Source organism: Pseudoalteromonas sp. DL2-H2.2, from assembly GCF_021532535.1.
GTDB lineage: Bacteria > Pseudomonadota > Gammaproteobacteria > Enterobacterales > Alteromonadaceae > Pseudoalteromonas > Pseudoalteromonas rubra_A.
Genome location: NZ_JAKGBD010000005.1, coordinates 230,685 through 346,027, shown reverse-complemented (window position 1 = coordinate 346,027; position 115,343 = coordinate 230,685). Strand labels below are relative to the sequence as shown.

General features: G+C 45.7%; 104 protein-coding genes and 1 pseudogene (2 of these 105 cut by a window edge). 39 read left to right on the top strand and 66 right to left on the bottom strand.

Translation table 11 applies throughout. From position 1 onward, the window contains the following. Together L1285_RS11420 and L1285_RS11415 are read right to left on the bottom strand one after the other, a co-directional pair. A protein-coding gene (locus L1285_RS11420) for a sodium:solute symporter family protein (RefSeq protein ID WP_235412460.1) crosses the window boundary here: on the bottom strand, positions 1 to 470 show its 5' end (the start). It extends 1,255 nt beyond the left edge of the window; the window shows 470 of its 1,725 coding nt (coding positions 1-470); it begins with the start codon at positions 468 to 470; its stop codon lies off the left edge, out of view. Positions 471 to 481: 11 nt separating this feature from the next. Beyond that, positions 482 to 745: a DUF4212 domain-containing protein gene (locus L1285_RS11415; RefSeq protein WP_010383473.1), complete on the bottom strand. Its 264-nt coding sequence runs from the start codon at positions 743 to 745 to the stop codon at positions 482 to 484. Between the two features lie 366 nt (positions 746 to 1,111). On the opposite strand from L1285_RS11415, the gene L1285_RS11410 reads away from it, so the two are divergent. Then, the gene (locus L1285_RS11410; RefSeq protein WP_235412423.1) at positions 1,112 to 4,540 is read left to right on the top strand and encodes a PAS domain-containing hybrid sensor histidine kinase/response regulator; all 3,429 of its coding nucleotides are present in this window, start codon (positions 1,112 to 1,114) and stop codon (positions 4,538 to 4,540) included. A gap of 13 nt (positions 4,541 to 4,553) precedes the next feature. Here L1285_RS11410 and L1285_RS11405 read toward each other — a convergent pair whose 3' ends face one another. Both L1285_RS11405 and panP read right to left on the bottom strand, forming a co-directional pair. Then, positions 4,554 to 5,588: a sensor domain-containing diguanylate cyclase gene (locus L1285_RS11405; protein ID WP_235412422.1), complete on the bottom strand. Its 1,035-nt coding sequence runs from the start codon at positions 5,586 to 5,588 to the stop codon at positions 4,554 to 4,556. A gap of 145 nt (positions 5,589 to 5,733) precedes the next feature. Then, complete coding sequence (panP, locus tag L1285_RS11400; protein ID WP_235412421.1) at positions 5,734 to 7,362, bottom strand: pyridoxal-dependent aspartate 1-decarboxylase PanP; 1,629 nt, start codon at positions 7,360 to 7,362, stop codon at positions 5,734 to 5,736. Positions 7,363 to 7,674: 312 nt separating this feature from the next. Between panP and L1285_RS11395 the strand changes: the two genes are divergently transcribed. After that, a complete protein-coding gene (locus L1285_RS11395; RefSeq protein WP_235412420.1) occupies positions 7,675 to 9,573 on the top strand; it encodes an EAL domain-containing protein in 1,899 nt (632 codons plus the stop codon). 44 nt (positions 9,574 to 9,617) lie between these two features. On the opposite strand, the gene trmB (L1285_RS11390) is transcribed toward L1285_RS11395, so the two are convergent. From trmB (L1285_RS11390) to rph, 7 genes are all read right to left on the bottom strand, one after another. Further along, positions 9,618 to 10,283, bottom strand: coding sequence for a tRNA (guanine(46)-N(7))-methyltransferase TrmB (gene trmB / locus L1285_RS11390; RefSeq protein WP_235412419.1), 666 nt, complete (start codon positions 10,281 to 10,283; stop codon positions 9,618 to 9,620). A 281-nt stretch (positions 10,284 to 10,564) separates the two neighbouring features. Then, positions 10,565 to 11,332: an ABC transporter permease gene (locus L1285_RS11385; protein WP_125717196.1), complete on the bottom strand. Its 768-nt coding sequence runs from the start codon at positions 11,330 to 11,332 to the stop codon at positions 10,565 to 10,567. A 2-nt stretch (positions 11,333 to 11,334) separates the two neighbouring features. After that, positions 11,335 to 12,255 carry an ABC transporter ATP-binding protein gene (locus tag L1285_RS11380; protein ID WP_125717136.1) on the bottom strand — a complete coding sequence of 307 codons (921 nt, stop codon included), beginning with the start codon at positions 12,253 to 12,255 and terminating at the stop codon, positions 11,335 to 11,337. 88 nt (positions 12,256 to 12,343) lie between these two features. Beyond that, positions 12,344 to 12,961, bottom strand: coding sequence for a flavin prenyltransferase UbiX (locus L1285_RS11375; RefSeq protein WP_235412418.1), 618 nt, complete (start codon positions 12,959 to 12,961; stop codon positions 12,344 to 12,346). Positions 12,962 to 12,965: 4 nt separating this feature from the next. Next, complete coding sequence (mpl, locus tag L1285_RS11370) at positions 12,966 to 14,315, bottom strand: UDP-N-acetylmuramate:L-alanyl-gamma-D-glutamyl-meso-diaminopimelate ligase (RefSeq protein ID WP_235412417.1); 1,350 nt, start codon at positions 14,313 to 14,315, stop codon at positions 12,966 to 12,968. 192 nt (positions 14,316 to 14,507) lie between these two features. After that, positions 14,508 to 15,152, bottom strand: coding sequence for an orotate phosphoribosyltransferase (gene pyrE / locus L1285_RS11365; protein WP_046006213.1), 645 nt, complete (start codon positions 15,150 to 15,152; stop codon positions 14,508 to 14,510). Between the two features lie 25 nt (positions 15,153 to 15,177). Beyond that, complete coding sequence (rph, locus tag L1285_RS11360) at positions 15,178 to 15,891, bottom strand: ribonuclease PH (RefSeq protein ID WP_010383487.1); 714 nt, start codon at positions 15,889 to 15,891, stop codon at positions 15,178 to 15,180. 225 nt (positions 15,892 to 16,116) lie between these two features. On the opposite strand from rph, the gene L1285_RS11355 reads away from it, so the two are divergent. Then, positions 16,117 to 16,977: a YicC/YloC family endoribonuclease gene (locus L1285_RS11355; RefSeq protein WP_235412416.1), complete on the top strand. Its 861-nt coding sequence runs from the start codon at positions 16,117 to 16,119 to the stop codon at positions 16,975 to 16,977. A 64-nt stretch (positions 16,978 to 17,041) separates the two neighbouring features. Here L1285_RS11355 and L1285_RS11350 read toward each other — a convergent pair whose 3' ends face one another. Together L1285_RS11350 and L1285_RS11345 are read right to left on the bottom strand one after the other, a co-directional pair. Beyond that, positions 17,042 to 18,049 (bottom strand): YecA family protein, encoded by a 1,008-nt coding sequence (locus L1285_RS11350; protein WP_235412459.1) that lies wholly within the window; start codon positions 18,047 to 18,049, stop codon positions 17,042 to 17,044. 44 nt (positions 18,050 to 18,093) lie between these two features. Beyond that, positions 18,094 to 18,555: a hypothetical protein gene (locus tag L1285_RS11345; RefSeq protein ID WP_235412415.1), complete on the bottom strand. Its 462-nt coding sequence runs from the start codon at positions 18,553 to 18,555 to the stop codon at positions 18,094 to 18,096. A gap of 173 nt (positions 18,556 to 18,728) precedes the next feature. On the opposite strand from L1285_RS11345, the gene L1285_RS11340 reads away from it, so the two are divergent. Beyond that, positions 18,729 to 19,316, top strand: a complete 588-nt coding sequence (locus tag L1285_RS11340; RefSeq protein WP_235412414.1) for a Uma2 family endonuclease — start codon at positions 18,729 to 18,731, stop codon at positions 19,314 to 19,316. A gap of 30 nt (positions 19,317 to 19,346) precedes the next feature. Here L1285_RS11340 and L1285_RS11335 read toward each other — a convergent pair whose 3' ends face one another. From L1285_RS11335 to L1285_RS11320, 4 genes are all read right to left on the bottom strand, one after another. Further along, a complete protein-coding gene (locus L1285_RS11335; protein WP_235412413.1) occupies positions 19,347 to 20,102 on the bottom strand; it encodes a hypothetical protein in 756 nt (251 codons plus the stop codon). Next, on the bottom strand, positions 20,099 to 20,971 hold the full coding sequence (locus L1285_RS11330; protein ID WP_235412412.1) for an ABC transporter ATP-binding protein: 873 nt from the start codon (positions 20,969 to 20,971) through the stop codon (positions 20,099 to 20,101). The genes L1285_RS11335 and L1285_RS11330 overlap by 4 nt, the downstream gene beginning before the upstream one ends. Positions 20,972 to 21,389: 418 nt before the next feature. Further along, positions 21,390 to 21,929 (bottom strand): hypothetical protein, encoded by a 540-nt coding sequence (locus L1285_RS11325; protein ID WP_235412411.1) that lies wholly within the window; start codon positions 21,927 to 21,929, stop codon positions 21,390 to 21,392. Between the two features lie 3 nt (positions 21,930 to 21,932). Continuing rightward, positions 21,933 to 22,226, bottom strand: a complete 294-nt coding sequence (locus L1285_RS11320) for a helix-turn-helix transcriptional regulator (RefSeq protein WP_235412410.1) — start codon at positions 22,224 to 22,226, stop codon at positions 21,933 to 21,935. Between the two features lie 304 nt (positions 22,227 to 22,530). Here L1285_RS11320 and L1285_RS11315 point away from each other — a divergent pair, with 304 nt between their 5' ends. From L1285_RS11315 to L1285_RS11290, 6 genes are all read left to right on the top strand, one after another. Further along, complete coding sequence (locus L1285_RS11315) at positions 22,531 to 23,703, top strand: MerR family transcriptional regulator (RefSeq protein WP_235412409.1); 1,173 nt, start codon at positions 22,531 to 22,533, stop codon at positions 23,701 to 23,703. A 110-nt stretch (positions 23,704 to 23,813) separates the two neighbouring features. Then, positions 23,814 to 24,437, top strand: coding sequence for a guanylate kinase (gmk, locus tag L1285_RS11310; RefSeq protein WP_235412408.1), 624 nt, complete (start codon positions 23,814 to 23,816; stop codon positions 24,435 to 24,437). A 163-nt stretch (positions 24,438 to 24,600) separates the two neighbouring features. Continuing rightward, positions 24,601 to 24,876: a DNA-directed RNA polymerase subunit omega gene (gene rpoZ, locus L1285_RS11305; protein ID WP_046006224.1), complete on the top strand. Its 276-nt coding sequence runs from the start codon at positions 24,601 to 24,603 to the stop codon at positions 24,874 to 24,876. Between the two features lie 240 nt (positions 24,877 to 25,116). Further along, positions 25,117 to 27,219: a bifunctional GTP diphosphokinase/guanosine-3',5'-bis pyrophosphate 3'-pyrophosphohydrolase gene (gene spoT / locus L1285_RS11300; RefSeq protein WP_235412407.1), complete on the top strand. Its 2,103-nt coding sequence runs from the start codon at positions 25,117 to 25,119 to the stop codon at positions 27,217 to 27,219. Between the two features lie 10 nt (positions 27,220 to 27,229). After that, the gene (locus L1285_RS11295) at positions 27,230 to 27,622 is read left to right on the top strand and encodes a RidA family protein (protein ID WP_010383501.1); all 393 of its coding nucleotides are present in this window, start codon (positions 27,230 to 27,232) and stop codon (positions 27,620 to 27,622) included. A gap of 251 nt (positions 27,623 to 27,873) precedes the next feature. Continuing rightward, the gene (locus L1285_RS11290; RefSeq protein ID WP_235412406.1) at positions 27,874 to 29,484 is read left to right on the top strand and encodes a DUF342 domain-containing protein; all 1,611 of its coding nucleotides are present in this window, start codon (positions 27,874 to 27,876) and stop codon (positions 29,482 to 29,484) included. Between the two features lie 42 nt (positions 29,485 to 29,526). Here L1285_RS11290 and asnA read toward each other — a convergent pair whose 3' ends face one another. Next, positions 29,527 to 30,522 carry an aspartate--ammonia ligase gene (gene asnA, locus L1285_RS11285; RefSeq protein ID WP_046006227.1) on the bottom strand — a complete coding sequence of 332 codons (996 nt, stop codon included), beginning with the start codon at positions 30,520 to 30,522 and terminating at the stop codon, positions 29,527 to 29,529. 179 nt (positions 30,523 to 30,701) lie between these two features. Between asnA and asnC the strand changes: the two genes are divergently transcribed. From asnC to recG, 3 genes are read left to right on the top strand one after another with little or no spacing between them, the layout of a single operon-like run. Next, positions 30,702 to 31,160 (top strand): transcriptional regulator AsnC, encoded by a 459-nt coding sequence (gene asnC, locus L1285_RS11280; protein WP_010383506.1) that lies wholly within the window; start codon positions 30,702 to 30,704, stop codon positions 31,158 to 31,160. Positions 31,161 to 31,213: 53 nt separating this feature from the next. Continuing rightward, positions 31,214 to 31,912, top strand: coding sequence for a tRNA (guanosine(18)-2'-O)-methyltransferase TrmH (gene trmH / locus L1285_RS11275; RefSeq protein ID WP_046006228.1), 699 nt, complete (start codon positions 31,214 to 31,216; stop codon positions 31,910 to 31,912). Between the two features lie 2 nt (positions 31,913 to 31,914). After that, on the top strand, positions 31,915 to 33,999 hold the full coding sequence (recG, locus tag L1285_RS11270; protein WP_235412405.1) for an ATP-dependent DNA helicase RecG: 2,085 nt from the start codon (positions 31,915 to 31,917) through the stop codon (positions 33,997 to 33,999). A gap of 7 nt (positions 34,000 to 34,006) precedes the next feature. Here the strand turns inward: recG and L1285_RS11265 are convergent, their stop codons facing one another. Continuing rightward, complete coding sequence (locus L1285_RS11265; protein WP_235412404.1) at positions 34,007 to 34,402, bottom strand: VOC family protein; 396 nt, start codon at positions 34,400 to 34,402, stop codon at positions 34,007 to 34,009. A 14-nt stretch (positions 34,403 to 34,416) separates the two neighbouring features. Here L1285_RS11265 and L1285_RS11260 point away from each other — a divergent pair, with 14 nt between their 5' ends. Together L1285_RS11260 and L1285_RS11255 are read left to right on the top strand one after the other, a co-directional pair. Continuing rightward, positions 34,417 to 34,692 (top strand): ribbon-helix-helix domain-containing protein, encoded by a 276-nt coding sequence (locus L1285_RS11260; protein WP_235412403.1) that lies wholly within the window; start codon positions 34,417 to 34,419, stop codon positions 34,690 to 34,692. Positions 34,693 to 34,826: 134 nt separating this feature from the next. Beyond that, the gene (locus L1285_RS11255) at positions 34,827 to 35,510 is read left to right on the top strand and encodes a hypothetical protein (RefSeq protein ID WP_235412402.1); all 684 of its coding nucleotides are present in this window, start codon (positions 34,827 to 34,829) and stop codon (positions 35,508 to 35,510) included. A gap of 103 nt (positions 35,511 to 35,613) precedes the next feature. Here L1285_RS11255 and galU read toward each other — a convergent pair whose 3' ends face one another. The 6 genes from galU to rplU all read right to left on the bottom strand — a co-directional run bounded on the left by galU (position 35,614) and on the right by rplU (position 39,669). After that, positions 35,614 to 36,489, bottom strand: a complete 876-nt coding sequence (gene galU / locus L1285_RS11250; RefSeq protein WP_235412401.1) for a UTP--glucose-1-phosphate uridylyltransferase GalU — start codon at positions 36,487 to 36,489, stop codon at positions 35,614 to 35,616. Between the two features lie 212 nt (positions 36,490 to 36,701). Next, positions 36,702 to 37,076: a DUF3718 domain-containing protein gene (locus L1285_RS11245; protein ID WP_235412400.1), complete on the bottom strand. Its 375-nt coding sequence runs from the start codon at positions 37,074 to 37,076 to the stop codon at positions 36,702 to 36,704. Between the two features lie 77 nt (positions 37,077 to 37,153). Continuing rightward, positions 37,154 to 37,645, bottom strand: a complete 492-nt coding sequence (gene folA, locus L1285_RS11240; RefSeq protein ID WP_071211953.1) for a type 3 dihydrofolate reductase — start codon at positions 37,643 to 37,645, stop codon at positions 37,154 to 37,156. A 90-nt stretch (positions 37,646 to 37,735) separates the two neighbouring features. Further along, positions 37,736 to 38,884 carry an Obg family GTPase CgtA gene (gene cgtA / locus L1285_RS11235; protein WP_235412399.1) on the bottom strand — a complete coding sequence of 383 codons (1,149 nt, stop codon included), beginning with the start codon at positions 38,882 to 38,884 and terminating at the stop codon, positions 37,736 to 37,738. Between the two features lie 196 nt (positions 38,885 to 39,080). Further along, positions 39,081 to 39,338: a 50S ribosomal protein L27 gene (gene rpmA, locus L1285_RS11230; RefSeq protein ID WP_010383519.1), complete on the bottom strand. Its 258-nt coding sequence runs from the start codon at positions 39,336 to 39,338 to the stop codon at positions 39,081 to 39,083. A gap of 19 nt (positions 39,339 to 39,357) precedes the next feature. Then, positions 39,358 to 39,669 (bottom strand): 50S ribosomal protein L21, encoded by a 312-nt coding sequence (rplU, locus tag L1285_RS11225; protein ID WP_010383520.1) that lies wholly within the window; start codon positions 39,667 to 39,669, stop codon positions 39,358 to 39,360. Between the two features lie 358 nt (positions 39,670 to 40,027). Here rplU and ispB point away from each other — a divergent pair, with 358 nt between their 5' ends. Next, positions 40,028 to 40,999, top strand: a complete 972-nt coding sequence (ispB, locus tag L1285_RS11220; protein ID WP_235412398.1) for an octaprenyl diphosphate synthase — start codon at positions 40,028 to 40,030, stop codon at positions 40,997 to 40,999. A 57-nt stretch (positions 41,000 to 41,056) separates the two neighbouring features. Here the strand turns inward: ispB and L1285_RS11215 are convergent, their stop codons facing one another. Beyond that, positions 41,057 to 41,329: an oxidative damage protection protein gene (locus L1285_RS11215; protein WP_046006237.1), complete on the bottom strand. Its 273-nt coding sequence runs from the start codon at positions 41,327 to 41,329 to the stop codon at positions 41,057 to 41,059. Positions 41,330 to 41,363: 34 nt separating this feature from the next. Then, entirely contained in the window at positions 41,364 to 42,422 is a 1,059-nt protein-coding gene (gene mutY / locus L1285_RS11210) for an A/G-specific adenine glycosylase (protein ID WP_235412397.1), read from the bottom strand. A gap of 130 nt (positions 42,423 to 42,552) precedes the next feature. Here mutY and trmB (L1285_RS11205) point away from each other — a divergent pair, with 130 nt between their 5' ends. The 5 genes from trmB (L1285_RS11205) to arcA all read left to right on the top strand — a co-directional run bounded on the left by trmB (L1285_RS11205) (position 42,553) and on the right by arcA (position 47,525). After that, a complete protein-coding gene (gene trmB, locus L1285_RS11205) occupies positions 42,553 to 43,278 on the top strand; it encodes a tRNA (guanosine(46)-N7)-methyltransferase TrmB (RefSeq protein WP_235412396.1) in 726 nt (241 codons plus the stop codon). A 48-nt stretch (positions 43,279 to 43,326) separates the two neighbouring features. After that, a complete protein-coding gene (locus L1285_RS11200) occupies positions 43,327 to 44,364 on the top strand; it encodes a methyltransferase (RefSeq protein ID WP_235412395.1) in 1,038 nt (345 codons plus the stop codon). 187 nt (positions 44,365 to 44,551) lie between these two features. Then, positions 44,552 to 46,174, top strand: coding sequence for an ATP-binding protein (locus tag L1285_RS11195; protein WP_235412394.1), 1,623 nt, complete (start codon positions 44,552 to 44,554; stop codon positions 46,172 to 46,174). 5 nt (positions 46,175 to 46,179) lie between these two features. Continuing rightward, positions 46,180 to 46,698, top strand: coding sequence for a YfiR family protein (locus L1285_RS11190; RefSeq protein WP_235412458.1), 519 nt, complete (start codon positions 46,180 to 46,182; stop codon positions 46,696 to 46,698). A gap of 107 nt (positions 46,699 to 46,805) precedes the next feature. Next, positions 46,806 to 47,525 carry a two-component system response regulator ArcA gene (gene arcA, locus L1285_RS11185; RefSeq protein ID WP_046006242.1) on the top strand — a complete coding sequence of 240 codons (720 nt, stop codon included), beginning with the start codon at positions 46,806 to 46,808 and terminating at the stop codon, positions 47,523 to 47,525. 7 nt (positions 47,526 to 47,532) lie between these two features. On the opposite strand, the gene arcB is transcribed toward arcA, so the two are convergent. Further along, positions 47,533 to 49,860 carry an aerobic respiration two-component sensor histidine kinase ArcB gene (gene arcB, locus L1285_RS11180; RefSeq protein WP_046006243.1) on the bottom strand — a complete coding sequence of 776 codons (2,328 nt, stop codon included), beginning with the start codon at positions 49,858 to 49,860 and terminating at the stop codon, positions 47,533 to 47,535. Positions 49,861 to 50,132: 272 nt separating this feature from the next. Between arcB and folE2 the strand changes: the two genes are divergently transcribed. The 4 genes from folE2 to L1285_RS11160 all read left to right on the top strand — a co-directional run bounded on the left by folE2 (position 50,133) and on the right by L1285_RS11160 (position 53,570). Beyond that, positions 50,133 to 51,053 (top strand): GTP cyclohydrolase FolE2, encoded by a 921-nt coding sequence (gene folE2 / locus L1285_RS11175; protein WP_235412393.1) that lies wholly within the window; start codon positions 50,133 to 50,135, stop codon positions 51,051 to 51,053. Positions 51,054 to 51,197: 144 nt separating this feature from the next. After that, positions 51,198 to 51,788: a DUF2726 domain-containing protein gene (locus L1285_RS11170; RefSeq protein WP_046006245.1), complete on the top strand. Its 591-nt coding sequence runs from the start codon at positions 51,198 to 51,200 to the stop codon at positions 51,786 to 51,788. Between the two features lie 122 nt (positions 51,789 to 51,910). Beyond that, a complete protein-coding gene (mtnN, locus tag L1285_RS11165; protein WP_046006246.1) occupies positions 51,911 to 52,618 on the top strand; it encodes a 5'-methylthioadenosine/S-adenosylhomocysteine nucleosidase in 708 nt (235 codons plus the stop codon). A 1-nt stretch (position 52,619) separates the two neighbouring features. Continuing rightward, positions 52,620 to 53,570: a cobalamin biosynthesis protein gene (locus L1285_RS11160; RefSeq protein WP_235412392.1), complete on the top strand. Its 951-nt coding sequence runs from the start codon at positions 52,620 to 52,622 to the stop codon at positions 53,568 to 53,570. A gap of 57 nt (positions 53,571 to 53,627) precedes the next feature. Here L1285_RS11160 and tyrS read toward each other — a convergent pair whose 3' ends face one another. After that, entirely contained in the window at positions 53,628 to 54,827 is a 1,200-nt protein-coding gene (tyrS, locus tag L1285_RS11155) for a tyrosine--tRNA ligase (protein ID WP_046006278.1), read from the bottom strand. A 162-nt stretch (positions 54,828 to 54,989) separates the two neighbouring features. Between tyrS and L1285_RS11150 the strand changes: the two genes are divergently transcribed. Further along, complete coding sequence (locus tag L1285_RS11150; RefSeq protein WP_235412391.1) at positions 54,990 to 56,327, top strand: peptidoglycan DD-metalloendopeptidase family protein; 1,338 nt, start codon at positions 54,990 to 54,992, stop codon at positions 56,325 to 56,327. Between the two features lie 62 nt (positions 56,328 to 56,389). Here L1285_RS11150 and L1285_RS11145 read toward each other — a convergent pair whose 3' ends face one another. Both L1285_RS11145 and radA read right to left on the bottom strand, forming a co-directional pair. After that, positions 56,390 to 57,307 carry a hypothetical protein gene (locus L1285_RS11145; RefSeq protein WP_235412390.1) on the bottom strand — a complete coding sequence of 306 codons (918 nt, stop codon included), beginning with the start codon at positions 57,305 to 57,307 and terminating at the stop codon, positions 56,390 to 56,392. 15 nt (positions 57,308 to 57,322) lie between these two features. Beyond that, positions 57,323 to 58,693 carry a DNA repair protein RadA gene (gene radA / locus L1285_RS11140; RefSeq protein ID WP_046006249.1) on the bottom strand — a complete coding sequence of 457 codons (1,371 nt, stop codon included), beginning with the start codon at positions 58,691 to 58,693 and terminating at the stop codon, positions 57,323 to 57,325. A 136-nt stretch (positions 58,694 to 58,829) separates the two neighbouring features. On the opposite strand from radA, the gene L1285_RS11135 reads away from it, so the two are divergent. Continuing rightward, a complete protein-coding gene (locus L1285_RS11135) occupies positions 58,830 to 61,334 on the top strand; it encodes a PilZ domain-containing protein (protein ID WP_235412389.1) in 2,505 nt (834 codons plus the stop codon). A 44-nt stretch (positions 61,335 to 61,378) separates the two neighbouring features. On the opposite strand, the gene ampE is transcribed toward L1285_RS11135, so the two are convergent. Then, complete coding sequence (ampE, locus tag L1285_RS11130; protein ID WP_046006251.1) at positions 61,379 to 62,263, bottom strand: beta-lactamase regulator AmpE; 885 nt, start codon at positions 62,261 to 62,263, stop codon at positions 61,379 to 61,381. Positions 62,264 to 62,268: 5 nt separating this feature from the next. After that, a complete protein-coding gene (ampD, locus tag L1285_RS11125) occupies positions 62,269 to 62,811 on the bottom strand; it encodes a 1,6-anhydro-N-acetylmuramyl-L-alanine amidase AmpD (RefSeq protein WP_235412388.1) in 543 nt (180 codons plus the stop codon). A gap of 188 nt (positions 62,812 to 62,999) precedes the next feature. Between ampD and nadC the strand changes: the two genes are divergently transcribed. The 7 genes from nadC to yacG all read left to right on the top strand — a co-directional run bounded on the left by nadC (position 63,000) and on the right by yacG (position 69,646). Beyond that, a complete protein-coding gene (nadC, locus tag L1285_RS11120; RefSeq protein WP_235412387.1) occupies positions 63,000 to 63,839 on the top strand; it encodes a carboxylating nicotinate-nucleotide diphosphorylase in 840 nt (279 codons plus the stop codon). A gap of 449 nt (positions 63,840 to 64,288) precedes the next feature. Beyond that, positions 64,289 to 64,750 carry a pilin gene (locus L1285_RS11110; RefSeq protein ID WP_328285029.1) on the top strand — a complete coding sequence of 154 codons (462 nt, stop codon included), beginning with the start codon at positions 64,289 to 64,291 and terminating at the stop codon, positions 64,748 to 64,750. Between the two features lie 55 nt (positions 64,751 to 64,805). Then, the gene (locus L1285_RS11105; RefSeq protein WP_235412386.1) at positions 64,806 to 66,038 is read left to right on the top strand and encodes a type II secretion system F family protein; all 1,233 of its coding nucleotides are present in this window, start codon (positions 64,806 to 64,808) and stop codon (positions 66,036 to 66,038) included. A 19-nt stretch (positions 66,039 to 66,057) separates the two neighbouring features. Continuing rightward, positions 66,058 to 66,933 (top strand): prepilin peptidase, encoded by an 876-nt coding sequence (locus L1285_RS11100; protein ID WP_235412385.1) that lies wholly within the window; start codon positions 66,058 to 66,060, stop codon positions 66,931 to 66,933. Between the two features lie 2 nt (positions 66,934 to 66,935). Then, positions 66,936 to 67,547, top strand: coding sequence for a dephospho-CoA kinase (gene coaE / locus L1285_RS11095; RefSeq protein WP_235412384.1), 612 nt, complete (start codon positions 66,936 to 66,938; stop codon positions 67,545 to 67,547). A gap of 108 nt (positions 67,548 to 67,655) precedes the next feature. After that, positions 67,656 to 69,332 carry a type IV-A pilus assembly ATPase PilB gene (gene pilB / locus L1285_RS11090; RefSeq protein ID WP_235412383.1) on the top strand — a complete coding sequence of 559 codons (1,677 nt, stop codon included), beginning with the start codon at positions 67,656 to 67,658 and terminating at the stop codon, positions 69,330 to 69,332. 71 nt (positions 69,333 to 69,403) lie between these two features. Beyond that, positions 69,404 to 69,646, top strand: a complete 243-nt coding sequence (gene yacG, locus L1285_RS11085) for a DNA gyrase inhibitor YacG (RefSeq protein ID WP_235412382.1) — start codon at positions 69,404 to 69,406, stop codon at positions 69,644 to 69,646. A gap of 59 nt (positions 69,647 to 69,705) precedes the next feature. On the opposite strand, the gene L1285_RS11080 is transcribed toward yacG, so the two are convergent. After that, the gene (locus L1285_RS11080) at positions 69,706 to 70,200 is read right to left on the bottom strand and encodes a Spy/CpxP family protein refolding chaperone (RefSeq protein ID WP_235412381.1); all 495 of its coding nucleotides are present in this window, start codon (positions 70,198 to 70,200) and stop codon (positions 69,706 to 69,708) included. Between the two features lie 210 nt (positions 70,201 to 70,410). Between L1285_RS11080 and L1285_RS11075 the strand changes: the two genes are divergently transcribed. The 3 genes from L1285_RS11075 to L1285_RS11065 are packed head-to-tail and all read left to right on the top strand — an operon-like array spanning position 70,411 to position 73,478. After that, positions 70,411 to 71,097, top strand: coding sequence for a response regulator transcription factor (locus L1285_RS11075; RefSeq protein ID WP_046006260.1), 687 nt, complete (start codon positions 70,411 to 70,413; stop codon positions 71,095 to 71,097). Between the two features lies 1 nt (position 71,098). Next, positions 71,099 to 72,478 (top strand): ATP-binding protein, encoded by a 1,380-nt coding sequence (locus L1285_RS11070; RefSeq protein WP_235412380.1) that lies wholly within the window; start codon positions 71,099 to 71,101, stop codon positions 72,476 to 72,478. Continuing rightward, positions 72,468 to 73,478, top strand: a complete 1,011-nt coding sequence (locus tag L1285_RS11065; RefSeq protein WP_235412379.1) for an alpha/beta fold hydrolase — start codon at positions 72,468 to 72,470, stop codon at positions 73,476 to 73,478. The genes L1285_RS11070 and L1285_RS11065 overlap by 11 nt, the downstream gene beginning before the upstream one ends. On the opposite strand, the gene L1285_RS11060 is transcribed toward L1285_RS11065, so the two are convergent. Then, on the bottom strand, positions 73,439 to 74,329 hold the full coding sequence (locus L1285_RS11060) for a cation diffusion facilitator family transporter (RefSeq protein WP_275041937.1): 891 nt from the start codon (positions 74,327 to 74,329) through the stop codon (positions 73,439 to 73,441). The genes L1285_RS11065 and L1285_RS11060 overlap by 40 nt on opposite strands. Positions 74,330 to 74,525: 196 nt before the next feature. Between L1285_RS11060 and trmL the strand changes: the two genes are divergently transcribed. Beyond that, positions 74,526 to 74,990, top strand: coding sequence for a tRNA (uridine(34)/cytosine(34)/5-carboxymethylaminomethyluridine(34)-2'-O)-methyltransferase TrmL (gene trmL, locus L1285_RS11055; RefSeq protein WP_235412378.1), 465 nt, complete (start codon positions 74,526 to 74,528; stop codon positions 74,988 to 74,990). Positions 74,991 to 75,040: 50 nt separating this feature from the next. Here the strand turns inward: trmL and hpf are convergent, their stop codons facing one another. The 21 genes from hpf to L1285_RS10950 all read right to left on the bottom strand — a co-directional run bounded on the left by hpf (position 75,041) and on the right by L1285_RS10950 (position 100,830). Continuing rightward, positions 75,041 to 75,397, bottom strand: coding sequence for a ribosome hibernation-promoting factor, HPF/YfiA family (hpf, locus tag L1285_RS11050; RefSeq protein WP_054014760.1), 357 nt, complete (start codon positions 75,395 to 75,397; stop codon positions 75,041 to 75,043). A gap of 215 nt (positions 75,398 to 75,612) precedes the next feature. Continuing rightward, on the bottom strand, positions 75,613 to 77,748 hold the full coding sequence (locus L1285_RS11045; protein WP_235412377.1) for a YjbH domain-containing protein: 2,136 nt from the start codon (positions 77,746 to 77,748) through the stop codon (positions 75,613 to 75,615). 261 nt (positions 77,749 to 78,009) lie between these two features. After that, the gene (locus tag L1285_RS11040; RefSeq protein WP_235412376.1) at positions 78,010 to 79,947 is read right to left on the bottom strand and encodes a polysaccharide biosynthesis protein; all 1,938 of its coding nucleotides are present in this window, start codon (positions 79,945 to 79,947) and stop codon (positions 78,010 to 78,012) included. A 124-nt stretch (positions 79,948 to 80,071) separates the two neighbouring features. After that, positions 80,072 to 81,247, bottom strand: a complete 1,176-nt coding sequence (locus L1285_RS11035) for a DegT/DnrJ/EryC1/StrS family aminotransferase (protein ID WP_235412375.1) — start codon at positions 81,245 to 81,247, stop codon at positions 80,072 to 80,074. Between the two features lie 19 nt (positions 81,248 to 81,266). Beyond that, complete coding sequence (locus tag L1285_RS11030) at positions 81,267 to 82,271, bottom strand: ATP-grasp domain-containing protein (protein ID WP_235412374.1); 1,005 nt, start codon at positions 82,269 to 82,271, stop codon at positions 81,267 to 81,269. After that, on the bottom strand, positions 82,271 to 83,032 hold the full coding sequence (locus L1285_RS11025; protein WP_235412373.1) for a formyltransferase family protein: 762 nt from the start codon (positions 83,030 to 83,032) through the stop codon (positions 82,271 to 82,273). Before L1285_RS11025 ends, L1285_RS11030 begins: the two co-directional genes overlap by 1 nt. A gap of 1 nt (position 83,033) precedes the next feature. Further along, positions 83,034 to 83,957, bottom strand: a complete 924-nt coding sequence (locus L1285_RS11020) for a 1-aminocyclopropane-1-carboxylate deaminase/D-cysteine desulfhydrase (protein ID WP_235412372.1) — start codon at positions 83,955 to 83,957, stop codon at positions 83,034 to 83,036. Further along, a complete protein-coding gene (locus L1285_RS11015; RefSeq protein ID WP_235412371.1) occupies positions 83,929 to 84,540 on the bottom strand; it encodes a sugar transferase in 612 nt (203 codons plus the stop codon). The genes L1285_RS11020 and L1285_RS11015 overlap by 29 nt, the downstream gene beginning before the upstream one ends. Further along, on the bottom strand, positions 84,521 to 85,792 hold the full coding sequence (locus L1285_RS11010; protein WP_235412370.1) for a glycosyltransferase family 4 protein: 1,272 nt from the start codon (positions 85,790 to 85,792) through the stop codon (positions 84,521 to 84,523). The genes L1285_RS11015 and L1285_RS11010 overlap by 20 nt, the downstream gene beginning before the upstream one ends. A gap of 51 nt (positions 85,793 to 85,843) precedes the next feature. After that, entirely contained in the window at positions 85,844 to 86,944 is a 1,101-nt protein-coding gene (locus L1285_RS11005; RefSeq protein WP_235412369.1) for a glycosyltransferase family 4 protein, read from the bottom strand. Further along, positions 86,941 to 88,239 carry a hypothetical protein gene (locus L1285_RS11000; RefSeq protein WP_235412368.1) on the bottom strand — a complete coding sequence of 433 codons (1,299 nt, stop codon included), beginning with the start codon at positions 88,237 to 88,239 and terminating at the stop codon, positions 86,941 to 86,943. The genes L1285_RS11005 and L1285_RS11000 overlap by 4 nt, the downstream gene beginning before the upstream one ends. Before the next feature lie 116 nt (positions 88,240 to 88,355). Then, positions 88,356 to 90,107 carry an asparagine synthase-related protein gene (locus tag L1285_RS10995; RefSeq protein WP_235412367.1) on the bottom strand — a complete coding sequence of 584 codons (1,752 nt, stop codon included), beginning with the start codon at positions 90,105 to 90,107 and terminating at the stop codon, positions 88,356 to 88,358. Positions 90,108 to 90,109: 2 nt separating this feature from the next. Then, positions 90,110 to 91,546: an MOP flippase family protein gene (locus tag L1285_RS10990; protein ID WP_235412366.1), complete on the bottom strand. Its 1,437-nt coding sequence runs from the start codon at positions 91,544 to 91,546 to the stop codon at positions 90,110 to 90,112. Positions 91,547 to 91,637: 91 nt separating this feature from the next. Next, a complete protein-coding gene (locus L1285_RS10985) occupies positions 91,638 to 92,699 on the bottom strand; it encodes a TDP-N-acetylfucosamine:lipid II N-acetylfucosaminyltransferase (protein ID WP_235412365.1) in 1,062 nt (353 codons plus the stop codon). 71 nt (positions 92,700 to 92,770) lie between these two features. Then, positions 92,771 to 93,904 carry a dTDP-4-amino-4,6-dideoxygalactose transaminase gene (gene rffA, locus L1285_RS10980; protein WP_235412364.1) on the bottom strand — a complete coding sequence of 378 codons (1,134 nt, stop codon included), beginning with the start codon at positions 93,902 to 93,904 and terminating at the stop codon, positions 92,771 to 92,773. 2 nt (positions 93,905 to 93,906) lie between these two features. After that, positions 93,907 to 94,605 carry a GNAT family N-acetyltransferase gene (locus tag L1285_RS10975; RefSeq protein ID WP_235412363.1) on the bottom strand — a complete coding sequence of 233 codons (699 nt, stop codon included), beginning with the start codon at positions 94,603 to 94,605 and terminating at the stop codon, positions 93,907 to 93,909. After that, positions 94,598 to 95,479 carry a glucose-1-phosphate thymidylyltransferase RfbA gene (rfbA, locus tag L1285_RS10970; protein ID WP_235412362.1) on the bottom strand — a complete coding sequence of 294 codons (882 nt, stop codon included), beginning with the start codon at positions 95,477 to 95,479 and terminating at the stop codon, positions 94,598 to 94,600. The genes L1285_RS10975 and rfbA overlap by 8 nt, the downstream gene beginning before the upstream one ends. 1 nt (position 95,480) lies before the next feature. After that, entirely contained in the window at positions 95,481 to 96,578 is a 1,098-nt protein-coding gene (gene rfbB, locus L1285_RS10965; RefSeq protein WP_235412361.1) for a dTDP-glucose 4,6-dehydratase, read from the bottom strand. 432 nt (positions 96,579 to 97,010) lie between these two features. Then, entirely contained in the window at positions 97,011 to 99,248 is a 2,238-nt protein-coding gene (locus L1285_RS10960; RefSeq protein WP_235412360.1) for a polysaccharide biosynthesis tyrosine autokinase, read from the bottom strand. Positions 99,249 to 99,262: 14 nt separating this feature from the next. Continuing rightward, positions 99,263 to 99,697: a low molecular weight protein-tyrosine-phosphatase gene (locus L1285_RS10955; protein ID WP_235412359.1), complete on the bottom strand. Its 435-nt coding sequence runs from the start codon at positions 99,695 to 99,697 to the stop codon at positions 99,263 to 99,265. Between the two features lie 11 nt (positions 99,698 to 99,708). Beyond that, positions 99,709 to 100,830 (bottom strand): polysaccharide export protein, encoded by a 1,122-nt coding sequence (locus tag L1285_RS10950; RefSeq protein WP_235412456.1) that lies wholly within the window; start codon positions 100,828 to 100,830, stop codon positions 99,709 to 99,711. Between the two features lie 1,141 nt (positions 100,831 to 101,971). On the opposite strand from L1285_RS10950, the gene L1285_RS10945 reads away from it, so the two are divergent. Further along, complete coding sequence (locus tag L1285_RS10945; RefSeq protein ID WP_235412358.1) at positions 101,972 to 102,919, top strand: IS30 family transposase; 948 nt, start codon at positions 101,972 to 101,974, stop codon at positions 102,917 to 102,919. Between the two features lie 1,005 nt (positions 102,920 to 103,924). Here the strand turns inward: L1285_RS10945 and L1285_RS10940 are convergent. The 10 genes and pseudogenes from L1285_RS10940 to L1285_RS10895 all read right to left on the bottom strand — a co-directional run. Next, on the bottom strand, positions 103,925 to 105,091 hold the full coding sequence (locus L1285_RS10940; protein ID WP_235412357.1) for a nucleotide sugar dehydrogenase: 1,167 nt from the start codon (positions 105,089 to 105,091) through the stop codon (positions 103,925 to 103,927). Between the two features lie 514 nt (positions 105,092 to 105,605). Next, positions 105,606 to 106,579: pseudogene (locus tag L1285_RS10935) on the bottom strand (IS3 family transposase); the annotation flags it as partial. Between the two features lie 119 nt (positions 106,580 to 106,698). Next, positions 106,699 to 107,763 (bottom strand): glycosyltransferase, encoded by a 1,065-nt coding sequence (locus tag L1285_RS10930; protein WP_235412356.1) that lies wholly within the window; start codon positions 107,761 to 107,763, stop codon positions 106,699 to 106,701. Continuing rightward, positions 107,760 to 108,836, bottom strand: coding sequence for a glycosyltransferase (locus L1285_RS10925; RefSeq protein ID WP_235412355.1), 1,077 nt, complete (start codon positions 108,834 to 108,836; stop codon positions 107,760 to 107,762). Before L1285_RS10925 ends, L1285_RS10930 begins: the two co-directional genes overlap by 4 nt. 9 nt (positions 108,837 to 108,845) lie before the next feature. After that, on the bottom strand, positions 108,846 to 109,916 hold the full coding sequence (locus L1285_RS23865; RefSeq protein WP_235412354.1) for a glycosyltransferase: 1,071 nt from the start codon (positions 109,914 to 109,916) through the stop codon (positions 108,846 to 108,848). Positions 109,917 to 109,924: 8 nt separating this feature from the next. Then, positions 109,925 to 111,868 carry an asparagine synthase (glutamine-hydrolyzing) gene (gene asnB, locus L1285_RS10915; protein ID WP_235412353.1) on the bottom strand — a complete coding sequence of 648 codons (1,944 nt, stop codon included), beginning with the start codon at positions 111,866 to 111,868 and terminating at the stop codon, positions 109,925 to 109,927. After that, complete coding sequence (locus tag L1285_RS10910) at positions 111,856 to 113,025, bottom strand: hypothetical protein (RefSeq protein ID WP_235412352.1); 1,170 nt, start codon at positions 113,023 to 113,025, stop codon at positions 111,856 to 111,858. The genes asnB and L1285_RS10910 overlap by 13 nt, the downstream gene beginning before the upstream one ends. Further along, entirely contained in the window at positions 113,018 to 114,124 is a 1,107-nt protein-coding gene (locus L1285_RS10905; protein ID WP_235412351.1) for a glycosyltransferase family 4 protein, read from the bottom strand. Before L1285_RS10905 ends, L1285_RS10910 begins: the two co-directional genes overlap by 8 nt. A 12-nt stretch (positions 114,125 to 114,136) precedes the next feature. After that, positions 114,137 to 115,330, bottom strand: a complete 1,194-nt coding sequence (locus L1285_RS10900) for a glycosyltransferase family 4 protein (protein ID WP_235412350.1) — start codon at positions 115,328 to 115,330, stop codon at positions 114,137 to 114,139. After that, positions 115,323 to 115,343 carry the 3' portion of a UDP-galactopyranose/dTDP-fucopyranose mutase family protein gene (locus tag L1285_RS10895; protein WP_235412349.1) on the bottom strand. 1,137 nt of this gene lie beyond the right edge of the window, so only the last 21 of its 1,158 coding nucleotides appear in the window; the start codon falls outside the window, past its right edge — the gene reads right to left on this strand; its stop codon occupies positions 115,323 to 115,325. The genes L1285_RS10900 and L1285_RS10895 overlap by 8 nt, the downstream gene beginning before the upstream one ends.

The following is a 115,343-nucleotide window of genomic DNA, read 5'->3' as shown; positions in this document are numbered from 1 at the left end:
ATATACACACCGGTTTCTATGTCAACTTCGAGGAAACGGGAGAATACCACGCCCACACCACGCATTTGTCCGGCAATGTAAGTGAAGCAGATAAAAATAGCACACAGAATGGCCACAACCCGTGCCACCTGCGAGTAATAACGGTCGCCGATAAAATCGGGCACAGTGAATTTACCAAACTTACGTAGATAAGGTGCCAGGCACAGTGCCAGCAACACGTAACCACCGGTCCAGCCCATCAGATACACACCGCCATCGTAACCGGCGAATGAGATGATCCCCGCCATGGAGATAAACGACGCAGCACTCATCCAGTCCGCGGCCGTTGCCATGCCGTTTGCCACAGGCGGTACACCGCCACCGGCCACATAGAATTCATTAGTCGAACCGGCACGGGCCCAAATGGCAATACCGATGTAAAGGGCAAAACTGAGCCCCACAATTATAAAGGTGAGAGTTTGAACATCCATCATAGCGCTCCTTATTCATCCACGCCGTATTTTTTGTCCAGCGCATCCATTTTGAATACATAGACAAAAATCAAAGCAACGAAGGTATAAATTGCGCCCTGCTGCGAAAACCAAAAACCCAACTTAAAGCCGAAGAAACGGACCTCGTTGAGTACATCAACCAGCAGAATGCCGCATCCAAAAGACACCACAAACCACACTACTAATAGCTTAAACATTAAGGCTAGATTTTCTGACCAATATGCTTTTGCTTGTTCTTCACTTTTAAAAGCCATGATAAGTCCCCTTTCGCACACCTGTCGCCGATGTGCTGGTGTTAATGACCTTTTGACTGTAGCAATGGCCCGTCAATAAGAAATTGAGACCTTAGTCGTAACAACAAGGTTACGTTTACGTAAACTGCTGAATAATATTTTTTCAATCACCATTAAGTAATTTAAATTCAAATAGTTAGAAAAATAATGCTGGGAAATGAGTCGTTCCAGGAACACCTGTGCGGGAGATAAGACATTAGTCTAATTAACTCAATAAAAATCGAATAATTTTTTAAAATCAGATGATTATGCCACTTTGGATTATCCGCAAGTGATGCTACTTTAAAGGCACAAAGACAATAACAAGCATTAACGCAAGGGCTCATCATGACGGCTGCACTGATCCTCGTTGCCATCGCCTATATCGGCTTACTATTTTGGCTCGCCAACTGGGGAGATAAGACCACCCCCGTGGCCACCCGGATCAGCCATCACCCTTTTGTATACGCCCTGGCTCTGGGCATTTATTGTACCTCCTGGACCTATTATGGCTCAGTGGGCACCGCCACCACCAGCAGCTGGCACTACCTGCCCATTTTACTTGGCCCGGCGCTACTCTTTGTATTTGGTCAGGGGTTTTTACGTAAGCTGATCCTGGTCAGTAAAAAGCAAAACATTACCACCATCGCCGACTTTATCTCAGCGCGTTATGGTAAACGTCAGACCACCGCGGTCATGGTCACTATGATAGCTTTGCTGGCCACCATTCCTTATATCGCGCTGCAACTCAAAGCGCTGAGCAGCAGCTTTTTGCTGTTACAACAGGGCACCCCAATCTCTGGCGGCATGTTGGCCATGACAGGCACTTTGCTGATGGCCCTGTTTGCGATTTTTTTTGGTACCCGCAAAGTCGATGTCACCGAATACCGCTCCGGCCTTATGCTCGCCATCGCGTTTGAGTCTCTGATCAAATTACTGGCACTGATGGCCGTAGCTGTTATTGCTGTGCAAGCTCTGTTAACGCAAAACAGCCTCACGGCAGTAAACTTGACTCACTGGCAGGGTTTTGACTTGACCAATTTCAACTTTATCGGCCAGACACTGATGGCCGCCGCCGCCATCATCTGCTTACCCCGCCAGTTTCATGTTACTGTGGTCGACAACCAGGACCGCCGTCATCTGCGCACCGCTCGCTGGGCATTTCCGCTGTATCTGATCCTGATAGCCGCGATGATCTTGCCCATTGCCAGTGCCGCCATTCACCCTAATATAGGCCAGGGCATGGCAGCAGACAGCTTTGTATTGGCGCTGCCGATGATGCAGGGCCATCCCTTAATCACCACCTTTGTGTTTATCGGGGGCCTATCCGCCGCCACGGCCATGATAGTGGTGGCAACCCTGACACTCAGTACCATGCTCTCTAACGACGTTGTACTGCCCCTGCTGTTAAAGCGTAAGTTCAAGAAAAACCGCCTGACCAGCAATTATAAAGCCCGTATCCTGCTGATCCGCCGCTTTATCATTGCCGCTATTTTGGTACTGGCGTTCCTCTACCAGCAGTGGTTTGGCCATGGTGAGGCACTTGCCAACATGGGCCTGGTCGCCTTTTCTCTGGTCACTCAGTTGTTACCCGCCATAGTCGGCGGATTATACTGGCGCAAAGGCCACGCCTATGGTGTGTATGCCGGATTGCTGGCCGGCTTTTTATGCTGGATGTTATTTCTGATGTTTCCGGTAATAGAAGCAGGCAGCAGCCTGGACTTTGAAACCCGCCAGACCATCATTACGCGCGGTACTTTGCTGGCGCTGCTGGCCAATATCAGCTGTTATATCAGCTTCTCGCTGGGCGCATATGAGCGCCTGATAGATAAAATCCAGGCAGCCGCCTTTGTCACCCCCTGGGAGCAAGCCAGTGCTGCCAAACGCCTGAATAAAGACGTTAAAGCCACTGTATATGACTTTACCGTGCTACTGCAAACCTTTTTGGGAATACAGCGCAGTCAGCAGTTACTCAGCCACTATGCCATTAACCACGATATTGAAGACAGCAATGCCTATCCCAGTGCCGACTTTATCGCCTTTTGCGAGCGTGCACTCACAGGCGTACTGGGTGCTTCCTCGGCGCGTGCGCTGATCCATGCGGTTTCTTCGGGCAAACAGCTTGCATTTGAAGAAGTGGTCAACTTTTTCGATGAGACCACTCAGGCATTACAATTCAACCAAAACCTGTTGTTTACCTCGCTGGAAAATCTCAGCCATGGTATTTCCGTAGTAGATAAAGACCTCAAACTGGTTGCCTGGAATCGTCGTTATCATGAAATGTTCCAATACCCGGATGGCTTTTTACAGGTAGGTCAGAGCATTGAGGAAGTGATCCGCTTTAATGCAGAGCGCGGTGAATGCGGTCCCGGCGAGCTGGAAAAACTGGTTGATAAGCGTGTACAGCATCTGAAAAACGGCACGCCGCATCACTTTATTCGCCACCGCAGCGATGGTCAGGTGTTCGAAATGACGGGTAACCCGCTGCCGGAAGGCGGCTTTGTCACCAGTTTCTCAGATATCACCAGCCACATTGACACACAAAACGCGCTGGAAGAGATCAATATGGATCTCGAAAACCGCATCGAGGCGCGTACCCAGGAGATCCGTCTGATCAACCAGGATCTCAAAGCTCAAATCGCCAGCCGGGAAGAAACCGAGCAGGCGCTGGTTGCTGCAAAAAAGGAGGCTGAGCGCGCCAACGATAGTAAGACCCGGTTTCTCGCGCTGGCCAGCCACGATATATTGCAGCCGCTGAACGCCGCACGTCTTTACCTGGCAGCGATCAATGAAGATAAATTACCGGATAATGACCGCAGTAACCTCGAAAAACTCGGTGCCAGCCTGGACTCTACCGTGCATCTGATGTCGGCACTGCTGGACATCGCCAAGCTGGAACAAGGCGCAATGAAACCGACGCCCCGCCATTTTGATATTGACGATATTATGTCGCCGCTGGCCAACGAATATGCCATTTTATGCCAGGAAAAAGGCCTTGCCCTGCGTGTACGTACCAGCCATCAGGTGATCCACAGCGACATTACTTACCTGCGCCGTATTGTACAAAACCTGGTCTCTAATGCAGTGAAATACACCGACCAAGGTCGCGTGCTACTGGCCTGTCGCCGTCGCAGCCACAGCGTACGTATAGAAGTCTGGGATACCGGCCCCGGCATATCTGAGCATGAGCAACAAAAGATATTCAACGACTTTTATCGCATTCAGAGCAGTGATAATAAAGGCGTGGGACTGGGGCTCGGCGTTGTGAAGCGATTGTGTGAGCTGCTCAGCATGCCGCTGGAAATGCACTCTATCCCCGGTAAAGGCAGCCGCTTCTGTGTCGAAGTGCCACTGGGAGAGCGACAGCAGGTACAGCAAAAAGCCTCTCAAAGAGAGCAAAAACCAAGTGCCAAAGCCAGTTTGAACCTGCTCGTGGTTGACGACGACCCTAAGAATCTGGCCGCCATGGCAAGCCTGCTCGATAAGTGGCAATTTAGCTATCAGATGTTTGAAAGGGCAGACAAAGCCCGGCAATATGCCGCCAACAACCCGGCACCCGATTTTATCCTGATGGATTATCAGCTCGATAATGATGAAAACGGGGTTAACCTGATCACTGAATTAAGACAATGCTGGCAAGCAAAAGTACCGGCGGTCCTGATCACAGCGGTACGTGACGAGCCTTTGAAACTGCAAGCCAAACAGGCCCGGATCCACTATCTCAGTAAGCCGCTAAAACCTGCCAAACTAAAAGCGCTGCTCAGCCACAACGCCTGAGCACAGAATAGGATTAACAGGCGAGCTGGATCTGGTCACGACCATTGGCCTTTGCACGGTAAACCGCCTGGTCGGCCATCTTCAGTGCATGGCTGAATGGCATGCTGGGGTTCACTTCGCTCACCCCAAAACTGGCCGTCACTCTGATCAGAGCATTTTCCTGGCGCACCTCCATATCCCGGGTGGCAGAACATAACCGACTGGCCACCATATGCGCGTCACTGACCGAGGTTTCTGGCAGCAAGACCACAAATTCTTCGCCACCTAAGCGACAAAAACAGTCTTCGACGCGCACCACATCCAGGCAGCACTGGGCAAACTTTTGCAGTACTTTGTCGCCGGCATCATGACCAAAGTCGTCGTTGATGCGTTTAAAGCGATCCAGGTCCATCATGATCAGGCTCATCGGCCGCTCAGTACGTTGATGACGACTCATTTCACGCTTGGCATGCTCCATCAAGAAGCGACGATTGTTCAAACCCGTGAGCATGTCCTGAAACGCCATCTTGGTAAGCTTTTGCTGCATCTGATACAACTCGTGGACCAGTAAGCGACGACTGCAACAGTCTGCAACCATTTCTGTGATGGCCACTTCCCATTCCTGCCACTGGCGTACATCAGTGCGCCCTTCACAACACACCACACCCAATGCAATACCATTTTTGAAAATCGCGGTATCCAGCATAGTGGCGATATCATTGGGCTTAAGGTAAATGTCGGTAAATTCGCTGGTACGGGGATCCAGGCTGGCATTGTCTGCTGCAATCGACTGACCGGTAATAATGGTGGCAAAATAGACCGGAAAGTCCTCAATGCTCAGCACGGGCAGCTGTGCTGGCACATCCTGCCAGTCGGTATTGGCATAGTTGAGCAGCTTAGTTGGCTGGTGCATATCGTCAAACAGCCACACCGAGACACGATCAACCTGAAGCAAAGATTTTGCTTCAAAAATAATATCGTGCAGAAAGCTCTGATGTTCGCCGGAAACATCGACTTCTTGCGAGCTGATCCGCCGCAATTTTTGCGTGCTCTGAGTTAATCGATTCAAAGTTACTACCAAGTCGCAAAACGGGTGAAATGGGGCATCGTTTTAGTACGATGCCATGCCCTTGTTATACACTAATAATATCTCGCCTTCGCCAAAATGCACTGTTTTCTTTGCACATTACGCGCCCAGAGCAGGCTACGCCAAACTAGGCCATGTATTTTGCCAGATATTTTTTAAACACCGGATCGCTCTGCGCCAGGCCTTTTTGTTCAGCCAGGATCTCGTTTAACATCTGCTTTGAGGTGAGCGGATTGGCTAACACCACTCTGAATACCACAGTTGGCTGATGCTGATACTGAGCGGGAGTTAAACGCGTCCGCGAGACAAAAGAACGTCCCGACTCACGCTGACGTTTTTGCATACTGGCGGTAAAACGATTAAGTGCAGCATAAATGTCGATGCGCTCCTGCTCATCTGCACGATCAATCGCCGCGCGGATCTGCTTTGGCACATAGCGATAGGTCAGCAGACATAGCTCCGGCTCGGAGACCAGTTCAAAGTCCTCGTCTGCGTGGATCAAATCTGCAAAATACTGGGCTTTTTCAATGCCTTTGTCGATCAGCATTTCATAGCCTTTACGGCCAATCACCCGCAAGCACGCATGCACTAACATGGCCATGCCCGGACGACTGCCTTCCAGGGTATGACTGCCCAGGTCTTTAGAGCCTTTACGCAGAATATACTCCGCGTGGTGTTCAATGGCATCCGTTGCGGTAGGGTCTTTAAACAGCACTATGCCTGCGCCCATTGGCACATACATCTGCTTGTGCGCATCTATGGTGATGGAATCTGCCAGCTCAATACCCTTGAGCAAGTGACGATAGTTGTCAGACAGCAAAGTCGCACCGCCCCAGGCTGCATCGACATGGAAATGGCAACCCAGTTCCTGTGCAAGGGCCGCCATTTCTGGCAAGGGGTCAATGTTGCCGGTCTCAGTGGTGCCCGCAACGCCAACAATGGCCATGACCTTGATCCCACGCTCACTCAGTTCCTGTGCTTTGGCACGCATCGCCTCCACACTCACCTTGTTATTATCATCGGTTTTTACCGCAACAAAGTTGCTGCGGCCAATGCCCAATACATCGGCGGCTTTGCCCAGTGAGTAGTGGCCGCGCTCAGAGACCAGCACAGCCAGGCCTTTATAACCATAGTGCAGCATGGCGGCCATGATCCCTTCACTGGCGAGGCCTTTAAAATCGCCATCCGGACCCAGCAAACGGTTACGCGCAATCCATAAGGCCGAAATATTGGCAATGGTGCCGCCAGAGCAAAACGCGCCGAGCGCGGTCTTCGCGCTGTGCATCCACTTTTCATAGAAGGCGTCGTTTTCACCATAGGCAAGATGATGCATCATGCCCAGCACCTGGCGCTCCAAAGGCGTGAACGCTTTTGAAGTTTCTATTTTTACCAGGTTCTGGTTCAGCCCGACCATCAGCTTAGACAAAGGCAGAACAAAATGCGGTAGCGCTGAGGTCATATGCCCGATAAAACTTGGCGAGGCGGTGTGCACAGAGTGCGCCACCAGCTGCTCCATAATATCCTGAGCATAGTCAGACACAAACATTGGTTCTTCCGGGATCATCGCCGACTGAAAGTCTTTTTCTATCTCATGCAATGGCTTTTCAATTGCTGCGATATTTTCATTCAGAAAGCCCGCCAGATTACTGGAAATTTCCTGCTCTATTACACTTAACGTGGAGCTGGGTGCTTCTGGAACGGTGAAAATACGCATTAAGCTTTCTTCAGAAGCGACTGCACAACGCTTTGGACCCATTTTAATACCTAATCATGCGTGGGTAACTGATATTGGGAGTTACCTTGCCAAGTTGATACGAAATGACTAACTTTACTGTAAAGCGATGGGAAAGTCTGCAATGCAGTCAAAAAAAATGAACTCTGCTTGATAATTTGATGAACCTCTGATGACACCGCATTACGCGTTAAACCCGGTATTTAGTACGACACTTGTAAGGTCTGGGGTTCACAAATAAGGCAATTTCGTTAAATATTTTGTCAGCATTGCCAGAAATGGATAGTATTAGGAACAATCTTTCCCACCAGACTTGAGACTCAAACGGAAACTGACATGAATAAACGGAATTTTGCGCTGAAGGCTTTATCGCTGACCTGGATAGTTATCGGCTTTGTGGTCTTTGTCGCGTCTTTGTCGGCCTATGTGCTGTATACCTACCACCAAACCCGCAGCACCATAGTTAATGGGATAGATCAGAAACTTCAGATGGCCGCACGCAGCACTCAATTAATACTGGGTGATGATTATCATGACAGGCTCGGGGAAATTAACGACGATGAGTATCGTCACAAAAGCAGGCAACTGTCGCAACTGGCCCAACACCTGGGTGTAGAATACGTTTATGCCATGGTCTACGATGCCCCTTATGTGCGCTTTAGTGCCTCCAGTTACACCCAAAATGATGTGTTGCAGGACAAAGTAACTCGCTTGCTGGATCTGTACCCAGAGGCCACCGCCATCAACAAAAGCGCCTTTCGCTCAACACAGCCCTTGTTTGAAGTCTCTGAAGATAAATGGGGCCATTTTAAAACCATTTTTATTCCTCATGTAACGCGCGATGGACGGGTTTATCTGACTGGCGCAGACATCAAAACGTCGCACATTCAGAGCGAACTGGCCAAAAGTGTAAAAGAAGCACTGTTCACCGCTTGTTTCTTTTTTGCCATTGCCTTGCTGGTAGCCGGGATGTACTTACTGATATTGAGGAAAACCCTGACCACGGACGCCCGTACTGGCTTCCCCAATCGCCTCGCATTAGAGCAGGACCTGGCCAAAAGCCCCAACCAGCACCTCAGTCTGGCGATCGTTGCCATTAATGAGCTGGAAGAAATTGTCAGCTTTTATGGCACAGATGTCGGCGATGAGATCATTCGCCGGGTGATGAGCCATTTCAGTGAGTTTACGGTGCCCTTTAAAGTTTACCGCCTCGCGACAGCCAAACTGGTGTTGTTAAGTGACGCCAATAAGGGAGAACATTACCTCAGCAGCCTGATCAATGAATTCCCGACCACAACGCCTATCTTGCAGCAGCCACATTTGTACGTCCAGCTCACTGCGGGGATCGCCAGCGGTAATAAACGCCTGCTACTGGAAAATGCGTTTATTGCCTGCCGCCAGGCACAGCAAAAACAACAGCGCGTGTGCATGTATGGACAAGACCCCACGCAGATAAAAACCATTCAGGAATCGCATATTGCGATTGCCAAAACCGTGCAAAGCGCCTTTGAACAACACCGGATTTTGCCCTATTTTACACCACGCATGGGCATCGAGAGCAAAGCCATTGAACAATATCACTGCACTCCCCGGGTGCTCACTGAGCAAGGACTTATCTTACGTCCTGAGTCTTTTTCTGACGTGATCCGTCATTCCAGACTGAGCTCACAACTGACCAAAGTGATGCTGGAGTTGTGTACTGCACATTTTCGTAAATCGCATCATGCCTGGAGCATGCAATTGAGCTGGCAGGACCTGGCCGATCCACAAATGATGGAATTTATTTTTGCCCAGCTGAGACGCTACCCGCAACCGGCCAAAATTACCTTTGAGCTGGAAGAGCAGGAAGTGATTGAGCACTTTGCCGACATGCGGGTGTATATCAATGTGCTAAAAAGCAAGGGCGTGAATATTATGGTGGCATCGAGTAACAGCGGCTTACTGACCATCAGCCGGGTACTCAAGCTCACCATAGACAGCGTTAAACTGACCTCCAGCGTGATTGAACAGCTTGGTGAAGATACCGAATTACACGAGTACATTGAACACATTGCAAGGCTTTGCCATGAGCGGCAAATTGCACTGCTGGTCGACGGTGTGCAAAGTAAATATCAGCTGGAGCAATTACAGGATTGTAACGTGAAGCTGGTTGAGGGAAGTCTTATCGGCACACCCGGACCACACATCAACATCAGCCAGGGCAATATAGGCAAAGATTTACAGGCCAGCGCCTGAACACCGGTGCGACATTGCCTGGCTGCGCACCGGTGATACCAGGCCTATAACTGAGCAATCAAACGAGTGCTGTGTTGCCCACTGGCCCAGTATTTACGCTCAAACGGAGTCATGGCTGTATCGCTTTCATAGGCACTGATCTCGGCCTTTTTACCAGCCAGTTCCAGACTGCGGGCAAACTCCTCAACATAAGTTGACCAGTTACTGCGTAACTCCAGTTGGCCACCCAGCTCCACGATATAAGGGAACACCGCCGCACCATGCCAGCGCCTCTGCAGATGTTTGGCTTTCGGCCAGGGGTTGGGATAGAGCAAATAATGGTGCGTAGGCTGCCAGTTGGCCTCACAGGCCAGGCGCCAGAAGTCATTCAAGTCCGCCTGCACCAGAATATACTGACCAGACTCCGTCTGTTTGTATTCAATATCATGCTTTTCAAGGCGGTGCTCTGACTTATCAATACCTATAACCAGGGCATCCGGATGCAGTTTTGCCAGGTTTGCTGTGCTTTCACCTACCCCACAGCAGGAGTCCAGAATAATGGGGCCATCGTATGCCTGCACTTTTTCATTCACCTGCTCAAAAGCCTGTTGAGTATGGGCCGCAATGGGCTTTTTGAATGGTGTGTTGAGGTGTTTCTGGACCACTTCGTCTAACTTTTCGTGGAGACCAGCCTGATTACTGGTGATGCTTCTGGAGTTTGCGTCTGACATAACAGCGTATCAATGTTCATAGTCTGAAAAATAATGGCGCTATTTTATCTCAGTCAGCCCGATTAAGTAAGCGGTAGTGTGGCAGAGCAACCTCTGCCACCTATATACCAATTTGCTTAATTAAATGTTCAATTTTGAGGCAAGAAAATAGGGGCGATAACAAGGCAAAAATTTGCGAACTCATACCTTAGGTAAAGGTTCTAAATGAGAAATTTTTAACACAGTTAGCGTCATATTTGCTCCGTCAAATTGAACAGGTATTAAGTGAAATTGTTATTGAATCAATGACGTAAACCAACGCCGCGCTTGATCAGGTTCAGTGCTACTGCAAATAGCACAGTGATAAAGCCAATCAGTACGCCAAAGGCCAGCGTGATATTGACATCAGACACACCCAGGAAGCCATAACGGAAGGCATTCACCATGTAGATAATTGGGTTGACCTGAGACACGCCCTGCCAGAACTCCGGCAGCAAAGTGATAGAATAAAATACCCCGCCCAGATAAGTGAGAGGTGTCAGCACAAAGGTTGGAATGATACTGATGTCATCAAAGCTATTGGCAAACACTGCATTGATCAAACCACCCAGCGCGAAGACTGCCGAGGTCAGCAATACCGTTAGTACTATCACCGCCAGATTGTGAATTTGAATATCCACAAACAGCAAACTAACCAAAGTCACTATCAAACCTACCAGCATGCCACGGGCCATACCACCGCCCATATAACCCAGCACGATAATGTAGTTAGGCACAGGGGCTACTAACAATTCTTCGATGCTTTTTTGAAACTTAGTGGAATAAAAGCTCGATGCCACATTAGAATAAGAGTTGGTGATCACCGACATCATGATAAGACCCGGCACAATGAATTCCATGTAGCTAAATCCACCCATCTCACCAATGCGTGAGCCGATCAGAGAGCCAAAGATCACAAAGTATAAGGTCATGGTGATGGCCGGTGGCACCAGGGTTTGCACCCAAATGCGCAGGAAGCGGATACATTCTTTGATCCAGATACTTTTCAGTGCTACGCCATAGTTTAAGATTTTCATTCGCTGCGCCCCTGTTCCAGTAATCCGACAAACAATTCTTCCAGGCGGTTTGCCTTATTTCGCATACTCAGCACCGTATTGCCCTGCTCATTGAGCTGGGTAAACACCCCATTCAGACCCTGAGACTTAGCCACTTCGACTTCCAGAGTGTGGTCATCTGTCAGCGTATACTCATAGCCCTCTAGTGTTACCGGGTTGATGGGTGCTTTAAGGTCCAGCACAAAGGTTTCTTTATCCAGCTTCGCCAGCAAGGCTTTAATGGTGGTGTGTTCGACGATTTTGCCCTGATCGATAATGGCGATATTACGACACAGCAATTCCGCTTCTTCCAGATAATGGGTGGTGAGAATAATGGTGATCCCCTGCGCGTTGATCTCACGCAGGAAGTCCCACATAGAGCGGCGCAGCTCGATATCTACTCCGGCTGTAGGTTCATCCAAAATCAGCAGCTTTGGCTCATGCATTAAAGCACGAGCAATCATCAGACGACGCTTCATACCGCCCGATAAGGTACGGGCCTGCTTGTCTTTTTTATCCAGTAAGCCCAGTTGCTTCAGGTATTTTTCGGCGCGTTCATGGGCCAGCGCCCGCGGCACACCATAATAGCCGGCCTGATTGACCAAAATCTGATTGAGGGTTTCAAACTGATTAAAGTTGAACTCCTGCGGCACCAGGCCAAGGTGAGACTTGGCCGCTTCCAGGTCGGTATCTATGCTCTGGCCAAATACTTCAACCTGGCCCGCCGTTTTGTTTACCAAAGAAGAAATAACCCCTATGGTAGTCGACTTACCCGCACCATTTGGGCCCAGCAACGCGAAAAAGTCGCCCTGCTCAACCTGTAAATCAATTCCTTTAACGGCTTCAACGCCGTTGCTGTAGACCTTACGCAGGCCAGATATATTTAATGCCTTTGTCATCTTATTGTTTTTCCTCACATCCCCATGTTGTTGTTTTCACTTGTTTGTATCAATACGCTGTATAACCGAGCAGCTTTACGGCTTAGCTTCAGTCGCCATAGCCCCAGCGCTTCGCCAGCTGATGCTCTATGCCTAAGTGGTCTAAAATGCGCGCTACCATAAAATCGACGAGATCCTCGATACTTTGTGGCTGGTGATAAAACCCGGGCGCCGCGGGCATAATAGTGACCCCAAGGCGGCTTAGTTTGAGCATATTTTCCAGATGAATAGCACTGAACGGCGTTTCTCTGGGCACCAGGATAAGCTCGCCGCGCTCTTTGATCACCACATCTGCCGCGCGTTCTAACAGGTTGTCGGATGCACCCATGGCAATCGCCGACACGCTACCCGCGCTGCACGGACAGACCACCATTTTCTTCGGCGCCGCAGAGCCCGACGCCACCGGACTGAACCAGTTGTCTTTGCCAAACACCTGGATCTGCCCAGCCCTGGCCTGATAGAGCTCACTGAGCTGCGCAGTGGCCTTGTCTTCGTTACCAGACAGTTTGATGTTAGATTCGGTGTCCAGCACCACTCGGGCAGCACTGGAGATCAGCACATAAACCTGATAATCCAGTGCCACCAGCACTTCGAGTAAGCGCAGCCCGTATGGCGCGCCCGATGCGCCGCTAAATGCCAGCGTAATGGCTGGCTTTAATTGTGACATAACTTTATGACCTCTTTTCGCGCAGTGCACTTAACACTGCGGTATGGATCCCATTAAACCCACCGTTGCTCATGATCAAGACATGCTCACCCGGCTTTGCCTTGGCCGCCACCGCCGCGACTATGTCATCGGTGTTGTGATAACAGTCATAGCCTGCCTGCTTAGCAGCCTCTTGCAGTGACCAGCTCAGATTGGGCGGCTCAAACAGCATCACCTCATCGGCCGCCGCCAGTGAATCCATCAGGGTTTGCTGATGGACCCCCATTTTCATGGTATTTGAGCGTGGCTCCAAAATCGCGGTAATGCGGGCATCGCCCACTTTGGCGCGTAATCCCGCCAAAGTGGTTTCAATGGCCGTGGGATGATGAGCAAAATCGTCATACACACACACACCGTTTACCTCTCCCAGCAATTCCATGCGTCGCTTGGGTGAGATAAATTCACCGAGCGCCTCAATGCTGACAGCAACGGGAATACCCACATGACGGGCAGCCGAAATAGCCATCACGGCATTTTTGACGTTATGCTCGCCAATGGCCTGCCAGCTCACTATGCCCTGACTTTCGTTATTCAATAACACCTCAAACTCGCTGCCATCGGCTTTACACAGGCGGTAATCCCAGTCGCCACCGAGCGTTTCTTGCTGGCTCCAGAAGCCTTTGCCTATCACTTCGCACAGGGGTTTATCCGCTGCCGGGTAAATCGCTTTCCCCTGCGCAGGTAAAGTACGAAGCAAATGGTGAAACTGGGTCTGAATGGCGGCCAGATCGGCAAAAATATCGGCATGATCGAATTCCAGGTTATTCATGATCAAGGTGCGCGGCAGGTAATGTACAAATTTACTGCGCTTATCAAAAAACGCCGTGTCGTACTCATCGGCCTCAATGACAAAAAATGGGGTATCACTGGTGCGTGCCGACACGCCAAAGTTTTGCACTATGCCGCCGATCAGAAAGCCCGGCCGCAGCCCTGCATATTCCAGCAACCAGGCCAGCATACTGGCGGTGGTGGTTTTACCATGCGTACCAGCTACCGCCAGTACCCAGCTGTTTTGCAGCACGTGATGTTTTAGCCACTCGGGGCCTGAGGTATAAGGCAAGCCACGTTCCAGCACATATTCCACACAGGCGTTCCCCCGGCTCATGGCATTGCCAATCACCACCATATCGGGCGTGGGGTCCAGCTGGGCCGGATCATAGCCCTGGGTTAATTCGATACCAAGCAACTCCAGCTGAGTGCTCATAGGTGGATAAACGTTTTGATCGGATCCCGTCACCTTGTGGCCCAGCGACTTCGCAATGGCCGCAATGCCACCCATAAAGGTGCCGCAGATCCCAAGAATGTGAATATGCATGATTTAATTAACTAATTAGCTGACTAACCCGCTTAGGTTATCATACTCGTCTGAACCTTGGCTGGTTTTGTGAGCGGATCTCTACAAAACACTTTTGCAGCTGGTACAAAGTCGCCACAACAGGCATAAAAAAACCGGCTTAAGTGCATCACCTAAGCCGGTTTTTAAATACAATTTTAACGGGTTACCTGATTAAGCAACACCGTACTGGTCGCGATACGCTTTAACCGCTTCCAGGTGCTCAGCCATATCGCCTTGCTGCTCAAGGTAAGTGATTAAGTCAGCCAGTTTCACGATAGATACCACAGCAGTATTAAAGTCACGCTCAACTTCCTGAATGGCAGACAACTCACCTTTGCCTTTTTCCTGACGGTCAAGGGCAATCAGCACACCGGCCAGATCGGCTTCATTGGCTGCAATGATCTCCATCGACTCACGGATAGCCGTGCCTGCCGTGATCACATCATCCACCAGCATGATACGACCAGCCAGCTCAGAGCCTACCAGGTTACCACCTTCACCGTGCTGCTTTTTCTCTTTACGGTTAAAGCAGTATGGGACGTCTTTATCATAATGATCCGCCAGTGCCACAGCGGTCGTCGTTGCAATCGGAATACCTTTGTACGCTGGGCCAAACAGCACATCGTACGCAATGCCAGCATCTTCCAGTGCAGCGGCATAAAAACGTCCTAAACGCGCCAGATCGCGACCGGTGTTAAACAGGCCCGCATTGAAGAAATAAGGGCTGGTACGGCCAGATTTAAGCGTAAATTCACCAAACTTAAGCACCTGCTTTTGCAAGGCAAATTCAATAAAGTCTTTTTGATACTGTTTCATACGATACCTTCTTATTTACGAATGCTTATGCCAGTGCCTGTTTTTGCAGGTCAATGATCTCACGGATTGAATGCTTAGCCAGTGCCAGCAGCTCGTCCAGCTCTTCAAATGAGAAAGGTTCGCCCTCGGCTGTACCTTGTACTTCAATCAGTTTGCCGGTTTCGGTCATGATCACGTTCATGTCGGTTTCGGCTTCTGAATCTTCCAGATATTCCAGATCGGTAATGGCTTCGCCGTTGTAAACGCCGACAGAAATAGCCGCAATCATAAACTTCAGCGGGTTCGCGTTGATCATGCCCTTGGCACGCATGTGTGTCAGCGCATCGACCAAAGCAACACAAGCACCGCTGATAGACGCAGTACGTGTACCACCGTCGGCCTGCAGGACATCACAGTCGATAGTGATGGTGTTTTCACCCAGCGCGCTCAAATCAACCGCAGCACGCAATGCACGGGCGATCAGACGTTGGATCTCCATGGTACGGCCGCCCTGCTTGCCTTTTGCCGCTTCACGGCCATTACGCGTATGAGTAGAACGCGGAAGCATCCCGTATTCTGCAGTGATCCAGCCTTTGCCCTGGCCTTTCATAAAACGCGGTACACCCGCTTCAACCGTGGCAGTACACAACACTTTAGTGTTGCCGAACTCTACCAGCACCGAGCCCTCGGCATGCATAGTATAGTTACGTGTAAAAGTTACCGGTCTGATTTGATTTGCAGTTCTTTCGCTTGGACGCATCCACCTTCCCCTATCATCAAAGTTTCGCGATATTATAAAGGGTTCCCAGGCGCTATGCCATGCGGATCGCGAATAATTCACGCCCAGCCACTAGAGCTGACCGATGTTTCAGCTATAATGGCGGTGTTTCGTTCATGGCGATGTGTGTGTTCAGCAACGACAGCGCTGACCCTTTGGTCACCACATGCAGACACGCCACAACCTTAAATTAAATTAGGAACTTATATGATCCATAGTATGACCGCTTATGCCCGTAAAGAGATCAAGGGCGACTGGGGCACCGGTGTGTGGGAGATCCGCTCCGTAAACCAACGCTATCTTGAAACCTTTATCCGCGCACCGGAGCAATTCCGTGGCCTGGAGCCGGTTATTCGCGAGCGCCTGCGCAAACACTTACAGCGCGGTAAAGTGGAAGTATTTTTAAAGTTCACCGCCAACCCGGCGCACGTAGGTCAGCTGTCGATCAACGAAACCCTGAGCAAGCAGCTGATTGAAAACGCCAAGTGGGTGCAGTCGCACAGCGGTGGCGAGATCAATCCAACGGACATCCTGCGCTGGCCAGGCGTCATGGAAGCCGAAGAAGTGGATCTCGACACAGTGAATAGCGAGTTGTTAAAAGGCTTTGATGCCCTGGTTGAAGATTTTAAAGCCGCACGCGCCAGTGAAGGTAACAATCTGGAAACCATGATCACCACCCGACTGGACAATATTCTGGAGCAGGTAGCCATCGTCGAAGGCCATATGCCAGAAGTCGCTAAATGGCAGCGTGAAAAACTCACCGCTAAGCTGGAAGACTTGAAAGCCGAAATCGACGAGAACCGCCTGGAGCAGGAACTTATCTACCTGGCGCAAAAACAGGACGTGGCAGAAGAGCTCGACCGCCTCAAGTCACACGTTAAAGAAACCCATAAGATCCTGAAAAAAGGCGGTGCCTGTGGCCGACGCCTGGACTTTATGATGCAAGAGTTCAACCGCGAGTCTAACACTCTGGCGTCGAAGTCCATCAATACCGAAATCACCAACGCCGCCGTTGAACTCAAGGTACTGATTGAGCAAATGCGCGAGCAGATCCAGAATATTGAGTGATATTTTTTAAGTCTCTTTGAGCTTACTTAATCTTACCAAGCCCCTGTAAATAGGGGCTTTTTATTTACTCTTTTGAAAACTGGAAAGTATCTGCCAACAGCGGCAATAGGGTGACTTTTCTGAGCTCACTCTTTTCAGAGAAGCTCCATTTTGGTTCTAAAACAGCGAAGCCCCAGAACTGTAAAAACCGCTCGATAAAGCGCGATTCAGTCACAATACGTAAGTACTCTGGTGGTGATAAATAGCGATCAACAGGCATTGACAGGAGCAAATCGGGGAACGCTGTATTCAACTCATCAATCAGCTGCCCGACATTAGCATGACTTTGCAGACGCCATAACATAAACAGCCAGAAAGTACGTAAATCTAAATCTGTATCAAAAGCATCAAAATAAGCCCAACTGTAGCGACTGACAGCAGCTTCCAGCATAGGTTTAAAAAATGCCCAAACGCCGTGTTTTTGATAGTCCTTTTGCGCGGTCTTTTTCACATGAATTTTGCCGCTGCGACGATAAATGATACCGGCAATTTCAGCCAGAATACGGGTGTAATGCAGTGCATTGAATTTATCCTCATTGCTACCGGCAAACTCGCAAATGCTGATATTTTTTACATAGGGCGCTTGTCCTACTGTAAATTCATCTCTTAAGTCACTGGCCTGCCTGACCAGCTTCATCGGTAAGTTGCCTTTGCTCGTTGCTTTAAACGCACCATCATTTTGCATGGCTTCGTCAAGGATCAAGGTTAAATAGCGCATTACAGGGCTGGCAGACACGTCTTCTGGCGTACTGATCCTTACCCTTTGCAATTCATCAAACGGCGCATAGAGCCAGTTCTGCATTTGTGTCGGCGATAAACCACAAAAATCCGCAAGAGGCTGGTTATTCCGCTCATTGGTTTTGTGCTCAAGCGCAGCGTTGAGTTCATCAATTGTTAAATCGGGGTTCATGGCTAGTAAGGCTTCAACATCGTCAGACACTTCGCTATGCAGCTTGGCAGTGTTATTCATACAACACCGTTTGTACTTTTTTCCACTGCCGCAGGGGCAAGGGTCGTTACGACCAGTTTTCATCATCCGTTACTCAATTTAGTCTTGATGACTCAAGCATATCGTCATCAAGCTTGGGTGTAAAACCGCCCTGCACCGCCAAACTGGTAGGCTTCCAGTGTATCGAGCAGGTTTTGCGAGAATTGAATTTCAGTCGCAGAGGCACCACTGGCTTTTGCCGCAGCGACGCGCGCTTTTTGCATGGCAATCACATCGATTTTGTCGTTTTCTGCTTTGGATAATGCACTCAAGGAAACTTGTCCGTCTCCCTGATTTAGCCCTGTTTTTGTCGCGGTATAGTGTAATGACAAAGAGGCGTGTTGCCCCAAAGTAAGTACGCCCTCGTCGTACAAAGCTTTTGATGCATCAGACAGCGCTTTCAACGTCATACTGGTAAAATCAAATTTATCATGATCCTTATTGCCTGCTGTCACCTCAGATAGCGGTAAAGTCTTGCCTGCTTTTTCATCACTTTGAATCGGTTGTGCCTGATACAGGCTTTGTACACTTACCTGACTTTGAACCTTCATTCGCTAAATCCTTTTTAGTTATCACCCACTCTGCTCAGCAAACTTTATGCCTGAAGTTGCCTATTGGCTCAGAAATACAAACACACGGTCCCATCACGCCCTAAACCTTTAATCTTTATCATGCTAAGGTATAGATCCATAATATCTGCCCAGTCAGCCAGCGGGAATGCTCAATGCCCATTGAAAAACAAAACGATATATTGTCTCCAGATTCCTATTTACAAGGTGAACTTACCAGCACGACTAAGCATGAGCTTATCGACGGTCAGGTTTATGCTATGGCTGGCGCAAGTGCAAACCATGAGCGCATTGCGGGTAATATCTACAGTGAGCTCAGAAGTCATCTAAAAGGCGAGCCTTGTGAGCCATTTGGTTCAGACATGAAAGTACGGGTGCGCGATAACTTTTATTACCCGGATGTGTTAGTTGACTGCCATTTTGATGAGTCAGAACCTTACTACACCCAAGGCCCGGTGATCATTGTTGAGGTGCTCTCTCGCTCGACGCGTAAAATGGATGAGAAAACCAAGCTAATCGAATACCTCAATATACCCTCATTGCAAGAGTACGTGGTGATTGAACAGGATGTGGCCGACGTGACCGTTTACCGCAAAAGCGATGACTGGCGCTCGACGCATTACTTTTTAGGCGAAGAGATCCACTTTGACTCCATTGACTTCACCATAGCGGTTGAGGATATCTATTTGCGCGTACAAAACGAAGATGTGCAGGCCTATTTGGCAGAGCAAAACGCCCAGTAAACTTGGGCTATTTGGCGCTGGCTTTACCCGTTACAGCTGAGTGACCACATCCCGGCGCCTGGCCTGTTTATACATAACGTGGAAAAACAGCGAACTCAGCATAAATAACATGACACTGGGCAGGCTTGCGAGCACCATCTGGCTTGCTTCGACAGGTATGCCACTGGCCAAAGATCTGAGTAAATACATAGATCCACTGACAGGGATATAAAGGCTTAGCTCACTTTCAATTGGCACCAAAAACACCATGATCAGGAGCAGCTGAACAAAAGCAACAAAGGTACTCATCTGCTTATTGATTAGGGCAATGGCACCCAACAGATAAGATACCGCAAATCCTGCAACAATTATCTGCAAAAAGACCCATAGCATCAACGGATGTAAGCGCACTTGCAGGTCAAAATACCAATTGATAAATACAAAACCAACTCCCACAACCAGCAACTGATACAGCACCAACACCACTTTGCGTGCCAGCAAAACACTAAATAAGCTTGTCGCTGACGTTAAAATATGTGGCAAAGTGCCTAGCTTGGCGTCTTCAACAATCTCTTCAGCGGCGGTAGATGAAATACCAACCGTCAGTGTCCACAGGTAATATCCCAATACCAAAGACTCCATCCGCTGCAATGATAATGCCCCGCCAGACAGGTAAGAGGCGCCCGAAATAACCAGGATGAGAATGACAGCAGCAAAAACAATACTGGCATAAAAGTTCAGCGGGTATCGCTTTGCGGTCACCCACTTTCGGTGCAGCTCCAGTCCGAACAAGGTAATAAAACTCATGATAAATCTAACTCCCTGCGGATCAACCCTTCCAGAGTGGCCTGATGTTTTTCAACGGTGACAATATTAAATCGCGTGAGCAATGTCAGCATCTCATTAAGACTGCTCACCGCGGTGTCAAACCTGAGTGACTGCTCAGACAATCGCTCACACTGCATAGGGAGCGCCTCAGGAAGCGGGTGTTGTGTTGTAATGGTGTACTGCTCACCGCAAGTTTTAGCCAGTAAGGTTTGTGTATTGCCAAAGCGCACCACTTCCCCGTTATTAAGCAGCAATGAATAATTACCAAGTCGCTGCGCCGTATCCATCTGGTGCGTCGCTATCAGAACAATAGTGCCTGTCTCTTTAACCTGTTCAATACACAGTTCAAACTCTTTCTGGCTCTCAATATCCAACCCCAGAGTTGGCTCATCAAGCAGCAAGACCTTAGGGCTGGAGATCAGTGAAAGGCACAATACGAGGCGCTGCTGCATACCTCTGGACAGCAGTTGCACCTGCTGCTCGGCTTTGTCTGATAAGTTGAACTTATGAAGAAGTTGCTGCGCTGTGTCTTTTGCAACCCGCCGTGATAACCCTTTTAAAACGCCAAAATAGCGAAGGTTTTCAAATGCCGTCAATTTGGGATAAAACGTCCTGGAGGAGTCAAATACAAACCCGATATCATGCGCCTGCAACTTTTTGTCCGGGCCAAAACACACACTGCCCTGATAGTCGTGAGATAAGCCTGCCAGTATTTTAAACAAGGTGGTTTTGCCTGCGCCATTGGGGCCCAGAATGGTTAATACCGTACCCGGCTCTACTGAAAAAGACACCTGCCTGAGCGCACAATGGGTGCCATAGTACTTAGATAAATCGGTGATGGTTAGCATACTTCACTCATCCCAGCGTATTTGCTCAAAGCCTGCCGAGCCTGCTTTGTGGCCTACTACTGAAAGTATTTCCAATCGTTCATAAACGGTCTATAAAACAGGTTATTAGCTGATTGTCCAGAGCTTATCTTAGGTCCAGGTACGATTATGTATATCTTCATAAAAAAAGCGCTGAACGCGCTTTTTGTTTTAGCAATTTAGCTGGCTTTAAGTCGAATAAACTATCTGGAATCTGTCAGGTAACTCAAAGCCTCCTGCACTATAAAAACCCACAGTCTTCTATAACTACCTTTGTTCAACTGTCGTGTTTACATGGGGAGTCCATTGTCCTTTCGAAGATGATTTGGCAAGTTGAACTCTCCGCGGCAGACTTGGACTTCCGACCCACCATCCACCTTTCACAATTTGAATGCTCTCTTTACTTAGTAGTATTTTCATTTCTTACGTAATCCTCTCTTTGCTCTGCCTTGACCGTGTAAGTTAGTAACGCCATGCTATACAAAACATGCAGTACAAGCATGATGTTGTCTCGGAAATATAACTTGAATGGCGCGGTATCGATGAAGTAGTACTTGTAAGCCAGAACTTCTAACCATGCTATGAGGTTTGTCAAACAGCCGATAGCCAAAAGTATCAGTATTAAGCACTCCTGAGATGTTAACCTTTGCAATTCATAAACTTTACTGAAGTACACATGACCAGTTAAATTAAACAACTTTAGCGCCACATTTCTCCTATAAACAATGGGCATTATGAAAACAAATGTCACTATGATATCAACAATATAGTAGTGCGTTTTCCACTCCCAGATTATAGGCCTCAATGCAATATCAACCAGCTCAATAGCCATAAAAGCTAAGAGAAACCAGCGTGCAGTCACCACCCGCCAACTGAATATAAGTGCGACGACAATCATAGCCAGTGGTAAATATTCCGCTATCAAAATAAATTCCTTCATAACCTACTCCTTTTCTGGCTTTTCATCTGGTGAAGGGCTTTGTTCTTCAAGGTCGGTTAACTTCAGTACGCCGGTCAGGTCTTTACCAAAAACCAGAAACAGTTCGAACATCTGAGCGTAACTCATATCGGTTTTGCCAGATTCGTAGTTACTGATGGTCGCCTGGTCAACACCCAGCCGCCTGGCCAGCTCTTGCTGGGACCAGCCTCTGTGTAGCCTTAACTGACGAATTGAGCGCTGCACATAGCGCCTGAAATTCTCCACTTTGTGATTGCGCTTGTCAGGACTGTTTTTCACGCGCGTGCATCTCCCTATTTATTCCTGCAGCTAACCTAGCAAGCAATACCACAAATAGCAACATTTTAGAAACAAAGTTAACATCAAAACAAACCTTTTATGAATACTTTTATAAGCCCATTCGATAGCGCTGCTTGTGATACTGACTCAGCTTGCTGTGCTTAAACTCATACAACACACTTTATCTGCGGGTAAATTTTGCTCCCGGCCATTGACCTGTCTATAACTTCATAGTCTATCGTTTTCATTCGTTATCGCCTGACTGGGTTTTACACAGCCAGGCAGACAAGAGGAGCCGGATTTGATGTATCGAATTTCTGAGCTGGCAGCGCAGCTGGGTTTGTCGCGCTCTACTTTATTGTATTACGAAAAGCGCGGACTGCTCTGTGGCCGTCGCGCCAGTAATGGTTATCGACTGTATGGCGAGCAGGACCTGCAAAGAGTGCGGCTGCTACAACAGTTGCAGGCTGGCGGGCTGACGCTGAGCGAGTGCAAACAAGCGCTGGAGGCCAAACTAGACCGCACGGTACTGAGCCGCAGGCTCGCCGAGCTGGAAGCCGAGATAGCACACAAGCAACAGGCGCACAGCTTGTTGTCGGCGCTGCTTGGCCGTGGCTCGCTGCGCGACTGGCATACACAGGCCGACAAACTGGCACCCGATGCACATCGAAACTGGCTTGAACAACAAGGCTTTGATGAACAGCAAAGCCTATACTTAAAATGGTTATCAAAAGACATGAACGAACACGATACTTATATGGCCGACTTTATGGCGGTCTTTCATCAGTTAGAACGCTGGGGACCTGGCAATGATGCCGATACGCGCAAGGCGTTAGCGCATATTCCCTTTGCCCCACAAAATGTGCTGGATATCGGCTGCGGTAAAGGCTTTGCCAGCGAGTTGCTCGCCCGCGAAACACAGGCGCAGATCACAGCAGTAGATAATGAAGCTGAGGCAATCCAGAGTCTGGCGCAGCGGCTACAACATAAAGGGCTGGATAAACGCGTCACGCCGCTGTGCGCCAGTATGACCGCACTGCCCTTTGCACCTGGCAGCTTTGATCTGCTCTGGGCCGAAAGCTCGGCTTATATTATGGGTTTTGCAGCAGCGCTGAATGCCTGGCGCCCGCTTCTGAGTTCAGCCGGTTGCTTAATGGTCAGCGATCTGGTGTGGCTAAACGATGCGCCCTCAGAACAAGCACGTATATTCTGGCAACAGGAGTACCCGGATATGCAAGCCATAGCGGTGCGGCTGGCACAGATTGAACAGGCTGGCTTCGAGGTTCTGGCGCACTTTACGCTGAGTCAGCAAGCCTGGGCAGACTATTATGAGCCGCTCAAAACCGAAGTCACACGCCGCCTCAGCCACCAGCCCAACTCTTTGGCACTGCAGGATATGGCCCGGGAAATTACCATCTATGAGCAGTATCTTGGCGAGTTCGGCTATCAGATGTTTGTGCTGCAACGCACGGATTGAGTACCCCGGCGCTGGTAAGTTAAACGATATGGCATTAAAATAACGCTTTTGGACAACCAGCGGTGTGCTTATGCGCGCATCGCTGCATTGCAACCTGATAGGTCTGACGTATGCCACATCAAAATCGCGGTAATTTGTTTATTCTTTCGGCGCCTTCCGGTGCCGGAAAGTCAAGTTTGATTAAAGCCCTGCTGGAAAGACAAGATAAGGTCCGGGTCTCGGTGTCTCATACAACCCGTGCACCTCGTCCGGGTGAGAATAACGGCGAGCACTATCACTTTGTGTCTGTCGATGAGTTTAAATCCTTAATCAACCAGAATGACTTTTTTGAATGGGCACAGGTATTCGACAACTACTATGGCACCTCTAAGCAGGCAATCGAAGCCCAGCTAGCTGCCGGTATCGACGTGTTTCTCGACATTGACTGGCAAGGTGCCCGTCAGGTGCGCGAGCTGATGCCTGAAGTAAAAACCATTTTTATCCTGCCACCTTCTAAACAGGCGCTGGAAGAGCGCCTTAATGGTCGGGGTCAGGACTCTCAGGAAGTCATTGCCTCGCGCATGGAGCAAGCTAAATCTGAGTGCTCACACTACAATGAATTTGACTACCTGCTGGTTAACGATGATTTTGCTACCGCTTTAAATGAATTAGAGCATATTGTGGTCGCAGCACGACTGGAGCTGAAAAAGCAGCAGCTGAGCCAGCACGCGTTAATCGCTGAGTTATTGAAATAACCCGCTTTCATCGTGCCCTGTATCGAGTTTAAGTCTGAGGCGTGCCCGCACGGCAACCCCAGACCCTGATGGCCGATATTTTTTAACCATATACTTGGCGAATCCGGTGCTTTTTAGTAGACTAGCCCTTTGCTAAATGTATTGAATTTTTTGGAGTGCTTCGATGGCTCGCGTAACAGTAGAAGACGCAGTAGATAAAATTGGTAACCGTTTCGACCTAATTCTTGTTGCAGCGCGTCGCGCTCGTCAGATTGCTGTCGGTGGTAAAGACCCTATGGTTGAAGCTGAAAATGACAAGCCAACCGTAATCGCATTGCGCGAGATCGAAAAAGGCATGGTCACCAGCGATTCACTGGACATGATCGATCGCGAAGAGCAACAAACTCAGGAAGCTGCTGAGCTTGCTGCTGTTGCTGCAATTGTGGGTGGCAATCGCTAATCCACTGCGACCTGTATAACAATAACGCCAGCTTTTTTAGCTGGCGTTATTGTTTCTGCGCCACAGGCCGCTGAACACCTCATTTTCAGACTAATAAATTGGTTAGTCGATTGGCTTCGAAGTCAATTCATCGTATATTCAGTACTTAACTTATTATTAATACCAATCAAGCAACATAGCCTGAGCGCAGGATATGCTATTGCGTCATTGGTGTAACTTCGCTGGAACATTGGAGTGTGAATGTATCTGTTTGAAGGCTTAAAGAAAAAAATATCAGAGTATCTGCCACCCGAAGATGTGGAACTGGTGCAAAAAGCCTACGTGGTTGCCCGCGAAGCGCATGAAGGGCAAACCCGCTCCAGCGGCGAGCCTTATATTACCCACCCGGTTGAAGTCACGCAGATCTTGGCCAGTATGAAGCTGGACCATGAAACGCTGATGGCGGCCCTGATGCATGATGTGATTGAAGACACCGATTTCAGCCAAAAAGACCTAGCCGAGATCTTCGGCGATACCGTTGCCGAGCTGGTGGCCGGCGTCAGTAAGCTGGATAAACTCGACTTTAAAGACAAAAAAGAGTTTCAGGCCGAAAACTACCGCAAAATGATCATGGCCATGACCCAGGATATTCGGGTTATCCTGATCAAGCTGGCTGACCGCACACACAATATGCGGACTCTGGGCTTTCTGCGCCCGGAAAAGCGCCGCCGGATCGCGCGCGAAACCCTGGAGATCTTCGCTCCCATCGCCAACCGCCTTGGTATTCACGATATTAAGAACGAGCTGGAAGATTTGGGCTTTGCGGCTTTATATCCAATGCGTCACAGAGCACTTAAATCAGAAGTTGCGAAAGCACGCGGTAACCGTAAGGAAGTGATCAGCAATATTCAGTCTGAGATTGAATCGCGCCTGGAAGAAGCTGGGATTGATGCCTCGGTCAGTGGCCGCGAAAAGCACTTGTACAGCATTTACAAAAAAATGCTCAACAAAGAGCTGCTGTTCAACGAAGTGATGGACATTTATGCTTTTCGCATCAACGTCAACAGCATAGATACCTGCTATCGAGTGTTGGGTGTGGCGCACAACCTTTATAAACCCATCGAAACCCGCTTTAAAGATTATATCGCGGTACCCAAAACCAATGGTTATCAGTCTTTGCATACTTCTTTGGTTGGACCGCACGGTATTCCGGTGGAGATCCAAATTCGTACCCACGATATGGATCATATGGCCGACAAAGGAGTCGCAGCGCACTGGATGTATAAAAAAGCCGGTGACAGCTCGGGCCACACCGCACAACAACGCGCCAGACAGTGGATGCAAAGCCTGCTTGAGCTACAACAAAGCGCCGGCTCGTCGTTTGAGTTTGTTGAAAACGTTAAAACTGAGCTGTTCCCGGAAGAGATTTATGTCTTTACGCCGGATGGGCGGATCATTGAATTACCTATGGGCGCCACGGCGGTCGACTTTGCCTATGCCGTTCACACCGACGTAGGAAACACCTGTGTTGGCGCACGGGTTAACCGCAAGCCTTACCCACTGAGTAAAGCGCTGGATACCGGCCAGACTGTTGAGATCATTACCAGTTCGGGCGCACACCCTAATGCCACCTGGCTCAACTTTATCGTCACGGGTAAAGCGCGCCTGGGCGTACGCAACTACCTTAAGAGTCAGCATCAGGAAGAATCCATCCTGTTGGGCCAACGCTTACTTGACTCCGCACTGGGTGAACATAAGCTGGACGATATTCCCACCGAACAGATAGACAGAGTACTGGAAGAGCATGAGCTCAATACCGTCCTGGAGCTACTGGTAGAAATTGGCAACGGCAATATCATGAGTATGCTGGTGGCTAAACGCCTGCTGCAAGCCGATGATGCCATTGAGAGCCTGGCACAAAAAGCCAAAGCGCCCATCATTGGTACCGAAGGCATGCTCGTGACTTATGCCAAATGTTGCCGCCCGGTTCCGGGTGACGACATTACCGCTTATGTCAGCCAGGGTAAGGGCTTAATGGTCCACCGCCAGGAATGTAAAAACATCAAAGGCTGGCGTAATGAACGCGCCAAGTACTTTGTGGTAAAGTGGGAAGATAACCCCGAGAAAGAATACATCGCAGCACTGCGGGTTGAGATAATTAACCACCAGGGTGCGTTGGCCAAATTAACCAATGTGGTTGCAAGTACACAAGCCAATATTGTGGAGATAGCAACCGAAGAAAAAGAGAGCAACCTGTACGTGATAGACCTGGGTGTCACCGTTAAAGACAGGATCCATGTGGCGAACATTATGCGCCGGATCCGGGTGATGCCAGATGTACAACGTGTAACCAGGAAGCGATAAAGGAAAGACTATGAATAAAGCCATTATTTCAACCGATCAGGCGCCGGCGGCAATCGGCACCTACAGTCAGGCAGTTAAAGTCGGTACGGCGGTTTACCTTTCGGGGCAGATCCCTTTGGTGCCTGAAACAATGGAAGTAATCTCTGAAGATTTCGCAGAGCAAACACAACAGGTATTTAAAAACCTGACGGCCGTATGTGAAGAAGCAGGCGGCCAGCTACAGGACATGGTTAAGGTAAACATCTTCCTGACCGACCTGAGCAACTTTGCCACTGTGAATGAGATCATGAGCCAGCACTTTAAAACGCCTTACCCGGCACGTGCTGCCATTGGTGTTAAAGAGCTACCTAAAGGCGTACAAATTGAGATTGACGGCATCATGGAGCTGCCTTCAACCAACTAATACCCGTACCCAGGTTATACAACTACCAAGCCCGCTTTATGCGGGCTTTTGCTTATCTGAGCGCCGAAATTTCATCATCTTAACTTTGATCTTAAACACTTGACCGCATACTATTAATTTAGCAATCTGGTGATATGCAGAGCGCGTTGCGCGACTCTGAAATGGCCGCACTTTTTGGCAATTTGAGGTAGTTAGCATCGTAGTAAGTGATAAGTGATAAGTGATAAGTGATAAGCAATAAGGATAAGCCTGTGTTTAAACTCGCAAAAAATGGCAATATATTGATGGACGTCGCTTCCGCGTCGCCCCCCAGTGCAGCGTTTGTGGTTGAAGCACTCGAGCGCTCACCTTATGCTGACTGCGCAATCGATCACGAGTCCATTGCCGCTTACTTTAAACAAGATACCCCCGCTGCGCAGCTGATTGTGGCGCAGCAAAAAGATGCACACATAGAAGTGGCACTCAGCGAAGACAAAATGCAGGCCATCGCCAGACTTACCACAGCTCAGGGTGGCAAGATGATCAGCCTTGAAGATGCCAAACGCGCCATCGTTAAGGTGGGCGTAACCCGAGGCTATAAACAAGTCTACCTGGAAAACTTGCTCAAGCAGCAGCTGGAATCCCCGCCGGGTAGTGAAGTCACCGGTATTGTCGCCCAAGGGCGGCCACCAGAAAATGGCACCCCGGCCAAGCTCATGCCTCATGTACAAACATTGAAAGAGCGCCTGAAACAACCTAAATTGCGTGAAGACGGCACAGTGGATATGCGCGACTTTGGCGCTCTGGCAAGCGTTGCGCCCGGCACCTTGTTGGTTACGCAAAGGCCGGCAACCCCAGGTAAAGAAGGTTTTACCGTTACCGGAGACAGTATAGCCCCTAAGCCCGGAGACAGCTTTCAGCTGATGGCCGGTGAAGGCACCGAGATCTCCCCGATCAACCCGTTGCAGCTGGTCTCGACCATTGCGGGCTGCCCGTCCGATATTCCCAATGGCATGCGGGTAGATGATATCTTTACCATTGCTGATGTTAATGTGCGCAGTGGCCATATTGAATTTAGCGGCAGTGTGCTGGTTACCCGCAATGTCGATCCGGGCATGAAAATAAAAGCCCATGGCGATATCACTGTAATGGGCACCGTAGAATCGGGTGAGCTCATTTCGGATGGCAACATCGAAGTACGCGGTGGTGTGATTGGCCATTTGGATCACAGTAACGACGACCAAGGCCTGACCTGTCGTCTGATAGCCAAAGGCGATGTTCAGATCACCCACGGTCAGTACACCTATCTCGAAGGTCAGAATGTCTTTATCCAAAAGCAAAGCAATCACTGTGATATCAAAGCGCGTAACCTGTTGCAGGTTGGTCTGGATGAATCTCCTAAAGGTAAGCTCATTGGCGGCACTATTTTTGATGCTAAGATGCTGGTGGCGGGCGAAGTTGGCAGCAGCTCAGGCGCAACCATGGCGATTTACCTGGCACGCAGTGGCATGGAGATCACTGAACGCACCGATCTGTGCCTGAAGGAGCTGAGCCAGACTGATGAGCAGATCAATAACCTGCAAAAGGCGGTCGAAAAAGCCGACCATGTAAAAGATGCCGAAAAGAAAAAAACCTTGCTGGCAAAAATCGGCGCGACACAACAACATTACTGCAAACAGGCCGAGGCACTGGAACATCAGCTGTCGGAACTAGATCATACCCTGCACGATTTACTCGATAACACCCAGCTGATCGTCAATACCTCTTTGCACTCGGGCGTCGAGATCCATATTTTCGACAAAGTGTATAAAACCACCCGTAGCTACCCCCCGTGTAGTGCCAGACTGATTGAAGGCAAAATCGAAATAGAATTTAAGATGTAAGGGAGCCCAGCCGGGCTCCCTTACCGTGTGTCGCCATCGCGTCTAAAGTAACCCAGAAACTTCAGTTTTAATGTGCTCAGGCCACACACCAACCTGGACCTGACCGATATGTTGTTTTTGCAGTAACAGCATCACCAGACGAGACTGGCCAATGCCGCCGCCAATGGTTTGTGGCAGCGCCCCCGCCAGCAGGCTCTGATGCCAGTCCTGCTCCAGTCTTTGCTCATCCTGAGTCAGGCTCAGCTGACGCTGCAGGCTGTCCGGACACACCCGGATCCCCATGGACGAAATTTCAAAGGCATCTTCGAGTACCGGGTTCCAGACCAGAATATCGCCGTTGAGGCCCTGGTACTGATCGCATGTGGGCGTCGACCAGTCATCGTAGTCCGGCGCTCTGACATCATGGATTTTGCCATCACCCAGCTCGCCGCCAATCCCAATCAGAAATACCGCACCATACTCCTGAGCAATCGCTTTTTCTCTTTGTTTGGGCGTAAAATCCGGATACATGCGACGCAGCTCTTCACTGTGTACAAAGGTGATGTGCTGCGGCAAAAACGGAGTCAACCCGTACTCAGAGGCCAGTTGCTGCTCGGTTTCACGAATAGCGCCGTACAGAGTTTGAACCGTTTCTTTGAGTTTATCCAAAGAGCGCTCTGACTGCGCACAGATCACCTGCTCCCAGTCCCACTGATCAACGTACACAGAGTGGATGGGCGACAGCTTGTCTTCGTCCGGACGCAACGCTTTCATGTGCGTGTAGAGCCCCTGTCCTGCGCCAAAGCCATAATCGCCAAGTGTTTTACGCTTCCACTTTGCCAGTGAATGCACGACCTCAAAGTCGCTGTCACTCAACGTTTTCACCTTCACCTTAACGGCTTTTTCGGTGCCGCTGAGGTTATCCTGGATCCCGTCTCCTACTTTTGCCAGGATAGGTGCCTGGACTTCAATCAGACCTAACTTGTCAGTCAGTTGTTGTGAAAAAAGTGCTTTTGCACGGGCTATTTGCTGTTGTGTTTGCAGATACTGTTGCAACATATCGGTTTCCTCATTCCCAATGGTGTTGAATAACGGTGCAGGCTTGCTGCGTTAAATCTATCCTCAACAAAAACGAGCAAAGATTCAATACTCCATAACAAAAACACCTTTACACTATTTTTTTCGTTAAAAATCCGCTTTAATAATTACTGAATCAATAATTAACATGCAAAATATCCATGGAAAATTATCAAATCGATAATCTCGACCGTTCTATCCTTCACGCCTTAATGGACAATGCCAGAACCCCCTATGCTGAACTGGCCAAACGCTTTGCTGTCAGTGCAGGGACCATTCATGTGCGGGTCGAGAAAATGAAACAAGCCGGTATTATCGTCGGCACCCGGGTCAGCATAGATGCCAAACAGCTGGGCTATGATGTCTGCTGTTTTATCGGCGTAAACCTCAAACATGCGCGGGATTACCCCGCTACTATTGAACAACTGGAAGGCTTTGAAGAAGTCGTTGAAGCCTATTACACCACAGGTAATTACAGCATTTTTATCAAAGTGATGGCGCGCTCTATCGATCACCTTCAGGATGTGCTGATCAACAAGATCCAAACCATAGAAGCAATTCAGTCAACCGAAACCCTGATCTCCTTGCAGGCACCAATCATGCGTGAAGTAATGCCTTAGGGAGGCGCTTTTTGTTATAATCGCGGCAATTTTGTAGTTAAGAGCTGTAATTGATGGAAGAAAACCGTTTTCAGCGCGTGAAGCGCATTTTGGATCAACGCCAGACTGATTTAACCGTGTGCCTGGACGAAGTCCACAAACACCATAATCTGTCGGCCATAGTGCGTACAGCCGATGCGGTCGGATGCCATCATGTGCATGCGGTATGGCCGCAGGAACAAAGACGCCTGACCAATAACACCTCAGGTGGCAGCAAAAACTGGGTAGAAACCCATATGCACGACGACATAGATCAGGCCGTTGCCGCAATCCGTGCGCAAAACCCGGGTATTCAACTGCTAGCGACTAACCTCAGTGATACCGCCGTAGATTTTCGCGAGATTGATTATACTAAGCCAACCGCCGTCATTGTTGGACAGGAACGTTTAGGGATCTCAGACCGGGCACTGGAACATGCCGATCAGCATATCGTGATCCCAATGGCTGGTATGGTACAGTCATTAAATGTCTCGGTGGCTGCGGCCTTGATCTTGTATGAAGCACAGCGCCAGCGTGAGGAGGCAGGGCTGTATCAGCGCAACGATATGCTCGACCCGGCAATCAAACATAAGTTATTGTTTGAAGGCTGTCACCCAATCATTGCCAATCGCTGCGTAGAAAAAGGCCTGCCCTACCCGGCACTGGATGAAGTTGGGGAGATCGTTGCCGACGAGGCCTTCTGGAACACACTGAAGTTCAGTCAAAAAGGATAATTATGTCGCACCCCAATTTAGCCCAGTACGCCATCACCGACCTCAAGGGAGTCGGCCCTAAGGCCGCAGAGCGGCTGGCCAAATTGGGGATCCGCAGTGTCCAGGACATGTTGTTTCACCTGCCATTGCGCTATGAAGACAGAGCCAGAACTTATCGTATCGCCGAGCTGATGCCACACCTTCATGTAAGTGTGGAGGGCGAAATTGAGCAGGCTAATATCACCTTCGGCAAACGCCGTATGCTGGTGTGTCAGATAAACGATGGCACCGGTCGTATTACCCTGCGCTTTTTCAACTTCAGTGCAGCGCAAAAAAACGCCATGCAAAGCGGTAAAATCATGCGCTGTTTTGGTGAAGTGCGTCGTGGCCGGGTCGGCCTGGAAATGGCCCACCCAGAATACAGTATTCGCGATGAGCTGAGTGATACATCGCAAGGCATGGATACTCTCACGCCGGTTTACCCGACTACGGAAGGGCTTAAACAACTGAGTATTCGTGCCATTGCCGAGCAGGCTGTTGCTTTGCTGCACAAATACGACATTGACGATCATTTGCCGCAGCAGTTCCGCCCCAATCAGCTGAGCTTAAAAGAGGCCCTGCTGACGCTCCACCAGCCACCTCAGGACGTAGCACTGGACCAGCTGGAGTTGGGACAACACCCGGCACAACAACGCCTGGCATTTGAAGAATTACTGGCGCAAAACCTTAGCCTGCTGCAACTCAGGCAGCAAGGCCAGGCCGTCAAGGCGGTAACACTGCCGCCCAATAATCTGTTAGAAACCGAATTTCTGGCTCAGCTGCCCTTTAAGCCTACCGCGGCCCAAAGCCGGGTGGTGAGCGAAATCAAAGGCGACTTACAACAGCCCTACCCTATGATGCGTCTGGTACAGGGTGATGTTGGCTCAGGTAAAACCCTGGTCGCAGCACTCAGTGCGCTGACCGCCATTGCCAAGGGCTACCAGGTGGCATTGATGGCACCAACGGAAATTTTATCCGAGCAGCACAACATTAATTTCCAGAACTGGTTTGCGACACTGGGTATTGAAGTGGTCTGGCTGGCAGGAAAAACCAAAGGGAAAGAGCGCGAGCGAGTACTGGAGCGCATCAGCTCAGGTCAGGCGCAAATGGTCGTGGGGACCCATGCGCTGTTTCAGGAGCAAGTGCAGTTTAGCAACCTGGCCCTGATCATCATTGATGAGCAACACCGCTTTGGCGTTCATCAGCGGCTTTCCTTACGTGAAAAGGGCAAGTTTAACGACTGCTATCCGCATCAGCTGGTTATGACGGCCACGCCAATCCCACGGACACTGGCCATGACTGCCTATGCCGATCTGGAAACCTCGGTGATCGATGAGCTGCCACCTGGGCGCACTCCTATCACAACCGTTGCCGTTCCGGATACTCGTCGCGAAGAAGTGATTGAGCGAGTACGACGCGCCTGTATTGAGCAACAGCGACAGGTGTACTGGGTCTGTACTTTGATTGATGAATCAGAAGCCTTGCAATGTCAGGCAGCCGAAGACACCGCAGAGCAGCTCACCAAAGCCCTGCCGGAGCTGAATATAGCCCTGGTTCATGGCCGTATGAAAGCGCAGGAAAAACAGCAGATCATGCAGGACTTTAAGCAGGCGCAAAGTCATGTGCTGGTTGCAACCACTGTCATTGAGGTGGGTGTGGATGTGCCCAATGCCAGCCTGATCATTATAGAAAACCCGGAACGCCTGGGCCTGGCACAGCTACACCAGTTGCGTGGCCGGGTTGGCCGTGGCGACATCGCGTCGCATTGCCTGCTGCTTTATCATGCGCCTTTGTCAGCAACGGCACAAAAGCGCCTGGGCGTGCTACGCGACAGTAATGATGGTTTTGTCATTGCCGAACGGGATCTGGAGATCCGTGGCCCAGGTGAAGTACTGGGTACTCGCCAGACCGGCCTGGCCGAGCTGAAGATTGCCGATCTGAGCCGCGACAAAGTGCTACTGCCTCAGGTACGCAGTCTTGCCTTCACTCTGCTGCAACAGCATCCTCAGGCAGTTGAGCCACTGATCCAGCGCTGGCTGCCCAACCGCAGTGAATTTGCCATGGCTTAGTCATGGCTTATTTAAACGTCTCTGAACGTTCAATGACTTCAATCTGATAGCCGTCGGGATCGACAATAAAGAAAAAGCGTGCTACCAGCGTATCGCCGTTGTAAAACGACTTAATTTCTTTGGGCTGATAACCCAGTGCCAGTGCCTTTGCATGCACTGGCGCTAAATCATCTACCACCACAGCAATATGACCATAGCCGTTACCCAACTCATAGGGCTGCTGCGTATCATGATTCCAGGTAAGCTCTAATTCAAATTCAGCCTCATCGTTACCCAGGTAAACCAGGCTAAAGTCATCAAATTCAATCCGCCTGCGCTCGCCCAGTGCTAATACATCGTGATAAAATGCGAGGGATTTTTGCAAGTCCATTACCCTAACCATGCTGTGAATGAGTTTTGCCATCAAGGAGTCCTCTTATGTGTGAATTATATGCCTCGGCCAATCCAGCCAGCTATGAGGTGATACGCCGTTCGATGCGTATCCAGGGGGCCGTAACCAGCCTGGCACTGGAGCGCCAGATCTGGGACCTGCTACAGGAGATAGCAACCGCAGAGCAGCTCAGCGTAGCTGAATTTGTCTCAACTCTGTATCAGGAAGTACTTGAACGTCAGGGCGAAGTAAAAAACCTTGCCTCTTTGTTGCGGATCACCTGCTTAACCTACCTGGCCGATCATACGCGTAGTCGCGGCTAAATAGGTAGTATCTGGCTACTACATTGATATTAGGCTTTTGCTTATTGCTAAAAGCCGATAAACTTGTCTTTACTCATTCTTAGTAATCCTTTGAATTGTGTGAACTATTTAGGCACAAGGTATAGCGCTATCTTATGAAATCTCATTTAGGCCGACGCGCATTTTCCAATATGGAGCTGTACACCCTGTTTAACGGCTACATTTATGGTGATGAAAAGCAAAAGCGTGAACAGCCGAAACACTGGCATTTTTGGTTACCCGTGCTGGCATATTACACCGGTGCCTACAGTGACGAGATTGGCAATTTAACGCTTTCAGATATCAGCAAACAAGAGCAGGTTCACGGTTTTACCTTTCATACTCATGGTAAGTTACAGGCCCGCTTTGTGCCCATTCACCCTGCACTATGGCACGCCGGTTTACAGGACTATTTGCACTTTGTTGAGCAACAAGGACAAAGTCGGCTAATGTTTGATTTACCCGCTAAATCAGGCCGCTTCAGTGAAAAAGTCAGGATCTGGTTTTCCGGAGAGGGAGAACGACTTGGTTATTTGCAAAAGTGTGGCTTGCCCAATGTCGACCAGCAAGGCATGAAAACCGCCATCAGCAGCCTGAGGCTGAACTTTGAACAGCAGATCCATATTTCGGCTATCCAGCAAGGTAACAAGGCCGCCATGCTCTATTTACTGGGACTCAAGAATGATGGCCAGGTTCTCACTCAGCCCCAGCCACACCAGCTCAAGCAGATCCTCACTCAGGTCAGGGTCATTAATCCCAATATTCACTGGCAGCGCTTTACAGAGCGCCACGGTCACTAAGCATAACCAGTGCAATCAATCCGCGCATACTGTTGCTATAAGAATCATGGTTATAAAAAAGCCCGACATCATGCCGAGCTGTTTACCTAGATAGTGAGCATCACTAAATTGATTTCACAAACTCACTAAACTCTTTACCAAGTTTATCGTCTCTCATCGCATACTCAACGATGGCCTTCAGATAACCTAGCTTATCGCCACAGTCATGAGCTCGGCCACTCATGTGGAATGCTTCAACGGTTTCACTCTCCATCAGCATATCAATTGCATCGGTCAGTTGGATCTCACCACCGGCTCCAAGCGGTGTACGCTCCAGGAGTGGCCAAATATTACGTGACAATACATAACGACCCACCACTGCTAGGTTAGAAGGTGCTTGGTCGACAGGAGGCTTTTCAATCATATGCTTGATTGGCGCACTTTCACCAGGTTTGAGCTCTACTCCCTGGATATCTGCAATACCATATTTATTCACATCGTCTTCTGGCACGGGTTCGAGCATAATCTGACTATGCTTGGTCTCAGAAAATCGATGAACCATAGCTGCCAGGTTTTCCTTACTCTGATCTGCCGTGTACTCATCCAGGATCACATCTGGTAAAACCACCACAAAGTCATCATCACCAACTATGGGTTTGGCACACAATACAGCATGACCTAGCCCCTTCGCCTCACCCTGCCTGACATGCATGATAGTAACGCCATCAGGACAGATTGAGCGAACTTCTTCAAGCAGTGTACGCTTAACACGCTTTTCGAGCGTTGCTTCCAGCTCAAAACTGGTGTCAAAGTGGTTTTCAATGGCATTTTTTGACGAATGAGTGACTAAGACGATTTCGGAAATGCCCGCAGCTGCACACTCTTTCACTATATACTGAATAAGAGGTTTATCGACCAAAGGCAGCATCTCCTTGGGAATAGCCTTTGTCATAGGTAACATGCGCGTACCAAGTCCAGCGACGGGTATTACAGCTTTCATAGTTCATCCATTATTACATTGAGATGGTGGAATATTTTCTCACCATATGAATATTCACGTGGCAGTCTATTTTAATAGAATAAGCTGCCAGTGCAAGTTAAGTAACATGCCTTTCGTCTAAAGACATAAATAAAAAATGCCCGCACACACAAGGTGTCGGGCATTTCTGGAAATATTTTATTGCTGTCAGATGCTAAGGTCTGTATGCGCTCTTAAAGACCAGCACGTTTCTTGATAGCTGCAATCAAAGCAGAACCACCGTGACCGTTGCTCTCAGCCCAAGCAATATCAGCACCGTCTTCTAGTGCACTTTTAGGCAGACTTTTGACGATAAATTCACCCGCATCTACCGCATTATTAGCGATGGCATGACGCAGCATGTTGTTGCCATTACATTGCACTGAGTCGTATACGTTACGGATTTTAACCCGAGAGCTCTTTAGTGTACTACGGATACGTCTTTTATCGTCAGCCGCAATGTACTCACACAAAGACACAGCTAACTGATTGTTCGCTTTGCTCGCAAAACTTACTGTTAACGCAGAAACGCCAAGACTCACACCAATAACTAAAGGAATTACTTTCATCACCAATCACCTAGTACTTTTTTCGTAAGAACAAACGCTCAATATTGTATCAACCAATACAATTGTTAGCAACAAAGTTATATTCCTTTATTTAGAGTTACGAACTTATAACTATACAAATTTTTCTCATCTGCTTCAAAAGCTTCGCATGCAACCTGGTGCCATTCTCCCACCTGAGTATGGTCCGGAAAGCGCGTGTCGCCTGAAACATCCAAGTCTATGTATGTTAAATAGAGCCTGTTACTTAAAGGTAGAAACTGTTCATAAATATTTCCACCTCCAATGATCATAACTTCTTCGCATCCGTCCACCAAAACTAAAGCCTCGTGTGGAGATGAAACTACTTCAATACCCTCGGCGCTGTAATCTGGGTTGCGGCTGATCACAATATTGCGCCTGCCGGGGAGCGGGCGACCTATCGATTCAAATGTTTTACGCCCCATGATCACAGGTTTATTCAAGGTAACTGCTTTAAAATGTTTCAAGTCGGCCGGTAAATGCCAGGGCATGGCGTTATCATCGCCAATGATACGTCCATTTGCCATTGCAGCAATCATTGATATTATCACAACATACTCCACTCATACTTTTATACTAAAAAAGGGCCCAAGGCCCTTTTTATGCCAATCCGCTTCAGTGAGTTCTAATACGGATTGCGCTTATCGTTCGTAAACGACTTCTACGTCGTAGTCATCTTCATCCCAGTCATCCCAGTCATCATCGTTATCCTGGGTAGCCTGACGGTGGTATGTATCCCACTTAAACTCGACTTCTTCCTGTTCTTGCTCTTCGAACTTATCGCGTGGCATGCTATCCAGCAGCCCCTGAATGTCGTAGCACAACTGCTGAGTATTGAACTTATTCGCAGCAGAGATCCGATATACATGCTCAGCATCCAGCTCTTCAGCAATGCGCTGACATACTTCTTCCAGCTCATCTTCTGCAAGCAAGTCTATTTTGTTCAGCACCAACCAACGTGGCTTGTTGGCAAGTTTAGGGCTGTACTGATGCAGCTCATTGATGATTGCGAACGCATTATCAACAGGGTCTGTTCCATCGACAGGCATGACATCGACAACGTGTAGCAACACACGGCAACGTTCCAGGTGCTTCAGGAAGCGGATCCCCAGACCTGCACCATCTGATGCGCCTTCAATCAGACCCGGAATGTCAGCAATCACGAACGACTTGTTCGCTTCAGGGCGTACTACACCCAAATTTGGCACCAAAGTCGTGAATGGATAATCAGCCACTTTGGGCTTGGCAGCCGATACACTGCGAATAAAGGTTGATTTACCTGCATTTGGCAAGCCTAGCAAACCTACATCGGCCAGCAACATCAGCTCCAGCTTCAAGTTTCGCACTTCACCAGGCGTACCCAGCGTTTTCTGTCTCGGCGCACGGTTTGTGCTCGACTTAAATCGCGTATTACCTAAACCATGATAACCGCCTTTAGCGACCAGTAGTTTTTGTCCATGCTTAGTCAAATCGCCCAGACACTCCTGCGTATCGACATCGGTCACGCGTGTCCCTTCCGGCACTTTCAGGATTAAGTCGGTGCCCTTTTTACCTGTCATGTTACGGCCATGACCATTGGTGCCACGTTCGGCACGATGGAAACGCTCAAACTGGTAGTCAATCAGGGTATTGAGGTTTTCGTCTGCTTCAAGATAGACGCTACCTCCGTCTCCGCCGTCGCCCCCATCCGGGCCACCGTCGGGTACAAACTTTTCGCGGCGAAATGAAACGACACCGCTTCCACCGTCTCCGGCTTCCGCGCGGATCTCTACTTCATCGACAAACTTCATGGTTACTCTCTTACTGGTTGTTCAGCACCTGCTATTATAGCAAGTTCATAGCGGCTTGATCAGCATGGTCAAATGCCTAACTACCGGTCTGTGGCGCGTATTTGACAGGAATAAGGTTAGAGCAAAATTCAGACTCTGCTCTATAAAAACAAAAAACCCCGCCTAAGCGGGGTTTTTTCAGTATTCTTTTTACCGATTACTCAGCAATGATGCTAACGTATTTACGGTTTAAAGGACCTTTCTGCTCAAAAACAACTTTACCGTCTGCTTTTGCGAAGATTGTGTGGTCTTTACCGATACCTGCGTTAGTACCAGCGTGGAACTTAGTACCACGTTGACGAACAATGATGTTACCCGCAAGTACTGATTCGCCACCGAAACGCTTAACACCTAAGCGTTTACTTTCTGAATCGCGACCGTTACGAGTACTACCAGCTGCCTTCTTATGTGCCATCTTTCTGTACCTCTAAAAATTAAGCGCTAATGCCAGTGATTTTAACTTCAGTGAACCACTGACGGTGGCCCATCTGCTTGCGAGAATGCTTACGACGTCTAAATTTAACGATCTTAATTTTCTCGCCACGACCGTGAGATACAACCTCAGCTGTAATCTTACCACCGTTTACGAACGGCGCACCGATCTCGATTTTTTCACCATCAGCTACAAGAAGTACTGAATCAAATTCAATTGATGCACCAGTCTCAACGTCTAGTTTCTCTAGACGAATTGTTTGACCTTCAGTCACACGGTGCTGTTTACCACCACTTTGGAAAACCGCGTACATAATTAACTCCGTCTGTGCGCCCTCAAATCGACGCAACTTAATATTCTTCAATAGGGCGCGAAGTTTACGCTAATGTGCTACTTCGCGCAAGCCCTAGATCGCAAATAAATGAATAAAAAATAGCTAACTTGAGGGCGTAATAATATTTTCATTTATTCTAACGAAAAGGTGTGATAAGCCAAGCTCTTTTTTGCTTTTTACGCACAGGAATTGTGATCACAAACAGACCTAAAGAACAAAAAACAAACAAAAGCACTGATTTTTTAACCTCTCTCACGGCAAGTTATCGAGTCGTGGTGATTTTTAATGTACACTGGCGACTCGAACATCCCTGAATGAGGCTTTAGCTCGGAGCGTTATGGATATCAAAGCGATCCAGAGATTGATTGAGCAAGACATGCTTGCCGTTAATCAACTTATCAGCGACCAAATGCAGTCTGACGTCGCACTGGTTAATCAACTTGGCTTATATATAGTCAATAGTGGCGGCAAACGGATCCGTCCTGTGCTGGCACTTTTGGTTGCCAAAGCACTGGGCTACCAAGGCGATAAGCACATTACACTGGCTACTATCATCGAATTTATCCACACCGCTACCTTGTTGCATGACGATGTGGTCGATGAATCAGCTTTACGTCGTGGTGAGCCTACGGCTAATGCCGAGTTTGGTAACGCCGCCAGTGTTTTAGTTGGCGACTTTATATATACCCGCTCTTTTCAGTTGATGGTTGGGCTGGAAAATATGGAAGTGATGCAGATCCTGGCCGACGCAACCAATGTGATTGCTGAAGGTGAGGTGTTACAGCTGATGAACTGTAATGACCCGGACACCACAGAGCAAAGCTATATGCAGGTAATATATAGTAAAACAGCCAAGCTATTTGAAGCCGCTACTATGCTGCCAGCTGTTGTTTTGGAAAAGCCTGATGCAACAAAAGAAGCCCTCAAACTCTATGGTATGCACCTGGGCACAGCCTTTCAGTTGGTCGATGACGTCCTCGACTATAGTGCCAACGCGGAGCAACTGGGTAAAAATATTGGTGATGATTTAGCCGAAGGTAAGCCTACCCTGCCGCTAATCTACGCGATGCGCCACGGTAATGAAGCTCAGGTCATGCAGATCCGTGATGCTATCGCCAATGGTAACGGACTTGATAACCTGACCGACATCCTGGCAACTCTTGAGCAGACACAAGCGCTGGAACATACTATGGAGCGTGCCCGTCAAGAGTCACAAAAAGCGATTGAGCAACTTAGCACCTTACCCGAGTCAGAGTACAAAACGGCCCTGATCTCACTGGCTAAGCTGGCGGTTGACCGCAGCTACTAACGCTGTAAACAGACATTAAAAAAGGCTGCAAACTGCAGCCTTTTTTAATTGAGGTGATCACCCTTCTTTTGGGCGGTAACCTTCAATCTCAACATCTTTGCCTTCAAACAAGAAACCTACCATTTGCTCTTCAAGCTGCTGACGATGCTCAGGATCCATCATATTTAAGTGCTTCTCGTTGATCAGCATAGTCTGCTTATGCTGCCACTGTTGCCACGCCTCTTTACTGATATTATTGAAGATGCGTTCGCCAACTTCTCCCGGATACAGCTGAAAATCAAGTCCGGGCGCTTCTTTTTGTAACTTTTGACAAAATACGGTACGTGCCATCTCTTTACCCTCTTTAAATTCGTTGTGATTAAGTTTACCCCATTGCCTTTAAGACTTTAACCAACTTTTTAGTTGGTGCCGCTAAGCCTACCTCTGCTGGCTGTGCCAGTGCGTACCAAAGTAAAGGATTATCGTGAACACAATCGGGGGTAGCGCTTAATTCGACAACGACCGGAGTGATAGTCAATTCAAAGTGGGTAAATATGTGGACAAATGGCGACAGCGTTTGCCGAGCGCCCGAAATCCCCTGCTGCGCCAAAAAGGTCTCAAGCTCTATCAACTCACTAAACTCAAAGAAACCAAACAAGCCACCCCAAATGCCACTGCTGGGGCGCTTTTCCATCAGTACTTTATCATCCGCACGAATGATTAAATGATAAGCGGCTTTTTTGGGTTTAACTTTTTTCGGTTTAGAGTTTGGAAATTCCTTCACTCTGCCTTGTTGATATGCCTGACAGCGGCTGACCAAAGGGCAAGCCTCACAGTCAAAGCTACTGCGACTGCACAGACTCGCTCCTAAATCCATCATCGCCTGGTTGTATTCAGATACACGATCTTTTGGTGTCAGCGCATCTGTCAGTGCCCACAATTCATTTTCGACCTTTTTAACGCCGTACCAGCCTTCCACCATAAAAAAGCGCGCCAGCACACGTTTTACATTTCCATCCAGGATTGGGTGAGGCTGACCCAGAGACAAAGAGAGCACGGCCCCTGCCGTAGAGCGGCCAATCCCAGGCAGCGCCATCACGGCTTCTAACGTTTGCGGAAATTTGCCCTGATATTCATCGCGCACAATTTTGGCAGTTTTATGTAAGTTACGCGCACGTGCGTAATAGCCAAGGCCGGTCCAGTGATGCAAGACTTCGTCTTCGGGTGCATCGGCCAGGTCAATTATGGTCGGGAAACGTGCCATAAAGCGCTCAAAATACGGGATCACAGTCACAACCTGAGTTTGCTGTAACATTACTTCAGACACCCAAACTTTATAAGGGGTCTTTTCAAGTTGCCAGGGCAGCGTTTTACGTCCGTGTAACTGATACCAATCGACAACCTGCTTGGCAAACCACTGGGCTTGCTCATTATTTACTGTCATTGCGAGACTCTGCTTTTACTTGCTAATACACGCGCCAGTGTATGAAGCTTTTTTCAAAGGTCAAGCTCTTGTACTTGGCGCTGCGAATAGCGATAATGTGCGCCCATTTTTTACACCGAAGATGAAGACCATGAACGAATCGAGTAAAACCGCTCTGGAACAAGCCGAGCAGGAAGGCAAGTACATTCGCAAAGTACGCAGCTTTGTAAAACGTGAAGGCCGCCTGACCAAAGGACAAGCTGCCGCCATTGAGAAATGTTGGGCAACGATGGGCCTGGAGCACGCTCAGGGTCGCCTGGACTTTACTGAGGTGTTCGGCAACGACAATGATGTTGTGGTTGAAATTGGCTTTGGCATGGGTAAATCTCTGGTTGAAATGGCAAAAAACACGCCAGACCAGAATTTTATTGGTATTGAAGTACACCGTCCGGGTGTTGGTGCCTGTTTAATGGAAGCCGACGAACAAGGCGTCACTAACCTGCGCGTATTTGAGCATGATGCGGTTGAAGTGCTGGCAGATTGTATCCCAGACGCTAGCCTGGCAAAACTTCAGCTGTTTTTCCCGGATCCATGGCACAAAAAACGCCACCATAAACGCCGCATCGTTCAGGCCGAATTTGTCGAGAAGCTCCGCACTAAGTTGCGTATCGGGGGCGTTTTCCATATGGCAACAGACTGGGAAAACTACGCAGAGCATATGCTGGAAGTAATGCAGTCAGCGCCCGGTTTTGCTAACCAATCGGACAGCAACGACTATGTACCTCGTCCGGATTTCCGCCCTCTGACTAAATTTGAGCAGCGCGGTCACCGCCTCGGTCATGGTGTATGGGATCTGATGTTTGAACGTACAGCCTAACCTGTCATTGCAACCGGGGCGCCCTGCCCCGCCTTTTGTGGACCTCAGATGCAAAAATTAACCAACCCCAGTTTATTGCTGCTGCGCAACGAAGAAGAGCTGACAGGCCAGCATATTTTGGTGATCAACCACCAGCGTGATGGCTTTTTATCTGAACTAAAACAGTTGGCTGTGCATGCAACCATTAGCGCCTTCAGCTATGATTTTGCCGCTCATCAGGCTGCGACTAAAATTGCCGGTATTAATAGCTATGTTTCGCACAGCCTGCCTGCGCTCAATGATGTCGACCTGATCATTTATTACTACCCAAAGTCTAAGCCCGAAGCACAGATGATGTTCGATAATATTCGTGCGCTGTGCTCTGACAAAACCCGCTTACTGGTGGTTGGAGAAAACAAAGGCGGCGTTAAGTCGGCAGAAAAGCAACTGCAAGATAAATGCGAGGCACACTATAAACTAGACAGTGCCAAGCATTGTATTTTATATGAGTTTGCCCAGCTGCAACCTGAGGCCCACTTTGATATTGCCAGCTACCGGCAAACCTTCACCATCGCGGTTGCCGGGCAGCAGTTTGAGGCTGTCAGCGTCCCCGGAGTATTTAACCATGGTAAGCTGGATGTCGGGACCAAATTACTGCTGGAAAATCTCGAGTTGCCCGCCCACGGCAACATGCTCGACTTTGGCTGCGGCGCCGGAGTCATCGCCACTTTTGTATTGAACCAGTCTCCAAAAATTCGCTTCAGCTGCCTGGATGTCAATGCCCTGGCTTTATATGCCTGTGAGCAAACCCTAAACCTGAACGGCCATAAGGCTGAGCTGGTGCTGAGCGATGGGCTGAAACAGCTAAAGGGTCGCTTTGATGCCATTATCAGTAACCCGCCTTTTCATACTGGTCTTAAAACTGACTATGACATTGCCGAAGGGTTTATTCAGGGAGCGGCTGCTCATATGAGTAAAGGTGCGCAACTACATATAGTTGCAAACAGTTTCCTGAAATATCCTCCGCTGATTGAAGCGCGTTTTGGGCACTGCGATACCCAAGTAAAAAACACCAAGTTTGCCGTTTACCGGGCCTCCCTGAATTAAGCTCGGGCCAGCTCAACTTGGCTGTTGGGCTGGCTGTATTGGCACACTCAGAGCATTCTGACCCTCCTTTAATTCACAGTCTGCCAGCAAAGCGCTGAATCGTTTCGCAAAATGTGAGCTTTTTTGTGTTCTATACTGCTAAACTAAAGTGAGTGAATAGCATGCAAGCGGGATTTGTGGTCTCCCAATGGGTAAATACGCAACAAAAACAAGTATAAGAAAAGTGCTGATCAGTGCCGTCATGCTAGTAACGGCGCTGTCTTTGTCCCTGTCTATCTCAATTTCAACCTATCTCGACGTTAAAAAACAAAAGCAGCTGATCATCAACAAGCTCGAGATGATCGCTGAGATCATTGCATTTAATGCTCAGGTAACGCTGATTTTCGACGACAGAAAAACCGAAGAAAAGCGCCTCAAGTCGTTCGACAAAGTCGATCTGGTCAAGAACATTCACATCTATGCGATCGATGATGTGACTAATCGGCCGGTCTTCTTTACCAGCTACAACGCCAGCAAAACGCCCCCAGTGCCGCTCAAGGTCAATCAAATAGAGGAGCTCAGGACGCCGAAAATATCGGAGGACTACATAGAGCTGATCCTGCCCGTTGAATACGAAGGCAATATAGAAGGCTATGTTTATCTGCGCGGTGGTCTGGAGCATCTGGCTGAATACATCAACAGAAAAATCCTGGTCGATATCGCGTTAACTCTGTTTGTGCTGGTACTGGTGATGTTTGTTGCCCGGGGGATCCAAAAGCGCATTGCCAGCCCGATTGAAACTCTCTCTGTTCTGTTGCAGGACGTGTCGAAAAATCACAACTACGCCACCCGGGCGGAAAAAAGTGACATTGAAGAAATTAATATCCTCGCCAATAACCTCAATATAATGCTTACCCGCACGCAAAATCAACTTGAGCGCCACCAGGCTGATAAACAAGAGATCAAACAGCTTAACCAGAGCCTGGAAGAAAAGGTCAATCAACGCACCATAGCGCTCAGAGAGGCAAACCAGGAGTTGCTCAATACACTCGAGCGTATGCATCAGTACCAAAATCAAATCGTTGAAAATGAGAAAATGGCTTCACTGGGCCAGATGGTTGCAGGCGTTGCACACGAAGTTAATACACCCATAGGCCTGGGTGTAACAGGCTCAACCTTGTTGCGCGATAAACTCAGTGATATCGAAGTCGCTTTCCAGCAAAAAACGCTGACCTCAAAACAGCTGGAGCGCTTTATCAAAGAAGGGATCGAAAACCTGGATCTGATTTATCGAAACCTCAACCGTGCCGCAGATCTGATCTCAAGCTTTAAGAAAGTGGCGGTCAGCCAGGACATAGAGATCAATTCAGATGTCAACATCACTAAATTGCTCAACGCAGTCATGGGGGCGATGCGCACAGAGCTGGAAATGAAATCACCTCAGATCGACATTGACTGTCCACAAGAGCTCACCATCAGAAGCAAATCAGGGTTGCTGCAGCAGGTGTTTGAGCAACTGTTTTCAAATTCACTGTTACACGGCTTTGTGAGCAACGAAAATAACGAAATTGCTATAAAAGTGAACCGCGAAGAATCGCAGTTAACGATTGTGTACAGTGACAATGGTGTCGGCGTACCAAACGCCATCAAAAAGCGTATCTTTGATCCATTTGTCACCACTCGCCGGGGAGAAGGTGGCAGTGGTCTGGGCATGCATTTGGTATACAACTTGGTCACTCAGGCGCTGGGTGGCAGCATCACACTGCAGGAAGATTATAAATCGGGTACACAATTTGTGATCAGCTTACCTCTGAAAGGAGGTTCGCAGTGAGATATATGTACCTATTTATTTTTTGTTCTTTTGCGTTTTTTCCTACATTTTGTTTCGCAAAATCGCCCGAGGAGATCCGTTCAGCCTTTTTATATCAAATGGCAAAGTTCATTGATTTTCCAGAGCAAAAAAATAAGAAAACCACTCGTTTTTGTTTTTATGACATCACAAACGGACCAGGTGCTGTTTTATATAGTAACCGTACCCTAAAAATACGTTTAAAGCCGATTGAAATAATCGAAGTGAAAAAGTCTGAGTCACTTCGGGAACTTTCCCAACGATGTGATATCACATACATTGATGAAACATTGGAAGATGATATACTGTCCGCTTGGACCGATACAATGGCCCTAAGTATGGTAACTGTGGGCGAAAGTATCGAATTTTTGGAAGGGGGTGGGATTGCGTCCTTGGTCCAGGAAGGGAGTAAGATAAGGCTTTATATAAACAAGCAAGAAGTCACTCAGCACAACTTTAAAGTGCTTTCACGGTTGCTTGCCGTCTCCAAGTTTTATCCTAACTGATTTTACTTGTTAACAATTGAATATACTCCTATAATCGTTAACATTCGGTTTTATTATATAACGCCGAAGTTTTTGTAAATACAATATTCCGAAAAGGTTAATTAATAATGCAAACGCCAGTCATTCTAATTGTTGAGGATGAAGACGTAACTCGACTGAACCTCGTTAGTTTATTTGAAGCCGAAGGTTATAAGGTAATTGAAGCCATTGATGGCGATGATATGCATGAAAAATTGACATCGAATGATGATGTCAACTGTGTGATCATGGATATTAACCTGCCTGGTAAAAATGGCCTTATCCTGGCTCGTGAGTTACGCCAGAAGAAAAACATCGGCCTGATTTTCCTAACAGGTCGTGACAACGATGTCGACCGTATTTTGGGTCTTGAGATCGGTGCCGACGACTATGTTACTAAGCCTTTCAATCCACGTGAGCTTACCATCCGCGTGCGCAACCTGATCTCTCGTACCGGCTCAAGCCCGGAAGAGTCAAGTATTGACAGCAATGGTGTCATTACGTTTAACGGTTGGGAACTGGATGAAAATAGCCGCTGCCTGACTTCACCAACGGGTGAAGCAAAGCGTTTGCCGAAAGGCGAATACCGTGCATTGCGTCTGATGCTTGACTCACCTGGTCGTATCTTTAGCCGTGAGCAACTGATCAAGCACATGACAGGTCGTGAGCTACGTGCTAACGATAGAACAGTAGACGTCACTATTCGTCGTATTCGTAAGCACTTCGAAACCGACAACAATACTCCTGAACTGATCAGCACCATTCATGGTGAAGGCTACCGCTTCATCGGGAAGATCGATAGCCAATAAGTTTGCGTTACGAGTTTTCAGCGAGTTTTGCAATTAATGAGTGAAGGGCAGCCTGCCCTTCTCTTATTTTCACTTCCAACTCATCCAGCCAATCTGCACGCTGCCCGGTTTCCACCTGAGCCCCTTCAAGTTCCATCGTTTTGGCATGTAACTGGACATTCTGCAAACCGACTGAGCCTGCGGCCCCTTTCAGCTTATGCGCCACCGACACATAGGTCTCGGTATCATCACTCTGGTTTGCTTCATCAAGCTCGTTGCAGTAAGTCGGGTTAAGGCGGGTAAACAGATCACAGCTGCGCTTGAAGGCCTCTATGCCCATGGATGAAACAAAGTCAGTGATGGTTTCTACGTCCAGCAGGGCTTGTTCTTGCTCACTCAATTGTAGCGGCTCAGACTGAGGCGAGGCTTGCTTGTCTTTACTGGTCTCAATACCAAATAGCTCTGCAAGCATCTTATCCAGCTTAGTCGTATTGATGGGTTTGGCCAGCGCGCCCTGAATATCGATCCCCTGTAGCTCTTGCTCGGCACTACGCACGTTGGCTGTCAGCGCAACAATGGGCAGCTCATCAAAATGACTGTCGGCACGGATCTGCCTTGCCACTTCATCACCATTAATATCCGGCAGCTGCATATCTAGCAGGATCAGATCCAATTCATCTTCCGTTTCCACCATTGACAGGGCGTCTTCACCGGTTTCAGCCCACACGACTTCGTGCCCGCGCTGCTCCAGTAAGTTAGTGGCAATTTCGGCATTAAGCGGCACGTCTTCGACCAAAAGTATATACAGGCTACGACCTGCGTAGCTCTGCTCGTTAGGGGCTGTGCATAGCTCCAGCGGCAACTCAACATCAAAGCGACTGCCCTCTCCTTGCATACTGCTTACATGAATCGTGCCTTTCATGGCGTGCACCAGGGCTTTCGTTACCGCCAAACCAATGCCCGAGCCGATGGCATTATTGCCACTTGCATCAGGCGCTTTGTAGTACATATCAAAAATACGGTCTTGCTGATCGGAGGGAATACCAACGCCCGTATCGATAACACTGATAGACAACCAGGGGCCATCTGAGCGGTTTTCACGGCGACACTCCAGCGTCACGCCGCCTCTGTGGGTAAATTTCACCGCGTTGTTGATAAGATTCCAAAGTACTTGTCGCAGTCGGGTTGGGTCCAGCAAGGCGTAGATATCCAGCATGCCTGTGCGCTTGATATTAAACTCAAGACCTTTTTGCTCCGCAATCAGCCCTGCAAAGTTGACCACATCATTAATAAAGTCCGACACATTAATGCTGTCCGTCGCGATATCCAGCTGCTCCCTATCTATCTTGTCGAGATCGATAATGTCGTTAAAGATATTGCCCAGGGTTTCAGCACTGGAGAATACTGTGTTACACCAGCTCTTCTGCTGCTTGGTTAGCTCAGTGTCGAGCAGCATGCGCGTCAAACCGACAATACCATTGAGCGGTGTGCGCAGCTCGTGACTCAAAGTGGCAATAAATTTCCCTTTGTCTTTATAGGCTGTTTCCAGCGCCTGCTCCGCTTCTTTACGGCTGGTAATATCACGACCGAACGCCAGCAAACCAATGTATTCGCCATCATCGTTGATAAAGGGCAGCTTGCGCATCTCAAACCAGCAGTTTTCGTTTGCCACCGGGTACTCAACATCAACATTGATCGACTGCTGGGTTTCTATCACTTGCTCATCGGTCTGCAACACTCTGGGAATGTCTTGCTCACCAAATACTTCCTGCACAGTGTGGCCAATCAGCTGTTCACTGGTTTTGCCAATGACTTGTTCAAACTTCTTATTACAACCGGCAAATACCCCACGCTCATCCCGGTAGTAAAAGAGATCCGGAGAGGAGTCTACAATACTGCGTAATAGCATGCTCTGTTGTGCCAGCTCTTGCTGAGTTTTGCGTCGCTCAGCTATTTCTTTGCGTAGTTCGGCAATCGCCCGATGCTTCGCATGCAAGGCCATTTTCCGTTCATCTATCTCATTGTTGAGCCGGTTAATGTTGTCTTTGAGTGTCTGGTTAAGTAGTTTTTCTTGTTGTGTAGCAGATTCCAGATACTCTTTTGACGCATCCAGCTGACGCATTGCATAGATGGCAACGGAGAGCAGCAATGGCGAGGTTAATGCGGCAAATATCACCACCGACAACACATTGACCAGCGTGACTTCGCCAAGCGCAACATAGTAAAACATGCACGCCAACACCAGAGACACCACCAGCACAAATGCATAGGCAACCACGCCTGCCCAGCGGTCTCCGTAATTCTTAATCAAATTAGATAAAATTCGGGCCCAGGTCCCAAATGAAGAGTCAAGCATAATAAAATCACCCAGTTAACGCCTTACATTATACCTGACCCAAACGCAGAAGCGAGTGACCAAAAGTCGCAAGCGCTATTGCACAAACCAGAATGACCGCCGCAACCCGCGGTTTCTCTGCCTTTTGAAGGTGTTTAGAAAGTCGACCCCGGCGTATGAATTTTTGCACACTTGGGCGATTTTTTTACCAGAAATTTTCCAACGCGCTCGGCAAGTTGTGACATTTTGGTGTAACATGCCCCACCCTAATAGTCGTGATTAAGAGAGTTCAAATGCCAACTTCAATGCCTGACATTGCACATTCTGCGGACGCCTTACAAGAAGGTAAGCTGGACTGGGTCGGAATGGGAAATATCGAGCTACCTTTATTATTATCCAGCAAAGGCCTCAATGACACCCCGGTAACCGCTAAAGCGGATGCATTTGTCAGCCTCGACAGGGAAGATGCCAAAGGTATCCATATGTCACGGCTATTTTTGGCACTCGATACCTTATCTTGTGAACAAACACTCACACCAGGCGCAATTCGTTCGGTATTAGACAGCTTTATTACCAGCCACGAAGGGCTGAGCCATAGTGCCAAAGTGACCTTTCATTTTGAGTTGCCGCTGCGTCGTGCATCACTACTGAGTGGCAAACAGGGTTGGAAAAACTACCCGGTAAGTATTACGGCCAGCCTGAACGACGGCCAGTTTAGCCTCGAGCTGGCTGTTGATGTTACTTACTCATCGACCTGTCCCTGCTCTGCTGCCCTGGCGCGTCAGCTGATCCAAAACGCCTTTGAGCAAAAGTTTGCCGGTCAGTCACTCGACCATGCCAGTGTGCATGCCTGGCTGGGCACTACTGAAGGGATTTTAGCCACGCCACATTCACAGCGCTCTGTTACTAACATCAAAGTTAAACTAGATGAAAACTGTCAGGCATTTGACATTCTGGGCCTGGTCAACCTCGTAGAAGATGAGCTAAAAACGCCGGTACAGGCCGCGGTTAAACGCGAAGACGAGCAAGAATTTGCCCGCCTTAACGGACAAAACCTGATGTTCTGTGAAGATGCGGCAAGAAAGCTTAAAGCCTTGTTTGAAGAAGAAAATTATCAGGACTACTATATTAAGATAAATCACTATGAGTCTTTGCATGCACATGATGCCGTGGCATATGCTGTAAAAGGCCTGAAAGACGGCTATCGCGCGTAAGCCAGCAGCGCCCCGCCTTTCCTCAGCTCCGCTCGGCGAAGTACAGATCGCCGAGCAAAATTGATAATCTCCCTCCCTCCACTCACTTTAGGCACACTCTTTGCTTAATAATTTCAAAGTCAAATTGTTGTCGTGGAGTGATTTATGGAACTAACATTATTATCTATTCTGGCGCTGGTCGTTATTGCTTCCATTGTTATTTCAAAATACACGGATACCGGCGGTAATCCCTACCCGTTTAACCGTAAGGATTCAGTGTTCACCACAGTTGAAGCCTCGTTTTTACAGCTATTGGAGCGCTCGGTTGGTGATAAGTTTAAGGTTGTCAGTCGGGTTAAACTCATTGAGATCATCGAGTGTAAGCCTGGATTGTCTAAAAAGGCACGCCGCTCAGCCATTACCAAAGCACAAAACAAACAGCTTGATTACGTGCTGGTTGATAAAGAGACGCTCAATATTGTTGCTGCCGTAGACTTGGTCAACAACGCCAACAAAAATGGCCACAAAGCACAAAAAGACTGGTTTGTCAGCGGTGCGCTCGAGTCGGCAGGGATCCCACATATCCGTATGAAAGTGAAAAGCGGCTACAAGAGCGCAGAAGTGCGCGCAGCCATTCTGTTTAAGCTGGGTAAGAAACCGGAGCCACAAGCCAAGCCGCGTAATCGTAACTACAAACCTGCAGTACTGTCACCTTCTCAGGCCAAAGCCGCTTCTACGCAGCTGGCAGAGATCTAATCCCCCTATTCGCTGTCGGCCCCAGAGGCTGACAGCAAAACTATATACTCGCCTAACGTCATATTTTCTAAAGCTCATTTTGATATATAATGAGCAACACAGTTAAAAAATAAGAGAATATTATGAAAATAGGCATTATTGGCGCAATGGAGCAGGAAGTCACCATTCTGCGTGGCGCAATGAAGAACACACAAACCGCAACCAAAGGCGGCTTTACCTTTTACCACGGCGAGCTGGGTGGTCATGAAGTGACGTTAGTTCAGTCAGGTATAGGTAAAGTAGCAGCAACGGTTGCCACCACGCTGCTTATCGATAACTACACGCCAGATTGTGTAATTAATACAGGCTCTGCCGGTGGTTTTGACCCTGAACTAAATGTTGGTGATGTGGTTATCTCATCACAGGTAAAACACCATGATGTCGACGTTACTGCGTTTGGTTATGAGCTGGGCCAGGTTCCCCAAATGCCGGCAGGTTTCAGTGCACACCCGGCTTTGGTAGATGCTGCTCAGCAAAGTGTCGGTGAACTGACAGACATTCAGACTAAAGTTGGTTTAATTTGTACTGGTGATTCTTTCATGTGCGATCCGGCGCGTATCGACAAAACACGTCAGGATTTCCCGCAGATGCTGGCCGTTGAAATGGAAGGTGCAGCCATCGCGCAGGCCTGCCATGTGCTGAATACCCCGTTTGTTGTGATCCGCTCGTTATCAGACATCGCCGGCAAAGAATCGCCGCAATCGTTCGAAGCTTACCTGGAAATCGCCTCGGTGAATTCTTCTAAGCTGGTGACCGCCCTGTTGGCAAAACTGGATCAGGTTTCGCTTTAAGGTGTTAGCTGAACAACTGCAAGCCCATACGGGCTTGCTGATTTTTTTGCTGGCAACGCTCAGCGCAATCGGTTTCAGGACATCCAGTCTGTATCACCCCAATGTGGTGATGACACTGCTGTTTGCCAACCTGGCTCAAAAGGTTTATCGCCCTCAGTCCCCTGGCAGTTACCAGTGGCTATCCGGCAGCCTGGCATTTGTCCTGCCCATTTTAGTCATCCTGCTGCTGCTCGCCACACTCGGTTATTTGTCTTTCTATCCACAGTGGCTCGGTGGTCTTGTCTTATTTCTGTGTCTTGATATTCAGCACGAGCGCCGTGCCAAGCGTATTGCCATTTTGCTCAAACAACAACAAAAAGCAGCAGCACGTCAGTTACTTGGCGCTATGGTCAACCGGGATGTCGAAAAACTTTCCGTGATGGGCATTTGCAAGGCTTGCCTGGATAGCCTGGCACTGCGCGGTATACGGCATTTTTATCTGGTCATTGTGTTTTATCTGATCGGCGGCCCTTTACTGGCACTGAGTTATAAATTAATGCTGCTCTGTGACCATGCCTGGCGCAGCAAAATGCGACCGGATGCGTCATTTATCAAGCCCCTGCAAATCAGCCTGAGCATTTTAGAATGGCTGCCCGTCAGAGGCTTAATCATCATAATGGCTCTGACCCAAAACCTGAGTAAAACTCTCCACTACCTCAAACATTATGGTCAGTTTTACCGACCCGCGGGCTCCGGCTGGATCCTGAGCCTGTTCGCCGCTAATCTCAATACACAGCTGGCGGGGCCTCGTTTTTATCAACAACAACGCTTTGACAATATGCGCATTGGCAGCGATGCGCCACCCGAAGCCGAGACCATTGACCTGATGCTCAGACTGCTGGCAACCCTGCGCTGGTTTTTCCTGTGCGCCCTGTGTTTATGCTGGCTTACCGTCAATGTGCTCAGTCATTAAAAAGGGCGGCTCAATGGCCACCCTTTACGTTTATGCTTACTTGATTAAAGCAGCCGATCACTCAACGCTGATTTTAGCGAACTTGCGTTTACCTACCTGGTAAATCGCAGTTGAGCCTTTTTCAACGCTCAGCTTAGAATCGGTGACTTTCTCTTCACCATTGAGCTTAACCGCGCCTTGCTTAATCATGCGCATCGCTTCTGAGGTACTGGCAACCAGGCCCGCCTCTTTCAACACATTGGTAATAAAAGTCGCAGGCTCCTCAATAGTGATAGTCACTTCAGGGATGTCATCTGGCAGCGCATTTTTCTGAAAACGCTTGATAAAGTCCTGATGCGCAGCTTCTGCGTCTGCTTCGCTGTGGAAACGCGCAATCATTTCTTTGGCAAATTCAATCTTGATGTCTCTTGGGTTACGACCGCCAGCTACTTCTTCTTTAAGACCGGCAATGTCTTCCAGCGACTTGGCACTTAGCAGCTCGTAATAACGCCACATCAACTCGTCTGAAATCGACATCACTTTACCAAACATATCGTTTGGCGCGTCTGTGATACCAATATAGTTACCCAGTGACTTAGACATCTTCTGCACGCCGTCGGTGCCTTCGAGTAACGGCATCATCAGCACTGTTTGTGGCTTCTGGCCTTCTTCTTTTTGTAACTCCCGACCCATCAACAAGTTAAAGCGTTGATCGGTACCACCGAGCTCGACATCGGCTTGCAGGGCCACAGAGTCCCACCCCTGCACCAGTGGGTAAAGGAATTCATGGATAGCAATTGACTGGCCGCCGGCATAACGCTTTTTGAAATCATCACGTTCTAGCATGCGCGCAACCGTTTGGCGTGCTGCAAGCTTGATCATGCCCGCACTGCCTAATTTTTCCATCCACTCGGAATTGAACGCGACAGTCGTTTTGGCCGGATCCAGGATCTTAAATACCTGCTCTTTATATGTTTCAGCGTTGGCTAACACGTCTTCACGGGTAAGAGGTTTACGAGTGACATTTTTACCCGTCGGGTCGCCAATCATGCCGGTGAAATCACCGATCAGGAAAATAACCTCGTGACCTAAGTCTTGGAAAGTTTTTAGCTTGTTAATAAGGACCGTATGACCCAAGTGCAGATCCGGGGCTGTTGGATCGAAACCCGCCTTGATCCGCAATTTTTTACCTGACTTCAGCCTTTCCTTTAAATCTTCTTCAATCAGAATTTCTTCAGCACCACGCTTTATCTCTGCCAATGCCGTTTCTATATCCACAGTTGTCACGCCAACCTCACTCCAACAATTTAATCAGTTAATCGCCCGATTTTAGCTTATATTCGGGGCAGTTTAAATGTATAAAAGACTGGTATTTGCGCATTATTACGTATATGCTGCACTATTATTTGCAATAATTCTTGACAGCGGAAAAGGCACGTTATGGTACATGCAGTGCACAAACTCCCAAAAAAACACAAGTTGCTGATCCTGGGCTTGCTGTCAGCAATGGTCGCTATTGCACTCATCCCATCTGAGAAGGCAACAGCCTCCCGAGATCACGACAAAGACGCGCTCGAAGTGGGCAAGCGTTACGAGCTCCCTTTGAATGTCAGTGAGCAACAGCCTGAACTGACAGAGCTCAGCGAAGCGCCAGCTGCTGTTGAACAACCACTTGCGCCCGAAGCCCCCCAATACGACTTCGTTGACCATCAGGTGCGCAATGGCGACAGCCTGGCGGTGATATTTAAACGCGCCGGATATTCAGCACAAACACTTCATAAACTCGTAAACACCAACGCCGAGACACGCAAGCTCACCAAGATCCACCCTGGTGAAGTACTGAGTTTTGCCAGTGATACGCAAGGTGAATTGCTGCAGCTTAAATATGTGTTGTCTAAAACCGACACTTTGCTGGTCAGCCGCACAGATGAAGGCAACTACGCCACCCGTATTGAGAGCAAAGAAATTGAGACGGTCGAAAAGTCTGCCGGTGGCGAGATCAAGTCCAGTTTCTGGACCGCAGGTATTACCGCGGGCTTATCTGAGCGTCAGATCATGAACTTTGCCCATATCTTTGGCTGGGATGTCGACTTTGCCAACGATATCCGCAAGGGCGATCAGTTTTCTCTGATCTATGAATCACATTTTGTAGACGGTGAAGAGATAGGCACAGGCAAGATCATCGCGGCTGAGTTTATTAATCAGGGCGAGCGTTACACGGCTGTGCGCCACTCCGATGGTGACTTTTATACCCCAGAAGGCCGCAGCATGAAGAAAGCCTTCCTGCGTGCCCCGGTCGATTTTAAGTATATCAGCTCTAACTTTAACCCACGCCGCCTGCACCCGGTCACCGGTCGTGTGTCTGCACACCGAGGCATAGACTATGCCGCCAGAACCGGTACACCTGTGGTATCAGCGGGTAATGGTAAAGTGATCAAATCGGGCTATAACCATCTCAATGGTAATTACGTGTTTATTCAGCACGGTAGCCAGTACGTGACAAAATACCTGCACCTGCACAAACGTCATGTTAAACAAGGCCAGAAGGTCAAGCAGGGCCAGAAGATTGGTACTGTCGGCGCGACCGGCCGCGTTACAGGTGCTCACCTGCACTATGAGTTTTTAGTTAACGGAGTGCACCGCAACCCACGCACCGTCAAGCTGCCTAAGTCGCAACCTTTGCCTGCGGCAGAGCTGGCAACCTTTAAGCCGCTGGCACAGCAGATGCTGGCCAAGCTGGAACGTAATCGTGAGTTGATGTTAGCTCTGAATAATTAAGCTGTGTTCGAGCGTTACAAAAAAGCCACCGTCAGGTGGCTTTTTACGTTATGAGGTTAAGGTTAAGAACCCGTTACCTTCAAATTGAGGAACTTCTCGAGCCCCTCAGGATCGGCTGCCAGCATCTGAACTTGCTGAGAAAAGGTGTTGAAATCCATTGCCTCATCGACAGATACATTCACTTCTAAGCCATTGAGACCCGATGCAAAGTCGCTAAGCCCCTGCTTGACTTGCTCAGAGACAGGCACCTGCATAAGTTGCATTGCCAGCATTTGCTGAAACTGCTCTTTGGTCAGCCCTTTGTTAGCAAGGAGCTCAGTCACCAACGCATCCAGCTTTGGCTGCCCGGCAATCGCAAAGGTCAGCTTTTGTGGCTGTAGCGTCTGTATTGCTGAAATGAGCTTGCTCTGCATCTGTAATTCCTGCTCCAGCGTCAAATCACCACCTTGCTGTTGCATCTCCAGTGAAGTGGCCATCAACTCGGCGCTGTTGCCCAGGTCAAAATCAAACGTTAGTCCTGCCACTCCCGCCGCATCAACAGATGATTTGAACTGGCTCTTGCCGTTGTCCGGGTTGTAACGTAAAGACGAGGTCAGCGCATAGCTGGTATCAGCCAGGGCGGCGACCTGCTGCTCAAGCTCTGCAGCCAGCACCGGGCTGAGTGTGACGTTCGTCAACTTAACCTCTGTAAACTCACTGATTTTATCGGCTTCATAGCCCTGCAAGCTGAACTCGCCAATGTTGAGCAGCGTCTGCTGCTCAGTGGCTTCTTTGATCACCAGAGACTGAACTTTAACTGTGTTGGTAAACAGATTATAGGAAGAGCCCTGGTGCTCAATCAGCAGCTCAGATTGCTCAGCAAATTGCGCGATCTGCTGCTGCACCGCCAATTCTGCCTGCTGATTTGCATATAGATGTGCACCAACAACAGCGGCTGACATGACACCACCTAACGCCAGCATGATCGTAGATTTTTTCATTTGTATAGATTCCCTTTAAAACAAGGCTTCGAGCGCATCACTGAGGCTGGCAACGGCGACCACCTCCATTCCCTCAATGGCGTCCTTTGGTTTATTCGCAATCGGTACGATAGCACGTTTGAAGCCATGTTTCGCGGCTTCGCGCAGTCTTTCCTGGCCACTGGGTACCGGCCGGATCTCTCCGCCCAGGCCCACTTCACCAAATACCACCATCTGACGTTCCAGCGCATGGTTTTTAAAGCTCGACACCAAAGCCGCGATCAACGCTAAGTCGGCACTGGTTTCAGAGACTTTAACGCCGCCAACCACGTTGACAAACACATCCTGATCCGCCACCTGCAGACCACCGTGGCGGTGCAACACCGCAAGCAACATGGCAAGGCGATTTTGCTCCAGACCGACAGTAACACGCCGTGGATTGGCCAATTGGGAGTAGTCCACCAGCGCCTGAACTTCCACCAGAAGTGGCCGGGTGCCTTCCCAGATCACCATGACCAGAGAGCCGGGAGTTTGCTCTTCACCCCGGTTGAGGAAAATCGCCGAGGGGTTACTCACTTCCTTCAGGCCCTGCCCTGTCATGGCAAAAACCCCAAGTTCATTGACCGCACCAAAACGGTTTTTGTTACCACGCAAGGTTCTGAAGCGACTGTCGCTGCTGCCTTCAAGCAAAATAGAGCAGTCAATACAGTGTTCCAATACCTTAGGCCCCGCCAGTGAGCCATCTTTGGTGACGTGGCCGACCATAATAATGGCAACCTGGTTTTGCTTCGCAAAACGGGTCAGGTAAGCGGCACTTTCTCGCACCTGAGAAACACTGCCCGGCGCGGACTGCACATCACTCATGTGCATCACCTGAATTGAATCTATGACCATAATGGCCGGCTTTTCACGCAATGCCAGCTGGCAAATGCTTTCGACGTTTGTTTCAGCTAGGGTACGTAGTTTGTTGGTTGGCAGGCCCAAACGCTTGGCGCGCATCGCAACCTGCTGCAAAGATTCTTCACCTGTCACATATAAAGTAGACATAGATTCAGCCAGCAAGCACATGGTCTGCAACAAGAGTGTACTCTTACCGGCACCCGGCTCACCGCCAATTAAAATGGCACTACCTGGTACCACGCCACCACCGAGTACACGGTCAAACTCTTTGAATCCAGTTGAAAATCTGGGCAGTGATTCAAGGTTCACTTCGTCCAGCGTCTGGACTTTGGCTTCCACAACGCCAGCATATCCGGCCATAGTTCCGCCGCGCGGCGCGGCCTTCACAGAGGGGACTCTGAACTCAGTTATCGTATTCCAGGCTTTACATTCAGAACATTGCCCTTGCCATCGAGCAAATTCCGCTCCACAATCACTACAGACAAATGCGGTTTTCTTTTTTCCCATAAAAATCAAGGCATAGTTATTGCTTAAATTAAAACTCAATTAAGCTTAGTTCAACAGTAAGCGTTAATACTGACATAAATTTGGCAAAGGCTGAAACAATAACCGGGTAAGATCTGCTGATTTAAAATGTGTACCTATGGCTGAAGATAAATTACAACAATACCAAGACTTAATAGATGAATTAAAGATTGATCTCGGCGATCCGAATTTTGACTTTATCTTCAAGCAAAAAACAGCGCAACTGAGCAAGCCAGACCAGTTTTTGCTGAAAATGGAAATGACCCGGCTGTCTCAGCCCGTCGCGCGTTTTATCGACCTGCGTGGTCAGGTATCTGGACAAGTGAAACCTTATGAGTACGAAGGCAAGCAACACTTTATGGACGATGTTGCGATCCGGGTATTTGAACAAGAAGTGGCTCGCTATGGCGGCTATACGTTAGCCGTTTACGAAGCGGTGATGAACACCGACAATAACTTTAAAGTTATGCAAAAGCAGGCAGCCCAGCAGCAGGATGAAGACACCCCCGGGCAGGATCTCTCTCAGGCCACCCAGTACATCCGCTTTGCCTCTTACGAAAGCCGCATAGAAGAGCGGATGAATTACTCTATCAAGATCACGGTAGAGTTTGGCAACCAGCGGCTTGCTAATGCCAGTACGTCAGACATTTCTCTCAGTGGCGCGAAAATCAAACTGGCGCCCAACTATCATTTACATAAAGGCGATTTAGTGTCACTGCGCCTGGTTGGCCTGGAGCAGGACTTTGAGCTTGGCCTGAAAAGCGGGATCCAGTATGAAGTGGTCGCGGTAGACCCCGTCTCCAATGAATACAACCATGTGCGTCTGAAGCGCACTTTTGTCGAAAACAACAGTGGCTTTGATGACTTTTTACAAAGCTTTATTCATGGCAATAAGCGACGCTACAAAATTAACCTGGATAACACCATGGATGCGGTGGTGTGTAAGGGCTATGAGCAGTATTACCTGCCTCGCGTAAATTCGTTGTTCGTGTTTTTTAGTCAGGCTAAAACCATGCTCTACCCAAGCCTGGTACTGACCAATGAAAACAACGCGCACATCAACTATTACTTTGAGGATGAGCGCAAAACCTCCTCTTTGTATAGTGTCTTTAACCAGCAGCGCCTGGATATGCTCCTGCAGCGCCCAGAGCCTGTCAAAGAGGCCTATTGTTACACATTCACCCATGGCAAAAACGGTAAGATCTATTTTTACTCGGCGTTTGACTGGGAGCTTAAGAAATCGGCTGAGTTGCATGATTTATTTATGGGCTTTGGCAGCCAAAAAGACAGCTGGCGGATCTTTAAGGTTCAGCTGATGCCAAGCCACCATGAAGATGCTTTTATTCCGCTGTCTTTGCCCTCCAGCGCCGGCAAAAATGTCGAGAAACTGAATAAACGTCCAACCCCCCGGGTTCAGGGGTTGATTGAGAACGTAAAATACCTGATGACGCTCAGCGATATTACCACCGAGCAGCAAACAGCCCATTATCAGGCACTGCAATACGCTAAAGAGCAGGTTAACCTGATCAAGCAATTTGGTCACGGGAAAGCTAAAGTGCCGCCGCCACTGGAGGTCGTTGCGCTTGAATATGTCAACCTGCGCTCGCACAAGCGCTATCTGTACAAAACTGCTGTGACTGTTGCCGCAGAAGATGGCGCGGCGTTGCATGGCCATACCCGAGACTTCTCAGTAATGGGCTTACAGGTGGCACTGGATGAACCAGCGACACTGCAAAAAGGCGATATTGTGCATCTCGACCTGCCAGAGCTGCAAAAAATTACCAAACAACATAACCTGACTAAACTCAGGTATGAGGTGATGGCGGTCAACAAGGCAAAGACCATCATTAACCTGAAAGTGAATATTCTCAGTAATGTGCAGCATACCGCCATTGCGTTTTTTAAAATCCTGATTGAAAACAATAAGAATAAACTGCAACCGTGCGAAGAAGCCCCCAGGATCCCAGGCTTATCACATGCACTGCGCAACATGGTTACTAAGAGTATTTGTCAGTTCCCGCTGTACCTACACAAATCCGCAGCCCATTTTAAAATTGGTGCGATTGGTCAGGGGCTCTACCCCACCACACTGCACAAGATTTTGCTCAGTGAAGTGATCCACCATAACCATCAGGAGTATGTGCAACCCCATGGCTTGCTACCAAGCGACTTTATTGGCGAATATCTGAGTGAACGGCTGCGCAAACAGTCACGTCAGGACAAGCCGCTGCAATACACGGTTTTCTTACGTTTTGATCCAAAGGCGCAAACGCTCCAAGAAGCACTTAAAAGTCAGTGCATTGCCGCTGGGGAATCACTGGATCCCTTGTTCTTGTTTATCAAACGGGCACTCAAGAAAGAGTTATTGTTTGTGTTTCATCTTTATATTTCCAAAACCGGTCGCCCGGATATGGATTACCTGGCCAACGAACTGAGATACGTCAGCCATTATGCGATACACAAGGCTAAGGGACTAGAAGAGGCATTGTGGAATGTTGCGGGTGTGTGCGACATGATTGAGGTAACGGATCAGCTGCTGCCCACATTAGATGTTGAAGGCAATCAGCTGGCAGCTATGCTTGAGCGCAAACGAGCCTGGCTGGCCACTCAACCGGGCTCGTAACCGCCTGACAGGCCAGCTTAACCAGCCTGTCGGGTATTTTTGGGTTAACTCAAACCGCCAAACAAAGTCAGCAGTGCGGTCAATACCAGGAAGAACAGGATATTGCGCTTAACCAGGCGCATCATACAGGTTGCTTCGTAGGTGCAACCAAAAAACTGCTGCTCTATCTGCTCTGCGGCCAGCGCAATCTCACTCACCACCTGCCGGTTTGGCGTATCAAAATCCAGCAAGTATTTTAACCAACACCCGGTTCCTTTCGTGAAGTTACCTATGATCAGATAACCAAAACTGGCAACCCTGGCTGGTAACCAGTTAAGCCAGAACAATAGCTTAGTGAATCTTTTGGTATGAGTCCCGAGCAAACTGCGCAGCAAGCTCACCTGAGCCGGTAAGTCGTCTTCCTGACGCTCCGTGAGCGTCTCAACCAGATAGCGCACACTTGCATAAAGCACAGCTCCAGGTGCACCCAGCATCACAAACCAGAACATCACCGCACAATAATGTTGAAAGTTAATCCATACCAGCGTTTGCCCGAACGTTTCACCATTGCGCTCTGTTTCGGTCCGCTCCTGGCCCATTTGCAGTGCATACAGTGTGACTGCTTCTGAGTCTCCCCGCGTCAGAGCATTGAGGTATCCTTTGTATAAGCGGCGATAACGGCCACAGCCAAAGCAAACCAACAAGATCAATACATTGAGTATTAACTGAAAGAGCACAAAGTCTGACAGGTGATATACCAGCGCAACCAATATGGTAGGCAGCACAAACCAAATCATGACCCCAAAATCTGAACCAAACATGCCCTTTTCACTGAGCTGTTTCTTACTCAAAGCCAGATACTTACCCAAATAAAAGTCAATCTGCCAATGTTCTGAACGGGCACCCAGGCGCTCGATCACTAAAGCTATTATGATAGAAATCAACATCATGTCCGTTACTCTTGTTTTATCAATGCAAAATACTTGTGCCAATCGAACGCCACACCCGGGTCGTGCTTGCGCCCGGGGGCAATATCACTGTGGCCAACAATACGCTCCGAGGTCAATACCGGGAGTTGCTGCTGAAGCCATAACGTCAGCTTGGCCAGTGTCTGATATTGGGTTTCAGTGTATGCCGTTGTGTCTGTTCCTTCCAGCTCCACACCAATACTGAAATCATTGCAGTTATCTTGTCCTGCAAACACAGATACTCCGGCGTGCCAGGCCCGCTTATCGAACGGCACGTACTGGATGATGGCACCGTCACGGCGGATCAGGCAATGGGCTGACACCCTCACACCACGCAGTGAATCAAAACTGGGATGTGCCTGACAGTCCAGCGTGCCCATAAATAAGTCGTCAATGTAGTGACCACCATATTCTCCCGCAGGCAACGAAATACAATGCACCACCAGCAAAGACGGGTTACACGCTGGCGGGCGTTCATTGTAATGGGGGGAGCGTCGCTGCTGTGCGCCCGGATACCAATTTAACTGCATAAATAGAAATACTTAGCCAATATCGCTGTGCTCTTACCTTAGCAAGTTTGCCATACTTTCACTATGTTATTTTGACACTGTTCAAAGGATTGCGAAGCAGCCCATGGTTGCCGTTAATAAACGACATTGTCATTAACTGGCGTAACGCAGTAGAATTAGGCTATTGAATAGCAAAGCTAAGATTACCCATGATAAATGAACAGATCCCGCAGCTGGTTAAGCTGGCACTTGATGAAGACCTGAATAATCAAAGCGCTGCCGATGGTGACATTACCGCAGCCCTGATCCCCGCCTCACAACAAGCAAAGGCCTATGTGATCACACGCGAAGCGTGTGTGTTTTGTGGTAAGGATCTGATCCTTGAGGTGTTTAGACAAGTTGACCCCAGTGTACAGGTGAATGTGCTGGTCAATGACGGTGACACATTGACGCCAAACCAGCGTATTTTTGAAGCAACGGGAAGCGCCAGGGCGATCCTCACTGCCGAGCGGACTGCCCTGAACTTTGTGCAAACCCTGTCGGGCACAGCCACTGCCACCGCGCGATCAGTTGCAGCACTTGCCGATACCAGCACACAACTGTTGGATACCCGCAAAACCATTCCGGGCCTGCGCGCATTGCAGAAGTATGCGGTGACCTGTGGCGGCGGCAAAAACCACCGCATCGGTTTGTTTGATGCCTTCCTGATCAAAGAGAACCATATTGCAGCCTGCGGTGGCATCGCCAAGGCAGTGGCACAGGCCAGACAAAATCACCCCGACAAGCCCGTTGAGGTCGAAGTGGAAAGCCTGGCGGAGCTGCAACAAGCGCTAGATGCCGGCGCCGATATCATTATGCTTGATAACTTTACCGTTGAAGACATTCAAATTGCCGTTAAACAAACTGCTGGTAGAGCTAAGCTGGAGGTCTCGGGTAATATGACCTTAGATAAGCTGGCGACCTATGCGCAGGCAGGTGTTGATTACATATCAAGCGGTGCGTTGACGAAACACCTGCAGAGTATAGACTTGTCTATGCGCTTTGAGTAACAGGTGTAACGGCTTTGTAAGAAAATACAAAGCCAGTTCGTTGACAAGCATGAGAAAACACTTTTTAATACGAACAAAGAATTAGCACTCAAAAAGTGTGTACTCTTAGAAACATGCCAGCGTGTAATTTAACAGCAAGTGTAACTTAGGCAGGTGTGTAAACCGGTTCTTGTTAAAACCGGGGCACCACAACTGTCATAGTAATGTCGTAGACTGGTGGGTAATAGGTAAGTTTTTCTCGGTAACTATTATTATCGATGACTATTTTCTCGATAAACAATAATACCGGGCACTACGCCAAAAGAATGATTACCCACTTTGATTTACAACAAATTTATTATAGTAATAAAGGCCTATACTGAGGCCCTAACGTAAAGAGCACAGATTTAATAAACCCCTGGTGTGAGTGGTTGCTGGCATCGGGTCTAACATCCCTTAGGAGACACATCATGACGCAAAGACAACAGGGTGGTTTTACCCTTATCGAATTAATGATTGTAATCGCAATCATAGGTATTCTTGCTGCCGTTGCCCTACCGGCATATCAGGATTATATAAACCGTGCTAAAGGCTCTGAGCTGATGGCAGCTTCAACCATGCCTAAGGCGTGTGTGACTGAAGTTTCACAGGTTGGTGGTGCGCCAGCTAACTGTGCATCTGCCACCACAGGTGAAGCAACAGAAATGGTTGCCAGTGTTTCTGTTGATACTGCTGGTGTCATCACTATCACGGGACAATCCGACATGGCCGGTGTGGTTGTTAAAGTAACTCCGTATAAGAATGACGATGATGCCGCAGAAGCTGGCGACTTCACTACTGGCTTCACCATCACGGAGTGGAAATGTACCGCTACGGTAGATGTCGCGACTAAATCGGCGTGGCTACCAGCTACTTGTACTGTATCTACTTAATCGCGGATTACGAACAATATGAGGGAGCCTGGCTCCCTCTTTACTATCATACCTTATGAATCAACCCGACAAAAACACCGCCAAAGTCGATACCTTTATCTGGGTCGGCGTAAGCGCCCGTGGTAAACGCCTGCAAGGCGAGCTCACCGGCACCAGTGTGGCCCTGGTTAAAGCGCAACTGCGCAAGCAAGGGATCACGCCCTCTAAAGTAAAGCGCAAACCTAAGCCGCTATTCGGGTTAAGCAGCACCCAAAAAATTACCCCCAAAGATATTGCCGTCGTTACCCGGCAGATTGCCACTATGCTGACTGCAGGGGTGGCATTAGTGCAGGCACTGGATATGATTGCGTCGGGAGCAAAGAACAAAAGCCTCGGTAAGCTTATCACCCACATTGCCGATGAAGTAAAAGCCGGTCAGCCACTGGCTAAGTCGCTGCGCAGCCATCCCAAATATTTCGATGAGCTATACTGCGACCTGGTTGAATCGGGCGAGCAATCAGGTGCCCTGGATCGGATCTTTGACCGGGTTGCCCTGTATAAAGAAAAAGCCGAAGCACTTAAATCCAAAATTAAAAAGGCGATGTTTTATCCCATTGCGGTGCTTTCCGTCGCTTTGATTGTGACCTCCATCCTGTTGATATTTGTTGTGCCTCAGTTTGAAGAAATTTTCACCGGCTTCGGCGCGGAACTGCCAGGTTTTACCCTGATGGTGCTGGGCATCTCTGAATTTATGCAAGAATACTGGTGGCTGTTCCTGATTGGCCTTGGCGGGGCCGGATATGCTTACAAAGAAGCCCTGCAACGCAGCGCCGCAGTGCGCCACTTTAACGACCGCATGGTGCTGCAAATTCCAGCCATTGGCGAAATACTTAAAAAAGCGGCCGTTGCCCGCTACGCCAGAACCTTATCAACCACCTTTGCAGCAGGCGTGCCCTTGGTTAACGCGCTTGAGTCCGCTGCGGGTGCTTCCGGTAATATCATCTACAAAAATGCCATATTAGACATCAAAGGCGAGGTCAGTTCAGGTAATCAGATGAACTGGGCCATGCGTAATGCCAAGATCTTTCCCGATATGGTGGTACAAATGGTGTCTATCGGCGAAGAGTCTGGCGCACTCGACAGCATGCTGGCAAAAGTAGCCAGTATATATGAGCAGGAAGTAGATGATGCGGTCGATGGGCTGTCTTCATTACTCGAACCTATGATCATGGTGATCCTGGGCGTGCTGGTTGGCGGCTTGATTGTTGCTATGTATTTACCTATATTCCAGCTCGGCACCGTCATTTAACAATAACAAAGACTTTATTATGCAAGAAGTTTGGCACCTTATGGAGCAGCAAACCTGGTTTTGGCTGCTCACTGTCGCACTAACCAGCCTGTGTATTGGCAGCTTTTTAAACGTGGTGATCTACCGCCTGCCCGTGATGATGCAGCGCAACTGGCAGAGCGAATGCCGGGTCATTCTGGAGCAGGCGCCCCAGCAAAGCGAACCCACCACATTCAATCTGATGACACCTGGCTCAACCTGCCCCAAGTGCAACACCAAAATTAAACTCCAACACAATATTCCGCTACTCAGCTGGGTATTTCTGGGGGGCAAATGCGCTTACTGCCAAACCCCCATTGCAAAACGTTACCCGCTGGTTGAGCTACTGACCGGCGCAGCGTCGCTCTGGCTGGCCTGGCATTTTTCCGCCACCCCACAGGCATTGGTGTATTTGCTGGTGACCTGGGTACTGATAGCCCTGATCTTTATCGATATTGACCATATGCTGCTGCCCGATCAGCTCACTTTGCCCTTGCTCTGGTTTGCTCTGCTGGCCGCCGTCGCAGGCATCACCATTTCTCCCGCTGAAGCCATCACAGGCGCTGCCGTGGGTTATCTGAGTCTGTGGAGCATTTACTGGGTGTTTAAGCTACTTACAGGTAAAGAAGGCATGGGCTTTGGCGACTTTAAACTGTTGGCAGTCTTTGGTGCGCTAATGGGCTGGCAGTCGTTACTCATTATTGTTTTGTTATCCAGTGTGGTTGGTGCCGTCATTGGGGCAACTCAACTGGCCGTGCAGGGCAAAGACAAGGCCACCCCAATTCCCTTTGGCCCTTACCTGGCCATTGCCGGATGGCTGACGCTGTTATATGGTGAGCAACTAAGTCGCTGGTATCTTTCGTTGTTAGGAGCATAACCATGGCCAACTGGATCTTAGGCTTAACCGGCGGGATCGGTGCCGGTAAAACCACAGTGTCCGACTACCTCAGTCAACAAGGGATCTGCGTTGTGGATGCCGATGTGGTGGCAAGGGAGGTCGTCGAGCCTGGCAGCCAGGGGCTGGAGGCCATTGTGAGCCATTTCGGCAAGCACATCCTGACAGAGGAAGGCACGCTGGACCGCCAGGCACTGCGCGCTATTATCTTTACCGACGAAGATGAAAAAAACTGGCTGAACAACTTGCTACATCCGATGATCCGCGCCCAGCTGCTGGCACAATTGGCGCACGCCGACAGCGATTATGTTATTTTGTCGGCGCCTTTGTTGTTTGAAAATACGCTGGATAAATACTGCGATAAAACCCTGCTCGTCGATGTGCCTGTGGAGGTGCAGATAGCGCGCACCTGCGCACGAGACAATGCCCACCGGCAGCAGATTGAGCAAATCATTGCAGCGCAAATGAGCAGAGCCGATAAGCGCGCGAAAGCCGACTTTATTCTCGACAACAATCAACCGCTTGAAGCGATGCAAGCACAACTTACTGCCTTACATAAAAGCTTTTTGCAGCTTGCAGAGGCCAATCATGCGTGATGGGTGGCATACCCGCCCACACCTGGCCCGGTTTGCTATTAATTCACTACCCGGATCACCGCATTTTTTGCTACATTTAGTGTAACTCGTTGAAGTCTTAAGAGCATTATGGAACATCACTCGCCATTACTGAGAAAGTTTATTACCCTTGGCAAACTCACTGCTGAGCAGGTTAAAGCCAAACAAGCCGATGCCCACTCAACGGCAGAGCTCATTTGCCTGTGTAGCGGCATGAGCAGCCAGGAGATGGCCGAGCAATGCCTTGACTTGTTCAGGGTCCCCTATTTTGATCTGAGCGGCTTTGACATTACTCAGGTCCCCAAAGAGCTGGTTAAAGAAAAGCTCATTCGCCAGCATCATTTGCTGCCGCTGGTGAAAAAGGATCGCAAACTCTTTATTGCGACTTCAGACCCTACCGACTACGGGGCTTTTGAGAACTTTGAATTCAGCACCGGTTTGCAATGTGAAGTTGTGGTTGTCGACTATAAACTGCTCGACCAGAAAATTGACCAACTGTTTGACGATAACAGCAGCCTCAGCCTGAGTGAGGATGAATTTAAAGAATTCGCCAGCCTGGATGTTGAGGACGAACCCAAAGCACAAAACAACGATGAAGAAAAAGACGACGCCCCTATCATCGTTTATATCAATAAGATCCTGATGGATGCGATCAAAAAAGGCGCATCGGATCTGCACTTTGAGCCCTATGAAAAGAAATACCGGGTGCGCTTTCGTATCGATGGTTTGCTACATGAAATGGCCAGCCCGCCTCACGCCCTCTCCAGCCGCTTATCGGCCCGTATCAAGGTAATGTCTCACCTGGATATCGCGGAAAAGCGCAAGCCACAGGATGGCCGCATTAAGCTGAAGATCTCCGAGCGCAAGAGCATAGATTTTCGTGTCAGTACCCTGCCAACCATGTGGGGTGAAAAAATCGTAATGCGGATCTTGGATTCATCCGCCGCCAAGCTGGGCATTGAAGCGCTTGGTTATGAAGCGGATCAGAAGAGCATGTACCTGAATGCACTTGAGCAACCACAGGGGATGATCCTGGTCACCGGTCCGACAGGCTCGGGTAAAACCGTGTCGCTTTATACCGGCCTGAATATCCTCAATAAGCCGGAGCGCAACATTAGCACGGCGGAAGATCCGGTGGAAATCAACCTGGAAGGCATTAATCAGGTACAGATCAACACCAAAGCAGATATGACCTTTGCCAATGCATTGCGGGCTTTCCTGCGTCAGGACCCCGATGTCGTCATGGTTGGTGAGATCCGTGACCTGGAAACCGCTGAAATCGCCATCAAGGCTGCCCAAACCGGCCACCTGGTGATGAGTACCCTGCACACAAACTCTGCCTCAGAAACCCTGACCCGCTTACTCAATATGGGTGTACCTGCCTATAACGTGGCCAGCTCAGTCAGCCTGATCATCGCTCAACGGCTGGCTCGCCGCTTATGCCCCAAGTGCAAAGAGCCAGAGCAGTTGCCCACCGAAGAATTACAACGCCAGGGCTTTACTGCTGAGCAAATTCAGAATATGACCCTCTACACCCCCAAAGGGTGCGATCATTGTACCGATGGTTACAAGGGCCGGGTCGGTATTTATGAAGTGATGAAGATCACACCGGAAATCTCACATGCCATTATGGAAGGGGGTAACTCACTGGAAATTGCCGAGCTTGCCGCGAGCCAGGGATTTGCGAATCTGCGTCAGTCCGGGTTGAAAAAAGCATCGGATGGGATCACGTCTCTGGCAGAGATTAACCGGGTAACCAGTTACTAATTAGTCTGCGACCCGTGACGCCCAGACGACCACACAGTACAATAGAGAAAATGAGTTATACTGAGGTGCTTATGCCTGTTTCTGTAAAATGTCCTACCTGCCAGGGGGCCGTGGTCTGGTCGGCGCAAAGCCCACATCGTCCTTTTTGCTCTAAACGCTGCCAGCTTATAGATTTGGGTGAGTGGTCTGAAGAGAACAATAAAATCTCAACACCACTCAACAGTGCCGATCTGTCGCCGGAAGCCGCCAGAGATATGGTGGAAGATCTGGAAGCAATGCTGGCCAAAAACGACGATAATTTCTTTAAAGAATAATCCCTGCCCGGTAGTCATCCGGGCAGTTTCTCTTTTCACAATCGTTACGAAGACGGGTGTTAATGGTGCTTTTTAGCCATACGCTTGTGACGCAGCTGCTTGAGTTTGGCGCGCTGCTCTTCAGTTAAAATATGATATACCTTGTGCTGTGTTTCCAGCCGGATAAGCATCATTTCACGCTTCTGTGGCTGAAATTGCTCCAGCAACAGTTGTGCCTGTGCTTTGTCGAATTGTTCTGCCTCAATCAATGATTTAAACGCCTCATGATGCTCACCTTTGTCTTTGTCACCGCGCAAATTTTTCACCTGCTCGCGCTGCGCGTCAAAAAGGATTTTTAACTCATCCTGCTGACTTTGGGTCAGACCCAGGTGCTTTACCGCACGCTTTGATAGCAGCATATGGCCCATACTTTTCATCGGCTTCATATTAGCAGCTTTAGGCTGCGCCTCATTCACGTCGGTATCAGCCAGTGCGGCACCACTGCCGGCCATCACTGAGGCCAGTAACAGTGCTTTAACTGTGTGACGGATCTTGGTTTTAGTGTGTGTATTCATGGTAGCGTCTCCTGTTAAGTTGGATATCACTTTAGCAACGCCAGAGCAAAGCAACGTCAAGGTTGTGTAAAGTTTTGTCAAGTGCTGTTTCAGCCCCCACACATTCCTGGATCATCCCCCTAATGTATTGAGCGTAAAGAAGTGTAAAGTCAGTCACCTTACTTCTATAGTAAGGTAAGATAGACACAGGAACAGAGACTGAGTAACAGTATGAGCGCCAATGTACTGATAATTGACGATGACCGGGGCCTGTGTGAACTCTTGCAAGAGTATCTGCAAAGCGAAGGGTGTAATGTTTATGCCGCTTATACCGGCCCTGAGGGGCTGGATATGGCACTAACCAGAGAGTTTGATGTGATCCTGCTGGATGTCATGCTGCCCCAGCTGGACGGCTTTGAAGTGCTTAAAGCACTGCGCGCAAAAAAAATGACGCCGGTGATCATGCTGACGGCTAAAGGCGATGATTTTGACCGTATCTTTGGCCTGGAGCTGGGCGCAGATGACTATATTCCCAAGCCCTTTAATCACAGAGAGCTGCTGGCACGGATCAAGGCCATCACCCGGCGCATTGCACACCTGCTTAATAATTCCGTGGCACCCAGTTTCAAATATCAGGATCTGGAGCTGGACCTGGCTTCACGCACTGCCAGCATCAAGGGCACACCATTACCACTGACTGGCACGGAATACGAGATGTTGCATCAGCTAATTAAATCGGCTGGTCAGCCGGTGACCAAACAAACCCTGTCACACACTGTGCTTGGCCGCCCTTTAGCACCTTATGACAGATCGGTTGATATGCATGTCAGCAATGTAAGAAAGAAAATCGCACAGCACAGCTCGCATACCTATATCAAAACATTACGTGGCTCAGGCTATATTTTTCTAAAGGCATAGCGTGAGGAAGTACTTACTAATAAAAGTATTCGTGTGGTTTTGGGGAACGATTGCCGCCACTTTAGTGCTGCTGATGAGTGTCAGCCTGTTGCAGCCCAAGCTATTAGAAACTCGCCAGCTAAGCCCGGCTATGTTAAAGAATCTGCACCACCTGCAACGAACTTTGAAACGCCGCGCTGACAACCGCCCGGAGCAACCTCTTGCCACTTTACTGCCCGGTCGTAACCGCACTCACGGGCCAAAAATTTACTTACGCCACAGCGACGAATTAAAAAGTGTGCTGAGCCACCCAACTTTGCTGGAATGGGACTTGTCGCTCCTGAACTTTACCGTCAATGCCCCCCCGCAGGTTGTCGACACCGAGCAGTACCGGGCTTTTGGCCCGCTGGATATTCGGCTACAGGGCGAATCGTATCAGCTTTTTCAACTGATGGATCACCGCGATCCCAGGGTGCTGACAAAGATCAGATTGCTGCCAGCGTGGGTGAAAATACTGATCCTGCTCCTCGCCAGCTTTGGCTTTAGTCTGTGGTTTACCCGTGGCCTGCTCAAACCCGTCAGGCAGTTACAACAAGCCGCTGCAGCACTGGCACAAGGTAAATTGGATACGCGTGCAAACATCAGCACATCACGCCAGGACGAACTGGGGCAGCTGGGGAAAGACTTTGATCTGATGGCCAGCCACCTCGAGGCACATGTCACACAACAAAAGCGCCTGCTGGCAGATATCTCTCATGAGCTCAGATCTCCGCTCACTCGCCTGCAGATGGCAAATGGCATAGCCAGCGATAAAGCACCAGAATCGCTCATGCCCTATTTGCAAAGAGTCGAGAAAGAAGCACATCTGCTTGAACATATGCTGAGTGATATCCTGCAATTATCGCGATTGGAATCTCAGCAGCAACAAGTGAGCCTGCATGCAATATCACTGGCTGACTTGCTGGACCCCATCCTGGACGATGCCAGTTTTGAGAGTCAGCAACTGGGCAAAGAGGTCAACTGGGAAACATTACCCGACCTGACCCTGACAGTGGATGACATGCTACTTGGCCGTGCGTTTGAGAACATATTGCGAAACGCCATAAAGTACGCAAACAAACAAATTACACTGGATGCGCAATGTGAAAACAACCGGCTGAGCGTGACGATTTGTGATGACGGACCGGGAGTCAGCGATGCCATGCTGGAAAAACTCTGTATTCCTTTTTTCAGAGCCTCAGAGGCACGCACACCAGAGGGAACTGCAGGCTCAGGCGGGTTTGGCCTGGGACTGGCAATTGCGCAACATGCCATAAAAGTGCATCATGGCCGTATTCAGTTTAGTAACCACGGTGGTCTGCGTGTCATCGTAGAGCTGCCAATAGACAAGCATGTTTTATAGCGAAAGTAAGCACTTATCCGATAATCTGGCGCAAATAGAAGCGCACTGGCAAGCCTGCCAAAAAGGCACCTTTGACAGCCCGGTCGGGCCGCTCTTTTATGCCAGCCATATACCCGAGCATGCCCGGTTTGCCGTCATACTGGTCAACGGCCGGATAGAATCGGCACACAAGTATCAGGAGTTGATCTGGGAGTTTAGCCGCAATCAGGTTGCCGTTTTCACCTATGATCACCCTGGTCAGGGCCTGTCTGGCCGCTTTCTTAGCAACCTGCACATTGGCTATATTGAGCGGTTTGCGCAGTACGGTGATTGCCTTGATGCGTTCATCAACCAAGTCGTCTTACCTCAATGGCACGGGCAAAGCGTAATTCTGGCCCATTCTATGGGCGGCGCTATCACCTGTGATTATCTCACACGTTACAGCAGCCCCGCCGTTGGCGCCTTTCTCAGCGCGCCTATGCTTGCGATTAATACAGCACCCTACCCAGCCTGGCTGGCTCAGGGAATTGCTACCACAGCCTGTGCGTTAGGGCTGGGACAAAGTTATGCCGTCGGTCAGGCGGATTACATGCCCAAAGCCTTCGCAGACAATGAGTTGACGCAGTGCGAACTGCGCTATTCGATATTCAGGCAGTTATATCAGCAGCACCCTGACTTGCAGCTGGGCGGGGTCAGTTTTCGCTGGTTGCAGCAGGCACTGCAATTTACACAGAGCATGGTACAGCAACGCATTGATCTGCCAGTGAGCATCGCCAGCGCACAACATGACAGCATAGTTTGCTCCGCCGCCCATACACATTTTGCGGCCAACAATGTCGCTTGCCAGCTACACCATTACCCGGGTAAACACGAGCTATTATGTGAGAAAGACACAGTCAGACGAGCAGTGCTGAACCAGTTTTATTCGTTTGTCCACCAGCTCATTGGGCAGGGATCGACAACAGCCCCCTCTTTGTCTGACTATGTGACCGGTGATACCGCCAGTGACACCGGATCCTGATGGATCAGAATGTCCATCTCCGACTCAAACGCCGCTTTAATATGGGCCACCACTTCATCACTGATCTGATGTGCGCGGGCTAGCGGAATATGGTCGTCCAGTTCCAGGTGCAGTTGTACAAACTTCACTTTACCACTTTGCCTGGTTCTTAGGTCGTGCACCCCATAAACCTCCTCATGGCTGGATGCCAGCAGAATGATCTCGGTTTTTTCTTCATCGGGCAGCTCTTTGTCCATCAGGTGATCTGCACTCTCCCGGGCAATTTCCCAGCAGTTATAGAGTAAATAAGCTGCAACCCCGATGGCGAACAGAGCGTCTGCGTGCTGAACCTGCCAATGGCTCAACAACAGGGCCGTAAGCACTGCCAGGTTAAGAAGAATATCTCCTTTGTAGTGTAAGGAGTCGGCTTTGATGGCGATTGACTGAGTACGCTTTACAACCTGGTGCTGTACAACGACCACCGCAAATGTACAAGCAACCGCAAACAGGCTCACCCAAACCCCCAGCAGGCTGTGCTGGATGGTTACCGGGTTAAATAAGCGCTCGATGCCATGAAAGGTCAAAAGACAAGCCGAGCCCGCAATAAACGCCGCCTGACCGAGTCCAGCCAGTGCCTCAGCCTTGCCGTGACCGAAGCGATGGTCATCATCAGCCGGGCGAAGCGCATAGCTCAGCACCAAAAAGCTCATCATAGATGCACTGACATCAAGCAGAGAGTCAGTGAGCGATCCCAGCATGGCCGCGCTGCCGGACGCCAGCCACGCCCAGGCCTTAGCCGCTATCATCAGCGCCGCCATGACCAGCGTAAAGATACTGGAAAATCGAACTAAAAAGTTATAATTATGGGTCACCTATTACCTCAACAACCTCGTTAAACTCCGGGTTAGGCTTATCTTATAGTGTAAGTCATGAAAATGAAAAATTAGTGACGCCGGATTGAATAGTTAGACAGGTGGGCCTTACTTCTACCGGCTCAGATACCACCACATCTTTTAGCCCTTGTGCAGGATGCGTTATACTGCAGGCAATATCATTTTGAGGTTTTCCATGTTAGACATCGTATTATATCAACCTGAAATTCCCCCCAATACGGGCAACATCATTCGCTTGTGTGCCAATACTGGGTTTTCTTTGCACCTTATTGAGCCTTTGGGCTTTGACTGGGACGACAAGCGGGTCAGGCGTGCCGGCCTGGATTATCATGAATTCAGTGAAGTAAAACGCTACCCTTCACTGGAGGACTACCTCGCAGCGCGCAAGCCAAACAGAGTGTTTGCCTGCACCACGAAAGGCACCCGGTATCATCATGAACCAGACTATCAAAGTGGTGACTGCCTGTTGTTTGGTCCAGAAACACGGGGCTTGCCGGAAGATGTTATTTTTTCATTGCCACCTGAGCATCGGCTGCGGATCCCCATGCGGCCAGATAGCAGAAGCATGAACCTGTCTAATGCAGTTTCTGTGTTTGTGTATGAATCCTGGCGCCAGATGGGCTTTGACGGGGCTGTGTGAAGGGCATTACGAATGAAGCCACCGCTTAGGTGGCTTCTTTGTTTTTATCTCTAATTCAGGTTCATTTCCTGAATGATTTCATGGGCAATCGGTGGCGTCGTGCTCACAGGTTTTTCGTGTTTGTTGGCCTTAAGCTGGCCTTTTCTGTGTTTTAGTGCAGCGTCTAATTTTTTAGCTGCATTTGCAATGGCCGGATACATGACGTCATCCTCTCCTCTTACGGATATCCGGGCTCCTGAATAATTGGTGTTGATCTCAGTATAAAATTTCTTGTGTTCCTTACTGACTATGACGTCTATCGACAACAGCGACGGGAAGTGGTTAGCAACTTTGGCAAACTTTTCATCTACGTGTTGTTTTACTGCTTCAGTCATATCTACATGGTGGCCTGAAAGATTAATTTTCATAAGCGCTCCCTTTTGTTGTTTACCTATAACTAAGTATTGGAGCGAAAGACACAATTCTCAAGCATAAATTTCAGATTTTTGTCATCAAACTGAATTTATTTGTGATGGATCACAGTTACAGATCTGTTGCTGATAAAACATTCAAAAAAAGGGGCTGGCAGGGTGAAAATGGCACGGGCTGATAATGGGATCAGCCCGACTTGTTAACGGTAAAATTATTTAAAGGTCAGATACGCCTCACGCAGCCTGGCAAGGTTGGCATAGACATAACTGCCCGACAATCGACCCTGGTTAAAGTAGGTGCGATCAAGGCTAACAGAGGTTTCAGGGATATAGCCTTTTTTGTAAACCAGCGCATTTTTATTCTCACCAATACGTGTACCCACACTATGTCGCCATGCCTGATTCCCTTTCACCTGCCCATACTTAGATACGGCCATGTCTTTTCTTGGTGTCAATGGGATACTGAAAGATATACCAGCAACCTGCACATCCGTATCGTAGGCATAGACTGACACATAGCTGTCGCCAAACCAGAACTTGGTCTCTACTTTCATACCCTTGTCGCGCCGCCAGAATTCGCCCCCGGAGAGATGGAATGAAATATCTTGCTCAACCCAATGATACTGGTATCCCATAACATGATAGTCACGGTCTTCATTGTAATCTTGATAGTCGAAGAAACCATAGGTGTTATAGAGCTTATGGCGTCCAGACGGACTTATCCAGGCTGTTTCGTTGATAATGCCAGTGTAATCATAATATTCACGGAAAAAGCCTACCTGAGTTTGGTTGTACAAGCCAAATGGCAAATCCAATGTTTGGTAGAAGATAGCCCGCTCCAGGCCATTTCGTTCTCGGCGCGCCTCAAAAATACCACCGGCTTCAAAGTGTTCTGTGTCAGCAACCACGGTTTGTGCTGTGATATTGACACCTGCGCCACGCCATAGCGGGATTTCAAGATCCGCTCTGAGTGCTAATGAGAAGTCATACACGCCCAACTCAGTGGCATACGTTGAACTCAATGCCGGACCTAAGGTCAAACGCGGTTTGAAGTAAGGGCTGTTCACGGAGCCATCGCCAATCCAGGCGACGCCACCCGGAACATCCATCATACCCTGGCGAATAACAACACCCGGCGAGGTCCCCTCAGTGATAAACTGTCGATAGCTGTCCACTTGCCCTGACAAAGACAATAGCGGAATATCATGTTTGCTCAGCTGAACTGTATAGCTTGCACTGTCATCACTGATATATTGTGCAACCCGACCCAGTACAACCCCTATCGCATCCAAGTCATTGCGATTAAACACTGGGTTTTCGAACTTAACTACAATAACAGGTTCGCGATTCATACCCACCTGAACGTTCTCAAACCCATCTGCAACTAGCGCCTGCTTAAGCGCCCGGATCTCAGTGTTCAATTCACCGACATTGACTTTCTGAGTCAAGTCTAGAGCATTACTTTGCGTTTTTGTGGCTAAATTAGCTGATCTAGGGGGGACAGCTCTAGGTGGTTTCGCCGGCTGTACACCTTGCTCTGACAACTGTGCTATTACACCTGCATTGTCCGGCGCAGGTTTTATTTCTTGATAGTCAGCTCGGGATTGCTCGGATAATGGCATAGAAAAATTAATGCCGTAATAGGTATCTCTTTCGCTATGTTCTGTATTACTGTAAAAGCGACTTGTCAGCGTCAGGGTGCCAAGATCAAACAACCAGGCTTTAGGGACTGTCACACGCGCGGCCGCATTCACCGCTTCAGCATCATGCTCAAGTTGCAAAGCAAACCACTCCAAAGGCTGCCATTCAACACCCGCAAACACGCCATCCATCATACCGATTTCGCTTTTACTGGTGCTTACCCCGGTCGAAAAGCGAAAGTCTAGCCAGTCTTTTGAGGCAACAGCGAAATAAGACTCATAGTGATTTGCTGCTCCACCCATGTCTTTCCCGCCAATGGCTAAGTCAAACCAATCTTCAGGCACAAACGGGATTTGATATTTAGCATTGAAGGATAAATCTCGAACTTGATCGTCACCTAACGCAGCTAAAAGAAACCCATTGTCGTGCATGCTACTGCTGGAAATCTGACCGCTGATTTCTAACCCAGGCCACATACCTGCCGAAAAAATATAATTGTAACCATCAACATAGTCTAACCCCCTAAAGTTGAGCTGGTTGTTATAACCGATGTCAATCACGCCTGGCGCTAAAACCTTTGCAGAGGGCGTATTCACTAAACCTGTAGAGCCAGTAAAATTTTGGTGATTTTTTGGTGCCTCACTGGCACCACTAGGTAGCGATATAGATAACAGGCTGCTTGCCAGAATAGGGGTTAATTTAGACATAGTCCTCTGTCCGGTTAAGGTATTCAGTTTTAGAGAAAATTTAAGGCTACTATAACACTAAGAGCTTTATAAATGGGAGTGAAAAAGAAACAGTCAACGGTCAATAGATATATTGAAACACAACAAAAATGGACTGAGCTACAGCATGTGCATCAGTTTTTTACTCATCTCAAAATAGCTAGAACAACGTAGCAAGCAACCTAACAACCGAAGACCCGCAAAGCAAAAATAGCCGAGCGATTATACTACTCAGCTAACCTATTACTTAAGATTAACCACCTTATTCTCAAGCTGTGATTCGGCGTTCTGCCTTGCATTCCACACGAGATCACAAATACCATCTGTGGGACTGAATCCAGTTGGCGCTTTCAAAAGTAGCTGTCTTATCACCTCATGATCAAAATCATGGCAGGCCTTATCTAGTGAATCTAAAATATCTTCAAGTTCTTTTAGCGGCAACATCACTTCATTTGCAGTCATAATCCGCTCATGGGTGGTCTGTTCAACGTTCTCACCAATAAGTAGCTCTTCATATAACTTCTCTCCGGGTCTCAGGCCAGTACATTTGATTTCTATATCACCATGTGGGTTGGTTTCACTTTTTACCTCAAGCCCCGACAAGTGCACCATTTTTACCGCCAAGTCCTTTATTTTGACCGATTCCCCCATATCAAGGACAAACACATCTCCACCCCTCCCCATGGCACCTGCCTGAATAACCAACTGAGCAGCTTCTGGGATAGTCATGAAGAAACGCGTTATCTCTGGATGAGTTAACGTGATTGGACCGCCCTGTTTAATTTGCTTTCTAAATAAAGGCACAACCGAACCTGAAGAACCAAGCACATTGCCGAAACGCACCATACAAAAACGGGTTTTATTTTGCCCTTTTGCTAAACCTTGCAGTACCAGCTCAGCCATTCGCTTGGTCGCCCCCATTACATTGGTGGGCCTAACCGCTTTATCTGTGGAAATCAGAACAAAAGTTTTAACGCCGGAATTAATAGCTGCTTTGGCTGCGTAATAAGTACCAAATACATTGTTACGCACCCCTTCAACAACATTGTGTTCAACTAAAGGAACATGTTTGTAAGCTGCTGCATGGTATACAGTCTCTACAGCAAAGGCCTTCATGCATGTTTCCGTTCGGTTAATTCGTTGTACAGAGCCAACGATTGGTATAATCTCAATATCCAGCCCTTTCTTTCTGATAGTTTCAGAGAGTTCTTTTTCAATTGAGTATAGTGCGAACTCTGAGAGCTCAAATAAGACCAACTTACTAGGTTGATTATCAACGATTTGGCGGCATAACTCAGATCCGATAGACCCGCCAGCACCTGTAACCATCACACATTTATCTTTAATATTTGCAGTCATCAGTTCAGATTTAGGTGAAACGCTATCGCGACCAAGTAAGTCCTCGATTTCTACGTCCTTGATTTCATCCAGATTTGCTTTGCCTTCGACCACATCAGCCATACCAGGGATAGTAAGTACTTCCACAGGTAGCTTTTCTAGCTTAGCAAGCACCTCTTTGCGCCGGGCTCTTGATGCGCTGGGTAACGCCAGAAGGATTTTTTTTACTCTACCTGCATCTATCAACCTATAGAGTGATTCAAACGCAACAACCGGGATCCCCAGAATAATTGAGTTATGTTTATAAGTGTCGTCGTCGATGAATGCGGTAACATAGTAATCAGGTCCCGCTCCTAGCGCAGTCGCCAGCTGCCTCCCAGCATCACCAGCGCCGTAAATAACTATTGGTAGCTTATTGACAGATGCAAGCCTGCCAACCATCGATCTTACCATTATTCTGGAGCCACCAACTGACAGAATAACCAGCCATGCATAGATCAGCGGCATTGTGCGTGGAATGCTAATTTGCAGGAAAAAAGCCAATATCACAAGCGTAACAGTGCTAATGACGGTGCCTGTAACTATTGCTCCCACTGCATGTGCACCAACATATCTTAGTACCGCTCGATATAAACCAAGGTTAATAAAAGAAAACAAGCTAATGGGAAGAACGAGGCTCAACAAAAGCCAGTTATAGCTATACACCAATGGCTCAAAGCTATCGAGACGTACTATCAAAGCAAGCCAGAAAGCACTTATGATAAACAACGAATCAATAAACAAAGTAATTAGGCGCTTTTTTGCCCGCGAGGCACTCAACATTGAGCGCAAATAGCTATCCATGAAACATCCTTAAGCTTAGTCATTTGGTCCACAAAGACATATTTATTGTTGCATGATAAATGATATATAAAAAAGCACAGTTAGCCAACTTAATACACTGTGCTTAGGGTAAAGCTTGGTCAACCTAACGACAAGCCATGGTAAATACTTCGCGGATCACCGCTGTGGTTTTCACCATTTCTTCACTCGTGAGCGTTGGGTGAACTAGAAACATGATTGAGGTTTCCCCAAGCTCTACAGCGTTCTTCAAACGCTCTTTTGGTCTCCAGGGAGTGCCGTCAAATGCCTTTTCAAGATAGACCTCTGAACAGCTTCCTTGAAAGCAAGGAACTCCTAACTCACCTATTTTTTGAACTATTTTATCTCTAGTCCAGCCCTGGGCAAGATTCTCTTGGCGAACAAATACATAGTGTTTATATTCTGCATGTTCTATATGCTCAGGTACATCTACAAGCCTTACAGCACTCAAGTCGCCAAGTGCTTTGTCGATGAGTTGTGCATTTTTCTGGCGTTTTCCTGTCCACTCAGTCATACGAGTCAGCTGTATACGGCCTATTACGGCCTGCATTTCAGTCATGCGCCAGTTGGTACCAAAACTTTCGTGTAACCACCTAAAACCGGGAGGATGTTCTCGATTATAAATTGCGTCGAAGCTCTTCCCATGGTCCTTATAGCTCCACATTTTTGACCACAGTTCTTTCGAGTTAGTGGTGACCATCCCCCCTTCTCCGCCCGTTGTCATAATCTTATCTTGACAAAAAGACCATGCGCCAACATGACCAATAGAGCCTACAGATTTACCTTTGTACTTAGCACCATGCGCTTGCGCACAATCTTCAATGACATAAAAACCATGCTCTTCACTTAACGCCATAATGGCGTCCATTTCTGCAGGCATACCTGCTAAATGAACCACAATGACAGCCTTAGTTTTAGGTGTAAGTACCGCTTTGATAGATTCAGCCGTAATAGCCTGACTATTAAGATCAACATCCGCAAATACAGGCGAAGCGCCAGCAGTGACAATACTACTGGCCGAGGCTAAAAAAGTACGCGGTGTAGTAATAACTTCGTCGCCAGTAGTTACACCTAACGCTTTTAAAGCAATATCAAGCGCAAGTGTACCGTTGCCCAAAGCTACGGCATATTCACTGTCAGCCCAAGCCGCAAATTCTTTTTCGAATTCTCGCCCTTCAGTACCTGTCCAATAATTTACTTTATTAGACAACACAACATTACTAACCGCATCAGCCTCTTCTTGTGTGAAGCTTGGCCAAGGAGAAAAAGGAGTATTTAACATTATTGCTCTCTCATAATAATCAACGTGCTGCCACAATAGTGTCACATTTAGCAAAAACTTTATCTACCTCATAGTCTATAGTAATCTCTTCACTTCGACCTTGAATCGACATAATTAATGCTCTTACTAAATTTGCACCAGCTTCATGTGAAAACGGGTAGCCACCGCCAAATCTTGGATTAAGCTCCAGCAAATAAAGCTGACCTTCTTTTTCTAAAAAGTCGCAATCCATATTACCAACGTGCTGTAATTCACTACCAATTTTGGCGGCAAAATCACTAAAACGATCCGCTTTTACAGTCATAGCCTTGTCTGTTTCACCTGCCCGCATTGATAATTTTTCCTTACAAACAACTCCTTTAAATTGGCCATTCATATCATTAAATATATCAAGCCCATACTCTTTACCTTTAATGAACTCTTGAATCAATACATCATCATTAGATTCTTTAAACTGAGATAAGTATGAAATACTCAAAGACTTCTTACAGGCATTGTAAGCTTCAATCAACTCTTTTTCAGTTTCAACCACATACAAACCAAAAGAAGCTGAACCCCACCTAGGCTTAACAATTAATGGGTAATTTACAGAATGGGAAGCAATAGCAGCCAAAGTTGTATCTAGGCTAATAAAGCTAGAAGGCACGGGTATATTATTCTCTTTACAAAATAAATATGTTTTGTATTTATCAGAGCAAATATCTATTGCTGAGTCATTCGCCAAAACTAAAGTTACACCTAACTCCTCTAAAGATGAGCGGTGCTTCGATAAAATAGGAAGCTCCATATCATTTAAAGAGATAAGCACATCTATTTTTTCCAGCTTACAAATTTCAATAACACGACCAATATAGTCAGTATCGTATACACTCGGTACCAAATGCCAATTATCACAAGCAGCCAAGGCTGGAGCTGTTGTTGTCATATCAACGCCAACAATTTTTCCATTATTGTGTAATTCAGATTTAAAATAATCTACCAAGTATTTTCTACGGCCAACACAAGTAAATAAAAAGTTCATCATTAAGCCTTACTAACTAAATATTTCTTATCACCTTCAGAGAGGTATGCCCCACAGTGATCTCCAAAGGTAAAAGCACGTACCTTTCTATCAACCATGCCATTAATCAGGTCATATTGAGTAATTTCTTTAAGTTTATCTAAATCCTTTTTTTTATACTCATGGGCAACCTCACCCAATTCATTAATGTAGTAATCTTGGTTTGTTCTTGGAATTTCCTTACCTTCTTCTAATAGTTTTATCAATTTAATTGACGCTGCTTGTAAAGCGCAGAGTGTTTGTGTGAAAAAGTCGAAAGCTGTGGCGTTATCAACTACATCAAAAAACTCTCTGTAGACTATATCGCCGCAATCAACCCCTTCGTCAATATAATGAAGAGTTCCCGCACCGCGTTTTACATTTTGTAAAACAGCATGGTTTGCTATATTAGTCCCTCTAAACCTTGGTAACTCGCCACCATGAAGATTAATAATGCCTGGGCTAAATGCTTCAAAGTAATCTTTTTTGAATAATTTGTGATAACGAACTGATATTCCAAGTATTGGTTCTTTTAATGCTAATTCTTTTGCTTCTGTAAAAGAGATCCTATTTATACCTAACTTTTCGCAAGTCGCCTTTGCTGTGGTATAGTTCATACCATGATGCGAGAAGTCGTTACTTTGGTGGTCATCGTAAACAACCCCTAGCAACTCTATTTTTGATAAGAATAATTGTTCAATTAACCAACTTGCTAAAGGTACATTTCCAAATAAAATAACTTTCATTTTAAATAGCCTTAGATGACTGTAAATTTAATAAACCACCAGTATGCCAAAAAAGCACTTTACTACTTGCAGGGATCTTTGCTTTTTCGAGTAATTGGGTAACCCCGTACAGAGCTTTTCCCGAGTAAACAGGATCAAATGGCACACCAGTTTGACTAGTAACTCTTCTTACAAATTCAATTAACTCAGCATTATACTTAGCGTATCCACCAAAAGTGAATTGTTCTAAAAAAATGATATCCTCAACTCTATGTTGGATATTAAGCTCCGCGCAGAGAGGTGCATATAATTCATCAATAGCAGGTATGCCTCGCTCAGCTTGCCTAGCGATAGATATACCTACAACCTGAGTTTTCCAATTCTTTTTCTTTACTCCAGCGAGTAAACCAGCATGAGTAGCACCAGTACCACTGGGGAAAAAAATATAATCAGGTTCTTCTTCTAACTCATCCACTGCTGCAATGAAAGCCCGTGCACCATCAAGTGAATGTCCTCCACCAGGTATTACAAAAACATCAAGACCTTGCAATTCACACTTTCTTTTAATAGCTTCTATGGTCCGAGCTATTTCATCACTGTTTACGTAGTTAATTTCTGCATTAGTAGATTCGATAAAAAATTTATTACCGTGAAGATAATCAGACTCATCTTTTTCACCATGTAATACTAAGTGACACTTAATCCCTAAACGAGCGGCCATTAATGCACATACCCTAGCATGATTAGATTCTGCGCCGCCATTAGTTATAATTACATCAGGCAAACTAGTCAGTGAAGAGAGAATAAACCTATTCTTACGAACTTTATTTCCACCCATAAAGTCAGGCAAAAGATCATCACGCTTAATTTTAAATTTGCAATTTTTAATAGATAGATTAAGAGTAACTTCAGGGGATTCAAACATTCTTACTTTTGCTCCTTTCATCACTCAATTTCCCGAATTTAGAAGAAGGAACGACAACTACATCTTCCTTTTTAATCACTTTCAAGAATGTTAAATAGAGAATTTTTAAATCCAGTAAAAAACTTTGATTTTCAACGTATTCAATATCTATTTTCAATCGCTCATCCCACGCTAAATTATTTCTACCAGAGACTTGCGCAAGCCCAGTTAGACCAGGTCTAACATTGTGACGCATTCTTTCTTTTTCAGTATAGAAGTCTAAGTACTCTACTAGTAAAGGTCTAGGACCGACAAGGCTCATATCACCAATTAGAATATTCCAAAGTCCAGGTAACTCATCTAAGCTAGAGCTCCTTAGAAAGCTACCAAATTTAGTCAATCGGATACTATCCGGTAAAAGATTCCCAGAAGCATCACACTCGTTAGTCATACTTCGGAACTTATACATTTTGAAAACTTTGTTATTAAGGCCAGGGCGATCTTGAGTAAATAAAATGGGAGCACCTAATTTCACCCTAATTAAAATAGCAACAACAATTAAAACTGGCGCTAAAATAAATAAAGCTAATAGCGTAAGAACTAAATCAAAGGTGCGTTTTAACATTGTATTCTCCAGGAGCAATAGATGAAGCCAAATGAGACTTATTTTCTACTGTTGCGTTGATAACTTCTCTAAATTGTGATGCTAGCTTATCCCTGTCAAATTCTTGTTCAGCTAAAGTTCTGGCAGCTTCGCCTGCAGCTTTCAACCAACTTGGGTTATCAAGAGATTTTGCAACATCTTCAGCAACTTCATTAATAGGTTTTCGCCACATTGCTAAACCACAATCATGCTCTTGAACTAATTCATGCATCCATCCGCCATAATTTAGTAACACAGGAGTACCTGACGCTAATGCATCAAAAAACTTATTAGCTGAATTTGGCTGCATCTCAGGCATATCAATAAATAGGCAAGCAGACATGTTTGCTGCTGAAAGCAATGCTGGCATCTCTTTTTTAGGTAGTCGGTCTTCTAAAAATAAATTATTACCTAAAACATTAAGCTCACTTGCTCTACTTTCTACTAGCTCTTTATCAAAACCACTACCAACAAGTAATATCCGTATTTCCGAATTAATAGATAGAAGAGCTTTTGCAAGCTCAGCCATATAAGCGACACCATTAATTTTACCAAAAGTCCCTGTGTACACTAGCAATGGGCGGTTGCCCAGCCATGGACGCTTAGCTCTAAACTTAGCAGCATCAGTTTCACTATATAAAAACTCTTTATTATCACTACTATTCGGAATTACGGCAACGTTACTTTCTGGATAACCAGCTCTTACAACACCTTCTTTCATACCTGGAGACAGAGCTATAACGGCTTTTGAGTTCTTATAAGCCCATTTTTCAAGTTTATGTGCACACCACTGAGCAACTGGGTTATTCAAAGCCCCCATAGCAATAGGCAGCTCAGGCCATAAGTCACGAACTTCAAAAATCATAGGGATTTTATTACTCTTGGCGGCAAAGACACCAGGCAAAGCGATTGTTAGAGGGGTGCTTGTTGCAAACACAACATCACCTTTAATGCTCTTCGCTTTCATCATTGCTTTAAATGCAAACCTGAAGAAAGCTTTGATCCGCTCTTGGTAAGTTAATTTATTTGTATACGGAACAGGTAACCAATGTACATTAATACCAGACTCCACCGTAGTAAACCAATCAACATTTCTACACTCTTTATCGCGAGAAGAAGTAATCATATGTACTTCATGCCCTGCTGCAACCAGCCTCCTAGCCATTTCATAAGAGCGGGTACCACCACTCATCTCAGGCGTATTAAAATATTGATGCAGATAAATTACAACCATGTAAACCTTCGATAATTTGTAATAAACAATTTAATTGAAATATAAAGCTTTTTAAGCATATATTTCTTCTACGTATTTCTTAGCCAACTCATCCCATGAGAAACTTAGTGCAGGGTTATCCTTTTCAAAATTCAAACCATCAGGAAATCTATCAAGTGTATTCTTCACAGCCAAAGAAATAGACTCTTTACATTTTGGATCAGCTTTAAAGCCATATTCACCGTCAATAAAGTAACCATCTACACCTTGGCCTGTCGTGTAAACTATTGGCAAACACTGAGATATAGCTTCAACATAAACGAGACCAAAAGTTTCGTGATGAGAAACCATTACAAAAAATGTAGCCTCATCCATCTCTGCTAGTAGTTGTAATTTATTTAACTTACCTAAGAAAACGGTTTTCTCTTTAAGTTCCCTCGGCAGTTCACCAAAAACCTTCACATACTCCTCATAAGTACCACCAGCAACTCTAAATTGTGCCCCTATTAATTCTTTTGTTGCATCAAAAAAGGCTGATATGGTATTTTTTAAGTTTTTATTTTTATTAATATTTGCAACGTGTAAAGCAACCACTTTATCTTTAGTCGTGCTTTTTCTGATTTTAGCATTTTCTAAATAAAATTGGTTAACGCCATTTGGAACTACTTTTATTTTTTCATCAAAAGCATGGCCGAAGTAGTTTTGAAACTTTAACTTATGGGCTGGAGAAACTAGAATAATACTAGATGAATAGCTTAACGCTTTTTTAGCCAACCATTTATACTGCCTGTAATATTTAAACCCAGTATTAACATCAGTATTGCGTAAAGTTATGATCAATTTCCTTCCCGCCAGTCTCGAAAATATATACGCCGGTATACCATCTGAATACAAGGTATGGGCATGCACCACTTTAATACTCGAATTCTTAAAATAAGTGGCAAAGGCAGGGTATAGAATGCGTGTTAACTTGAGTAAGTAAAACGCGCGGGTGAATATACTCAGGTTCTTAACAAACTTAAAGTCAACGCTCGGCACTTGTTTTGTGCTCAGTTGCTGATTGAACCTTACTGGCACATAGACAAATTGCTTGCAATGTTGATTGAGTGCTGAAAACAATTCAAAAAATACTGTAGAACCTACATAGTAGCTACAAAAGTGTAATATTGTCATTCCATCACCTCATTTCTCATAGCTAGTCCTGCACCGACTAGTACCCCATATACAAGCCAGCTATATACCCCAACAATTAACTCTGCAAAATAAAAGAAGCCGAGAGAAAACAACAAATAACCGAAAACACCACAAAATATACTATCATATGTAACTTGTTTTTCGAAAGTGGCATTTTCGCCTTTCAAAAAGAATTTTCTGAGCTTTAATAAAATAATCAAAATACTCGAATAAATTAGTGAAAAACCAATAAAGCCATAATTAACTAGAATATTAAATGGTTCACTCTCAATTCCCCAAGATGAGTTAAATGAACGTTGTACCGCATTTGAAACACCCATAGGCCATTCATACCAACTACTGAGCAACGCTAGCCCATTTAGTACTTGAAGGTCTCGTCCACCGCCAGCAGACTCACCTAATGCTTCAAATCGATATAATATAAAAGCAAACTTTTCATCAAATTGAGTAGAACCAACATAACCGACAACAAGCAAAAAACAACAAATCAGCGGTAATACAAAAATACTTTTCGCTCCGATTCTAAACGACAACAAAAGTAGGTAAAGTGTAAAGCTAACCACAAACGCAATCATAGCGCCACGGGATCCACTGCTAATAACGTTGACTAAGCACAATATGAAAAAAATAAGCATAAGAAAAAGAGTTTGCTTATTTTTAATCTGTAAATTTTGCTGTAAAGTTAGCCTAAGCGTAAGTAATGCTACCGCAGCATAAAAAATAAAGAGGCTCATTCCTCCCCAAGAAATTGAATGCCCAGTGATACTATAAACGCGTTGGTTAGCACTATTATGCATCGCATTGGATATTTGAGCGTCACTACGACCATATATAGATGTCACCAGTTCTATATTAAATAGTTGAAGTATACCAATAAACAAGCAAAGAAAGCTTGCCCCCAGCAAAACATTTACAACAAGTATCTTCTTTTTTAATGGGAGGTGATACATGGTTATAGCTGCAATAAGGAAACATATAGCTCGCTTTAAATATTGCCAAAGTTCGGTAGGAAACCTTAATAAGCTTAAGTACTCCATTCCCTGCAAAATACCATAAAAGCCAAAGACAACTACAAATATAAACAACGGCAACACTAAATTATAACTTGGGCCTATATATTTTCTTTGAGATGCGTAAAAGAAAAAAATTAATGGCAGGGATAATAGCGGTAAAATATCATCAATACCCAGCCAAAGCCCTGCGACAGTTACTCTAGGCAAGAACTGGCCAAAGATAAGCAGGAGGAGCATTATAAAAAAAACTTTATAGAACATAATTTATTTCTAACTTTATAAAATTAAAATAGGTGATAGTACACCTATCATGACCTACTTCTTCAAACCAACTAGCACTAGCAGAAATTCACGCAACCTAAACCCCTTGGTACATATCAATAATTTAACTTTTCCTTTAACAGCTTTAAGTATATCTCGACTGTAGCAGCTCTCAATACCTGTGAGCTTTTGTTATAAGCTTTCGACTTCAAGTGAGGAATAAAATACCTTTTCAATAGATCGTCATTTGTTATCGCTTTGTACTCAGCAGTTTCAGCATCTAATATACTAAATAGATATTCAGAAACTTCTGGTGAGCGGATCCATCGGTTATAATCAGTATAACTTTGTGTTGATTTCATTCCAAGAATGACCTTGAGGCGCCTGCTTATTTTACCGAGATAACGAGATATGACATTCTCATTGTACGTTATCCCGGCTGGCTTCCCTGTCTGCTGCCATATTATAGTTTTAAAGTACTTCGGAAAAAACCTGTGCAACATTGTAGAATATAGTTTATTATTTTCCCTATACTCGTCTGGCAATGAATAAATCAACTCTACACATTGGTTATCAAAAAAGGGAGTTCTTTGCTCTATAGAAACCAAGGTATTAACGATGCCCATATTAATAAACCGCCTTCCTCTGGACATAAATAAATATGGATCTATATGATTAATATCATAGAAATCAGATTGAAAACTTTCATCTAAAGTAGTTCGATAATACTTTTCAACAATACTTTCATTTATTCTTTGATTTAAATGATTTCCATTCTTGAAATAACTCCCACCAAAGATTGCATCACCTAAATAACCATTTAAATTAACGTCGATACTTTTAGCAATATCACCAACAAACTCGCAACCATGCATATGCATCATATCTTTCAAACCATCAGTATTCCAAATTTGCTCGAATCGCGGTTTGAACCAATTTTTTTCGCTAAAGTGATACTCTTTATGACTCCAATTTGATTGTGATACAACTTGTTTAGCAATAGCAATATCATCACAACCCTCAATGCCAAACGTAAATGCACAACCTTTATAATCAGGATATAAATGCTCAATGGCCGCTAAGATAGCTCTTGAATCTAAACCACCACTTAATGTTATACCTACCATTTCTTTGGGGTTGAATCGACGCTCAACTGCCTTGATAAAGCGCTTGCCCAGTTCATCTACAGCGTCATCAAAAGATAAGGATGATGGACTTATTTCTGACCAGGCCCAATAGTGATATTGTGTAACTACGTTTTTTTGTAAATCCAATGTGATAACGGTTGCTGGTTTAATTAGCTTAATATGCTCAAACCAGGTTTTTTCTCCTAATAAGTGACCTAACTCCATAAAGCAATCAAAGCTCGTTGAATCTATAGCTTTATCTATGTTACCTGTAGCTAAAATTCCCTTTACTTCACTTGACCATGCAAACTTGCCTTTATACCAATACCAGTAAAGCATTCGCATTCCATAGCGATCTGAAATCAACTTAACTTGTTTTTTTTCTTTATCATAAATGGCAGCACAAAAATAGCCATCTAATTTATTTAAAAAGTCATCTAATAGGTTATTTTGGTATACAAACAGCAAGCATTCACTAAAGCTTAACCCCTCTTTATATCCAAAGCAGCTAGCTAGCTCAACATGATTATAAGCCTCACCTTCTACCCAGACAAGAAGATCATTCTTTTGTGTAGGTGAGCTTTTTTCGCCTATTTTATTTAGGTGCACACGAGAAGCTGCTATAAACTCGTCCTCAAATAGGTCATCTTTTTTAAAAGAGGGAAAAAGCATCATAGAGTTTTGAACTGACTCAATAGACACTGTTTGATTTTCTTTTGTAAAGCCAAATATTCCTGGCATAACTATTCCTTTCTAAAACTTATTAGTAGCTTCTTTTCAACCAGTAACAAATAAGGGGTATATAATATTGAGCAAACTATACCTGCTAATAGTACTCTTATAATGGGTGCTTCAAAATGAAACAAGTGTACAAGCAGTTGGGCAGCCCAAACTATTGTTACCGTTATGACGACAACTTTGACAAAATGCAAAAATACACCTAAATAAGAAATTCGGCCAATTTTAGCAATTAAAATATGCCAAATGACACCTACGGTTACTGATAAAAATAGCAGAGAAAATGCTACCGCTTCAACAGACTTGAAATATAAGAGAACGACAAAAAGTGTTATTGAAACGGTAATAGCCCAAAAAACATTCCACCAGAAACCTATATCTGCGCGCCCTAGTGCCAGTATTAAAGCACCTCCAGGATTACCTAACGCCTTTCCAACTCCCACAAATGCTAAGACGGTCACTAATATGGCCGTTTTTTCCCAACCTTCTCCAAAAAAGATCAAAACAATATCATTAGCAAAGAAAGATAAAAAAACCAAAATAGGAACAGTAAGTAAACTTAGCACTTTAACGCTCATACTGTAATATCTATTTAGAGCATCTTGGTTATTTTGAACTTTTGCATAGACTGGAAATGCAACCTTATTAACTACAGGGTTAATTTTAGCTAACGGAAAAATAATTAACTGCCATGCCATATTATAAAAACCAACAGCCTGAAAGCCAATCATCTTACTAATCAATAGTTTGTCAATATTGGCACTAATATAATTGACAGATTTTTCTCCCATTTGAAATAAGCCAAAAGAATAAAAGCCTTTAAGCTCGCTGTGCTTATATGAAAGGGTAGGGATATGAAATTTTTCAAACCCAACATACAAGAACAGTGCACTAGAGGTAAGCGCTTGCGTAAGCATTGCAAAAACTAATGCATATACTCCCCACCCACTGTAAGCAGAATATACTGCAACAATAAAAGAAAGGACTGCTGAAATAATTTCAACTTTCGCCATTAGATTAAACAAGAGCTCTTTTTGACATAAAACTCGATATTGGTTTCCAAATGCTACAATAAGAAAAACAGATGAAAGTATCATAAGAAGATTAGCGAGCCTTGCCTCTTCATAAAAAGAAGCTATTAATGGTGCTAGGATAACTATAATTAGGGCTAGTAAAGCACCAGATAAAATATTGAGCCAATATAAGCTAGATAGCTGACTTTTACTTATTTTCTGTCTATGGATAATCGCACTACTGACCCCCATATCCATAAAGGCCTGAGAAAAACCAATAACTACCATTAAAATAGCCATTAGCCCAAAATCTACAGGTTCCAGATAACGAGCTAATATTGACAACTGTAATAGCTGTAATATTGTAACTGTTAACATAGACACTGTGGTCCATTTAACACCTGTAATTGCATTATTTTTTAAAGACATAAATAAAAAGCACTAAAAAAACACATACAAACCAACCATTAGGCTAATAGGAGACATCAATTATGAAAATATTTACTAGGTCAAGACCCACTTATGTAAATAATTCCCTCAACTGTTTTAAAAAATTTGACTTAGAAAAATATGTTTTCACAACCTCAATGTTTCTTTCTTCTTTTGAAAACCCCAAATCATTTAGTTTTTCAATATCTCTTACATTTATACCCTTTTCTGTAAAAAACTCCCATTGTGAGGTATCCCTGCGTATATATACTGTTTTACCTAGCCCTAACAAAGTTATGGTGTTACCCATAGCTTGCTGCCGCTTATGATTAAATATAGCAATATCGATTGTTCCTAATAACTTTAAGTACTCTTCAAATGGTATAAACTCTGTAAGAGGTATAAATTTATCACCAAACCAATTTAATCCTTGTTTAATAACTTGATTAGCATTTTCTTTTGAGCCATAAGATAAAGGTACATATATACGTATATTTTCATCTTTAAAGGGTAATAGTTTTCGAAGCACTTCTAAATGATTGTTCGTTCGGTCTGCAGAGTTCCCAACCTGTATATTTATAAACTTCTTATCTTTATCTTTAACACCATATTCTTTATAAAGGTTACTTGGATACATTAAGCATTCATAAAATTCCCCTTTAGCAGAGTATTCTTTTTCGGCAATACTATAATCCTCTTTAAGGTATGTTATGTACCCCGCAAACCTACCCTTTAAGTTTTTAGCCATAACGTAGTTTAAAAGCGACTTGATTGTAGAAACCTTAAGCGAATAATTATATAAATCAACTCCCCACATAACCCAGTAGCTTTTTGATAAGAACTTTTGATTAAAAAACAAAAAGCGTACAATGTCTTTTGCGTAAAAGCTGTGAAAAATTATTTTTTCAGCGCCGTCGCAATACGGTTGTAGAATTTTAGACAAGCGCAGACTTTTCATAAGCCCTTTATATTGATTATTGAGATTGATTACATTTTCAGCTTCAGGTATCGTAAATTTGCTCTCAGGCTGACCAACCACATAGATAAAGAGGTGTTCATCACTGGGGAAGTTTTCAATAATAAAATTATAGAACTCGTTTATAAATTTATCATTTTTAATAATGTGAATAAATTTATATTTATTTATTTTCATTTATTATCAACCACCAAAAAAGACACACGCTCTATTACCATAAAAATTGGGCTAATTTAAGTTTGGAAGCTTTATACTTTAGTCGTGAAAAAGCTCAAAACACTACCAATTATTAATTCCACGTTTTCATCCGAGATAGAATAATATAAAGGAAGTCTCAATAAAACCTCACTTTCTTTAGTTGTGTATCTATCCTCTCCATTAAAGCGAGAAAACATTTGACCTGCAGCTGTTGAATGCAATGGGATATAATGAAAAACGGATGTTACACCACACTCCTTCAAGTGAGTTATCAATTCTTGCCTCTGCTTAAAGTTTCCAAGTTTTATATAAAACATATGTGCATTATGCTGTATAGAATCAGGAATATTAGGTAACTGGTGTGCTTGTAACTTTTGACTTAACGCTTCGTAATAACGATCCCATATCGATAAACGAAAATTGTTTATACGTTCAGCTGACTCCAACTGTGCATACAGGTAAGCGGCTTGTAATTCACTGGGTAAAAAGCTTGAGCCGACATCTTGCCATGTATATTTATCCACTAAACCATGCAAGAACTGACTACGGTTTGTCCCTTTTTCACGAATGATTTCAGCTCGAGCAACCAATTCAGGGTCATTAATTAATATTGCTCCGCCTTCTCCACCCGAAGAGTAATTTTTAGTTTCATGGAAGCTATAACATCCTATGTGCCCAATTGTACCCAATGCTTTATCTTTGTAAGTTGACATGACTCCTTGGGCTGCATCTTCGATTACCCAAAGGTTATATTTCTCTGCTATTCCTAATATTGTATCCATTTCACATGCAACGCCTGCATAATGAACTGGTACTATGGCACGAGTGTTTGGGGTTATAGCTGCTTCGACAAGTGATTCATCCATGTTCATTGTATCAGGTCGGACATCAACAAAAATGATTTTTGCGCCTCGCAAGACAAATGCATTTGCGGTAGATACGAACGTATATGAAGGCATAATCACTTCATCACCTTCTTTTATATCTATTAATATTGCCGCTAACTCTAATGCAGCTGTGCAAGAGGGTGTAAGTAATGCTTTAGCCGTATTAAAATTTTCTTCTAACCATGCTTCGCATTTCTTTGAAAAATGGCCATCACCGCATAGCTTATCAGATTGGATAGCTTGTTCTATATATTTAAGCTCATTGCCTGTTTTAGGTGGAATATTAAAAGGGATCATCTTTAAACCTGTTTATAAAACCAATATGAAATGTCCGTGATAGAAAAACCATCTTTCTCATATAAGTTTGCAGCTGAAATATTACTTGTTTGTGTTGCAACTTTAATTACTGTCGCATTTTTTGCCATACTGTATTTTTGAACGAGTTGCAATAACTGTTTACCAATACCTTTACCTTGAAATGGCGCAGCGACACCAATAAGCCCAATAGTTGCTTCAGAACCTCGGATACGTACAGTTACAAAACCAGAAATTGTGTCATCCACTTTTAAAACTAAGCAGCAATCATCAAATTTTGCTAGGACTGCATTTTCGATCCATTTTTGATAGAAACGGTCTCTTTCCAACGAGGTAAACCACGGCTCTCTAAACCGGCTATTTACATATAAATCAGTCACAACACACTTAAGTTCAACAAGAGAGCCTTCTGTTGCTAGATATGATTCAAAATCTGTTAAAGAAGTAACATTTTCCGTTACAGGCAATACCTTTTTAAAAACAAGCTCACCTTCAACAAAACTAAAATCGTGATTATTTATATGTGCTAAACTTTGGTAATTATTAGCATCAATCTTAACTGTAATGAGTGAGTTTTTAGGCCAACTTTCAATTTTATTGCCAAGTGTATCTAGCTCAACTGTATAGATATTGCGCTTGAAAAAATCACTGTCCCATTCTTTATTCTTAAATAATTCAGACATTATTTTTTACTAAATCCATTAGATACTGTCCATAGCTATTTTTTAACATGGGCTTTGCTAACTCTTTCAGTTGAAGTGCCGTTAACCACCCATTATTAAATCCTATTTCCTCTAAGCAGGCTATTTTATAACCTTGACGCTTTTCAATTGTTTCTACAAACTGTGCGGCTTCTAATAAGCTTTCATGTGTGCCAGTATCTAACCACGCAAAACCGCGGCCAAGAATTTCTACATTCAGCTTGTTTTGTTTTAAATAAATTTCGTTTAGGCAAGTTATTTCCAATTCGCCACGTTGTGATGGTTCAACTTGTTTTGCCAGCTTCACAACTGAATTATCATAAAAATAAAGTCCAGTTACAGCTAAGTTTGACTTTGGCTTAGTTGGTTTTTCTTCAATAGAAATCGCTTTCTGCTTTTCATCAAACTCTACTACACCAAAACGTTCAGGGTCTTTTACTTGATAACCAAAAACCGTTGCGCCTTGACCACTACTCGCATTTTGCACAGCATGCTTTAACTTGGGTGTAAAGCCTTGACCATAAAATATGTTATCCCCAAGGACCAAGCATACGTCATCTTGACCAATAAACTCTTCACCCAAAATAAAGGCTTGTGCTAAACCGTCTGGGCTAGGCTGAACGGTATAACTAAGCTTTATACCAAATTGAGAGCCATCTCCTAATAAACGCTTAAACGAATCACTGTCTTCAGGAGTCGTGATTATTAAAACCTCTCTAATACCCGCTAACATTAAAACCGAGAGGGGATAATAGACCATAGGTTTATCGTAAATAGGTAAAAGCTGCTTAGAAACCCCCATTGTGATCGGATACAAACGGGTACCAGACCCCCCAGCGAGAATTATTCCTTTCATTTTATCGCTCATTTAGTGAATTAGCTAACACACCAAGACGTTCACGTTGATACGAACCATCTTGAACATTCTGACACCAATCTTGATTATTCAAATACCATTTCACTGTTTTACGAAGACCAGTTTCAAAGGTTTCCACTGGATTCCAGCTTAGCTCTTTATTCATTTTTGAAGAGTCAATTGCATAACGCCTGTCATGACCTGGTCGATCATCAACAAAAGTTATAAGCTCAGCATAGCTTTGTTCTTTAGGCACCAATTCATCTAAAATATCACAAATTGTTTTTACTACTTCGATATTTTGTTTTTCATTATGCCCACCAATATTATATGTCTCGCCAATTACCCCCTCAGTAACCACTTTGTATAAAGCGCGAGCATGATCATCTACGTACAGCCAATCACGAATTTGATCGCCTTTACCATAAATAGGCAAGCTTTTACCTTCTAATGCATTTAGAATCACCAAAGGAATTAGCTTTTCTGGAAAATGATATGGCCCATAATTGTTTGAACAATTAGTAATTATTGTTGGTAAGCCAAATGTTCTTAGCCACGCTCTAACTAAATGATCACTTGAAGCTTTACTCGCAGAGTAAGGGCTACTTGGTGCATATGGAGTTTGCTCTGTAAATAAAGGTAAGTCGTCTGACTTGTTTTTTATTTCTTCAGGGTGAGGAAGATCACCATAAACTTCATCTGTAGAAATATGGTGAAATCTAAACTTTCCTTTTTCACTTTCACTTAATGTGCTCCAGTACTCTCTAGCAACTTCAAGTAGAGTATAAGTACCGACAATGTTTGTCTTTATAAATTCAGCAGGACCTGTAATTGAGCGGTCGACATGACTTTCAGCAGCTAAGTGCATTACTAAATCAGGCTTGTACCTTTTAAAAGTATTTTCGAGCTCATTACGTTCGCAAATATCAACTTGTTCAAAAAAATAACGGTCGCTTGTTGCAACCGACTTTAGTGACTCAAGGTTACCTGCATAAGTCAGTTTATCTACGTTAATTACGCTATTATCTGTTTCATTAATTAAATAGCGAATTAGTGCCGACCCAATAAACCCAGCACCACCTGTGACTAGTACTTTCATATCTAGTTTACCAACCCTTTGAAGTCAGAGATGTATTTACTACCCTTAACTGAATTACTTATTTTAATCAGCTCAGAATGTCCCACGGCTAATAATACAAAGCCTTCAATAAAAAATTAATTATTAATGCTGACTTTTCCAAAAAACACCTTTATCAAAGGCCATAATTTAAAAGGCAATGAAACTTTTAAATTTCATTACCTAATTAGAACTTTAATTATCGAGAAAAATTAAACTGGCATTCACTCTATATAGGCGCACAGGCCCTACAAATCATATCATTGAGCCTTATCTTTTGTCCTTTTAAAAACCTATTTTATACACCCCCTTAAATAAAGGTTAATAAAAAATATAAACACAAGTTTAAAAGACTAAATCACTTCAGGTTGTTAGTTAATTTAAAACCTATATATTAAACGCTTTTCTATACAACTATTTATCAGATTTATATTCATAGTTGTAATAGCCATAATAGCCATAAGCATTACTTGCCTTCTTAACTACACCATTAAATACAACGCCTTTAACATCAATTCCATTCTGTTCAAAGCGGTTACGAGTTACTTCAAGCTCTTTTACATGGTTTTGACCAAAACGGGTTACAAGTAAAGTACTGCCTGCATGAGCACTCACAATAGCAGGATCTGTTACTGCTAAAATAGGTGGTGTATCTATAATAACAAGGTCGTATTTGGCACTTACTTTCTCAACTAATTTTGAGAAGTTTTCATGCATTAATAACTCGGAAGGGTTTGGAGGTATCTGACCTCGTGTCATGACATGTAGCCCTTCAACTTGGCTATTTTTAGTTGCCTGTTCAAGACTAATTCGGCCAGACAGATAATCGCTCAAGCCATTATCCCACTGCATACCAAATTGAGTTTGTAAGTAACCTTTGCGCATATCCGCGTCGATTATTAGTACTTTTTTATTACTTTGTGCTAGTACTGTTGCGAGGTTCACTGAAATGAATGATTTACCTACACCTGGGCTTGGGCCCGAGATGGCGATAACATTATTTTTTGCTTCCATCATGGCAAAGTGCAGGCTGGTACGTAAACTACGTAACGCTTCGATAGATAAGTCAGCAGGGTTGTCGACTGCTAAAATTGATTTTGCTTTAGCTGTTTTTCCTTTACGAGCCTTTGCAAAGCCTGTTAGCTTAACCTGGTATTCAGAATAAGGCACGCTTGCGTACACAGGTAAACCTAACGCTTCAATTTCGCTTGGGTCTTCAATGCCTTTATGAATTGCTTTTTGAATAAGAACAACTGCAACTGCCAAAATACCACCTAGCATGGTTAACATAATTACAATTAGAGCTTTTTTTGGCTTAACTGGTTTAGAGGCATTCACTTCAGCAATGTCAATTATACGAACATTACCCACCGTACCGGCACGAACAATGTCTAACTCTTGAGTTTTAGCCAAAAGTAAAGTGTATATTTCGTTATTAACCTCTACATCGCGTGTTAAACGTAACAACTTTTGTTGAGTTTCTGGTAACACCTTTACTTCTGCAGCCAAGCGTTGTTTTTGAGTTTCCACCGCTTCTATTTGCTCAACCGCGGCCTGATAACTTGGGTGACTTTGCTTAAATTTACGGCCTAGCTCTAGTTTTTTAAGCTCAAGCTCTTGTAATTGCGTTTCTAGTTTTACTAATTGTCTTAACACACCTTCCGTTTCTAAACTGATATCGACAGACTGTTGCTTGACCTGGTAATCGTTAAAGCGTTGTTCAGCAACCTCTAATTGCATTTTAACTTGAGGCAATTGATATTCTAGAAAGTCTAAAGATTTTTGTGCTTCTGCGCTATTTCGCTCTACGTTTCTACGCACATAAATACCTGCCACTTTATTAAGCACATTTTCAGCATACTCTGAGTCAGCGCTTTGAAGACTCAGGTTGATAATACCTGAATCTTTACCTTTTTCACTGGCGCCAATTGCAGCTTGTAAATCAAGAATAGTGTTTAAGCGGTCACGCTTAACTAGCGTAAATTCTGTGTCTGGGCGGGCAATTAACGTTTTAAGAGTTAGGCTGAATGTGCCATTTGTTACTTCCTCGCCTACTTTTCCTTTTAAAATGCTCTCGTCATTACCATCTAACAGCTCAAACTGATTATTTGCAAGTGCAACCAAAGTAAAACCTACACCAATTACATTTTGTGGTACTTCAAATTTAAATACTTCTATTTTTTCGCCACCCCATGCATAACTAGACGCACCAAAACTTGGCTCAGCTAAATCTCCCTCCTGAATAGGTGTGAATTTGCGAAATGCCCTCCCACCAATGATTGGGAAGAATTTTGGCTTTGCAACAATGTCGAGTTTTAAGCTGCCTACGGCTTCTCCAATGATACTACGAGACTTCAAAAGCTCGATTTCAGTCACTGCGGCCGAGGTGCTTTCGAACATACCACCTAACTCATCAAAACCAGGGACTGAACCACCTTTTTCTTCAACCTGTATCATAGCTGTCGCTTGGTAGATTGGCGTACTAAAGATAGCGACAGCTACGCCTATTATCATGAACAGTACAGTTACACCAGTTATGAATAATTTGCGGTCTAGTAAAGCACCAAGTAATGCCATTAGATCGATTTCTTGCGCTTGCTGCGTGGATTGCTTTGATTGCATACCACTCAATAGGTTTGATTGAGCGTTCATTGACTCTTTCATCCTTATAAATACTTCTGCCAAGCGCCACACGCGCTATCGATTAAATCATATACATGCTCGAAAGCTTCGCGACTTTGACGGTATGGATCTGGTATTTCTTTATCACCCAGCCATTTCCCAAGCAAAAATGTTTTTCCTCGTGCTTGCGGATAACGGGAACATAAGTCCTCTAGATGGCGCTGCTCCATCACCAATATAACGCTGTTTTGGGAAACCAGCGAGGTACTAACTTGCTGACCTTTGTGTTCAGACATATCAATATCATTCTGAGCAGCCAGCTCCTGAGCCAATCTATCGGCTGGTTTACCAACCAAAGCAGTCAAGCCAGCTGAAGAAACTTTTATGTTACGGCCTTCAAGCTTATTTCGTAATACATATTCTGCTGTGGGGCTGCGGCAAATGTTTCCCGCGCATACCATTAAAACACTATCAAACATGAATTGTCACACTATTGATTGTCGATATCTTGCAGCGCATCCACCGTGGCAAGTGAAGGCAGCAAAAGGCTGATAACTTTGTTCCATCTAGCGAGAGGAGCGCTAGTAACATATACAATGTCTTGTGGCTCCAATTCAAATTGCTCAGCTAGAACCAAGGACGCTATATTTCGAGCGTGCAATTGATATACATCGGCAACAACGCCATCGTTTTTCAAATCGCGTTTACGTAAAACAAAGACACCATTAGCATCAGCAGTCCGCTCGTTAATGCCACCAACTTCACTTAGTGCCTCCGCAAGGCTAAGTCCATAGCGATTAATGCTTACTTTGCCTGATTTAGTTACATCCCCAAGCACGTAAACGTTGCGCTTGTCATTTCGGGTAACGTGGATTAGGTCACCATGCTGTAGCAAACGGTTCTGAGAAATATCCCCGTTAGCATAAAAGTCGTTCAACCTGATTTGCTCTGTTTTATCACCCCGAGTAAAATTGACGACTTTCCAGTCAGCATCGTCAGTCAAACCACCTGCTTGATTTACAGCGTCAATCAAAGTGAGTGGAGTTTCAGTAATAGGCAAAACGTTGGGTTTGTTTACTTCCCCTGTCACATAAACTTTTTGACTTTTAAAGCCTACAACTTTTACGTCAATTTGCGGGTCTTCAATAACGCGGCTTAACCGTTTTATCAGGTCTTCACGTACCTCAGCCACAGTTCTACCTGCTGCAGGAACTTTTGGGGCGTAGGCAAATGTAATAGTACCATCTGACTGCACACGAAAGCCGTCAAACTCTGCGGTTCTTTGTACCGCAGCGGGTATCGTTAGCTCAGGATGGTCCCACACACCAATTGTGAGCACGTCACCGATGCCAAGGCGGTATTCAAAATCAGATACATCAACTCCCTGTGAGCTCTGCATGCTGCCTGATAGGGGGGGAGACTGAGCAATCTTAGATTCTTTTATGAGTTGCGCATCGATTAGATGAATATTGATATTCTCAAGGTCTTTCTGCAAGCTCGCAGTTTGTTCACTTGAACTTATTCCTTCAAAATGGCCGCCGGGAATAATCGAACAGCCAGTCATTGCAAGAAATAGAGAAGAAGCAATGATAGTTTTACAGCTTAGCGCCATTATTTTTTCCCAAAAATAGATAGTTGTTTCTTTCAATTCTTATGGTGTGGTATTTCGCAGCCCCAATTAAAGCATGCGTCATTGTTAATCGCAAGTGACAAATCTTCCAATGCCCACACGGCTTAACCGCCGTGCTTTTCAGTACTCACTTTTGCTTCCGCCGAACTCACAAATGAGGACCTGCTCACTTAGATAGAGACTCCCCAACTTTGAATGGAAAAGGCGCTCTTAAATACTATAAGCCCCAAACATTAACACATAGAGACTATCGAGTTGATCCGACCTGGCTAAGCTTTTTGCTTCTATTTTTAAAAAGGACCTTAACCACGCACTCGTCGGGGTAATGCCACAACACACAGGCTCGAATCAATTCTGAAACCATCGATACCTATTCAACTAATCCTAAAGGACTAATATCTATACAAACATAACGTCTTATTAATTTATAAAGCGCAATAAAACATACGTATTTGCCCTAATAGCAGTTATGAAAGCAACCACCTCAGACAGTACACTTTAATTGCATCTTTGGAAAGCCACTAGCTGAGTGCCTACAACTTACAAGTTGAATAGCATGTAAGCCATATAAAGCTTTATAAAATGCAACCGAGGGCAAAAGTCCTTGAGCTTGCACTATACGTAATGGATACTGTCTTTAACAGTACAGGGAATTAGATAGGATAACGAAATTTCGTACCCTTGGCTTCTGCAGAAGTCTAATCAGACTTGATACCGAATGACTATTTGCGTTCCATGCACTGATTTTCAAATTGATAACCCAACAATAATACGCCGTATTATACTAACTTTATTTTCTGAGTCTAGCTCTCAGAGTATCAAGTTTGCCCATTTGCCAAGCGACAACTGACTTTGGGAGATGGGGGTTTCCAGAGTCTCTTGATACTCTCATCATCAAATTTCACACAAGCCCTACCTGAACATGCAACATAAGCTAGCACCTCATTCGTAACTAGCTTACCTCCTACAGCAAGCTAGCGATAAACGTCTCGATACCACTCTACAACTTTCCACTTCCCCTGATTTCAGATAATAAGTGCGACATTCATGGTAACGTGTAGAAGAGGAAGCCAACTACTGAAAGTGGTACGCTCTTCTCGCCAAAGAAACAAGCAGTACTACCATGAAACATCAGCAGTTGACCGAGGGCAGAAGATACCAAATTTCCACATTATTGGAAGTAGGTTGTTCTGCCTCTGAAATCGCCGAAAAAGTAAAATGTCATCGCTCCACCGTTTATCGAGAGTTAAGAAGACATAGAATCAACGAGCCATATTGCCCTGATGCGGCGCACGTAATGGCTATAGGGAAACGCAAAACGGCACAGAAATATCGTGTTCCTCAAAAACGAATCGACTTCACCCGAATACTACTGCAATCAGATTGGAGTCCGGAACAAATTTCAGCAGTATTAACGAGCGTCAAACAGCCTGTCAGTCACGAGTGGATCTATCGCTATGTTGCTGTTGATAAACGCAATGGTGGAAAACTCTATCGTCACCTACGTCAAGGGCATAAGCGATATAGACGAGGTAGAAATGACAAAGGCCCTACGATTTTAAATGCAATGTCAATTGATGAACGACCCGAAGTCGTGGAAGAGCGAACACGGCTCGGGGATTGGGAGATTGACACCGTACTAGGAAAGCAAGAAAATGATGCTCTGGTCACTGTTTTGGAGCGAAAAACACGCTTCTATCTTGTCAAAAAAGCCGCATCAAAATCAGCGGAAGATGTTGCACAGGCAACGATAGAACTGCTTTCGCCTTATAAAAAGTACGTGCACACAATCACGGCAGACAATGGTGGCGAATTTGCCGCTCATGAACTCATTTCGACCTCTTTAGAGGCGGATTTCTACTTCGCGCATCCTTACTCTTCCTGGGAGCGTGGGGCAAACGAAAATGCGAATGGTTTGCTGCGTCAATATATAAAGAAAGGCACTGATTTGAGAGAAGTAAGTGATGTAGACGTCGAGTTCGCGATGTCGCGGATAAATTATCGACCGAAAAAGTGTTTGGGTTTTAAGCAGCCAGCTGTAGTATTCAAAGAAATGATGCAGGCCGCTTAATTTAGGTAAGAGTGTCGCACTTCAGAGTTGAATTCGGGCCCTCTCTCACACCAGCCTGCGATACACAATCAATTGCTCGAACAAATCATTTTTATCAGATAAGGTTTTATAAGCCCACCGGGTTACATATCCTGAGATTTTTCTTTTTAGTAATATCCAGTTCACTTGCAATCGCGTCGATGAAATCCATCAGATTGATTGGACCACCGTGCCCAATGTTACAAACACGATATGGTGCAGAGTTGCTTACCAGGGCCCTGGTTTCGATTTACCACTCTGAACGTTTGCCTGGAATTATATCAGCGATCCGAACAACTCCTTCAACAATACCGTCTGCATAAGTGGAATCTCACCACATATCAGCGTTATTGTTGGCATTAATAGGCACCCCTTTAAATTGTCTTATTTGTAAATTTAAACTGAGCCAGGACTGGTCTTAGCCAAGAGCAGTAGACTGTGAAAAAAGCGCGACCCAGTCGTCGGTATGTCATAGAGGTGCGAATAGCTATGCGACATTAATTCATTAGATTGTTGTCGCGGCATACAAAGAAATGGAATGCTCCAAAGGTTCAGCTTTACCAAATGATGTTTTACGTTTAGCCCATATAGGGCGCCCTAAGACGCATACACATACTAAAACGCCTTTCGACGATACCCGTTAAGTATATATTTGAATGTCCAGTCTAATAACTTCAGCATAAACTTGCTGGTTATCCAAACATAACGCACAGCTGCTTATGCAGCCAGATGTACTACGTAGCTAGACTATTAGCCAGCGAATAGCTGCTCAACCATAGTGCCTGATCCGCAATCTCGACTCTACGAGCCTAAATACGTTATCATCAGATATCAACTTCAACCGTGTATGGTTAAGCTCATCACTGTCGCCATTATTGATATTATCAATGCCAACAACATCAAGCTTTAACGCGAGTAATTTCTTGCTAACTGCCGCGTTTACAAACCCAGCAGCTATTACCAAATATTTGACATTACGCCGTCTTACTAATCGATTCCGAACAGGTCTCTGGTGTACACTTTATCAGCAACATCAATTAGTTCATCAGACAGTCGATTCGAAATAATGACATCTGAAACAGACTTTAGCTCTTCCACTGTATTGACCACTTTAGAGTGGAAAAACTCACTCTTAGTGTAGGTTGGTTCATAAATAACCACCTCAATGCCCTTTGCTTTAATTCTCTTAATTACACCCTGAATAGCAGAAGCTCGGAAGTTATCAGACTCGCTTTTCATTACCAGTCTGTATACACCTACAACCTTAGGGTCTTTCTTGATAATCGAATCTGCAATGAAGTCCTTCCTGGTTGTATTAGCATCCACGATGGCCTGAATTAAGTTATTCGGTACGTCTTTATAATTCGCTAACAGCTGCTTAGTATCTTTCGGTAAACAATAGCCACCATAGCCAAAGGATGGATTGTTATAATGGTTGCCTATACGAGGATCCAACCCAACACCTTCAATGATCTGCTTTGAGTTTAGGCCATGAGATTCTGCGTAGCTATCGAGCTCATTAAAGTAAGCAACGCGCATAGCTAAATACGTATTTGAAAACAGCTTAATGGCTTCAGCTTCACTCGGATCAGTGAACAAAATGTCAATATTTTCTTTTTCCGCACCATCAGCGAGCAGCCTGGCGAATGTTTCTGCTCTTTCTGAGCGCTCACCCACAATAATTCTCGAAGGATATAGGTTATCGTGTAACGCTTTACCTTCTCTCAAGAATTCAGGCGAAAAAAGAATCTGGTCACAATTAAACTTCTCTTTTATTGATTCTGTATAACCCACAGGAACGGTTGACTTGATTACCATTACGGCTTTAGGATTAAGCTCAAGTACATCCTTGATTACACTCTCAACTGAAGCAGTATTAAAGTAATTAGTTTCTGGGTCGTAGTCTGTAGGTGTTGCGATGATTACAAACTCTGCATCTTTCAGTGCTGAGTACTTATCTGTTGTCGCAACAAAATCTAGAGGCTTATTTTTTAAATACTCAGCTATGTGCGTGTCTTTAATCGGAGACAACCGGTCCGACAACAGATTTACCTTTTCGACATCTATATCAAGAGCTGTTACTGAATTATTTTGAGCTAATAAAAGCGCATTAGACAACCCAACATATCCAGTACCCACTACAGTAATTTTCATTCTTAAAAACCTACTTTACAGTTAAATCAATCAATTCTATTGCCGGTTTCAAAATCTCATTGTAACAAACAAAGTTAAGGCTGTAATCTTCTACTTCAGCTAACCCATAACGAGATTTCAGTAATCGCTATTGAATACTCAGCCCTCGAATGATGAGCAGCAACCAAAGTTACTATCGCCCTAGCCTAGTTGCTCACATTCAAAATGGCATTGAGTGTGAATCTTCCAAAATCAACTTGACTCCGTGTTTACGTATTATGGTTATAACACAGAAGAACGACACAAAGAGTGAACGAAACTTGAAATATTTGAGTCGTCGACAAGAGTGACGATGTTGGTTAACCTGTTCCTTGTACTATACATGGACGCTTCACAAGACTCACACAAATGCTAACAGACTGAGAAAAGCATGGCCCCATTGATTAAACACATACAGCCATGTTTTAGGTGCACAACCTCCCTAGTAGTTGTTTATCTCTCGCTCCGCTTCCCTGATATGAGTCGTATGCTTTCAGTTACACTTTTTCAGGCTTCGCCATAGCCGTTCTATCATGACGTTATCGACCCAGCGGCCCTTGCCATCCATGCTTATCTTGATGCCGTTCTCTTTCAGTTTGCCCGTAAATACATCGCTAGTAAACTGGCACCCTTGATCTGAGTTAAATATCTGGGGCTTACCGTAACGTTGCAGCGCTTCGTCCAATGCTTCGAGGCAAAAATGCGTATCAAGCGTGTTCGATAGTTTCCACGACAATACCTTATGACTAAACCAGTCTATGATCGCAACAACATACACGAATCCTTTGGCCATCGGGATATAGCTGATGTCTGTTGCCCACACCTGATTTGCATACGTTACCTCTGTATCCCTGAGTAGGTAAGGGTAAATGCGGTGGGCTTTGTCAGGCACAGTGGTTTTCGGTTTTGGATACAAAACCAAGATCCCCATTAAACGCATCAGTCTCGTCACCTTCTTGCGGTTGACCTGGTAGTTTAACTTGGCCAGTTCGTCGACGATCCGCCGGCTACCCATGAATGGATACTTCAGATGTATGTCGTTAATCGCCTTCATAATGTCGAGCGTTTCCTGCGATTCACCTTTGGGCTTGTAATAGGCAGAAGCACGGCTAATTTCCAGCAATTCACACTGGCGTTTTAATGCCAGCGAATGTGTTTTGTCGAGTTTATTTTTCTTATGTGCTCTTGCTAACGACCGAGCACTTTCGCCAAAAAATCATTCTCCATTGTCAACTGACCGATTTTAGCGTGCAATTTCTCGACATCTTCATCTGATTGCTGACCAGAGTTAGATTTTCCGGTAAACAAGCTAGCGGCATTTTGTATCAGCTCGTTTTTCCAGGTAGTGATCTGGGTCTGATGAATATTGTTGTGAGCTGCCGAGTCAGCTATTGTATTATCACCTCTGGCAGCTGCAAGGGCCACTTTTGCTTCAAATTCTGACGAGTCGCTTATGTGCTCCCTGCTCATAATCTACTGAGTTTGTATTGGAATCAATAACAGATTATGTATCTAAATGCGTGTGCTAAATTTTGGGACCATCACTCATTATCGATTTGAAATTTACAAACCACTATGAAATGAGTGAACTACAATATGCGGCTCACCGCATTAAACTTATCGTTTGCATCGTAATTCACTCTGGCATACACAACACAGCGTTCGCTAAATGCTTGATACTCTTTATCGCTTAAGTCAATCAAGTCTGCCACCTTTTTAGTTGCAAGCGCCACATCACCTAATGGTACAACGATCCCATTTATGCCATTTTGTACGGCATCCCGGCAGCCCGGTACATCAAAAACTAAGCTTGGGGTGCCCGATGCAGAGGCCTCCATAACAACCACGGGGAACCCTTCATGCCGGGAAGGTAATAACAATAGATCAGCCTTAACTAACTCATCTTGTAGATCACTCACATAACCATGAAATTGAATTCTGTCCCCGAACTCTCGCTTCAAAATATCTAATTGTTCTTTGCTTAGCGAAGTTGGATTGGCTGGGTAAATATCACCAAAAATATCAAGTTGAACATCAACGTGGCGAGCCAGAAGTCCCCTTAATATCTCCACAGCTTCATAGATTCCTTTGTCACTGATCAGGCGGCCAGCAAACACCATTGAAAAAAGTGCTTTCTTATGCTTTTTCTGAAGTGTGTACTTGTTTAAATCAAGGCCGATGCCTCCTAAAACAAGATCTTCGCCAGAGCCTAAAATTCTGTACTCATCATTGTTCATAAAGACTCTACGAAACCCAGGCTTTGCTAACAACCTTACGACCTTCGCGAATGCTTTTGAACGATATAGTAAAGTACCCAAGCCTTCGATAAATAGGATGGTCTTTTTCCTAAATAACCAAAGTGCGGGGTATGCAAGCAAGAAAGTGGTAACGAAATGACACATGATGACATCTATATCATGTTCAGATACAACCCTGCGCACTAACTTAGTTAACCCAAGTGCTTTTTTAAAGTGATTTTGTGGCTGTAAAGAAACAACATTCACACCTATTTTCACTAGTTTATCTATCGACTCCTGACAGTCGTGAATACAGACCACTGAGACAGAGTGACCGTTATCGATGAGTCTTCTAATAGGATACTCTCTAAAGCTCCAGGTTGTTTTAGCTGAGTTCTGGACTATTAGAATATTCATGTACTTGCCTTAACTTGGTTGTATAACTGCTCATATGACGCCACAACATTTTCCATCGAAAATGCATCTGCAGCATAACGAGTTCGCTCAGATCGGCTCTTTTTGTCGAAAGAAAACGTGCTAGCTTGCTGCATCGCTTGAGCAAGAGCGGCTGCGTTAACTTCAGACGCTAAAACACCATGACAACTCACAACGCTGCTACAATCCCCCACATCCGTAGCGGCTATAACCAAGCCAGCTACAAGCGCTTCACCAACCACATTAGGAAAACCTTCTTTCCTGGAGGGACTGACATAAACATCATATGAGGATAACACCTCCTGAATGGACGTACTTACCCCATGTAATTTCACTTTATTAACGATATCTGGATAGTGAGTCTTTAGTTGCATTTCTTGCTCATTGACTCCATACCCATAGCAATCCAAAGTGGCATCGCCATAGCTTTTAAGATAGAGGTCAAAAGCAGAAAACAAAATATCATGCCCCTTTGCAGGATGGTTCCGGGCGACATTTACGAACTTCACTTTACCCTGAGTACTAACATCGGGATAATTCAAACTAAACTTATCGACATCAAAACCATTTGGAATAAATTTTGCTTTGTGGCTCTTATAACCAATCCGTTCATGCTGCAATATACCTCTTTGGCTATTATGGCAAATAAACATAGGAACAAAACTTAACCAACCGGCTATCCGTATAATAATACGGGTCATTAGTTTATCAGACTTATGACCATCTAAAGTTTGCCTCACGTTCCAGATTGTCTTCTTCCGCCCGCTCAGAAATAAAGAAAATATAAATGAATGATACATCCAAGCCATAGTTACATCCGGTGAGAAACTCTTTACCCTTTGTGATAATTTAGCAAGCCGAGTAAAAACATCGAGTTTTTTTGGATATAAGCATATAACTTCCACACCAAGATCTTCCAACCTATCTTTATAAACGCCATCTCCATTTAAACAAATAACGATATGATTATGATGAGGTTGAGCTTGAATGAGCTTATATAGCATAGCTTCCGCCCCGCCCATTCCTAAACTGGTAATAATATGTAAAATATTCATTGTAACGCTCTATAGCCGGCGGAGAAGTTCGGAGCAGTATTCTGACTCTGAATGTAGTGGCAAGTTTAAGCGAGTAGCGGATATCCCCTTTTGAAGACAACTGTCAATTTTCCGAGCTAACTCTTGCGCATTACCAACACTAACTAAATTATCTTCGGGCATCAGTTCACTGACAGCACCAGGGCAGGCAGTCGCCAATAAGTGATTCTCTAGCACTGATGCTTGTATAAGCGCATTGGGCATCCCTTCAAGCCTGGATGTTTGAACAAATATAGAGGACAACTTAAGGTAGGGGAACGGGTTTGACTTATGTCCAAGTAAAAACACGTTATCTTTAAGGCCCTTTTCCGCTATTAGCTTACTCAAAGCCTCTTTCTCTTCACCGTCACCTATAATAACCAACTTTGTACGACTCTTCGATTTGGTTAGCGCATATGCCTTGATCAACATTTCATGATCTTTTACTTGATGCAATCGACCCAAAGCAGAAATAACGGTGTAGCTTTCTGGTTTAAAAGGCAGTTCCCAGGCAACATCTGCCTTCGCCATTTCCTGCAACTCAACGGCATTAACTGGATTTGCTAGTATATGTACATTGCGACCAACTCGATAGTAATTTTCTATATCTGACGCTATCGTTTTCGATGGCGCAATAACTAAATTACTAAACCTATAAGCCCATGATATCAAAGCACGAAAAGCATACTGGCTAACCGAGCTTCGCTGTGAAGCTGCAGCCGAAGGCATAGTCGCTTCACGGGCAATTAATTTAACCTTTTTACCACTCAAGATAATTGACAACTTACAAAACGCTACCATATACCCCAAAGAGCAAAATATCACGTCGACATTATGTTCACGTATGTACTTTCTCAGTTCTAATATTGCTTTTGAGGCCTGCACTGAGCCTGCCACTTTCACTTTAATAGATGTACTCAACCTTGCCCTAAGTGGGCCTTGGCCATTTAGTGTGAACACGTCCACTTTCTGAGCATTTTGCTTCAAGCCATTAGCAACCATCACAGCGATATTCTCAGCCCCTCCAGCTTCAAAAGAGGGTGTAACAACAAGTATTTTCACTCGAAACCTTACTTTGATATTTTGCCATGGTGAGTATTTTTATACCAATCCTGAAACATTAAAACAGTCCAAAGTTTAGAGCTGTGATCATAGCGTTCGGATATATGCTCTTTCCACATTTCATCTACTTCATCAGCATCAAGAAATCCCTGACGCTGCAGCACTTTTCTATCTAGCAGGTCTTCCGCCCATTCCTTTAGCGGCCCCTTTAGCCATGCCCCTAGTGGAACACCAAAGCCTTTCTTTGGCCTATCGAATAATGCTTGAGGCACATATCGATTAAGTACCTGCTTAAGTATCCATTTATCCTGACCATCACGCACCTTCATGTTCAATGGAAGTTCCCACGCAAACTTTATGATTTCCGAATGCAACATAGGTACTCGAGTCTCCAGACTGACCGCCATAGCCGCCCGATCAACCTTAGTGAGAATATCACTAGGAAGGTATGTGACTGAATCCAAAAGCATAGCAGATTGCCTCAGATCAAGTCGCTCACACGCTTGTGCTAATTGGCCAAATGGTAAACTTGTAGGATCTACATCGGTTTTCCAATAACTCATTAGCTCCATATAAAAATGAGCAAACTTATCATGCTCAAGATAACGTAGCCCTAAGTTAAAATAATCAAATTTTTTCTGCAAAGCAGGAAGTGATGATAAGCCTTTATGAATGAACTTTTCGGGAACGAAGCCAGCAAAGCCAGCCCCAAGAGTTCTGATTGGTTTAGGTATTTTTCGCGTTTTATGCCATAAAGATTCAGCCAGCTGATAACGCGAATAACCACAAAAAAGTTCATCGCCTGCATCACCAGAAAGAGAAACAGTGACCTGGCTTTTAGCTAACTTGCTCACCAAATAGGTTGGTATCTGCGATGCATCAGCAAAGGGTTCATCAAAAATGTCTTTTAGCTGCGGCACTACGTTCAGTGTATCTTGCTGAGATACGTATAGCTCAGTGTGATCTGTACCTAAATGCTCAGCAACACTCTTGGCAAACTCTGCTTCGTTGTAGTCTTTTACGTCAAAACCAATAGAAAACGTTTTAACTTTACGCGAGCTCTGCGCCTGCATAATGGAAACAACCGTAGAAGAGTCAATGCCGCCAGAGAGGAAAGCGCCCAAAGGCACGTCTGATAACATCTGATCTTTGATTGAAGTCGTCAAAAGCTGATCTAAGCGGTCAATATTTTCTGCATCAGACTTTCCCTCTAGGGTCGATGACTTGCTTGCGTCTGTTGCTACTTTAGAAAACGACCAATATTCGTTCTGCTCTACCTGGAGCTCACCGCTTTTCTTAGACACTCTGATATAGTGTCCAGGTTCAAGCTTTTGAACCTGCTGATAAATCGAGTACGGTGCAGGAATAGACTTAAATCGCAGTAGCATAGATAAAGCTAGCTTATCAATTTCACCCTGCCAAAATGGCACGGCCTTCAGAGTATTTAACTGAGAGCCAAACACGAGACCTTCAGGGAAGTTCGCAAAATATAGAGGCTTTTCACCAACTCGGTCCCTAGCAATATATAACTCGCTGTTAGTCGAATCCCACAAGGCAAAAGCAAACATCCCTTCAACTTTGGTGAGCGTTTGTTCTACACCAAAAGTAATCAAAGCACGAAGCAAGACTTCTGTATCTGATTTACCAATGAACGTAGCACCTAATGACTCAAGCTCAGCCTTGATTTTAAGAAAGTTATATATTTCACCATTAAAGACAATCTGATACCTTTTGCAAGGACTTTGCATAGGCTGAGCACCATGCGTTGATAAATCGTGAATAGAAAGACGGCGATGTGACAGCCCCAAACCTTTGTTTTCGTCAAAATAAACGCCAGAATCATCTGGACCACGAGAAAGCATCTGCATTCCCATTAAGTCCAAAATTTCCTCCCCTTTTGCCACATCAATTGCATTGGGGTCATTCAGTAAAAAACCAGCTATACCACACACGAGGCATCTCCATCATCATTAATATTTCTAGCAGCTCTCTTTTCAATCTTTTTCATAGCATGTTTGCAGACACAGAATAAAAAATGAAACTGAGCTAATGCAATCAAAGGTATAAATTGATATCTGTGCCTTGGCCCCTGCAGCTCAGGAAGAATAGAGTACAATCCCAAGCAAACGAAAAAATAAACTACAATTACTTTGCCTACTTCGGAACATCTATAAACTCTATAAGCCCCAAACAAAAGAGGAATAAACATAAATAGGTTAAAAAATGAAGACAAAAATAAGTACTTATAACTATCGACAATTCCCCAAGGCTGAGGAGTAAGTAAAAACCGTATGGCCCCTGATACAAACCCGAATGGGTTAAGCAAGGAAAAATCCACCTTAGGTATTATATACACTAGAGCCACCGCAGAAATTAGAGAAAAAACACACATAACAAAAATACTACGATAAAGGATCAGCACCAGCAAAATTACCGAGACCAAATATAACACAGGAATGTAGAATCTTATCCACAAAAACATAAACAATATAAGCAATATTAAAATCAGACTTGTAAAATTTTTCCCTCTAAAAAAAACGATCGTTTGATATAACAGAGACAAAGTTAAAAAAACCACCAAGGTCCCTTTAACATTTATTAAAGAGCTCCAAGTTAACATGTCCAAATGTGTAAGAAAAAAAACAGTACACCACTGTGAATACTTCAAAGATGCTTCAAGCCTAACAATCTTAAAAAAGATCACTCCAGACAAAGCAGAAACTAATATATTCAATGCTATTGGTGCGTAATAGACATGTCCGAAAACCTCAGTTGCTAATACATTCCACCATGTATAAAGAATATGACGCCCACCAGAGATGGCCATCATACTAATATAACCATCCAAACTAAACGTTAACTCAGATAAGCTATAGCTTTCAGAAAGCTCAAATGCATGCTCCAGATAAGTTATGTCATCTGAATGAGTCCAAGATGCCCCTAACAGACCAGAAAAATACAAAAAAAACAGTGCGCATTTTATTAAAGCGACAGTACATGCCTGCTTAAAAGACAAGGTATAACGCAGAATAGCGAATATTAGTAGCAATAAAGTAAGGCTAAGTAATAAAAGCTCAAAACTAAACGTTCTAACACTTAAATCAACCATTTATCACATCAAGCCAGTTGTTAATAAACTTATTTATAGAGAAGCGCTCTTTTACTTCAAGTGCATTTTTCGAAAGCTCTTTCCTAATCCCCTCATCTGAAAACAATACTGTTAAATGCTCAGTGAGTGCATCAATGGAGGGCTGGATTAGAAAACCATTTGCACCATTTTCAATGATATCTCTCGGACCAGTGTCACAATCAAAACTAACAACAGCTGTGCCATGCGCCATCGCTTCAACCAACGCATTAGGGAAGCCTTCGAGTTCCGACGTAAGCGCAAACGCGTCAGCCCTATTATACCATGCATCAATGTTACCAGCCTTACCAGGCAAGGCGACCCTGTCTTGCACTCCAAGCTCGCGAATCAGTTGTTCCAGGTTTTCGCGCTCAGGCCCTTCGCCCACTATTACCAGCTTCCATTCAGGATGGCATTTCAATACTGGTGCAGCAGCTTTAATTAAGACCTTGTGGCCTTTTTCTTTTCCCAACCTTCCAACAGTTAGAAGAAGTTTTTGATCTGCTCTTATAAATCGTTCAACTGGCAATATTGGCTTGCTAGTTTGAAGCGGCAGCTCAACAGGGTTAGGTATGATAGTTACAGATTTACAATTCGTATTTTGACTAGCCCACATCTCTGACTCTGAGCTCAGTACAACTAATCGACTCAAGTATCCGTATGCGTATTTCCTAATTAACTCCCACCCTCGGCCCAAAGGCACCTTAGGCGGATAACTTCGTTCAGAACCGATATATTCGCAGTTTCTACCACCAATACCGGCCAATGCAACATGTACAGCTGAGTGACTCATCATCCCAACAACTGCGACGGGCGCTTCTTTTTTAACCAACCTCCGCAGATGGCGTACTATTTCGATATTATTAATAACTCGTCCAATAGCACCTTTAACTTCTCCCATCTCAGGTAGTTGGCTTCGCTCGATTGCAGGATCAAGATAATAAAAATCACTCTGTGCTGACTTATGAGTCAGCAGAATAACGCGATAACCTTGCTTGACTAAATTATTAGACAAGATCGAGGTCACGCGCTCTGCGCCGCCCGAGGACATACTATGAATAAATATTACAATTGTTTTCATAGCGTTACCAATTTACTTTATAGAAGCTTCAGTACGAATAGTATAAGAAACAAACTTCTTAACCACTTCCTGGGCAGAGAATTGAGCATGGAACATTCTTGATGAAGCCTGTTTGAGTTTGTTTACATCTTGCTCTGCGATCTTGACCATTGCATTAACCAGCTCGTACGGAGAATCACAATTTACCAAGTAACCATTCTCTCCTTCCCGCACAAGATCGGATGCGCCTGTATCCTTTGACAAGATCAGAGGCGCCCCTGCACCGAGAGCCTCTAATGCAAACATACTTTGTCCTTCATACCTAGATACCAATATGACAGCATCTGACGATGCCTGTTTTTTCCTGATGTCTTCGTTAGGCAACCTGTCAATGAAGTTCACAGCTTCCATCAGTTCAAGTTTATTGGCCATTTCTTCAAGGCGGACCTTGTACTCACCACTCCCAACGATCTCGACCAAGATTTGCTCAAATATGTCAGGTCTGTCATTTTTCAGCACAGAAATTGCCTGAAGTACTAGATCAAAATTCTTTTGATTTACCCCCGCTTCATTCATTCGACCCAATGTAAAGAAACGGACTTTGTTATCACTGTCAATCACACTTTCACAACTATATGGCGATACTATATTAGGAACGATGTCGTAGTTTTTGTATGTAGATAGAACGCTATCTCCCAGCCAATGTTTCTTTGCGAAATCGATATAAAAGCTATTAGTACTGAGTATATTCTTGAGCGCCTTCGCATTTCGTTTCGTTAGCCAGAAGTATAATTTGGACAATATCGATTTACCATACATGTACCCTTCCGTTTCTGATGTTGCATGAATTCTGACAGATAGGCGTTTAAGTTCCTCATTACTCAATTTATTCAAAATTATTGATAACGCAATTGGATTCTCAAACGTTTCCACCAGGACATGATGAAATCGTCCGGACGTAATTTGTTCAACCACCTGTTTAGCCAAGCTAAACTGCCTAACAATACTGCTATACTTTTTCAAGACTTTGGCTTCAGGCACACGTATCACTTGCAGCCGGTCATGGACAAGCTCTTTTTCACCGCCAAGAAAGGAGGTTGTCACTACAGTCACGTTTATATCACCCCGCTCTAATAGAGCATTGGTGAAATTTGAGATCGCATTCGCATAGCCGCCATTAACTGGGTAAAAATCAGGGGCAACAATCAAGTAGTTTTTATTACTCACAAGGCACTCCAAA

What these genes read in the sequence shown, in the direction of transcription:
- L1285_RS11415 (WP_010383473.1), bottom strand. Translation starts at nt 745, where the DNA reads ATGGCTTTTAAAAGTGAAGAACAAGCAAAAGCATATTGGTCAGAAAAT.
- L1285_RS11410 (WP_235412423.1), top strand. Translation starts at nt 1,112, where the DNA reads ATGACGGCTGCACTGATCCTCGTTGCCATCGCCTATATCGGCTTACTA.
- panP (WP_235412421.1), bottom strand. Translation starts at nt 7,362, where the DNA reads ATGGGTCCAAAGCGTTGTGCAGTCGCTTCTGAAGAAAGCTTAATGCGT.
- L1285_RS11395 (WP_235412420.1), top strand. Translation starts at nt 7,675, where the DNA reads ATGAATAAACGGAATTTTGCGCTGAAGGCTTTATCGCTGACCTGGATA.
- trmB (WP_235412419.1), bottom strand. Translation starts at nt 10,283, where the DNA reads ATGTCAGACGCAAACTCCAGAAGCATCACCAGTAATCAGGCTGGTCTC.
- L1285_RS11380 (WP_125717136.1), bottom strand. Translation starts at nt 12,255, where the DNA reads ATGACAAAGGCATTAAATATATCTGGCCTGCGTAAGGTCTACAGCAAC.
- L1285_RS11375 (WP_235412418.1), bottom strand. Translation starts at nt 12,961, where the DNA reads ATGTCACAATTAAAGCCAGCCATTACGCTGGCATTTAGCGGCGCATCG.
- mpl (WP_235412417.1), bottom strand. Translation starts at nt 14,315, where the DNA reads ATGCATATTCACATTCTTGGGATCTGCGGCACCTTTATGGGTGGCATT.
- pyrE (WP_046006213.1), bottom strand. Translation starts at nt 15,152, where the DNA reads ATGAAACAGTATCAAAAAGACTTTATTGAATTTGCCTTGCAAAAGCAG.
- rph (WP_010383487.1), bottom strand. Translation starts at nt 15,891, where the DNA reads ATGCGTCCAAGCGAAAGAACTGCAAATCAAATCAGACCGGTAACTTTT.
- L1285_RS11355 (WP_235412416.1), top strand. Translation starts at nt 16,117, where the DNA reads ATGATCCATAGTATGACCGCTTATGCCCGTAAAGAGATCAAGGGCGAC.
- L1285_RS11350 (WP_235412459.1), bottom strand. Translation starts at nt 18,049, where the DNA reads ATGAAAACTGGTCGTAACGACCCTTGCCCCTGCGGCAGTGGAAAAAAG.
- L1285_RS11345 (WP_235412415.1), bottom strand. Translation starts at nt 18,555, where the DNA reads ATGAAGGTTCAAAGTCAGGTAAGTGTACAAAGCCTGTATCAGGCACAA.
- L1285_RS11340 (WP_235412414.1), top strand. Translation starts at nt 18,729, where the DNA reads ATGCCCATTGAAAAACAAAACGATATATTGTCTCCAGATTCCTATTTA.
- L1285_RS11335 (WP_235412413.1), bottom strand. Translation starts at nt 20,102, where the DNA reads ATGAGTTTTATTACCTTGTTCGGACTGGAGCTGCACCGAAAGTGGGTG.
- L1285_RS11330 (WP_235412412.1), bottom strand. Translation starts at nt 20,971, where the DNA reads ATGCTAACCATCACCGATTTATCTAAGTACTATGGCACCCATTGTGCG.
- L1285_RS11325 (WP_235412411.1), bottom strand. Translation starts at nt 21,929, where the DNA reads ATGAAGGAATTTATTTTGATAGCGGAATATTTACCACTGGCTATGATT.
- L1285_RS11315 (WP_235412409.1), top strand. Translation starts at nt 22,531, where the DNA reads ATGTATCGAATTTCTGAGCTGGCAGCGCAGCTGGGTTTGTCGCGCTCT.
- gmk (WP_235412408.1), top strand. Translation starts at nt 23,814, where the DNA reads ATGCCACATCAAAATCGCGGTAATTTGTTTATTCTTTCGGCGCCTTCC.
- rpoZ (WP_046006224.1), top strand. Translation starts at nt 24,601, where the DNA reads ATGGCTCGCGTAACAGTAGAAGACGCAGTAGATAAAATTGGTAACCGT.
- spoT (WP_235412407.1), top strand. Translation starts at nt 25,117, where the DNA reads ATGTATCTGTTTGAAGGCTTAAAGAAAAAAATATCAGAGTATCTGCCA.
- L1285_RS11295 (WP_010383501.1), top strand. Translation starts at nt 27,230, where the DNA reads ATGAATAAAGCCATTATTTCAACCGATCAGGCGCCGGCGGCAATCGGC.
- asnA (WP_046006227.1), bottom strand. Translation starts at nt 30,522, where the DNA reads ATGTTGCAACAGTATCTGCAAACACAACAGCAAATAGCCCGTGCAAAA.
- asnC (WP_010383506.1), top strand. Translation starts at nt 30,702, where the DNA reads ATGGAAAATTATCAAATCGATAATCTCGACCGTTCTATCCTTCACGCC.
- trmH (WP_046006228.1), top strand. Translation starts at nt 31,214, where the DNA reads ATGGAAGAAAACCGTTTTCAGCGCGTGAAGCGCATTTTGGATCAACGC.
- recG (WP_235412405.1), top strand. Translation starts at nt 31,915, where the DNA reads ATGTCGCACCCCAATTTAGCCCAGTACGCCATCACCGACCTCAAGGGA.
- L1285_RS11265 (WP_235412404.1), bottom strand. Translation starts at nt 34,402, where the DNA reads ATGGCAAAACTCATTCACAGCATGGTTAGGGTAATGGACTTGCAAAAA.
- L1285_RS11260 (WP_235412403.1), top strand. Translation starts at nt 34,417, where the DNA reads ATGTGTGAATTATATGCCTCGGCCAATCCAGCCAGCTATGAGGTGATA.
- L1285_RS11255 (WP_235412402.1), top strand. Translation starts at nt 34,827, where the DNA reads ATGAAATCTCATTTAGGCCGACGCGCATTTTCCAATATGGAGCTGTAC.
- galU (WP_235412401.1), bottom strand. Translation starts at nt 36,489, where the DNA reads ATGAAAGCTGTAATACCCGTCGCTGGACTTGGTACGCGCATGTTACCT.
- L1285_RS11245 (WP_235412400.1), bottom strand. Translation starts at nt 37,076, where the DNA reads ATGAAAGTAATTCCTTTAGTTATTGGTGTGAGTCTTGGCGTTTCTGCG.
- cgtA (WP_235412399.1), bottom strand. Translation starts at nt 38,884, where the DNA reads ATGAAGTTTGTCGATGAAGTAGAGATCCGCGCGGAAGCCGGAGACGGT.
- rpmA (WP_010383519.1), bottom strand. Translation starts at nt 39,338, where the DNA reads ATGGCACATAAGAAGGCAGCTGGTAGTACTCGTAACGGTCGCGATTCA.
- rplU (WP_010383520.1), bottom strand. Translation starts at nt 39,669, where the DNA reads ATGTACGCGGTTTTCCAAAGTGGTGGTAAACAGCACCGTGTGACTGAA.
- ispB (WP_235412398.1), top strand. Translation starts at nt 40,028, where the DNA reads ATGGATATCAAAGCGATCCAGAGATTGATTGAGCAAGACATGCTTGCC.
- L1285_RS11215 (WP_046006237.1), bottom strand. Translation starts at nt 41,329, where the DNA reads ATGGCACGTACCGTATTTTGTCAAAAGTTACAAAAAGAAGCGCCCGGA.
- mutY (WP_235412397.1), bottom strand. Translation starts at nt 42,422, where the DNA reads ATGACAGTAAATAATGAGCAAGCCCAGTGGTTTGCCAAGCAGGTTGTC.
- trmB (WP_235412396.1), top strand. Translation starts at nt 42,553, where the DNA reads ATGAACGAATCGAGTAAAACCGCTCTGGAACAAGCCGAGCAGGAAGGC.
- L1285_RS11200 (WP_235412395.1), top strand. Translation starts at nt 43,327, where the DNA reads ATGCAAAAATTAACCAACCCCAGTTTATTGCTGCTGCGCAACGAAGAA.
- L1285_RS11195 (WP_235412394.1), top strand. Translation starts at nt 44,552, where the DNA reads ATGGGTAAATACGCAACAAAAACAAGTATAAGAAAAGTGCTGATCAGT.
- L1285_RS11190 (WP_235412458.1), top strand. Translation starts at nt 46,180, where the DNA reads ATGTACCTATTTATTTTTTGTTCTTTTGCGTTTTTTCCTACATTTTGT.
- arcA (WP_046006242.1), top strand. Translation starts at nt 46,806, where the DNA reads ATGCAAACGCCAGTCATTCTAATTGTTGAGGATGAAGACGTAACTCGA.
- arcB (WP_046006243.1), bottom strand. Translation starts at nt 49,860, where the DNA reads ATGCTTGACTCTTCATTTGGGACCTGGGCCCGAATTTTATCTAATTTG.
- folE2 (WP_235412393.1), top strand. Translation starts at nt 50,133, where the DNA reads ATGCCAACTTCAATGCCTGACATTGCACATTCTGCGGACGCCTTACAA.
- L1285_RS11170 (WP_046006245.1), top strand. Translation starts at nt 51,198, where the DNA reads ATGGAACTAACATTATTATCTATTCTGGCGCTGGTCGTTATTGCTTCC.
- mtnN (WP_046006246.1), top strand. Translation starts at nt 51,911, where the DNA reads ATGAAAATAGGCATTATTGGCGCAATGGAGCAGGAAGTCACCATTCTG.
- L1285_RS11150 (WP_235412391.1), top strand. Translation starts at nt 54,990, where the DNA reads ATGGTACATGCAGTGCACAAACTCCCAAAAAAACACAAGTTGCTGATC.
- L1285_RS11145 (WP_235412390.1), bottom strand. Translation starts at nt 57,307, where the DNA reads ATGAAAAAATCTACGATCATGCTGGCGTTAGGTGGTGTCATGTCAGCC.
- radA (WP_046006249.1), bottom strand. Translation starts at nt 58,693, where the DNA reads ATGGGAAAAAAGAAAACCGCATTTGTCTGTAGTGATTGTGGAGCGGAA.
- L1285_RS11135 (WP_235412389.1), top strand. Translation starts at nt 58,830, where the DNA reads ATGGCTGAAGATAAATTACAACAATACCAAGACTTAATAGATGAATTA.
- ampE (WP_046006251.1), bottom strand. Translation starts at nt 62,263, where the DNA reads ATGATGTTGATTTCTATCATAATAGCTTTAGTGATCGAGCGCCTGGGT.
- ampD (WP_235412388.1), bottom strand. Translation starts at nt 62,811, where the DNA reads ATGCAGTTAAATTGGTATCCGGGCGCACAGCAGCGACGCTCCCCCCAT.
- nadC (WP_235412387.1), top strand. Translation starts at nt 63,000, where the DNA reads ATGATAAATGAACAGATCCCGCAGCTGGTTAAGCTGGCACTTGATGAA.
- L1285_RS11110 (WP_328285029.1), top strand. Translation starts at nt 64,289, where the DNA reads ATGACGCAAAGACAACAGGGTGGTTTTACCCTTATCGAATTAATGATT.
- L1285_RS11105 (WP_235412386.1), top strand. Translation starts at nt 64,806, where the DNA reads ATGAATCAACCCGACAAAAACACCGCCAAAGTCGATACCTTTATCTGG.
- L1285_RS11100 (WP_235412385.1), top strand. Translation starts at nt 66,058, where the DNA reads ATGCAAGAAGTTTGGCACCTTATGGAGCAGCAAACCTGGTTTTGGCTG.
- coaE (WP_235412384.1), top strand. Translation starts at nt 66,936, where the DNA reads ATGGCCAACTGGATCTTAGGCTTAACCGGCGGGATCGGTGCCGGTAAA.
- pilB (WP_235412383.1), top strand. Translation starts at nt 67,656, where the DNA reads ATGGAACATCACTCGCCATTACTGAGAAAGTTTATTACCCTTGGCAAA.
- yacG (WP_235412382.1), top strand. Translation starts at nt 69,404, where the DNA reads ATGCCTGTTTCTGTAAAATGTCCTACCTGCCAGGGGGCCGTGGTCTGG.
- L1285_RS11080 (WP_235412381.1), bottom strand. Translation starts at nt 70,200, where the DNA reads ATGAATACACACACTAAAACCAAGATCCGTCACACAGTTAAAGCACTG.
- L1285_RS11075 (WP_046006260.1), top strand. Translation starts at nt 70,411, where the DNA reads ATGAGCGCCAATGTACTGATAATTGACGATGACCGGGGCCTGTGTGAA.
- L1285_RS11065 (WP_235412379.1), top strand. Translation starts at nt 72,468, where the DNA reads ATGTTTTATAGCGAAAGTAAGCACTTATCCGATAATCTGGCGCAAATA.
- trmL (WP_235412378.1), top strand. Translation starts at nt 74,526, where the DNA reads ATGTTAGACATCGTATTATATCAACCTGAAATTCCCCCCAATACGGGC.
- hpf (WP_054014760.1), bottom strand. Translation starts at nt 75,397, where the DNA reads ATGAAAATTAATCTTTCAGGCCACCATGTAGATATGACTGAAGCAGTA.
- L1285_RS11045 (WP_235412377.1), bottom strand. Translation starts at nt 77,748, where the DNA reads ATGTCTAAATTAACCCCTATTCTGGCAAGCAGCCTGTTATCTATATCG.
- L1285_RS11040 (WP_235412376.1), bottom strand. Translation starts at nt 79,947, where the DNA reads ATGGATAGCTATTTGCGCTCAATGTTGAGTGCCTCGCGGGCAAAAAAG.
- L1285_RS11035 (WP_235412375.1), bottom strand. Translation starts at nt 81,247, where the DNA reads ATGTTAAATACTCCTTTTTCTCCTTGGCCAAGCTTCACACAAGAAGAG.
- L1285_RS11030 (WP_235412374.1), bottom strand. Translation starts at nt 82,271, where the DNA reads ATGATGAACTTTTTATTTACTTGTGTTGGCCGTAGAAAATACTTGGTA.
- L1285_RS11025 (WP_235412373.1), bottom strand. Translation starts at nt 83,032, where the DNA reads ATGAAAGTTATTTTATTTGGAAATGTACCTTTAGCAAGTTGGTTAATT.
- L1285_RS11020 (WP_235412372.1), bottom strand. Translation starts at nt 83,957, where the DNA reads ATGAAAGGAGCAAAAGTAAGAATGTTTGAATCCCCTGAAGTTACTCTT.
- L1285_RS11015 (WP_235412371.1), bottom strand. Translation starts at nt 84,540, where the DNA reads ATGTTAAAACGCACCTTTGATTTAGTTCTTACGCTATTAGCTTTATTT.
- L1285_RS11010 (WP_235412370.1), bottom strand. Translation starts at nt 85,792, where the DNA reads ATGGTTGTAATTTATCTGCATCAATATTTTAATACGCCTGAGATGAGT.
- L1285_RS11005 (WP_235412369.1), bottom strand. Translation starts at nt 86,944, where the DNA reads ATGACAATATTACACTTTTGTAGCTACTATGTAGGTTCTACAGTATTT.
- L1285_RS11000 (WP_235412368.1), bottom strand. Translation starts at nt 88,239, where the DNA reads ATGTTCTATAAAGTTTTTTTTATAATGCTCCTCCTGCTTATCTTTGGC.
- L1285_RS10995 (WP_235412367.1), bottom strand. Translation starts at nt 90,107, where the DNA reads ATGCCAGGAATATTTGGCTTTACAAAAGAAAATCAAACAGTGTCTATT.
- L1285_RS10990 (WP_235412366.1), bottom strand. Translation starts at nt 91,546, where the DNA reads ATGTCTTTAAAAAATAATGCAATTACAGGTGTTAAATGGACCACAGTG.
- L1285_RS10985 (WP_235412365.1), bottom strand. Translation starts at nt 92,699, where the DNA reads ATGAAAATAAATAAATATAAATTTATTCACATTATTAAAAATGATAAA.
- rffA (WP_235412364.1), bottom strand. Translation starts at nt 93,904, where the DNA reads ATGATCCCTTTTAATATTCCACCTAAAACAGGCAATGAGCTTAAATAT.
- L1285_RS10975 (WP_235412363.1), bottom strand. Translation starts at nt 94,605, where the DNA reads ATGTCTGAATTATTTAAGAATAAAGAATGGGACAGTGATTTTTTCAAG.
- rfbA (WP_235412362.1), bottom strand. Translation starts at nt 95,479, where the DNA reads ATGAAAGGAATAATTCTCGCTGGGGGGTCTGGTACCCGTTTGTATCCG.
- rfbB (WP_235412361.1), bottom strand. Translation starts at nt 96,578, where the DNA reads ATGAAAGTACTAGTCACAGGTGGTGCTGGGTTTATTGGGTCGGCACTA.
- L1285_RS10960 (WP_235412360.1), bottom strand. Translation starts at nt 99,248, where the DNA reads ATGAACGCTCAATCAAACCTATTGAGTGGTATGCAATCAAAGCAATCC.
- L1285_RS10955 (WP_235412359.1), bottom strand. Translation starts at nt 99,697, where the DNA reads ATGTTTGATAGTGTTTTAATGGTATGCGCGGGAAACATTTGCCGCAGC.
- L1285_RS10950 (WP_235412456.1), bottom strand. Translation starts at nt 100,830, where the DNA reads ATGGCGCTAAGCTGTAAAACTATCATTGCTTCTTCTCTATTTCTTGCA.
- L1285_RS10945 (WP_235412358.1), top strand. Translation starts at nt 101,972, where the DNA reads ATGAAACATCAGCAGTTGACCGAGGGCAGAAGATACCAAATTTCCACA.
- L1285_RS10940 (WP_235412357.1), bottom strand. Translation starts at nt 105,091, where the DNA reads ATGAAAATTACTGTAGTGGGTACTGGATATGTTGGGTTGTCTAATGCG.
- L1285_RS10930 (WP_235412356.1), bottom strand. Translation starts at nt 107,763, where the DNA reads ATGAATATTCTAATAGTCCAGAACTCAGCTAAAACAACCTGGAGCTTT.
- L1285_RS10925 (WP_235412355.1), bottom strand. Translation starts at nt 108,836, where the DNA reads ATGAATATTTTACATATTATTACCAGTTTAGGAATGGGCGGGGCGGAA.
- L1285_RS10910 (WP_235412352.1), bottom strand. Translation starts at nt 113,025, where the DNA reads ATGGTTGATTTAAGTGTTAGAACGTTTAGTTTTGAGCTTTTATTACTT.
- L1285_RS10905 (WP_235412351.1), bottom strand. Translation starts at nt 114,124, where the DNA reads ATGAAAACAATTGTAATATTTATTCATAGTATGTCCTCGGGCGGCGCA.